The sequence below is a fragment of the Nostoc sp. ChiQUE01b genome, from assembly GCF_034531255.1.
GTDB lineage: Bacteria > Cyanobacteriota > Cyanobacteriia > Cyanobacteriales > Nostocaceae > Nostoc.
The window spans coordinates 1-92,566 of the sequence record NZ_JAVRBM010000033.1 but is presented as its reverse complement, the minus strand read 5'-3'; the positions used below and the strand labels follow the sequence as shown (position 1 = coordinate 92,566).

Sequence of the window (92,566 nt, the reverse complement as noted above, 5' to 3'; positions counted from 1 at the left end):
AACTCCTAACTCCTAACTCCTAACTCCTAACTCCTAACTCCTAACTCCTAACTCAGCACTCAAAACTATTTGGGTGTCCAATTGATCCAATCTTGAGGTTTAAGGAAGGTTTTATACAACTCGGCTTCGGGGGAATTGGGTTCCGGTTGATAGCCATATTCCCAGCGCACTAGGGGAGGTAGGGACATGAGAATTGATTCGGTGCGGCCGTTGGTTTGCAGACCAAAAATAGTGCCTCGGTCATAAACCAAGTTAAATTCTACATACCGTCCCCGGCGGTAGAGTTGAAAATTCCGTTGGCGATCGCCATACTCTATCCCATGTCGCCGTTCTACAATCGGTACGTAAGCTGGTAAAAATGCTTTGCCACAGCCTTGTACAAAGCCAAACAAATCTTCCCAATTCCGGGTTGCTGGTGTTCCCACCTGGTTGCTATAAATGGCCGCTTCCCCATTGGGATTTGGGCCGCGATATAAAGCACCCTGGCCATCTTGGTAATCAAAAAATAGACCACCGACACCCCGTGTCTCATCACGATGCTTCAGGTAGAAATATTCATCACACCACTTCTTAAACACTGGGTAATACTCTGGGTGGTGTTGGTCGCAAGCCTGCTTTAATGTTTTGTGTAAATGTGCCGCATCTTCTGCAAAGGGGTAATAAGGTGTCAAGTCAATACCACCACCAAACCACCACACTGGCCCCGCTTCAAAGTAGCGATAATTTAGATGAACTGTGGGCACATAAGGATTGTGAGGATGTAATACCAGTGAAGTACCTGTGGCATAAAAGCCATGCCCTGCTGCTTCCGGGCGTTGAGCTAAAATTGAGGCTGGCAAATGGGAACCCCAAACTTCAGAAAAATTTACACCTGCCTGTTCAAATATTGCACCTTCTCGCAGTACGCGCGATCGCCCTCCACCTCCTTCTGGGCGTTCCCAACTATCTTCATGAAACTTAGCCACACCATCTAGTTTTGCCAATGATTCGGTAATTTCGTCTTGCAGTTGTTTCATAAACTGACTGACCCTAGTCTGAGCATTAGCTGCTGGCAAAGACTTGGATGATTCTGCTTCTACAGTTGGTATTTGCGAGTTGGTCAACATAGATTCCCGAACCTAAATTACAATTTCCAGAAAGCCACAAATTTTTCATTTTAAAATTTGGGGGAAACACGCGTCAACAATCTAGCTCTATTTGCCCAACCCGCTTTTTTCTTACTGGGTTAAGCATTTATACGATTGATGGGCATCACTAGAGTTATTTTCCCTCAAATGCGTATAGGCTTGTATATTGAATTAGTTTTTTTTGAAATTCTTAATTGGAATATTCTGGTATAAAGACTCAATTTTAGTCTTAAGCTTGAGGTATCAAAGATTTGACTGGTCTACTCAGAAATTTTTTGCCATATTGCTGATGTCGGCTGTTAGGGTCTGTACTGAATCAAGGCTTGCTCTGTTTAGGATATTTTTGAGAAAGTTTTAATTTAGCAGTTGAGCGTAGTTGCACACCATACCAGAGTTACCAGAAAGTATCTAGGGAGGAGGATTAGGAAAATGCAAGGTTGGTTATCCAAAGTCATCCGCCGCAAACGTCGTCGATTTTGTGCTTCTCTGGTATGGACATATCGAGAGATTAGTTCTGCTTCTGTAGATGAGCTGTGGCAAAAAGTGGTTGACTTAACAGATGTTTCCTGGCATCCACAACTTAAGAGTACTAATGTTCCCTACGGATTAGTACCCAAACCAGGATTAATTTTTCAAGCTGTAACACGCTTTTCGCCGATTCCCATCAGAATTTTTGTGGAACGCGTCAATCCCAGAGAGATGCTGAGTATCCGAGTGATGGCGATTCCTGGAATTGAGGAACGCGTAACTTACCAAGTAGAATCAACGGTTTGTGGAACTTGTTTATCTTATTCTGTAACCCTACGGGGTTGGTTATCGCCCCTGATTTGGTCTTTATCCCGTCCTTATGCAGACCGCGTTGCACGATCTTTAGTCGAGGCAGTAGAAAAGACGGCATTACCAGGGGTATCTGGTAAGAAAAAATCTCTTAATGACAGTTGTTTTGATTTTTAGGGACTGGGGACTGGGGGACAAGGAGAATAACCAATTCCCAATGCCCAATGCCCAATGCCCAAAGAAAGTTAAGATTCTATTAGGTAATAATGCAATTTGTTAAGTTTTATCACGGCAGTAACAGTGATAATACTAAGCTGACCTTACTTAAGAAGGCATCCAGTTAATAGCTAAGATGTTCCCCACAAGTGTATTTATTCATTATTTAATTTTGAACTTTTATGTACGATGTCCTCGATTCCCGTTCTGTGTTGGAAGTTTTGCGACCAGTAGAAGACCCAGAACTCCGCAAAAGTCTGGTAGAACTGAATATGATTCGCAACGTCAAAATTGACGGTGGTAAGGTTAGTTTCACTTTAGTGTTAACCACCCCTGCCTGTCCTTTACGTGAATTTATTGTCGAAGACTGTCAGAAAGCTGTCAAAAAACTCCCAGGCGTTACAGATGTCAGCATAGAAGTGACGGCAGAAACACCGCAACAAAAAAGTTTACCTGACCGCACTGGCATTTCTGGAGTCAAAAATATCATTGCTGTTTCCAGCGGTAAAGGTGGCGTTGGTAAAAGTACGGTGGCGGTAAATGTCGCAGTGGCTTTAGCCCAAACTGGAGCGAAAGTTGGCTTGCTAGATGCTGATATTTACGGGCCCAATGACCCTACCATGCTGGGTTTGTCTGATGCTCAAATTACTGTGCGTTCTACTGAAACAGGTGACATCCTGGAACCTGCTTTTAATCACGGTGTCAAATTAGTTTCAATGGGCTTTTTGATTGACCGAGATCAACCAGTAATTTGGCGGGGGCCTATGCTCAATGGTGTAATTCGCCAGTTTCTCTATCAAGTGCAATGGGGAGAACTGGATTATTTGATTGTAGATATGCCACCGGGAACGGGAGATGCTCAGTTAACTTTAACCCAAGCAGTGCCGATGGCAGGAGCAGTAATTGTCACCACCCCGCAAACTGTAGCTCTATTAGATTCTCGCAAGGGATTGCGGATGTTCCAGCAGATGAATGTCCCAGTATTGGGGATCGTGGAAAATATGAGCTATTTTATCCCCCCCGATCAACCAGATAAGCAATATGACATCTTTGGTTCCGGTGGTGGCTCTAAAACAGCCGCTGAATTGGGAGTGCCACTGTTGGGGTGTGTACCGTTAGAGATTTGCACGCGAGTTGGTGGTGACAGCGGTGTGCCGATAGTTGTTAGTGAGCCAGATTCAGCTTCAGCAAAAGCATTAACAGCGATCGCTCTTACCATTGCCGGTAAAGTATCAGTTGCTGCCCTGACATAATTATAAATTTTAACTAATTCGGCGGAATTCCCCATCCGTCTATACGGTGGGGATGGATAGCCGGGTGACGACGAAAACACCTCCGACTAATATTAACCGCAGGTTAATTAAGGAGTGGGGGGAAGAGAGAAGTCACCAATTATTTTATTTCATTTATTTACTTTACCACAATCTATATTTATGATAAAGTAAACACATCAAGGAGGTAATGTTGAGTGTTACACAAGGTTGTACAAGTCCGTTTATATCCGTCAGTTGAGCAAGAAATACAACTAGCGCAAACTTTTGGGTGTGCTAGATGGTGGTGGAATTACGCTCTAAATAAGTCGATTGAAACTTATAAAGAAACGGGCAAGGGACTTAGCCGTGTTGCGCTCAACGCATTTCTTCCTATACTCAAAAAGGCAGAAGAGACTGTGTGGTTAGCTGATTGTTATAGCCAAGTTTTACAGGCTACGACACTGAATCTAACCACAGCGTATAAAAACTTTTTTGAGAAACGTGCTGGATTTCCTAAGTTCAAATCCAAACATGGTAAACAGTCAATTCAGTATCCTCAAAACGTCAAAGTTGTAGATGGTAATGTCAAACTCCCCGGTAATATTGGGGTAATCAAAGCCAAAATACATAGAGCAATTGAGGAGAAAATCAAGACTGTTACTGTGAGTAAAACGCCTTCGGGGAAATATCTTGCATCTATCCTGACCGAAATTGAAGAGCAGCGCGGTCTTGGGCTTTGCCCAAGTGGAGCGACTGCGGGAGAAAATCCGGTTATTTCAGAAGGTAAAATATATGGTATCGATTTGGGGCTAAAACACTTCGCAGTTGTTACTGACGGTGAAAAGGTTTCCAAGTACGATAATCCCAAGCATCTTGCTAAACACGAGAAAAATCTAAAACGTAAACAGAAAAAATTAGCACGTAAAGTTAAAGGAAGCAAATCAAGAAATAGATATAGAAAAGTTGTTGCCAAAGTATACGAGCGAGTTAGTAACTCTCGTCTTGATTTTTTACATAAACTTAGTTACAAGTTGGTCAGCGATAGCCAAGCTGTCATAGTAGAGAATCTTCATGTCAGAGGCATGGTTCGTAATCACAAATTGGCGAAAGCAATATCTGATGTTGGTTGGGGAACATTCACTAACTTTTTAGCTTACAAGCTAGAACGCAAGGGTGCGAAGTTAGTTGAAATTGATAGATGGTTCCCCAGTTCAAAACTCTGCTCTAATTGTTTCTATCAAATCGGTGAGATGCCGTTGGATGTCCGTGAATGGACTTGTCCTCATTGCAAAACTCATCATGACCGCGATGGAAACGCAGCAGCAAATATTAGAGCCGAAGGCATCAGAATGCTTGCCCTGAGCGAAGTCGTTCGTGCTAGCGTCTCCGTAGGAGAAAGGATAAAGGCGGAAGGTTCAGCCGTCTCTGCTGTAGGAGGGGAGGTAAGTCCTATTCTTGGGCGAAAGTCTAAGTTTAGGCACTCCCCCTTGATTACAGAAGCCCCAACTTCAACCGTACTCGGTAAGTTGGGGTAGTTCACTTTCTATCTACTTCCTAGCTATAGCTTGGGAATACTAGGGACTGGGTGTTAGGGATTAGGGAAGTTGGGGAAGAATAACTATTGATCAATCAGAATTCAGGAGTCAGGAGCAAAGCCGGAGACGCTCCGCCAAGGCGTCAGAATTCATACTGAATCCTGACCGAAAAAGCGGATGAATAAGTGGGTTTAAGAAAAGAGCTAAATCGTACCCCTGCGCGGAAGCAAGCTAGCAAGAGCGTCTCTCAAAGAGAAGATTTAGCGGTCTACAATTAGTGGCGGGTCTGAATCCCCCACTAATTGATTCTGATTTCTGAATTCTGACTTCTGGATTCTTCTTCAATATTGACTAATTCCCAACAATTAAAGCTAAAGTCTAAACTGGCACAATGTTGTTAAAACGATCGCTCCCCAAAATTCGCTGGAAGTCTTGGGTTAAGCCCTGGCAGCATGTAGATTGGCTACTTTTTTGTTTGCCGATTGCTGTCAGTATCTTTGGCGGCCTGATGATTCTCAGTACGGAACTGAAGCAGCCAGTAACTGACTGGTGGTGGCACTGGATGGTAGCGGGTATCGGCGTACTTATAGCCCTGCTTTTATCTCGTACCCGTTACGAACTCTTGATGCAGTGGCACTGGGTAACTTATTCATTAACGAACTTCAGCTTAATTGCCGTGATGATTGCTGGTACTAGTGCCAAAGGGGCGCAACGATGGATTAGTATCGCCGGCTTTAACGTGCAACCCTCAGAATTTGCCAAAGTTGGCATGATTATCACCTTAGCAGCTTTGTTACACAGGCGGACTGCTTCTAGCCTCGAAGGTGTTTTCCGGGTTCTGGCAATCACCGCTATCCCTTGGGGATTAGTATTTTTACAGCCAGATTTAGCAACATCACTAGTATTTGGTGCGATCGTCTTAGGAATGCTTTACTGGGCAAATGCTAACCCAGGCTGGTTAATTCTGATGATTTCTCCGGTGGTTGCCGCCATTTTGTTTAGTATATCTTGGCCTTTAACAGAGCCGATAGTTTTATTCAAAGAACTATCTTTTGGCCCATTAGGACTAATTTGGTCAGTTGCAATGGCTATTGTGGGCTGGCAAACTCTTCCCTGGCGTCGATTTGGTTTAGGTACTATCGGTGCGTGGACTCTTAATATACTCGGTGGCGAATTAGGAGTCTTCGCCTGGAACCATGTTTTGAAAGAGTATCAAAAAGACCGACTAACTGTATTCATGAATCCCGATCACGATCCCCTCGGTGCTGGATATCACTTAATCCAATCTCGGATTGCTATTGGTGCTGGTGAAATTTGGGGATGGGGTCTGTTCAAGGGGCCGATGACGCAACTGAATTTTGTACCGGAACAGCATACAGACTTTATTTTCTCCGCAGTGGGGGAAGAATTTGGTTTTGTCGGTTGTTTGTTAGTGCTGTTTGTATTCTGCTTAATTTGCTTCCGTCTACTGCATGTTGCCCAAACCGCCAAAGATAACTTTGGTTCATTGTTGGCTATTGGCGTTTTTTCCATGATTGTGTTTCAGGTAATTGTGAACGTTGGCATGACTGTTGGTTTAGCACCTGTGGCAGGAATTCCCCTACCTTGGATGAGTTATGGGCGTTCTGCAATGCTGACCAACTTCATTTCCTTGGGAATAGTAGAATCGGTAGCAAATTTTCGCCAAAGACAGAAGTATTATTGATTCGTCATTTGTCATTTGTCATTTGTCCTTTGCAAATGACCAATACAACTCTTGCAGAGGCTATGCGAACGACTTACGCGGTTCTTGAGCGTAGTCGTTCGCGTCGCGTCTTGTAGAGAAGGACAGTACAAGTGACCAATGACTAATGACCAATGACCATTAACAAGTATTAAGCTATAAAAAGGAAACAAGCGAGGCTAAAAAAATGATTCTGCCTGGAGCAACTGTTCGCGTCAAGAATCCCGCAGATACCTATTATCGCTATGAAGGACTCGTGCAACGACTGACTGATGGCAAAGTAGCCGTATTATTTGAAGGTGGTAACTGGGATAAATTAGTTACCTTCCGCCTGAGCGAATTGGAACTCGTAGAGACCACCGCCGGACGTAAAAAAGCCAAATAAGATTAGTCATTAGTCATTTGTCCGTTGTCATTTGGCAAAAACTAATGACTAATGACCAATGACTAATGACTAAATTACTATGCGCCTCCCATTACCACAGTTTGCCACTGGCGATCGCCATCCGAACCACATTGCGGAGGTGATTGAAACTACTAGTACGGAATTTTTAGCTCAGTGTTTAGAGCCGGAAGATTTAAGCTTTCCCTCAATGCCACCCTTTGGTAGCTGGGTCTGTTCTGTAGATGAAGAATCTGGTAATCAAATTTATGCTGTAGTCTATTATGCCACAACTATGCCCATAGATTCCGTACACCGGGCCAGAGCGTTAGGGTTGTCCTTGCAAGACTTGCGGGAGGAACAACCCCAAATATTTGCCATGCTCCGTACAGAATTCCGGGCTGCGATCGTGGGATTTGAACTATCTTCGCAAAATCAAAGTTATAACCAAAGAGTATATCAGTATCTTCCACCCCGTCCCCCGCAAATTCATCAAGCTGTTTATCGATGTGAACCAGAAGCTATCATTAAATTTACTGAAGAACTAGATTTTTTACGGACACTGCTGTGTATAAATGGTGCGCCAATAGAGTCTTTAACCGCAGCCGCCATTCGAGATGTATACCAGTTACGCAAAGCTGACCGAAAATGGCTAATTAAAGCTGGACGTAGCTTAAGTGTGCTACTTAAAGATGACTACGATCGCTTACGGTTCATTTTGAGTCAAATCCACCCGTAGGTAGTTAATTCTTAAATAATTGCCTAGTTAATGTAAATTAAGATTTTTGATTTTTCGTCAGGTAGCTTCTTTATTTATTTATTCATTCATATTGATCGGGCGATCGCCCCCAAGGTAATCGCTGTTTTACCATAGCCCCTTCAATTCCTATATATGGAACTAATATCACAAGTTCTTGTTCTGGAACCAACTTCCCAAGTTCTTGGCAAAGAACCAATTGTTCCCTTTGCTATTTTGCTAGTGGTCATCTTAGTTATACCCATCATGTTTGAGCGGCTAAGATTACCAGGATTAGTGGGTTTGGTTTTCTCAGGGCTAGTACTTGGGCCTTCAGGTTGGAATCTTTTTCGGTCTGACTCACCAATGATTAACCTACTATCAGACATTGGGTTAATTTATTTACTGTTTGTTGCTGGGCTAGAAATTGATCTAGAACAGTTTCGCCGCCAAAAAAGTCGTGCCTTTGGGTTTGCTAGCTTGACTTTCAGTGTACCCCTAGTCATGGGAACCTTAGTAGGGGTGATTTTAGGCTATGGCTGGAATACTTCAATTTTAATTGGCTCTTTATTCGCTTCCTATACTCTTTTGGCATACCCGATAATCAGCCGTTTGGGAGTGGTAAACAACGAAGCTGTTACTGTCACCATTGGAGCTACAATTTTTACAAACATTGGTGCAGTACTGATATTAGCCATTTGTGTAGCTGTCGCTCATACTGGAGCATTCAGCTTGGCGAAACTACTCACTTTGTCGGGTTGGTTAATTATTTACTCTGTGGCCGTTGTGACAGGCTTTGATTGGGCAGGTAAAGAATTTTTCAAACGGTCTGGAGACGATGAAGGAAACAAGTTTTTGTTTGTGTTGCTTTCTGTGTTTCTGGCAGCTGTGGGCGCTCAATTGATTGGGGTAGAAAGAATTGTTGGTGCTTTTTTAGCGGGTTTGGCGGTGAATGAAGCTGTGGGTGAAGGCCCAGTCAAAGAAAAGGTGGTATTTATTGGCAGTGTGCTGTTCATTCCCATTTTCTTTGTTGACCTTGGCTTATTGGTCGATCTACCCGCCTTTGTGAACAATCTGAACACGCTCAAGTTAACGCTGTTGATCGTAGTTAGTTTGATTATCAGTAAATTGATCGCAGCTTTGTTGACAAAACTGGTTTACCACTATAAATGGCAAGAAATTCTAACGATGTGGTCGCTGTCACTTCCACAGGTTGGTACAACGTTAGCAGCAACGTTAGTGGGATATCGGGCTGGGTTGCTACCACTAGAAGTATTACACACTGTAATTGTTTTAATGCTCGTCACATCAACCTTGGGGCCGTTGATAACCAGTCGAATAGCTGTTGGTTTGAATTCCCCACCAGATGAAGATCCAGCACCACCCCTAGCTGAGGAGAATGCATCAGAAACAGACAGTGCTTTTACTATAGTCGTGCCTATATATAATCCGCAGACCCAGCAGTATTTGATTGAAATGGCGGCGTTATTAGCGCGTCAGTCTCAGGGCAAAATTATACCCCTAGCGATCGCTACTGCTGCTGCTCAGATGGATGCGCCCCAGTTAGAAGCGTCTCTACAACGGAGTGAGTGGTTATTGAATAAAGCCACGACACAAAGTCGAGCTTTGGGCGTAGCCACAGAACCAGTGCTGCGAATTGATGATGCCTTTGCTCAAGGAATTAGCAGAGTGGCTCGCGAACAAAAGGCTAATTTAATTGTTATGGGTTGGGGTAAACGGACTGGGTTACGAGCGCGTTTATTTGGGAATGTGATTGATGGTGTGCTTTGGGCATCCCATTGTCCAGTAGCGGTGACACGTCTAGTAGAATCACCGAAAAAAATTCAGCGGATCTTAGTACCAATAGAAAACTTAACAGCACCGACATTACAACCTGTACAATTTGCCCAGATGCTAGCCCAGGCAAATCAGAGCCACATTACTGTGCTGAATGTGTGCGATCGCCGCACTAGTTCTAGTAAAATTGCTTGGAGGCGATCGCATCTCTCTGTGTTGGTATCTAAATTGGCTTTGGCCAATGCCCCAGAAATTCAAATCATCGCTCACGAAAATGTTGCCCAAGCAATTTTGCAGGCAGCACGATTATATGATTTAGTAGTTTTACCTTTTATACGTAATCGCACGAGTCCTGGAGGGTTAGCCATTAGTGATGTCACAACCCAGTTAGCCAGACAACTCACCTGCTCAATTATCATGCTTGGAGAACCACAACGTACTCAAACCACAAATTTAGTTCCGTCTAACACGGTTAGCAGCATTACATCTGCTGTATGATATAAGGCAAAGTACAGTTCAATTAAGTGGACTTGGGCTGCGTTGGCCTAGTCCGCTGGAGGCATCAAATTTCCAAAAATCTTGGCAAGAAATGAATCGGCTGTAAGAATGTACATCCGTATTATTGGTATATATTTGTAGTACAAGTGTCACCCCGCTCTTGACTAACTTGTTGTATTCAACTAAAACCTCAATAACCGTAAAAATACTTTATATTTTTGAAGATTTGATAAAGATCGGCTGAACAATAAATAATTTTAAACAATTTTTGTTATTTTGCTAATTGAATTCTTAAGAAAACAGGTAAAAATATAACAAAACTACAACTGTGAAAAAATAAGTAAGTTCAACAGTACTTTTTGATTGAGCCTTGTTCTTTTTTTTTGTTTTGTATTTTTGTACCCAAGGTGGGTAATCTAAAAGTAAGTGCAATAGCTACTGAAAATATTTGTAAGTAACTGGGAAACTATGAGAATTTTGGTGACGGGCGGTGCTGGGTTTATTGGTTCCCATCTCATCGACCGACTAATGAATGCTGGGCATGAAATAATATGCTTGGATAATTTTTACACTGGTCATAAACGGAACATTCTGAAATGGTTAGGCCATCCGTACTTTGAATTGATCCGCCACGATATTACCGAACCAATTCGGTTAGAAGTGGATCAAATTTATCATTTAGCTTGTCCTGCTTCACCAGTACATTACCAGTACAACCCAGTTAAAACCGTTAAAACTAACGTGATGGGAACACTGAATATGTTGGGGCTAGCTAAACGTGTGAAAGCGAGGTTTTTCTTAGCTTCCACTAGTGAAGTATACGGAGATCCAGAAGTTCATCCTCAAACTGAAGAGTATAGAGGTAGCGTTAATCCCATTGGCATACGTTCATGCTATGACGAAGGTAAAAGAATTGCTGAAACTCTAGCATTTGATTACTACAGGCAAAATAAAGTTGATATTCGAGTTGTGCGGATATTTAATACCTATGGGCCGAGAATGTTAGAAAATGATGGTCGGGTGGTCAGCAACTTTATAGTTCAAGCCTTGCAGGGTAATCCTTTAACGGTGTACGGTGATGGTTCGCAAACTCGTAGTTTCTGCTACGTTTCCGATTTGGTAGAAGGATTTATCCGTCTAATGAATAGCGACTACGTTGGCCCAGTCAACCTGGGCAATCCTGGTGAATACACGATTTTACAATTGGCACAAACTGTGCAAAATATGATCAATCCAGATGCACAGATTAAGTTCGAGGCACTACCTTCGGACGATCCCCGCCGTCGCCAGCCTGATATCACAAAGGCAAAAACTTGGTTAAATTGGGAACCTACCATTCCTCTGCAAGAGGGTTTAAAACTGACAATAGAAGATTTTCGCGATCGCCTTCAAAGCGATATCAATAATTCAACTAATTGAGTGGCGTCTAGCGTCGCTCTGAATTTTCATACAGGCTGACCCGAACGGTAGCTACTATATTTAGTTGCTGAGTTTTTCTAGATGTGTAAGTGTAAAATTGAGAACTTCTTTTTGAAGATTAAGCCCAAAAAAGTGAGGAGTTAAATAAATGCGTGTTTGCGTTATTGGTACTGGTTATGTTGGTTTAGTTACAGGTGCTTGCTTGGCTCATATTGGGCATGATGTAATTTGCGTAGACAACAACGAAGAAAAAGTTAAGTTAATGAAGTCTGGGCAGTCTCCAATTTTTGAGCCGGGACTCTCAGAAATTATGCAGTCTGCCATTCAAGCAGAGAAGATTCATTTTACTAGCGATCTTGCGGCTGGAGTTTCCCACGGAGAAATTCTATTTATTGCTGTGGGAACGCCACCTTTACCCACTGGTGAAAGTGATACTCGTTACGTCGAAGCTGTAGCCCGTGGGATTGGGGAAAATCTCAACGGTGGTTATAAAGTCATAGTGAATAAATCTACAGTACCCATTGGCTCAGGTGACTGGGTGCGGATGCTTGTTTTAGATGGTGTTGCAGAGCGGCAGAAAACACTGATACCCGCAGGTGGAGTGCCGAGTGATGAGAAATTACCTGAATTTGTAGCCGAGTTTGATGTAGTTAGCAATCCAGAGTTTTTGCGCGAAGGTTCGGCAGTTCACGACACCTTCAACCCCGATCGCATTGTACTAGGAGGCAATAGTCAAAGGGCAGTATCCTTGATGCAACAACTGTATGCCCCAATTGTGGAACGCAAGTACGCAGAGGATCAATCTCTACCCCCAGTGCCAATTTTGGCAACAGACCTCAGTTCGGCGGAGATGATTAAATACGCCGCTAATGCCTTTTTAGCTACTAAGATTAGTTTTATTAACGAAGTTGCTAATATTTGCGATCGCGTCGGTGCTGATGTCACCCAAGTAGCCAAAGGTATCGGTCTAGACTCCCGCATTGGTAACAAGTTTTTACAAGCTGGTATTGGTTGGGGTGGTTCTTGTTTTCCCAAAGATGTCTCTGCTCTGATTCACACTGCTGATGACTATGGTTATGAAGCCCAGCTACTGAAATCTGCTGTTAGTGTTAACGAACGTCAGCGGTTGATTGCTTTGGAAAAACTCCAACAAGTTCTAAAAATTCTCAAAGGCAAAACAGTCGGACTACTCGGACTGACCTTTAAGCCCGATACCGACGATTTGCGCGACGCCCCAGCACTCAACCTAATTGAGCAGCTAAACCGACTCGGAGCCAAAGTTAAAGCTTATGACCCCATTGTTTCCCAAACAGGTCTACGTCATGGGCTTTCTGGTGTGCTAGTAGAAACCGATGCTGAAAGACTTGCTGATGGCTGCGATGCTTTAGTACTCGTCACTGAATGGCAGCAGTTTAGCACTCTCGACTATGTGAAGATGGCGAAACTGATGGCCCACCCCGTTATCATCGATGGTCGTAATTTCCTCGACCCCGAAGCAATAATCCGCGCTGGATTCCAATATGTAGGCGTGGGAAGATAGAAAGTAGAGACGCGATTAATCGCGTCTCTACAGGAGTTAGGAGTGATAAATAAAAATTAATTACAATCTATAAACAATAACTCCTAACTCCCTTCAAAACCTAAAAATTTAAACTACCGCCTAGAATCATCTAGGCGGTATTTAATTTGTTTAAAGCTTCACTTTATTTTAATTTTTTACCTGTAATCTTGGATTAAGGACTATTTGGAATACGTTCAATTTCAGCATATCCACTGAAAATAAGTTTTTGACCTTCAGTTTCTAATCGGTTGAGCCGCATTTTCACCCCATCGAGGTCAAAACGATCAAGATCAACCATATTATCTAAAATTTCTACCAGCGCCACGCTCAAGGTTTGCGAGATTTCGCGTTGTGCTTCCGGTACTTGGTCAAGTTCGATTTTTGGATCTTTGAAAGAAACTCGCCGCCGCCTTTCAATGCCTATAGCTAGGATCATGCTCAAGGGTACAAGTTCGCCATTATTTAAATCTGCTTTTGCTACAAGCTGTAAGCGATTTTCTGGCAATAGCTTTACCTGAACTTCCGTAAAGGAGACTGGTTCACCACCAGATAATGCTGTCAGTGATGGTACGGTGAGGTTAAGCAAGCGCTTTTTCACCAGTTCTGCATTAAAGGCTTGGTTTATGCCTGCTTCTGATAAAATTACTTGAGCGATCGCTTGAGTAGGTTGCTTAAGGCTGAGTTTGCCACTTAAAACCGAGCCAAAGTCAATAGCCACTGCATCAGTTTCAAAAGACATTTCCTCAACCGCGAAATCTCTCCGAATCACCAAGCCACGACCGCTCATTTTGAAGCTATCAATGCTGCCTTGCAAGAGCTTGCTGGAGGGGTAGCAGCGCACAAAGACTTCTACTGACTCGCTTTGGGTGAATAAGTGGCGAATCGTTTGGCTGGCGACCGTGTTGAGCATCCGCTCTCCCCAATCAGTGCCTTTAGGATCTTGTAAACCAGTAAGTCCGCCGAACATGTGGTTTTTAGTCTCTAGAAGTTCTTTGTACTTTTGTAACAAACTGTGAAGAATACAGCAAGCGATCCCGTGATTGATTGTGCTGATAGGTAGACGTGGGATGGCTGATGATTAGAAATCCACTGTGTCAAATGTTACTTTTATTCTAGTGAGTGGGAATAATTGAACTAAGTTATTGCTAAGACTCTCACCAGTACTAAGTTATGATACAGCTAAATATTCTAGAATTTGCCAAGCAGGGTGATACAAATGCGATTAACACTTTAATAAGTCAGTGGTTAAATTTACCCACAATTACGCCAAAAACTAGTTTAAAACAAAATTGTTTACAGATAATGCTGGAATCAATTGAAGTTCCAGTACAACAGTTAGTAGTCCCGGTTATTTGTAATGGATTAATTAATTTAGGCATCCAATCTTTTAAGAATGTCAAAATATACGGTAGAGTTACAGGTGAAGATTTGCCTGATTGGCAACAAGAAATTGAGTTAGAAGCACTATTAAATTCATCTGTATTAATACCTCAAACAAAAATTGAAGTGGAATCTTCAATTGCCATTACTCAAACAACAACAGATGATAAATTAACTGTACAAAAATCATCTTTTTTGGGTTCATTGTTTGGAGCAGTAGCAGGAACAGCCGGAGTCGTTGGAGGTGCTGCTGTTCAAGCTGGACAAGCTGTTGCAGGAGCAGCTGTAAGCATTAGTGGGACTATTGGAGGTGCTGCTTTCCAGGCAACATAAATAGCAGGGCAGGCGCTAGCAATTGTTGGTAATAATCCCCAATTGCAAGTAGCAATAAAATCTCTAAATCAAGATTGGTTAAATCCTTTAATTCAACAGGTTGATTTAGTTAAAGCTGAGGCTGCTGTTAGAAAGTTACAGCAAGAACACCCAAATGAACAACCAGCACAAATTGCCCATCATCTTATGCTGGAAAAAGCTGTTTTAGCAGGAGGAACAGGGCTTGCTAGTAGCCTTACACCGGGACAAGCAGCTGCAATGTTTGTAGTGGATTGGGCTGCTACATCTGCATTATCGGTGGAGTTAGTCTATCAAATTGCTGCTGCCTATGGAATGGATTTAAATGATTCCGATCGCAGAGGAGAAGCGGTAGCAATTTTTGGTTTAGGAGTAGGTGGAAAAACAGCAATCAAAGCAGGTTTGGGTTTACTAAGAATTGTACCAGTAGCGGGAGCCGTCATTAGTGCTAGTTCAAATGCAGTCATGATCTACGCATTAGGTTATGCAGCTTGTCAGTTTTATGAAGCGAAGCAGAATCCATTAACTTTAGAAGCAACATTAGTCGATGCTCAACTAGAGAGCGGAAAATTTCTCGAAGCCGCTATTTCTCAAGAAAAGATTATGGATCAGATTTTGGTTCACATTGTCTTAGCAGGTAATCCAGATAAATCTTGGGAAGATATTTTACCAGAATTACAAGCTGCTAACCTTAGTCCTGCCTCAATCGATGCGATCGCAGCTAATATCAAATCTCCACCATCTTTAGAAACCTTACTTGAGCAAATTAATAGTGACTTTGCTGTACCTTTATTAGCGCAATGCCAAAAAATTGCTGATTTAGACGGAGTAATTACACCAGAAGAAGCTAAAGTGTTAGAAACGATTAACAAAAAGTTAAAACGTGATTTAGCTGCAATCAAATAACCTAAATAAATATTGGTGTTAATATTTTTTACCAAAGGCGATCGCAACCTCAATAAAAAGTGCGATCGCCAGTTCGCCATAGTGACGCATTTACTTTAAACTATGGAAATGAATGCAAATGGTTTTTAGAATCTATGTAGAGCTTCTAAATAAGCGCAGGTTTGAAACGAAACAGTGACACAAGCCAAAACACCTCGAGCCATTGCAGTGAATATTCCACCAACGCTAACACTTACAGTCACCCATGAGCAGTTAGTTGAGTTGGCGATCGCTAACCGAGATTTACAACTAGAACGAACTGTGACAGGAGAGCTAATCGTTATGGCTCCAACTGGAGGTACTACAGGAAATAGGAATTTAGATATTGAAGGACAACTATGGCTCTGGAACCGTCAAACAAGACTTGGTAAGACATTTAACTCTTCGACTGGTTTTCACCTCCCTAACGGAGCCAACCGCTCTCCCGATGCAGCTTGGGTAAGTCAAGACAGATGGGACGCACTCACTCCAGAACAGCAAGATGGATTTGTCCCTCTTTGTCCTGATTTTGTACTGGAACTGCGTTCTAAAAATGACAATATGAAACCCCTACGAGCCAAAATGAGGGAATATATGGAAAACGGAGCTTGTTTAGGTTGGTTAATTGACCGAAAAAACAAAAAGGTAGAGATTTATAGGCAAGGCCAGTCCGTGGAAGTTATAGATAATCCCATAAGCTTGTCAGGTGAAGATATCTTGCCTGGGTTTATCCTAGATTTGACCGAGGTTTGGAAATGATTTTGAAAGTGCGACTAAGCCAGTGCCTTTTGATACAATTTGTCTCCTGCTTTAGTCTGTTACGAAGCGATCGCAACTTCAATAAAACTCTCCTCAATCCTAGATTTGAGATTTGCGAGTCTATCTAATTCAATGGTGGACTTTTGTTGATTGAGAGAGGAACGTTTTAAAGAGTAGCCAAATTCAGCCAGTATGTCTTCTGGCTCGAATGCCATCTCAAAATAACTTCTGAAAGTGTACGAGTTATTTGGTTGGAGGATGGGAATTTTGCTCATAGCTGCATGATTAAACCATTCTGCCTTACTACTCGTACTACAAATACTGTGTATATCTCCCAAGTCAAGACTAACAAATTCAAGAACGGCATCTGGATTGAGTCCTTGAATCACTTTAGCAATCTTCATCTTCACTCAAGTAAAGCTTGATAAATTCCTTAGCAGCTTCTGGATTGATTGCTTGTAGTCCTTTGCGAATTTCTAGCACTGTATCAGCAGGCGGGTCACTAATTTCATTAACCCAGTTGTTGACAGCGGAGCGTCCAATACCCATTGCTACTGCTAAACGATTCTGACTGATGCTGTAAATCTCCAGTACCCGCTTTAGCGCTTTACCTGCTTTTTTCATGCCTCTGATTGTGTCAGAGGCTTGTGACTTGGTAAATGTTCAAATATTTGGACATTTAATGTAAGATGATTGTGTCCAAAGTTTTGGACACAAATCACACAGTTTTAATGCCTGTCATGGAATCTAACAACACTTTGCCACTTTCCCATCGGGAATCTGTAAAAATCCTGATCATTGGTTCCCGTCGAGGTATCAACAGCATTATTCATTTGCTTTATCGCGTCGGCTTTGCCGAAGTAACAGCCTGGAGTCAGCCACAAGCTGCACCCAACAGTGAAGGCAAAGAAATGATGAGTATTACAGTCAAACAAGTTACCCTAGATTGAACACAGAGCCAGCAATCGCTCTGATTTAACTTGCCTTTTAAACAAGTGTGATCGCTGTCTCACAACCCTAAATGTTATTACTCAGTAATGGCAAAACCTGATGAGGTCATCTTTAGGAGGATAGAGACGCGGATACCGCGCTCTGAAGTTACCTACTTCGTCAACAACTTCCGCCGCAAATTATCCAAGGCTGCATTCGCACTTACATGACGAATTAAAGCTCGACCTCGCACTGTACCAAACTGATACTCAAAACTTGCCACTTCATCTTTTGGCCCAGCCAAACCAACGTAAACTAAACCCACCGGCTTTGTATCTGTCCCTCCAGTTGGGCCAGCAATACCAGTGATACTCAATCCCCAAGTTGTTGCAAGGCGGGTTTTGACTCCAATAGCCATTTGCTCTGCAACAGTAGCGCTTACCGCCCCAAATTTATCTAAATCTTCTGGGTTAACTCCCAGCAGCCCAATTTTCACCGAATTGTCATAAGAAATTACGCCACCCCAGAAGTAATCAGAACTTCCAGAAATCTCAGTCAACATTTGGCCTAAACCGCCACCAGTGCAAGATTCTGCTACCGAAAGCGTTTCTTTTGATGCCTGCAACAATTGACCGACCACGGAAGCAAGGGTATCATTATTAACGCCGTAAAAATCCAGGCCGGCAATTTCTTTAAGTTGTTTTTCAATGGGCGCAATTAGTTCTTCTGCGGCTGCTTCGGAAGTGGCTTTAGCAGAAACTCGCAATCTTACTTCCCCCTTACCTGCATAAGGAGCTACTGTGGGATTTGGCAACTTCAAATAAGAAGCAACTTTTTCCGCCAAAGCAGATTCACCAATACCCCAAAACTTTAAACTCCGGCTGTAAATAATTTCTTTACCCCAACCTTGACTTTTGAGAAATGGCACAGCTGTTTCTTCCCACATCGGGTGCATTTCACTGGGAACACCGGGAAAGGTAAAAATCGTGATTTCAGGACGGGGTTGCCAAATGATGCCGGGTGCTGTTCCAGTGGGGTTGGGGAGAATTTCTGCACCTTGGGGAATCAAAGCTTGCTTGCGGTTACTTGGTGACATAACCCGACCACGTTGAGCAAATTTTTGGGTTATGTCTTCAATGATGTCAGAACGTTCTACCAAGGGGACTTTAAAAAAATCGGCGATGGTTTCGCAGGTGAGATCATCTGGTGTTGGGCCGAGTCCACCAGTGAAAATGAGAATTTGCGCTCTGGAAATAGCAATTTCTATAACTTGCTTCAATCGTTCTGGATTATCCCCAACCACTGTTTGATAGTAGTGGGGGATACCTAGCTGCGCTAATTGTTGCGCCAAATATTGAGCATTGCCGTTGAGGATATCTCCTAGTAGCAATTCTGTACCAACACAAATAATTTCTGCACTCATTAGATTGGGAATAGGGAGTAGGGAGTGGGGAGTAGGGAGTGGGGAGTAGGGAGTGGGGAGTAGGGAGTGGGGGAGGCAGGGGGAGCAGGGGAGCAGGGGGAGAAATAACCAATGCCCCATGCCCAATGCCCCATGCCCTATGCTAGTGCTGGTACAGGAATTTCCAGGTGAGGATATAAGGGGAAGCGATCGCACAATGCCGCTACCCGTTGCCGACAATCTTGGGTTACTACGTCGGAATTTGGAGAAAGTAAGCGATCGCTAATAATATTTGCAATCTCGGTAAATTCTGCTACTCCTAAGCCCCGCGTGGTCATTGCTGGCGAACCTAACCTCAGTCCACTGGTAACAAATGGCGACTGCGGATCAAAGGGAATAGTATTCTTGTTAGCAGTAATATTCACAGTACTGACTAACTGATCTGCCTGCTTACCAGTTAGACTTACAGAGCGTAAATCTACTAGGATTAAATGATTGTCAGTGCCGTTAGATACTAACTTTAAACCACGAGTTTGCAGTTGTTCGGCCAAAGCACGAGCATTTTCAATCACTTGGGCAGAATAAGTTTTAAACTCAGGCTTGAGGGCTTCTCCAAAAGCTACTGCCTTGGCAGCAATAACGTGTTCTAATGGCCCGCCTTGGCTGCCAGGAAAAACAGATTTATCTAGCTTTTTACCTAGTTCTGCGTCGCCCGTCAAGATTAAACCACCTCTAGGGCCGCGTAGAGTCTTATGGGTAGTTGTTGTTACTACGTGACAGTGAGGAATAGGATCGGGATGAAGACCACTAGCAACTAAACCAGCAATGTGAGCAATATCGGCAAGTAAGTAAGCGCCGATTTCATCAGCAATACTATGGAATTTTTCAAAGTCAATTACACGAGGATAAGCTGAATAACCACAAATCAAGAGCTTAGGACGCTCCCTCAGCGCCAGCTCACGAATTTGATCGTAGTCAAGTTGTTCTGTTTGTTGACTGACACCGTAGTGGCTAACTTGGAACCACTTACCTGAGAAATTTACAGGGGAACCGTGGGTAAGATGTCCCCCATGAGACAAATCCATCCCCATAATTTTGTCCCCTGGTTCTAGGAGTGAGAGGAACACAGCAAAATTGGCTTGTGCGCCAGAATGGGGTTGCACATTCGCATGAGCAGCACCAAATATCTGTTTAGCACGGTCGATCGCTAGTTTCTCGATTTTGTCGATGAACTCACAACCGCCATAGTAGCGTTTTCCAGGTAATCCCTCAGCATATTTATTTGTCAGTACCGAACCTTGAGCCGCCAGCACAGCAGCAGACGTAAAGTTTTCACTAGCAATCAACTCCAAGTGGTCTTGCTGACGCTGTAGTTCGTCGTTGAGTAACTCCGCGATCGCCGGATCGCTGGAAGAAAGAAAGTCTGAATTAGTCCTAGTCACTTGAATTATCCTTATGGAAATTTGTACAACGGCTGATTTTGGTTGGACGCAGCACCTAGATATACAGTCAAAAACTATTGCTCTTGACTGCTGTACAAAGAGGATTAATCGTCTCCGTACTCTGGAGGTTTATTTGTGCCAACTTATTTATTATTAGACCCAAGCTCAATTAATGCATTAATTATCATAACGTTGCTTTTTGAAATCCTCACCTTGCTGCGTGTTGTCAGGTCGTTAGACAGTATTAGACCTCTTGCAAAAGTCCCCTAAACCCCAGCCCCTCCCCGCAGGCTCTTAGGGGAGCCTTTGACTTACGTCAAAGGCGGGGTGGGGTTCTTATTTTGGATTTATGCAAGAAGTCTATTCTTTATGAACTTATGTTAAATAATGCTGACTGCGATCGCTGCTCTGTGGAATGAACTTCAGCATGATTCGTGAACAACAAGAACCCCGGCTTCTTTAATAAGTCGGGGTTCTGCGGGTTGCAATTCTCACAAATCAAAAAATCAAATAGAATTCATATAGCGATTTTGATAGTAAGCCAAAATCTGGTTAACTCGTTGCCGATTTTCTAAGCTAGAGTTTGCTGTCCACAAGAGGCTCAAGCCAGCAATTTGACTTTGATTGTAATCAAACTGTTGGGATGATTGAGAAATTAAATCCACTTCCACCCCTTCGACTTGACGTAAATGAGCTGCTATTTCTCTATAAACAGCCAAAGGCAAACCAGCAAATTCAACTTTTTCCTTAGTCTCCATCTTTACGAAGCTCCCACCTGAAAAGAATTTTGGGGGGGCGTTGTCACTGAAATAGCATTGCCACTAGCAGACGCAGCTGGCGGCGTTGAGTTAACAGCCCCTTCCCCTACCATTTTGGCAACTTCAATACCATATTGTTCCAAAATGACGATGGGGTTGTAGCCCTGATTCATTTCAATACGTTTAATCAGTACGCCATTTGCTAATCGCTGTCCCGCCTGTACATACCGACTTGTCGGCTCATCGGGTACTTTGATAATTGCCTGTGGTTCTTTACTAATTAGAACTACACCAGTCACAACCACTGCCCTTGCTAATTCAGGCTGTGCTGGTGGTGGCAATACAGATACTAAAGTGGGGTTGGGGACAACTTGAGGCAAAACTTTAGGCAATACTGAAGTCAAGGTAGGATTGACTTTTTTTGGGAGAGAAGAAACGTTATTTTTCTTTGGATTTAAAGCGATGCTGCGTGTTGGAAGTTTTAGTTTTACTATCGTTGCAGTAGGTAGCTTAGGCAACACGGGAACTGGTCTTCCAGATGTTTTAGCCATTCCCGGAACAGTCTGCCCAAAAATTTCTGCAAAAGGATCGCTTCGATTTTTTGATATCACAAGTTCTCGTGCCCGCTCTGTAGCATTAGTGGATTGAATCAAGTTAACAGATGCAAGATTAACTTGTGAAACCTGTTTGGCAGGTATCACTGGATTCTTAAAGGATTGAGCCGCTGGTGGCGACTTTTTGGCTATTTTGGGAATTGGCACGGGATTGATGGCTTGTTGTGTATCTTCAGAAGCACATCCGGCGATCGCCAAAGTTAGAATAGCTGCAATTGTAATTTTTGAAGTTATGCCCATGAGCCTTTCTCAAAAGCCATTGGAAAATTTAAAATTGGAAATCAACATGCCTAAAATTTGGATCTAAGGCAAAGTATGTTCCCTTTATAACCTAATTTTTTACATTTCAAGGGTGATTTTTAGCACTGCTTACGCAGTATAACTGCGGTTTTGTGTTTGTTTGCAGTCAATCTTCTGCCACACCCATAAGTTCTTTCATCAAATCCAGTCCTTTCTTGACTCGACGGGAAACCGTTACTACACTGATACCAAGATGTTCTGCAACTTGTTTTTGAGTCAAATCTTGCAAAAATACACATTCCAAGACATCGCGGGTGCGTTTTTCTAGCTGAACCAACGCTTGTTGTAAGCGAAGTTGGTCTTCTTGTGCCAGTTGAAAGCTGCGATAGTGAGGATCTGGAACCAATTCTCCCAAGCAGGTAGAACCTTCTTCTCCATCTTGGATTGGCACATCAAGACTCAAGGGAGCGCGATTCACCCATGCTAATTTAATTTCTTGCCATTCATTTAGAGAAATTTCCAGTGCTGCTGCTAATTCCGAGTCGGTTGGTTGACGATTGTATTTTTCACGCCAAGAACGTGATACTCCTATTGCTTGCTGTTGGAGCGCTAACCATCTCCGAGGAATTCGCACGGTGACACCTTTATCTCGGAGATAGTGTTGAATTTCACCCCGAATATAGGGAAGAGCGTAGGAACTGAAGGCATGTCCCTTAGAAATTTCAAATCTTTCAATAGCTCTGATTAAACCCAAACATCCAACCTGGAGCAAATCATCGTAGGTTTCATGACATTGATTTGTCCAATAGTGAGCTTCTTTTCTCACAAGTCCAAAATTGAGTTTTACCAGTTGATTGCGGATATTTTCTGACGGAGATTGCTGATATTCTCGCAACAACTGCCAAATTTCGTGCTTTAGTTCATTGGTGACTGTGGTAGGCATAGCACCGGGTTTATTGAGCAAATAAAGAATCAATTATTCGCTTTTTAAATTCAGCTGCGATCGCACGATATTAAAGGAAATATTGCGCTATATTTCCTAAGCATTTGCTATGGTAGATAATAAAGATTTTCTATCAAAACTCCATAGGTATACTTGACAATCGAGCAAAATTTAAATGGGCGAAATCGCTATTTAGTTGGTTATTTATCTTTGGTATGACCTGTAGCTTTTTTAGAACCACATAGAAATAAAATATAAAATTAATCACTAAATATAAAACCGAGATTGTACTTAACTTCAATTAATTAACGATGAAGTTAATTTAGAGAAACGAAACAACAGTAGTCGAGCTTTCGTTTGACAAGCAAAAGTTGGATTTACAGTAAAATTACGTACTCATTCCACTGAGATTGAGCCAATAGTTAAAAATTACTAATAATTTAAAAAAAATCTTATGTATATTTACGCAAGCCAATAAAAAAAGGGCATCTCACCCTTTTTTGTACTTAAGTCTATAGTGTTTTAATCAAAGGGAAAAGGTTAAAGGGGTGAATCAAGTGACCCATAAGACTGAGGGATAAAAATTTTCCCAATTGCCAGAGCTATTTTGCTCAAATTTAACTTTTCCCGATTTTTGTAAAAAATCTATCTACCCTCTTTTTTAAAGAGGGTAGATAGGTTAACTTTTGCGATCAAGTCTGATACTTACAGAATTGTCGTTTTGAGTGCCAGTCAGTTGCCTTACTTTCGAGGATTTAGCCACGAGTCGATTCAACCCGTCCATAAAATAGACCACGAATCTTGACTTCTTTAGGTTCGCCAGCACCTAAATCTGTATCAGATGGCTGTTCACTCTCGAAAGTGCCAGCAATTTCACCGCTAGAGCTGTCTATCTTAGCGATTTGCAGAGAAATCTTGCCATTGAGATTTTCAGCACGCTTGACGTTAGTGCGGGTAAGTTCTTCATCATCTGCTTGGGCGGGGAGAGCCACAGCATTATCGTAGCCACTGACGACACCACGACCTTTGGGATCTAGGAAAGCAGCACCACGATAGGAAGGAACTTTGAAGCTGCCTTCAAAGTCCGTAGAGGTGTTAATACTGGTCAAGCTGGGTTGGCTTTGAGCAACCAAGTTTTTGATGGTGAAGAGGAAAGGTACTCGCTCACCACCAGGTAGTTGTACAGTGATAGCTTGGAAGTCAAGACCATCAGTTTCCTTAAAGGTCAGGCTATTATCTGCGTTGACTTTTAGATTACCTTGCACTTGGTCAATGGTGGAAGTGTATCTGGTCAACAATTTGCCGGCAACAAATTCTGCTTCTTGGCGTTTATTAGCAGGTTCTTCTTTGATGAAGAAGCTAGTTGGTTCCAAGCAAAGTTCTTTGATGGCATAGGACTGGCTAGAATCAATGGGAATGGAGCCACGGCGTGTTTCTGCTAGTTGGGGGCATTTGTTAGCCAAGCCAGTGCCGCGAATTTGATCGTAAGTGAGTACATCTCTACCACTACTGCTAGCAGGAGCATCACTACAAGCGGTTATTAGCCCCAGGCACAAAGCCAAGAATGCAACAATTAAAGCGCGATACCTCATGGTCAACCTCAATCTCAAAAATTAATATCTAAGTTGTAAAACTGCATCGAAGCTTTGATCTCTAATGAGAAGCTGCTACTCTGCGAAAAGCTAACTTTGTTCGGACACGGCTTTGCTCTAATTAAGAGAGTTGAAGCAAGTGTTCGGGTGTCTAGTTATCAGACGCTGCTCAAACTTTTCTCTGCTAAACGTACTTAAACGTGTCGCTCTCTTGAGCTTGGAGTGTAAACCCCAGACTAAGTAGGACACTGCATCCATTTTGGATGTGTGTTACTAGGGGAGCAAAAAACCAGCAGTTTTACTGTTGGTGGCATTTGTTTAGAGTTGGGCGAGTGTATGAGTAAGCCTCACACAGAGAAGCATAAATGCTTATGCCTCGAAAAGTACGAACAGAGGTGTCTGCTTCGCACTTTGCTCTTGCTGATCGCAAAAGCGTCGTCGCCCAAGTCTTTTTGTATCATGTATGTGACGCCACTACATACAGCCCATTTTTGGATGGGTAAATCAGCCAGATCATACGATTTTTTTTAACTCAAAATCAAAGTTCTCAAAATTCCAGAAAGTCTCGTCTTGATCGCATTTATAGCAAAGTGCTGAGTGCTGAGTGCTGAGTGCTGAGTAGAAACTCAGTATTATCAAAGGTTTCAGCAACCAACATAGTCCTAACCTATGCTTCGACTGCTATAGCTTTTGTAGAGCCTATGCTAAAGATTACTACGCTCTTTTTGGAGCGTTCGCAATTGCTTTTGATAAAGATACAAATCTAGTTATCAAGAAAGAATTCAGGAGTCAGGAGCCAGAATTGGGCATGAATTCTGACCGAAAAAGCGAATGAATCAAGGAGTTTAAGACCCCCACTAAATCTTGTCTTTCAGAGACGCTCTTGCTAGCTTGCTTAAGAGCAGGGGTACGATTTAGTGGTCAACTTTCGTAGTGGTGGGTCTGAATCCCCCACTAAAAGATTGCTGAATTCTGAATTCTGGCTTGTTGAATTCTTCTTCAAATTCACCCCTAACTAGGGCAAGTGAGGAGATGCGGTAACAAGGAGACAACTGACAAACTAGAGAAAATTAAAAATCTCCGGTAAATTTGAGTTGACCTCATTTATACGAAAAGGGTGGCATGAACGATCACAAAAATATGGAATCAGAGAAGTTGTCTGGTAAATTGCAAGCGATCGCAACTGTGGTGTATGATGCTGCTACAGCTTGTGAAGGCGATACTGTAGCTCTTTTGGCTTTGCTGCGGCAATTAGAGCAGTTACACCGAGAGATCCGAGATGGGGTTTTTCAAGAGAGTTTACCTGTTAACCGTCGCCAACTTTACTCACTGCTGAAAGATATTGAGTCTGAGGGAGGCTGGCCTTATATTGAGCGCATGAGGCTACAAGCCTTTTTAGTGAATTTGCCACAAGAGGCTCCTGAAGAAAATAGCCATGAAGTTTTGGAGAGCGATCGCTCTTTTGGTTGATTAGCTAGAAATTTATTTCTACTTTGAATTAACAATTCTGATCGCCTCATCAACCGTTAAACCAAGAGCGGTTGCTTATTGAGGCTTCAACCTAATTCGTAATTTGTAATTAAAAAGGGTTTGTACGGGTTATCCCATCACAAAGAAGGCGATCGCGCTCCTCAAGATTGCGGTTGTGTTTGAGGTAATCGCCCACCCAGTCACAACCACGAACAAGCAGATCATCAAGATTTAAATTCCACAGAATTATCGTCTTGTCGTAACTAGCTGATGCTAGTGTTTGACCATCTGGGCTAAAACTGACACTTAATACCCCAGCGCTATGTCCATTAAGACTTTTAATTAATTTGCCATCACGGCTCCAGAGTTTCACTGTACTGTCCCAACTGGCGGCGGCGAGTAATTCACCATTGGGGCTGAAAGTCACGGCATTGACGCTATCGCTGTACCCCTTTAATAACGTTTTTAACAACGTCCCATCCCGTCGCCACAGTTTCACGGTGTTATCCCAGCTAGCAGAAGCCAATAAATCGTCAGTGGGACTAAAGTTAACACCCATCACCCAACTGTCGTGAGGCGAGAAGGTTTTGAGCAAAGTACCATCTTGCCGCCAAAGTTTAATAGTTTGATCATCACTAGCAGAGGCTAAAATCTGACTATCATGGCTGAAATTTACGCTATTTACCCAACCCTGATGCCCCACTAAGGTTTTGAGCAACTTGCCCTGACGATTCCAAAGTTTCACTGTTTTATCTTTACTAGCTGATGCCAAAAGTTGACCATCAGGACTGAAATTCACGCTCATTACACTATCGCTATGACCGTAGAGAGTCGTGATTAAAGTACCGTCCAACCGCCAAAGTTTCACAGTTTTGTCATAACTTCCTGAAGCCAGCATTTCACCTTTTGGGTCAAAACTGACACTAGGAACTTGATCTGTGTGCCCCTCCAAAGTTTTGTATACTCGGGTTTTTACCTCGCCATTACTGGTGTACCGTTGCCAAAGTTTGACAGTGCGATCGCGACTACCAGAAGCTAGCATCCGACCATCGGGACTCCAAGCAACGCTCAAAACTTGATCTCGATGCCCTTGAAGAATAGACGGTCTTGGAGCATCTAAACTCCATAGTTTTATACTTTTGTCGTAACTTCCTGATGCTAGCGATTTATTATTTGCACTGAAAGCGATGCCAACAACAGCAGCGCTGTGTCCTTTGAAAGTTTTGAGTAAAGTCCCAGTGATACTCCACAGCTTTATAGTATTGTCTTGACTTGCGGAAGCTAATTTTTGACTATCGGAACTAAAGCTCAAACTCCACACTGTCTTTTTATGCTTCTGTAAATTTTTGTAAATACGAAAATCAAAACCGTCTTTAGTATTATTACTTTCCCGCCGCCAAAGTTTCACTGTTTTATCTCGACCTGCTGATGCCAAGAATTTACCGTCAGGGCTGAAAACAGCTATCATCACAGGCTTTTGATGTCCCTGCAAAGTTGTAATCAGAGTACCGTCCCGTCGCCAGATTTTCACTGTCTTATCATCGCTGGCCGAAGCAATGAATTGACCATCAGGACTGAAGTTTACCCAGTTAACTGACCCTTGATGTCCTCTCAGGATTTTTACTAAGCTACCGTCTTTGCGCCAGAGTCTTACGGTTGTATCCTCACCACCAGTAGCTAACAATTCGCCATCAGGACTAAAATTAACGCTATAAACCGCATCTTCATGTCCTTTCAGGGTTTTATATGGCTTGAGGTCAAATTCACCTGTAACCGGGTTTTTGTGCCATATTTGCGCTGTTTTGTCGAGGCTGGCTGACGCTAGGGTTTGACCATCAGGGCTGAAACTTACACAATTAACAGCATCAGTGTGACCTTTGAGGGTTTGGAGTAAGGTACCGTCAGGACGCCAAAGTTTCACTGTTTTATCTTTACTGCCTGATGCTAGCAACTGACCATCTGGGCTGAAAGTTACTCCCCAGACAACATCAGTGTGCCCTTCCAGGCGGTTGATCTCTGTTACCCCATAAACTGCTTGTTGCAAGGCTGTCACTACCCGCATTCGGGTATCTGGCTGAACTCCATCTGCTTGTTTAAGTCTTCTCCAAGCCCGCAAACCTTCTAATAGGGCATCAAATTCTTTATTAGAGGCAAACAAAGCTTCGCTAGCAGCAGCGATTCCACTAATTTTCAAGTTGGTTTCACTGCTTTCAGCTCGTAGAGTTTGGCGGACTGCTGCTCTTTTTTGTAAGTCGGCTTGCCACCATAACGCTGCTATTGTTCCCCCCATAATTGCTAGGATTGCACCTGCTATCCGTGCTTCCCGCAGTCGTCGTTGCAATACCAAATTTAGTTGCTTTTGACTAAGTTGTTGGGCTGCTTCGGCTCTAGTTTTTTCAAGTTTAATTTTTTCTAATTCGGCGAGTATACCATAGTTGTTCTTTTGGCGAATTGGTTCAACTAAATAATCGTGAACCAACTGGTAGCGATCGCCTAACTCTTCTCTGACTCGCAATACCAAGCCTGAACCCACCAATATTTCTAAAATCAGTTCTCCAACTTTGTCAAAGCTTGATATCGTCTCTATATCATAATTATTAACTAATGCAGCCGCTAAATCAGCTTTAGTTTTTAAAGGTCGCGTCCCCTTTTCATCTGTTAACTCAAATAATAATTTCCAACTTAACTCTTCGTTCTCCTGACCGCAGTCTTTAATCACTTCCCCTAACCAGCGTTCTACCAATTTTGCCGAGCCACCACAAAGCTTATATTCTGCAAGTGTCGTAATATTTTCTATTTGTAGTTGAGCACCGACTATTTGTAATTCAATTGGATGTACTTCGTCTAGTTCTCCTGTCAAATCCTGGACTAATCGGTTAATTAATTCCTCACTTAGTTCATAATGTGAACGTTGAGTAAGACTGTGAATTATGGCTTTGGCATCTCGGCTAGAGAATTTTCCTAAATAGTAGCGAATATCTTTATCAAGAATATTTTTATTAATTACTCCTAAATCATATAAGCCAGTACTATTTTTCTGACTCAAACGTTCAAACTCTAATAAATGGTGTAAGTAATCTTCTCGTAAGGAAAGAATGATTTTGACATAAGAAATGTTTAAACATTCACTAAAAAATTTATAAAATTCTATTCTTTGTGTAGAAGGATTACTAACAAAGAAAAATTCTTCAAACTGGTCTAATATGATAACTATCGTATAATTGCGCTCACATGCTAACCGGATTCTTTCTAGTATTATGGTGGGTGTAGAGTCAATATTAACCGATATTCCTGTGTATGCTAGCGCTTGGTTGATACTGCTGCTCAAGATTGTTATCCAATCAGTATAAACAGATAAAACAATCGGTATAGGAATGCGTTCACCGATAACTTTTCCCTTGAGTGCTGGGACTAAACCAGCTTTGAGAATTGAACTTTTACCTACACCAGATGGCCCATAAATAACTGTGAGTTTGTAGTCAGCGCGGGTAATCCTTTCAATTAAGCGATTGACATCTTGTTGCCGTCCAGAAGCAGATATTTCTTGAGCAATTTCTTCAGGAATAAACAGTATTTTGTGAGGTTCTAGTACTGGGTTAATTCTGGGGCGTTTTGGCTGTAATTGACTTGCTCCGATAAAGGCACGAAAGCCATACTGATGTTCTATTTTAATTTTTTCTTGCTTCAGCTTAAAGGCTTCTGTATAGTTATGACACTCAAAAAAGTAAAGCGATCGCAGTTCCTCTAAAATCTCTAAGTAAAGTAATGGCTGATGTTGTAGCTCACAAACTACCCTCGCCCATTCCAAGTTATTGATAGCTTCCTCGCACTCACCCAAATGCCGTTGTGTGCGTGCTAGCAAGAGAAGATACCAACTTTCTTGTCGTCGTCTTCGCAAAGCGTCTCGCAGAGAAACTTGTGTTACTTCTTCGGAGATAGAAAGCGCTGTATTTGCTAATTCATGAGCCAGTAGCCAATTCGATTCTGAAGCCGCCACATTTGCCAAAAAACCATAATTTTGAGCAACTTGTGCGGGAGTTCCATAAGTTTTATGTAGGTGTAATGACTTTTGAGCTAATTCTTTTAAGTCATCCCAGGCTTGTAAACGTTGCAGCATTTCACAAGCAGGCAAAATGAATTTAGCAACTAAGTCTTCTCTTTGTACCTCCTCCAATAGCTCCAAGCATTGTTTAAACCACGACAGAGCATGTTCGCAATAGCTACTAGTATTCTGGTATAAGTCTGCCATTCGGTGATAACAAAGCCCCAGGTGGAATAGTACTATTGCTTGCTTGAGTAAATATGAGGGGGGCATAGGTTGAGGACATAACAGAGGCAAAGAAGAATTACTCTCCCACTCTGCTACTCTCCTCGCTTCCTGCTGCCATAATGCTAGGCTTCTTTGATAATTGGCTAAAGCACCATTAATTTGATCGTTGGCGTATTTATCTCGCCCTAACACAAATTCTAAACTAGCTTCTAATCCTGGTGTTAATTTAACGTTATACAGGCGTAGTAAATCATTACGGGCTGATTCTATTTCGTGGCGGTGTTGCGACTTAGGATCTAAATCTAGGAAGGCATTAGATAAAAACGTTTCAGCACCTGCTTCTAAAACTTTGTCAAATAGAGATTCTTCCTCTTGAGAGATCAAAGTAATTAAATCTGCTTTGGCCATTTCAAATTTAATAGTGGTTGCAGCCCAGCTTTTGAAATCAGGCGCTAATCTTGAAAGCAATGATGCTACTTCATCCTGTAGCCACAACACCACTGGAAATGGAAAAGTCGCAGCATAGATATCTCGTGCTTGGTTGACACCTGTAAGTAAGTTTTCTAGGTCGGTAGTTGACTCAATACCGAAAATCATTACAGCAGATGGTAAAGAGTCTGTAAGGACGGCAGGATTATCTAAAGATAGTTCTGAGATTATTGTGCTGTGTAAAGAAGTAGTTGATGGTTTGAGAAAGATTTCTCTGATATTAATTTCTTTGGTATTCGAGCGAATATTTTCTAACATTTGCTCGCGCAATCGCCCATAGTTACATCGAACTAAAATCAGAGCAAATTGACCTTCAGAAAGTGCGATCGCTCTAATCAATCTTTGTAAAGTATGCTGATTTTCTTTGGTGTAGACGCGTAGCTGTTTGTCATTAGTCATTGGATATGGGGTATTGGGCATTGGATATGGGGCATTGGATATGGGGCATTGGTCATTAGTCCACTAACAAATGACCAATGACAAATGACAATTGACTGTTACTTGTTTTGTTGCCAAGCCAAAACTTTTTCTGTTTCTGCCAAGGCTGGACTGATGCCAAACCAGCGCCCCACAGGATCGCGATATTCAAACAGATACATACTTCTTAGTAAGCTCTGATAGTCAGACTCACCTTTAACTCTCTGCTGCTGTACCACTTCAAACAATAATTCCCACTGGGATTCATCAATAGCTAATAGCAGATCGTCGCGGTAGTCCTTAATCACTGCTTCCAAGCAATCCCTAGAAAAAGGCGGATCTTGTCGTTGCAGGCAGCTATAAAGTAAGCCCAATAAGTTACGAATGTGACCACCGCTAACGCGACATAGACGATCCAAGGTTTGGGAGTGATCGAATAATTCTGTAATTAATAACAGTCTGCTATTCAAAGGAACTTCTGGAAAAGCTCTAGCTAGAACTAACTGGCGCACTAGTGACATTCCTGGTTCGTAGTCACTGCCATCTCTTTGCCGCACTAATACCATCGGCAGTACTTTTGGTGCAATCCCTCCCCCTAGACGATTTTTTAGTGTCTCATACTCATTGGAGAAAATTAATGTTAGGGGAATTGTGTAAACTAGGTGGCATTTAAGTCGGCGTAACTGTTCGCCTCGGTCAATGAAGAGATATTCTGGTTGCGATCGCCCGGATGCTAAGGGACGCATATCCACTCGATCCAAATTATCTACAATCACTACCAGTCCTTTGTGACCCCTTAACTTTAGCTGTTCAACAGCCTTTTCTAAAATCTCTTCGTTAATCGCCTGCAAAATACTATTGGTACGTGGTTCCAGATATTGCCTCAGTTGATTCCGCATCTGGGTACTATCTTTAGTTTTCGCGGTAATTTTGGCAATACCCAAGGACAACTCTGCTTGTCCAGAAAGCTCTATGGGGCTTTGCAAAAAATCGCCTACTTCTTTAAACAAATTGGTAAAATAACCAGGTTTAAGTTTGATGCCAATGCCTTCTAAACTGGCACTAACTTGACGGGCTACACTCAGCAAAATATCGCTGATATCAATATCTGCCATGTCTAAGTCTTGACTGGACTCAAAATAAACCACATGAAATCCTGCCAATTCTAATTCTGTCTTGAGGCGCTGCAATTCCGTTGACTTACCGCAGCCGATATGACCCGTAAATAACTGACAGGTTGGCTCGTCAGGAGAAATACGAACGATAGTTCGTTGCAATTCTTCGACAATTTTGCAACCACGTACATCAGCAAAATCTATGTAATACTGCCGATCTAGTACGTTACTTATATTTAGCGTGTAGCTAGGGTTACATGCTTTATAAAAACGTGACAAATTTAATGTCGTTTTCATGTATGTAGAGGTTTATGTAGATGCAGTTTAGTTTGGATTTTTTATACAATTAATCCTTATCTACGATGTAGACACAGGATTAACTCGCAAGGTAGTAGTGTCTTGCAAAAGACAGCACTTGTTGCCAGATTACTGTCAGTAGTATGGTAGAGATTTAATTGACCCTAATAACGAATGGTACTAAGATAATGCAAACCCATTATCTGCAAAGCTTTTGGGTGTGGGGTGTAGGGTGTGGGGTATAGTGACGTTTGCGCCAGCGTTGCGTAGCCAAGAAATTTATTTATGTTCGCACTTATTTTTACTTTTCTTGATTTTTTCCGAAACTACACCCTATCCCCTATACCCATACCTGGCAAGGATTTCATCTTTTATTCGTACCATTCGATCCGTCAGGTCTTAAGCATATCTGTCCTTTTTACACCTGCTATTGAGGTTTTGACAATCTCTCCCTTTTGTTTGACGTGCCACAAAATTATATGGCCTAGGAAGTAAGTAAAAAAAGCTACAAAATTTCATGGTTCTCAGTTTGGATAGCTAATGAGTCTAACTAGTATGAATTATAGCAAGGTATACAGAGATATAGGAATATTTATATATCATTTCACATTCTATTTGTCAAGAAGGCAAAATCCCATACATCTGAATTAATATTTTGTAATCTTTAAGAAAAAATCTTCAAAAATAACTTGTCAAAAAGACTACAGTCAGTTAAAAATGGACACCGTAAACTTTAATCGGAATAATGACTAGCGCCATAATCATTGTGTAGTTACTGTAAAGTGTTACTAAAAATAAAAAAGTCTTGAGGAGAGCGGCTAAAAGATGCCAGCAGTGTTTACTGAAATTAATAATGATACGAGCGTGTCAAGGAATTTAGATTGCAACCAAAAAGGGGTGTGAATGGCTGGCATAATATCAGTTTCCCGCACGCATCTAGCCCAGCGTCGTCAGAAATTGCGTCGGCAGCGGCGGATGAGAATTATTCAAGCTATTTGGCGAACCTTTGCCATTACTGGTTTGGCAGGTGGATTGCTGTGGATGGCAGTCCAACCAGTGTGGATGCTAAAGGCTCCCAAACAAATAGTGATGAAATCAGGCAATAAATTGCTGTCGGCTCAAACAACTCAGTCATTGTTGGTGCTGTCTTACCCTCAGTCTTTGTGGCGGATAGAACCGTCAGCGATCGCTAACTCTTTAAAGAAACAACCAACTATTGCCCAAGCGATCGTCAGACGCCGCCTATTTCCTCCTGGATTAATCATTGAAATCCAAGAACGAGTACCTGTAGCGGTAACTCAAACACGTGGCAACAAAAAAGTAATAATCGGCTTACTAGATGCAAGTGGGGCCTGGATGCCTTTAGAAAAATATACATCACTGAATCCCACTAAAAAATTACCCAATCTCAGAGTAATTGGTTCGCCAAATCAATACTGCCTTTACTGGACTCAACTCCATGAAGCTGTGAGCCAAAGTCCTGTAAAAGTTATAGAAATTGATTGCCAAAATCCAACAAATTTAATTTTGAAAACAGAATTAGGAAATGTGCATCTCGGTGTTCCAGGCCCCCAGTTATCTGAACAAATTAAGGTACTCGCCCAAATGCGCCATTTAGCAACAAAATTTAATTCCGGTCAAATAGAGTATATTGATCTGAAAAATCCCGACTTTCCATTAGTACAGATGAACCAAAAAGACCAAAAATTAACTCCCAAAATCCCTAAAAACATCTAGCGTGTTTAATATTTTGATAGCTCCTAATAAATTAAGAAGCTTTATGCTGATAAATATATGTATTATTTTCAGTTTTCTGGCAAATCGCCTGAAAATCGGCATTAACTTCTAATTAAAATGAGAAGATCAATCATAAAATCTCCATTGGGAGTAACAGACCTCGATTGTTACCCTAACATCTAATAGTAGGGTGCAAGATGTCAGACAATCTAATGATGGTCTATGGCGTGCAAAACGCCTTCTGCCCATAGATTCTTTGACTAAACCCACTGCAAAAAAGAGAAAGTTGCTTGAGCTTTTCATTCAGATTCAGACTCGTGAGCAGAGGGCACTAATGAGAACGGTTTACGCCGCGATTCAAGTGCAGAAGCAAAAAGGCTCTGACTTTGGTCTGTTGAGGACACTTCCAAAGACAGTTTACCGAAGTTTCAATCTGTAACGAACAATGCCACCCAAAGTTGCGTAAGCATTACTTTTGGCCGATAAGTTTGAACTGCTCTGTAGTGTAATTCCTATTAGGGCTTCCAGAAAATAAATCATCCAATTTCACGCCCATCAAAACCACTTTCTTTCCCCCTGCCCCCTGCCCCCTGCCCCCTGCCCTCAAAGCAATGGAATATTTTTTTAATTGAAAGTCTCTTAGGTGACGAAATCTCTTAGAAAATCTTGATTTGTTGGCCGCACTAGTCAGGGTTCTTGTAGGATAGACTATTGCTCCAAGAAAGTGTCCATTGAGACCACCCAAACAACAAATTAATCAGGTATAGTCTGACAAGTAAATTCTTGCTTAGTTTAACCTTAAGAATAAGTAAGTAGAAGGTAAATTTTGTGTATAAAGTTCTAATCATCCCCAATGGTGAAACCTATTAACAATATTATGATTGAGGCAGAGAAGACACGCTGTAGTGTGTCTTTAAAAGTTATGCCCTCTGCTGAGAATAATCAAGAGATTAATGTCTGGTTGAAGTTATACAGGTCAGTTTTAGATAAATATAGGTATACTTCTCTAGAATTGGCTGTGCGATCGGCTGTGTTAAAAGCTTATCTCATAGCAAATTTTCGCATTGCCAATTCTGTTAGGCTTGGCAGTAGTGAAAACAATGAAGAACAACGCCATAGTATTGTGGCATTGTCAAACTAAAGTTGACTCTGAGGTGAATAACACCTGAAAAAGTCGTTTATCTACCCTTTCACAAATCCAATGACACTTGATAATAACCAAGGACTTAACTATAAAAATTCCCAATCCACGGGACAGCCGGGGTTCTCTCTGGCAGTTAACTCGACCAATCCCTTTAATAACTCTGGGCTGAACTTTGGGCAAAATCACGATAATAAGAAAATTTCTCCGGAAAATAGCCGAATTGGCGAGATTGTTCCTGGTCGGGTCGCCAACATCAAAGTGATTGGTGTTGGTGGTGGTGGTGGCAATGCTGTTAACCGCATGATCGAGTCTGATGTCTCTGGGGTAGAGTTTTGGTCAATTAACACTGATGCCCAAGCTCTTACTTTAGCTGGCGCTCCAAGTCGATTGCAAATTGGGCAGAAGCTAACACGGGGTTTAGGAGCAGGTGGTAATCCTGCTATCGGTCAAAAGGCAGCTGAGGAATCACGGGACGAAATTGCTACGGCTTTAGAGGGTGCAGATTTAGTATTTATCACTGCTGGTATGGGGGGTGGTACTGGGACGGGTGCAGCACCAATCGTGGCAGAAGTGGCCAAAGAAATGGGCGCTCTCACTGTTGGTGTAGTCACACGTCCATTTGTTTTTGAGGGACGCCGCCGCACTAGTCAAGCGGAACAAGGTATTGAAGGACTAAAAAGTAGAGTAGATACACTGATCATTATCCCCAACAACAAACTGCTGGAAGTGATCCCCGAACAAACGCCTGTGCAAGAAGCTTTTCGTTATGCAGATGATGTGCTGCGTCAAGGGGTGCAAGGTATTTCTGATATCATCACGATCCCCGGTTTGGTAAACGTTGACTTTGCTGATGTCCGAGCTGTGATGGCAGATGCGGGATCGGCATTGATGGGAATTGGAGTCAGTTCTGGAAAATCTAGAGCCAGAGAAGCTGCGATCGCAGCTATTTCTTCACCATTACTAGAGTGTTCTATTGAAGGCGCTAGAGGAGTTGTATTTAATATTACAGGTGGTACTGATCTGACTTTGCATGAAGTGAATGCAGCCGCAGAAGCAATCTATGAGGTAGTTGATCCCAACGCCAATATTATTTTTGGGGCTGTAATTGATGACAGGCTCCAAGGTGAGGTAAGAATTACTGTAATTGCCACCGGATTTACAGGTGAAGTACAAGCTGCGGTACAACAAAGCGTGGCTAACGTTCGAGTAGCACCTAATACCTCGAAGCGTCCAACAACACAGCAACCAGCAGTTAATTCCCCAAGCTCAACTCCAAATTCAACTCCAACTCCAACTCCAATTCCAGAACCAAAAGAAAAACCTGGATTAGATATACCTGATTTTCTGAGAAACCGACGTACACCAAGGAATTAAAAGATTTTGGATTTGAGATTTTAGATTAACTTAGCAGTTTCAGGTCAGGCTGAACGCTGTATAAAATCTGCTACTTCCACCAAGGTTTTACCAAGGGCAGGGATAAGCAATCTTTTGTCGTACCCAATTTTGCTAATTGGTAAAAAACTTGTCAACGCTACTTTATAGAATGAATTTGGGCAGGAGTCTACTGGCTTGCATGTCCAGCTATGCTTTCAGAACAAAACAATAGAAATACCTGCCCAACTATGGATGCATCACCGATAGCGCAGCGTAAAGCTTTCTCTTCTCTTTCAGAGACGCACTCGCGTTCGAGAGGCTTGTCTGCGACACGCACTCGCGTTCGCCAACGGCATGGCTTCTCTACAAACAAAAAATAAATAAATGTAAATTATTTTTGGATTTTTAGTGTCTGTTCAATCCATTGAATAACCTGATGACCAAGGCGAGTACCATCTAGGCGGTCAATCTCACGAATACCGGTAGGACTAGTGACGTTAACCTCAGTTAGGTAGCCACCAATAACGTCAATACCGACAAAAATTAAGCCGTCTTGGCGTAAGCGTTCGGCTACTTGGGTACAAATTTCATACTCTCTGGGAGTAATTTTGGTTTGAGCGACTGTACCACCAGTTGCCATATTATTGCGGAAATCAGTTCCGCTAGAGAGACGATTGAGCGCACCAATTGGTTCACCATTGAGCAGGATAATTCGCTTATCTCCCTCTTTTGCCTGTGGTAAATAGGTTTGCACCATTACTGGCACTTTACCTTGGAGGGTACTGAGTTCAACAATAGAGTTAAAATTGCGATCGCCTGATTGCAAAAACAAAATTCCTTCGCCAGCTTTATTACCCAACGGTTTGAGAACTGCTGCCCCCTTTGCTTCGACAAATTGCCGGATAAACTGCTTATCAGCACTGACAATCGTTTCTGGAATCGCTTTGGTAAACTGAAGGGCGTACATTTTCTCATTTGCCCCTCGAATGCCGCTAGGACTGTTAATCACCAGGGTTTTATTTTGGTCAATGTAATCCAGAATGTAGGTGGCATAAAGGTAGAAATCATTGACAGGTGGATCTGTCCGCATAAATACGGCGTCCATTGTCTCTAAAGAAGTTAAGGAAGAATCGCTCAACTTATACCAAGGATTCGCCGCTACCCAGCGTCCCGCCACCAAATGCACTGGTACAAGTTCGACTCGCTGTAGGACAGCCCAAGCTTTGCTCTCCACCACACTCAGCAGATTTGCCTGAGTCACCCAGACTTCGTGTCCCAGGATTTGCGCTGCTTCAATTAGGGCAACACTGGTATCATGACATGGGTCAAGTAGATGGATGGAATCAATGATAAAAGCCAGTTTCACCCTTTATACCTCAATCACCAAAAAATTAAATGGTTATTCAATTATTATCTCTTGATGCTCTCACCAATTGACGTACATGTGTACTGCTGAGTGGAACCTGGAGAGTAAAATCTTGTGGACAGATATCGCTTTTGTGAAGAAAAAGCTCGTAGAGAAGGCAGCGCGTTGTTTTTCTAGAGTTGTAGCGACTGCCGTGTAATTTGCAGCGGCTTGTCGCTTGCGCAATACTTTCTGAACCTATACGCTATTGCTAGAAGTTAGTAACTCATCCAGCTTGCCTTGACTATCTAAAGCGTGGATATCATCACAACCACCTACATGATTATCATTGATGAAAATTTGCGGTAAAGAACGGCGTCCATTTGCTCTTTGAGCCATTTTATTTCTGGCTACTTCATCTCCATCAATGCTGTATTCGATAAATTCAACACCCTTGCTTTTGAGCAAACTTTTGGCACGAATGCAAAACGGGCAAGTCCTCCAGGTGTAAATTTCTACTTTTGCAGCCATGATGCCCTCAACTTGATTTAATACTTTTTAATTTTAGAACTTTACCACTGACTGTGGCTGCTTTATCCCTTCATAACCTAATCTACAGAAGCCGTTGATGTAAGTAGGCAAAAATAAATAAAAGTCGTGTTAAACCAATTCGCAATTCGCAATTCGCAATTCGCAATTACGTTTTGTGACGGGGATTTAAACCCTGATACAAAACGTTCTGCCTGTAGAGGCAGGGGACTTAAACCCCCAAACTTTGTTAAGTAATGTAAAAAATATTGAGATTAGTTTGTGGTGTGCCCCTTGGGGAAGCAAGCTACGCGTAGCGCCTCTACAAACCTTTAATTATTTATGCAGCTTTATTTAGGCTTCAAAGTTAAGCTAGCCAAATATACTATTTTTATTTTGTATCCGATTTAACAAGCTAATAATATTTCAGTTTAAATCTTAGCAATAGCGGTAATTATATTGAGATTGTTTCTATCGCTCAAATTTTTTCGTTACTAAGCGCTAGTTAAAAAGCAGGAATTATTGGGGTGAGTTCTAGTTTACGTTTCTTACCTCTAACAAAATCGACGCACCCAGCCATTGATAGTAAATCGACATAAACAGAAAAATACCATTAATCAATTGTTCTAGCATGTCTTTTATAAAATTGTCATTCAGCAAATTCCACATAACCCGATAAAGCTTTAGTCAAGTAAAAATATCTATTATTTTCAATAGAAAATGCCATAGTTACTATTAACTACGGCATTTTCAACTAGAAGTTAAAAATTTATTTCAGTATTTACTGGGAATCAACGGCGTATTCAATCAGCTTGGCAAGGCGCTGACGTAGAGTTTCTAATCCCAAGCGCTGACTCGCAGAAATAAATACTGCGAGGGGGAATTCTTCTCTAGCTAGAGCTAGTGTCTCACTATTGGCTTGATCGATCTTGTTAAAAACAACTAATGCCGGGCCAGGAGTTATTGGCATTTGTACCAAAATTTCTCTGACTGAGCGAATATGACGCAACCAAGCGGGGTGAGACAAATCTACCAAATGTAGTAGGGCATCGGCTTCTGTGACTTCCTCCAAAGTGGCGCGGAAGGCATCCATTAACGATGCAGGCAGTTCGTGTATAAACCCTACTGTATCTGTAATCAGAATTTCCTGATGTTCATTTGTTTCGCCATAAGGAATCGCCAGACGGCGCGTGGTAGGATCGAGAGTGGCAAATAACTGGTCGGCTGTATAAACTTCTGCATTAGTCAGGGCATTCAGCAAAGTGGACTTGCCAGCGTTGGTATATCCAACTAAAGCGACTGAAGGAACTTCTTGATGCTGTCGTCGCTGCCGTAACCGCGAACGATGGGCTTGCAACTGATTCACTTCTTTTTGCAGTCGGGAAATCCGCTGCCCAATGGCACGGCGTTCAGTTTCCAGTTTAGTTTCACCAGGGCCACGAGTCCCAATACCACCACCCAATCGGGACATGGTGCGACCTCTACCAGCCAGTCGTGGTTGCATGTATTCTAACTGTGCTAGTTCTACTTGCAACTTACCAGCACGGGACTGAGCGCGTTGGGCAAAGATATCCAAAATGACTTCGGTGCGGTCAACCACCCGGATACCAATTTGCATTTCTAAGTTGCGGACTTGGGAGGGTGAGAGGTCGCGGTCAAAGACAACGAGGTTGACTCCTAGTGTTTGGGCAGTTAGGGCGATTTCTTGCACCTTACCTTCGCCAACTACGGTTTGGGGATGAACGCGCGATCGCTTTTGTTGTATTGTCTGTAATACATCTCCCCCAGCTGTATCAACTAAACGTGCCAATTCTACTAAGGTATCTTGGAATTGTAGGGGAGTCATCTCACTGGTCATCAGCCCCACAATCAGCACGCGATCGTGGTCAGCATCTACTTCCTGGGCGATAAATTCGCGCTGGAATTCCGCTTCCAGATTTTCCACCAAGTCTACTAAATCCTGCTCTGCCAGATCGTCCAAGTCCAGAGGTGGCGATATATTCCAACTTGGAGATTGGATTTGGCTTTCCCCTACCTTGAGAGCAGCAGGACTAGTAATCAGGGTGCGAGACTCTTGGGGTGTCAGATGAGCTAAATAAACTTCTTTGACATACCCAGTCACACCGCCTCCCCGGCGTGTAAATCCGGTTCCAGTAATATTCAGGACAACTAGGGCATCTAAGCGTTGTAGTGCCATCGCCGTGAGCGCCGCTTCGTTGGGCGGTTCTGGCTTGAGATGGGTGGCGATACAACGAATACCACTGAGTCGTTCTGCACCGTAACGGGGCAATTCCATCGGTGGTATTTGCGTTTGACGCGGTGTGCCTACCCCGACGCGAATCACTTGTCCGCGACGGTTGATGTAGGCGCACACAGGCTGATTGACTTCTGTGCTAATTGCCGCCAGACGCTGAGAAAACTCAGGCGTGGTGATGCGATCGCCTGGTATGCGCTGGTGATACAGCCGCTGTAGTTGCTTCAGCTGGCTGGACTTCAGACCTTGGAGATTTCCAAAAATAGTTTCTATAGGCGTTTATGACCAGTTAAATGGCCCCCCGAATCCTTATATGTCTATTTTACAACAGGGTTTCGGCTCCTATCTCTCTCCTTTGAGGGATGCGTTAGTAATTAGTTCACGGTGGGTATTTATTTGAAGCTATTTTGGTGGTAGTGCTATGTACCCCGTCGAGCAATGGTTTCTATTCACACTGTCTCCGAATAAAGATAAATTTGTAGCGATCGCTTTTAATTTAAGTTGCTTAAAATTGAGGCTTAATATGCAAATCCCATACTTCTTTTAAACGTTTTGCATCTGATTCAGAAATTTGCCCTATTTTAGCCAGCAACAAAAACTGTTCTAGGCAATTTAATCGAGACAGACGCACGGTTGATGCAACACGCAAGCCACTTGCAGCCCAATCATTTAGAGGTACATCAGTTTGTGTGCGTGGTTTTGCAGATGTGATTACTGCTACTACAACATCATTTCCATCTATCCACAATACAATCACGGGGCGTTTTTTAGAACTGCCACCGCTAGTGAATGGAATATCTGCTACCCAAAACTCACCTGCTTGGATAGTCGTCATAAAGTCCTTCGTCTTCTGGTGCGTAACCGTTCAAAAAAGCGTTATGGTTGCGGGTACTTTTGGGTTCTTCCGCTTTTTGTTGGATGGTGATTACCCAGCGTCCTGTAGTTATATTTTCCAGTATTGATTCTGGGAGATTCAATTTCTCCCCTGGTTTTAGTTCAATTTCATAAGTCAGAGTAGTTAATTCATTTTGCATAAGTGTTAGTTAGGATTTTCATAATGTTAGTGTAATGCTATTTAGGGGCGATCGCTTTTAATTTCAGTTAGTATTTTCAGTGGAAGTGTGAAAGCGATCGCTACATTAGTTTAATCTCTATAGCGGTTATTGAATTAAAGCTTGAAACCGCTCATTTTCTCGGATACCATTAAAACTAGAGTCGGTTTTTGCTCTATTTTTATATTTTTAATAACTGATAGCAATTGCACGTTGTAGATTTTCAATTGCGAGTTTAATAATGTCTTGCTTGGCGAAACAGCAAGCCTTATAGTAGTAAAGTCCAGCACAGCATTCAGGCTTAATTTCAATAGCTTTATCATAGCTGGCAATCGCTTGCTCATAGATACCTAAGTAATAAAATGCCATGCCACGAATGCCCCAAATTTCAATATCTTTATTATGAATTTTTATTGCTTGGTCATAAGAGTTGATTGCCTCCTCATAACGACCTAGTTCGCTAAAAGATAGCCCACGATGATACCAAGCCCAATAATCATCAGGATTGACCACAATAACTTCGTCATAATTAGTAATCGCCTCTTCATAGCGTCCTAATTTTCGTAAGGTTTCAGCTTTTTTATACCACCAAGTCGAGTAGTTAGAAATTTTTAATTTCAAAACTTTTTCATAACTAATAAGTGCTGCTTCATATTCATTCATAGCAAATAATAAGTTTCCTAATTCAAATAGCAATGAGCCTCTATAAATTTCAGTTTGATCTTTTTCTGATATAAGGTATTGAATTTCTAGCACTTTCTCTATTTTTTTATCATGACTGAGTTTTAAATAGTTATGACAACTAGCTTCATCTAATAGGCGATTTGATTCTTGTTCGACCACTTCTGGTGTTGTCGGTAATTCAAACACCCCAGAACGCCAATCAAAAAAATCTGGAGCGCGATGAATAAAATAGTTTATCGAAAATGAACGCAAAAGAAAAACAAAGCTAATTGGAAAATCATCTCTAAAGCGTTCGCGCTGTTGATTTAAGTGATTTAAAATATGTGGAACACTGGTTAAATTGCTAAATTGTCCTTCGGTAATTTCCCCAAAATTTCTTTTCTCATACTTATATAAAGAATATTCCAGACCTTTAATCAATAAAATATCAACTTGCTTGTTTTTAATAAACTCTGCCACTGGCTGATATAAATTATCAATTGCCTCAACCAAGCGTAAAACTGCAATCTTCTTCTGCGGAATTTCCTGTGGAAGTCTGACAATCAAATTGTCTGCTTCCACAGGTGTACATTGAACAAAAAACAAACCAAATCCTGATTTTCGCCTCAATGCGCGAAGTAAGTCTTGATAAGCTTCTTCTGGTTCTGGGGGTAAATCATCATCCCAATCACTTAAATTTGGGTTCATGAAAGTTTCGCTACGGCTTCTTTAAATTCTGGAATTCCTTGAATCAATGGATGAATATCATACCAACGCTGCATCTCTCCATCATCATCCAAATAGCGGTATTCTAAAAGACTGCGATTATACATCAAGCTCCGATACAAGTCATCATTAATAATCCGTTTAGAAGAAGACACTTCTGCTAACAGACACCATTGATGATTTTCCACAGCACGGCGAAAAGTATCTCTGGCTTGAGTAATTGCTCGTCGCACCGCCCTTTCTGAAACAGGTAACTCTTCAGTGCGTCCAATGGCATCTTGAGTTAACAATAGCAAATTCCTCACATGACCTCCACTCATCAAACAAAGTCTGTCTAAGGTTTGGGGACTGTCGAAAATTTCCTTCTCTAGTGATAGTTCCGGTGCAATTTGCCGGACTCGCTTGTTAATTACTTCCTTAACTTTCTTGAGTCCTGGCTGGTAAATGTCTCCCTTGAGAGTGTTTACCATAATCATCGGCAAAATTTGGGGGTCGCCGTAGATATCTCTGAGGTCTGTTGCCCTGGTAGAATAGACCATTGAAATCGGGACAGTATAAATCAAATGGCAGTCTAAAGCTTGGAGTTGTTCGCTGCGGTCTAAAAAGACTTCCTCATAGTTGGTGTGGTCTTTCTCTTTGACTAACACCATCCGGTCTAAGTTATCGACAATTACCGCCAGTTGAGTTTTACCCGTAGGTAAGTTCTTTTTTGCATCCCCCAGGAACTCATTTAACACCTGAATTAAAGTGACGGTGTAAGGATCAATTTTTTGGCGAATCTTATGGCGTAATTCAGGAACAGCTCTTAAATTTGCGGTCAACTTGGCAAACTGAGCAAGTTGGGTTTCTACTTCCAGACTCTCAAACTCTATGGGAGTCTGCGCTAAATCTTTTAAATCTTCCCAACGACTTTTTAACCAGTTGAGTATCGGACGAGGACTGGCAATTTCTTTTAAATCTTTGAGCAAACGGCGGGTACAGGCGAGGAGTATATCTGTATATTGGGCATCTTCAGAATCGATATCTTCTTCATCAGCCGCAAAATAGACAACATAAAATTTCCGATTTTCTAAATACTTTTTTAACCTGAGTAATTCTGTAGACTTCCCCGCACCTCGATGACCAGAATACAATTGACAAGTATTTGTATTTGCTAGTCGCATTCGATTTCCCAACTCTTGCTCAATATCCGCATCTCCCCGCACATCCTGACAATCTACATATTTTGGATCTCCTGCGGGTAAGGGTTCAAAGGGGTTAAAGGCGTTGTAGAGGTTTGAGAGTAAGTCAGTACTATTAACCATAGGTAAAAAATATAGCAATGATGCTCATAATAATCGAGATCATACAGAATTGAGGTAGATGAATCCAGTTCAAATACTCATTAACGGAGTTCAAAGGCTCATTAACGAAGTTCAGAGGCTCATTAATGGAGTTCAAAGGTTCATTAATGGAGTTCAAAGGCTCATTAATGGAGTTCAAAGGTTCATTAATGAAGTTCAAAGGCTCATTAATGGAGTTCAAAGGTTCATTAATGAAGTTCAAAGGCTCATTAACGGAGTTCAGAGGTTCATTAATGAAGTTCAAAGGCTCATTAACGGAGTTCAAATACTTGTCAGCAAAAAAACTACTACGAGATGGCAAAATCTCTACTTCCCTATTCTTACAAAAGAGAAACTGGGGTTAGAGTCTTGCGCCAGCGTTTGACTGCTGTTTGTAATTCCTCTGACAACCAACTATCAAATTGCGGATAAACTGGCAAACGGGGCATCAATTCCCACCCCGCAGGCTGTAAAATTTCTCTTAATGCCTGTTCCTGAACATGAGGATAATCGGGATTCACTTCATCTTTTGGCCCTATTCCACCCAAATCTCGCGCACCAGCTTCGATACAAGCGAGTAACCATCGGTCATCTTTAACTAAATTTGGCGGAATTTGAATAGTAATATCTGGCGGTAAAATCTGACGTGCTTTAGCAATTACTTCTGGTAATTGATGAGGGTCAAAAGGTGGTGCATCAAAGGTTTGCTGATATCCTGGACTATGAGGTTGTAAGATAACTTCTTGAATGTGGTGATAACGTTGATGCAGTTGAGATATAGCTGTTAATGTTTCCCAGCAATTATCAACTGTTTCCCCAATTCCCAATAGTAACCCAGTTGTAAAAGGAATCTGCAACTCTCCCGCCCATTGCAATTGCTGTAAACGAACTTCTGGTAATTTACTCGGTGCGTGCCGATGTACACTATTTAACAATGTTGGCGTTAACTGTTCCAACATCAGCCCCATCGAAACATTCACACGCTTGAGCTTTTGCATTTCTTCAAAACTCAGTGGCCCCGCGTTTGTATGAGGTAAAAACCCCATTGAAAGCGCTAATTCACACAAATCATAAATTCGCTCAAACCACGCCTGACGCTTTGGCGAATGAGGATGTACTTCACCACTGAGTATGAGAATTTCACAGACTTTTTCACTTTGAAGTGGTTTTAAAATACTGTCTGCATCTAAAAGACTCATCCACGGACTTTTACCCGGTTCGCTGCGAAAGTTGCAGTAACTACACCGATTAAAGCACTCGTAAGTGGGAACGATTGTATAAGCAGGGCTATAAGTGACAAGACGAGGATTATTAATTGGCATAAGCAGAATAAATTTGCTTTTAGTAAGCAGCCCCAGGCTTATTTAAGGGTTAGAAACGCTGACTAGAAACTTTTAATTATTCACGCCCACTTATTTATTAAATAAAAAAGAATTATTTTGCTTTGTAAATTTCTGGTAACTGCCACCAAGGAACATGGGGATACTCGTGATGTTCTTCATGATAGCCAAAATGATAGCACGTGATAAATGACCACCAAATTGGACGGCTAATCGTTTGGGCATAGTGAGGCTGAATATAACCTGTGATTGGTTCGCTATGTGGAAGGAAAGTACCAAAATAAAATAATTGGAATGAACTTAGAAGCGAAGGAAGCACCCAAAAAGTTATTAGATTAGCATGGGGTATATGAAGGATACGATTAGCAAACTGATATATAAGAGTTAGAGCAATAATTTGTCCCCAACTCCAGTAACCTTTCATAAAATGGAAATACCAAGCAAAAAAGTTTTTATGTTTACCATTATGAAAGTCTGGGTCTATTTGAGTTGCTGGATTTTGGTGGTGTAACCAATGCTTTTTCAATAATTTTTTATATGGTAAAAGACCATAAAGAGATAGGGTTAATGTCCCAACAAGATGATTAATTTTACTGTTTTGGGGAAACACCACCCCATGCATAGCATCATGAGATGTAATAAATAATCCCGTATATAAAAATGTTTGCCAAGCTATGCTAGGCAATAGTATCCAAAATTGTAGCTTGGAGATATTAAGGGGAAGTAATAAACTCAAGCTAATGACCCATGCGCTAACAATGACAATAGCAATGAAAAGTCCTTTAAACTGAGATTTACTTTTCACTACTGGGGTCAGTTTTGTTTGATGGCTGGGTGGTTGTTCTAATTGAATCACGCTTTTACTTTGCCTAGTATTCAGGTGAAAATTACTAAAATATAGTCACCACAAAAAGCACTAACCACCAGCCAGAAAACTTTATTAGTGGTAAGTGTTTTGCATCGGATGGTGCCAACACTCTAAGATGTTTAGAAATATTAAGATACTTGAACTATTATTACACATACAACCGCAATACCAACAACTGTTTTTGGGATGGCGGTTAGATTATATAAGTTATAGTACTGATAAATTTAGTAATTATAAACACTAGTGTTTATAATGTGGGGCTTTTTAAACAGCCGAAGCCTGGGAAAAAGGCGGTAACATAATTAGCGGCAAGAGTAGGGAATGAAGTGGAGTAGTTTGTGTATGATGCTGTAGCTGTTGAGATCCCAAACTAATGTAGGCTAAAAAGCGATGGTTGCCAAGCGATCGCTCCCAAGTTCAGGCTGAGGATTAAACCCCAACTTTAAAGAATTACGATTATTGACATTGTATGCACTTTCTGCTGCATTACTTGGATAAAGTTCCATCGCTTATTTTGCTGAAGAATTAAATTACACTTATTATCGTATTTAACCTATAAAATTAAGGCTATCTGCCTATAGTACTAAAGTGCAAACAAGCCTAAAGGATGAAATTTTCAATATTTTCAGAAAATACTTTTAAATTAGCGAAATAGTATTTTAAATATCAAAAAAATCTAACGGAAGTTAGAAGATTTACTGATATTGCCCAGACTAAGAAAGAATAAATAATAAGTATGGCTCCTAATAAGCTAAACTGCTGGAGCCACTTTCTACAAAATAATCATCCTAGAAAAATGAATGACAATTAGCTAATAATTACTCGCATTCTCGTTTAGTTACATAGTGGCGGTAGCGAAACATTGCTTCTAATTGCGCTTGCACTAGCCAACCACTGATAAATTCAACAGTTCCTCCACCAGGCATAGAGAAGGAAATAGCGTCAGTTAATCTGGTTTTGCCATTTTCTGATTCAAATTCATGTCGATGTACCCAAGATTCAAAGGGGCCAGATATCTGTTCGTCAGTAAACAGGCGATATTTTTCACATTCAGTATGACGCGCTAACCAAGTTAAGGGTAATGGGCCAAGAAACAAGCGAAATTCGGTGATAGCACCCACGTTTAGCCCTCCCTCACGACGAACCACTTGGACTGGCTGCCAAGGTGGATTCAGCAGTTGCAAAATATCTGGCCTTTCGTGAAATTTCCAAACTACTTCTGGTGAGGCATTAATTACTGAGGAATGTTTAAAGTGCAGCATGGAAAGAAAAACCTAAAATTCAACTTTCGGATTCGGTATCAATCTCGATATCTAGGGTATCTTCATCAACCCGCACATACAAAATATTTGGGTTACAACAAACTTGACAATCTTCAACGTAAGATTGCTGTCCTCCAGCACTCAAATCAATAAAAGTTAAGTTCGGTTCGCCGCAATAGGCGCAGTAATACTCAGCTGTGTTTTGCATCAAGTTTTCAGCTATGAATTCATGGGTATTGGGCATGGGGCATTGGGCGTTAGGAGTGCTGAGTTAGGAGTTAAGAGTTAGGAGTTAAGAGTTAGGAGTTTTGTTTATCTCCTTGTCCCCTTGTCTCCCTCATCTCCCTTTTCTCCTCATCTCCCTCATCTCCCCCATCTCCCCCATCTCCCCACTCCCCTACTCCTTAGTTCCTAGTCCCCAGTACTGGCTGTAATTCTTTTGAAGATGGATTGATATAACTTTTAGCATCAGCCAAATGCTTTAGTAGTGTAGACTGTGGCAAAGGCCCTTGCAAGTGGCTCCAGGGTAATACTTGTTCTGTTGACCATTCGGCGTGGACGTAGAAATCTAAATCGGGGATTTGCCCTTTGAGTTGCTTGAAAGCACGTTTGTAGCTACCCAAGGAATCGCCAAAGTTACGAGTAAGTTCGAGAAGTTGGGAGAGTCTGCGATCGCCTCTCGATAATAAAGCCTGTATAATCGACCAATTATAGCTTTCTGGGCGAAATTCTATTCCCTGCGGTTTTAGCTGTTTTTGCAAAAACTGCAACCGCTTTTCGGCTTGGCGATTTACCCCAAACCATTGAAACGGTGTGTGTGCTTTGGGTACAAAGGTGCTGCATCCGTATGTTAAGCGTAATCCCGGTGCAGCTTTTTTGATATTGCGCATCATCGCCACGGTTTGTTCTAAATCTTCTGCTTCCTCACCAGGAATTCCTGCCATTCCGTAGAGTTTCAAGCTTTTTAAGCCGCCAGCTTTGGCATTTATCGCTGCTTGGATAATTTCATCGTTATGCAGCTTTTTGTTGACGATTTGGCGGATTTTCTCGGAACCACTTTCTACTGCAATAGTAAGCGATCGCGTGTCTCGTTTCGTCAAAGTTTCTGCTAACTGGACTGTTACAGTATTAGTTCGGACTGAGGCAATACTGAGACGGACATCATCATACTTTGGCTGACTAATATAATCCAGCAAAGTCTCAAATTCTGGGTGTTGAGTTACAGAAGCCCCTAATAATCCTAGCCGATTTGTGACTTCTAAACCTTTGGCGATCGCTGGAATTAATGAATCTTCCAGACTGGCTGTTCTAAAAGGTAACGTGAGATAACTAGCCAAACAGAAGCGGCACATTTCTGGACAACTTCTCACCACTTCCACCATATAAATATTTTCCCATGCCGCTTTTTCGGTGACTACAGTAGATGCCGATAGTGTATTTCCTCTATAAGTTTGCTTTTGCACCACTGCGGGAATTTCGGGAGAAATTGGTTTAATAGACTTTACTTCACCATCTCTTGTGTGATATTCCACTTCATACAAACTGGGTACATAAATTCCTGGTATTTGTGCAAGTCTTTTTAGTTGAGTTTGTCTTGAGGCATTTCTTACTTCTTTGTAAGCCTCAATAAAATTCCCTAACAGGGTTTCACCGTCTCCCAGTAAAATGACATCAAAAAAATCTGCAAAAGGTTCAGGGTTAGCAGTAAGAACGGGGCCACCACCAAAAATTATCGGATGAGAATCATCACGAGAGGTTCCTCGAATATGAATTTCTAAAGATTCCAGCAAATTTAAAATATTCACATAATCCAGTTCCCACGAAATAGAAAATCCCACAATTTCCGGCGTTCTAGGGAGTTGTTCGTGAGTATCGGTAAACAGGCGACTCACCTGCACATCATCACGCATCGCCAAGGTTGCCCACACCACCTGATAGCCAAGGCTTGTAATACCTACGCTGTACTCATTGGGAAAGGCGAAGATTATGGGGATAGCGTTGGTGTCTGGGGTAGCGGGGGTAAAGAGAAGGCGTTCAGAGTCAAATACAGATGATGTCACAGGTGTTTGTTAGAGGCAAGTTTATCTATATTTAATTTTAAGCCATAGAATAATTAAGTTAAAAATCAATGTTACGGCGTTAGCAAGAATAATTGGCAAGGATTGTAAATAAATTCCATAGATTACCCACAAAAAAACACCACTTATGAATGTAATCAGCGTAACCAAAGAAACATCTTTTGCTGATTTGGTTTGCCAAGTTTTAAACATCTGTGGTAAGAAGGCAATCGTGGTTAGTGTAGCAGCCGCTAATCCTAAAATTGTTATAAAATCCATGCGATGCAACCAGAGCAATTCATTTGTAGTGTAACGCTAGAGTAACAATTACATGATATTAAAGTTTACTTAGTTTATCTTTTTGTTTTATGATGTAATTTTATTTCTTGACTGATATTGTATTCTTTGAATTTTTGATATAAGACTTTGCCCAAGCATACCGTTGTGGATCTTTGTTTAGTAAGTAGTTTATCACTTGCCGACGCTTGCTTTCATCCTTAGCATTTTTCACTACTCGCTTGATTTCAGAATCCATATCTCTAGGATTAGCTCCACGTTTGATTGCTTCTTGAAACCAATACTCACCATCTGAATATTGATGTCGTTCAAAACAAATAGCTCCCATCAAGGTGTAAGGGTGATGGCTTTTTGGTTGATACTCAATAGCTTGACGGGCACAATTTTCTGCTTTATCTAATTTATCAATATCTCGAAAAGCTCCACCTCTGCTAGTTAGCAAAGCTGACTTGAGTTTATTTTCTTTGATTTTGTCTAATTCCAAATTATTTGTCAGTTGCAATGCGTGTTCTGGTTCATCTGCTTTACGCCAATGGCTGCTCGCATTTGCTAAGTTCCATTTGTTCTCAGTGCGCTGAAACTCCTGCTCATAGAAATTTGCTTCAATTGTGTGGTAAGTAATCAAAATCTTACCAGAGAATAATTTAGTCCCTTGACACTGAGGTTCTTGCCATTTAGAATAACTATATGTTGGTTGAGGCACTTCAATTTTAGTCACTTGAAGCCAAGCAAACTCTGTTGGTTGAAGTCGCTCTTTTAACTCAAACTTTTGCAAAATTGTGTATAAAATACTGGTGCATAACTTATCTTGATACTCTAAAATATCATATTTTAGTTTTAAAGCTGCAAAGTGCTTTTGTTTAGCAAAAATAATAATATCTTCACGTCTATTATTTTTCAACCACTCAATTTCTGACTCATTAAGTAGTTCTTCTGAATCTATCTTAGATTTTAGGATAGAAGCGTATTTTTCATTTGCAATTTCTATAATCTCAGTCAGCTTGCGTTTTGTGAGGAAGTTAATATCCTGTTCACCTAACTGATTCGACAACTCAAGTCTTTTAAGAATTTTATACAAGTGACTTTTGGGCGATGAATCCTGATACTCAGTTGCTTTATACTTAAGTCTCAATGCGGCAAATTCTCGTGTTTGTTCCAACTCTTGAGCAATGGCAATTGTTTCGCTAAGTTCTTGCTGTTCCAACCAGTTAATCTCGGAATCACTCAAATTATTTTTGGTATCAATATTTTGTAGTATTGGATATAGTGGACTTGATAATGATAAATCTAGGTGTTTATTTGCCTGGTATTTATCTCGTAATTGAGCAAATTGAGCTTCTTTTTCTGACTCCTGCTGCTTAAAAATTTTTGCTGTTTCAAATAGCTCTCGTTTTATCAGCCATTCTAATTCGGGAGCGCTTATTTTTTGTTTAATTTCCAATTTATTGAGAATTTTATATAGTGGGCTATTAATTGATGAACCCTCGTATTTAGTAGCTTGGTACTTTGTTTTTAAAGCAGAAAAATGCTTCTCCAATTCCATCTTATGAGCAAGAGCAGCTGTACTACCAAGCCCATTATTTTTTAGCCATTCAATCTCTGAATTCGTCAGTGAATTACATGAGTGAAGCTTCCAAAGAATTGGATACAGAATAATAGAAATATTTTTGAAAGCTCCCGAAAATTTAGGGACTTGATACTGAGATTTGAGATGGGAAAACTCATTTTCTAGTTTTCTCAGTTCTTCTAACTTATATTGCTGCTGTTGGCAAATGATTTCAACAGTTTCAAAAAGTTTTTGCTCTCTTAACCAATTAAACTCTAATTCAGTTAGCTCAATTCCTAAATCAACTTTACGCAGTATAAGATAGAGAAGACTAGAGGGTGATGAATCGTTATATTTAGTTGCTTGATACTTGGACTTTAGGCTAGTAAAGTGTTTTAAGCGATTTTGATACTCTTTGTCCGTATTGATAGCAGCTGTCATGGCACGTATTTAAATGTGTTATCCGCTACTATAGCAACATCAGTAAAAAAGGGCGAGTCAGAAACCCACCCTCGAAGCATAAATATCTACTGAAAGTTAAAGTATAATCCCTACAATATCTTACACTGCCCATGATGTCTTAACAAATGGTCACACAAGACCAGTGCTACCATCGCCTCAACCATTGGAACTGCACGCGGTAACACACAAGGATCGTGTCGTCCTTTCGCCGCTAATAGCGTTTCTTCACCTTCACGAGTTACTGTTTTTTGCTCTTTTCTAATTGTTGCTGTCGGCTTAAATGCAACTCGTAAAATGATATTTTCCCCGTTGGAAATTCCCCCCTGAATACCACCAGAACGGTTAGTTACAGTGCGAATTTCACCATTTTCATCAATATAATATTCGTCGTTATGCTCAATTCCGGTTAACAACGTCCCCCCAAAACCGGAACCAATTTCAAAGCCTTTGCTAGCAGGGAGAGACATCACACCTTTAGCGATATCAGCTTCTAATTTATCAAATACTGGTTCGCCCAAACCTTTCGGCACATTACGAGCTACACATTCTACGACACCGCCGATAGAATCACCAAGTCTCCCAACTTGCTCAATTAATTCAATCATGCGATCGCCACATTCGGCATCGGGACAGCGAACGATATTACTTTCCACTTGTTCTAAGGTGACAGTATTTGGATCGACTACACCTTCCAAGTCCTTGATGCGCTTGACGTAACCAATAACTTCAACATTGGCAACTTGATGGAGAATTTTTTTAGCGATCGCACCTGCTGCTACTCTGCCAATTGTCTCACGCGCTGACGATCTACCCCCGCCTTGCCAATTGCGAATGCCATATTTTGCATCATAAGTTGCATCTGCATGAGAAGGGCGATACTTCTCGGCCATCTCGTCGTAATCTTGCGAACGAGTGTCTTTGTTCCGTACCAAAATCCCTATAGGCGTTCCTAGTGTTTTGCCTTCAAATACACCTGATAAAATTTCGCAGGTATCGGCTTCTTTGCGAGGGGTCGTAATTTTACTTTGTCCCGGACGCCTTCTATCTAATTCTACTTGAATTTCTTGTGCCGAAATTTCTAGTTGCGGAGGACAACCATCAATCACAACCCCCACACCACCGCCGTGAGATTCACCAAAAGTAGTTATACGAAATAGATGACCAAAAGTGTTGCCCATGATCTTAAAGAAAAAGGATGAGGCTTATGTATTTTACCTAGAGTTTGTGCAAAAGTTAATTTTATGCTTTGGCATTTGGAATATTTGACGTATAGCAAAGTGCTGTTAGCGGAAGCGGGGCGTTTAGCCCGTGCTGAGTAGAAACTCAGTATTATCAAAGGTTTCAGCAACCAACATAGTCCTAACCTATGCTTCGACTGCTATATAGCCTATCTTTTATCTATACAAATAAGAAAGCACCCTCCGTTACCAGAGGGCGCTTTCCTATTGAGCTAAACTTCAGAATTAACCGTTGATAGCAGGAGCAGTAAGAGCGACAGGAGCAAGATCACCAGCAGCCAAATCTAGAGGGAAGTTGTGAGCGTTACGCTCGTGCATTACTTCCATACCCAAGTTAGCGCGGTTGATGATGTCAGCCCAAGTGTTGATGACGCGACCTTGTGAGTCAATGATTGATTGGTTGAAGTTGAAACCGTTCAAGTTGAACGCCATTGTGCTTACACCCAAGGCGGTGAACCAGATACCGATTACAGGCCATGCAGCTAACAAGAAGTGCAAACTGCGGCTGTTGTTGAAAGAAGCGTATTGGAAGATTAAGCGACCGAAGTAGCCGTGGGCTGCAACGATGTTGTAGGTTTCTTCTTCTTGACCGAATTTGTAACCGTAGTTAAGGGATTCGGTTTCGGTGGTTTCACGTACCAAGGAGGAAGTTACTAGAGAACCGTGCATTGCAGAGAACAAACTTCCGCCGAATACACCAGCCACACCTAACATGTGGAAGGGGTGCATCAAGATGTTGTGTTCTGCTTGGAACACAATCATGAAGTTGAATGTTCCTGAGATACCCAAGGGCATACCATCACTGAATGAACCTTGTCCAATGGGGTATACCAAGAATACTGCACTTGCTGCTGCAACGGGGGCTGAATAGGCTATTGCAATCCAAGGACGCATTCCTAAGCGGTAGGATAGTTCCCATTCACGACCCATGTAGCAGAATACGCCAATCAGGAAGTGGAAGATTACCAGTTGGTAGGGACCGCCGTTGTACAACCACTCATCAAGAGATGCTGCTTCCCAAATTGGGTAGAAGTGTAAACCGATGGCGTTGGAGGAGGGTACTACTGCACCTGAGATGATGTTGTTTCCGTAAATCAAGGAACCTGCAACTGGTTCGCGGATACCATCGATGTCTACTGGAGGTGCGGCGATGAAGGCGATTACGAAGCAAGCGGTAGCTGCTAGCAGGGTGGGGATCATTACGACGCCGAACCAACCGATGTAGATCCGGTTGTTGGTGCTGGTGATCCATTCGCAGAATCGATCCCAGACGTTGGCGCTTGAGCGCTGCTGTAAGGTTGTTGTCATGGTTTGATGATTGCGGTTATTTATGAATCAGGCGGTTTTGTTTTTGCCTGTGAGATTACTTTACACTGCTTTACAATTTTTAATCAAGTTTTCTTACTACAGTAAACCTAATACGAGTTATCAGGTTTGCTTATTTAAAAACAAACAACGAGCCAAGAATACGCCAAAGTTATCTTTATGTATAGCCATCCGATTTGATTCGGTGAATTACTCGTAGAGACTGGGGACTGGGGATGGTGGGGTCCCTGAAGGGGATAAGGGGTAATGGGGACTCTTAAGAAGGAATAAAGGTGTACTGATACCGTTTCTTTGTGAAGCTGCGCCAAATCTCTTAATTTCTTATTTCTTGGCGTACTTGGCGCTCTTCTCTTCTCCTTCGGAGACGCTAACGCGAACGAGACGTTTCGCGTTGGCGGAAGCCTCTCCAAGAGTTAGGCGGTTCGTTCTTTATTTCTTGCACCATAAGCGCATCTTCATACAGAATTGGTATGAGTTTTTTTCACGCAATCAAATATGAGTCCTATATGACATCACGTATTTGGCTATATGGCGAATGGCACTAAGAAAAGCTATAAGCGTTGCCCAAATCGGTCTGACCTCTGACCTCGCTCCTCGTCTCGCACACATTCATCCCGTCACTCCCCTGCGGGAGAGTGCGGGGCTTCTGCTGCTTCAGCTAAAAAAATTAACCCTCAGCTTACTACTGAGGGCTTTTTTTGTTTGGCAAAATGGCATATCTGTAAATTAGAGGGTTGTTATGGTATTGGAGTAGGATACATTCCATGCGAAAAGTACTGACTTGCATTACCCCTGGTAGTTAGCCAGGGGTTTTTATTTAAACTGAGAGCGATCGCTCTTAAATATTCTGCTGGGAAATTTATTTTTAGCGATTTTGAGATAAGTAATTTTAAAATTCCCTGCATTTGGGAATTAAACCTCATCTACGTTGAGAACCGTAGTTTTTGCCCTCACCCTAAATCCCTCTCCCAAGTAGGGCTACCGTGTATACACAAGTCGAGTTGGCAATCAAATCAACGAAAAACAACGGAAAATTATTTTTAAAATCCTTGATTTTCCGTTAGGACTCTATCAATAACCTGACACTATTGATAATCAGTTCACTTAACTCAAAACCTTGCCTACCAAGGCTTGTATCTTACCAGGCAATGATTTTAGGACTTGTGTATACACCGTAGCCCAAGTAGGGAGAAGGACTTCTTTCCGGCTCCTCTTCTCCCAATATTGGGAGAAGGGGCTGGGGGATGAGGGTTTTTTCTTTTCATACAGAAAGAACTACAGTTTTCAAGGTGGACGCGGTTTAATTAGAGATAGCGATTTTAATTCAAGCAGGGAATTGACAATAAATATAAGCTTATATCAAGTGGAAAAATCAAGTACAACGAATTAACGATGACAGACGCTAAAAATGTAATCGATGGAAACCTAGAGGTTTGCTGTACTTCTCCTGTGACTGGGTTTTACCGCGACGGTTTTTGTCGTACAGGTGGTCAGGATTTCGGGTCGCATGTCGTATGTGCCCAAGTGACATCAGAATTCTTGGAGTTCACCAAATCGCAGGGGAACGACCTCAGCACAGCAGTTCCCGATTTTAATTTTCCTGGATTGAAACCTGGCGATCGCTGGTGTTTGTGTGCTTCTCGCTGGCAAGAAGCTCTAGAAGCTGGCGTTGCTCCACCTGTAATACTTTCAGCAACCCATGCTAGAGCTTTGGAAGTGGTTTCTCTAGACGAACTCAAAAAACATGCTTTAACTTTGTCTTAATTGGGATTGGGGACTGGGGACTGGGCATTGGGCATGGAGAAGAGGACAAGGGGACAAGGAGAATTGGGGACAAGGGGAAAGACTTGTTGCAAGTTCTTACCTCTTGTCACCTTGTCTCCCTTGCTCCTCTGCTCCCCTGCTCCCCTGCTCCCCTGCTTTTCCACTCCCTCATCTCCCTCATTTCCCCAGTCCCAATCAACTCACTGGAACTTCAATAGGCAGTTCTAATACATTGACAACCGTAGAAATCAACTTATTGGGGTCAATTGGCTTAGATAAATGCTGCTGAAACCCTGCTCTTAGCGCTTCCAAGCGGTCTTCCTCTCGCGTGTATGCTGTTAAAGCGATCGCCGGGATGCGTCCGCCTTTTTCTGGTTCTAAAGAGCGCAGTTTCCTAATTAATGTATAACCATCTTGCTCTGACATACCGATGTCGCTAATCAGGATATCTGGTTTTGCTTGTTCAAGTACTACTAGGGCTTCATCAACTGATCCTACCGCAGTGGCAAAAGCCCCATACTCCTCAAACATAAAACTGAGAAAGTTACGGCTATCTGTTTCATCATCTACAACTAAAACTCTTAATCCAGCAAGCGGCGTCGATGCTATAGAGGAGGAAATTTTTCCTGTTGCTTCTCTATTTCCCCTATTCTCTTGTAAGAGTGGTAGTCTTACAGTAAAGGTTGCTCCTTGCCCAGTGCCTAAACTTTGGGCAAAAATTGTCCCCTTGTGTAGTTCTACTAGATGACGGACGATCGCTAACCCTAGTCCTAATCCATTGTGCGATCGCGTTGTGGTGCTGTCTGCTTGCCGAAAACGCTCAAATACTTTGGGTAAAAACTCGGAACTGATACCAATACCTGTATCGATAACTTGAATTTGGGCGTAGTGAGATTTTGAATTTTGAGATTTTGCGGAAAGTTTAAGGCTCGGCTCCCGACCATCAGAATTTTCCAAGACGGATTTTAGATTATTGCTTTCTCCAGTGTTTGAAGAGTCTAAATTTTCACTATCAGATTCAAATCCAAAATCCTTCGACTGGGTTGTACTGAGCCTTGTGGAAGTAGCACTCACACCAAAGTCTGAAATCGGCAATCCAAAATGCTTTGAGAGCCTGACTTCTACCCTACCACCTTTAGGGGTAAACTTTATTGCATTAGTTAGTAGATTCCAGACAATTTGCTGTAAACGGACTGGATCGCCATAGACTGACCCGATCGAAGTATCCAGCACAGTATTTAATTGAATATCTTTTGGCTCTGCTAGGGGACGCACTGCCTCTAAAGCTGCCTCCATCACCGAGATTAGATTCACTGCCGATACGTTTAACCGCAACTGACCACGGATAATCCGGGATACGTCCAAGATATCCTCAATTAGTTGCATTTGAGATATGGCGTTGCGTTCGATCGCCTCCAAAGCGCGGGAAGTGGCTTTTTCGTCAAGTTTCTTGGCACGGAGGATTTTTGACCAGCCAAGCATTGAGGTTAGAGGCGTGCGCAGTTCGTGGGAGAGAACAGCTAGAAACTCATCTTTCATCCGATTCGCGGCTTCTGCTTCCTGCCTTGCCGTTTGTTCGCGAATCACTTGAGCGCGGACTTCTTCTGCTTGCTTGCGTTCGGTAATATCTTCAAGAGTGCCTACATAACCCAATAAGTCTCCTTGACTGGAAAGCATCGGTGATGAGCGAACTTGAACCCAACGAATGTTACTGTGAGCAACTTGAAAGCGAAATTCTTCTAAGTATTCCCGACCTTCACAAATGTAAGTAGACCAACCAGCGATCGCTCGTTCTCTATCTTCTGGATGTACAGATTCCAGCCATCTCTTTTCTAAACTCTCTGACGCTTTCAAGCCACAAATTGCCTGATAACGGGGATTAGTATATTTACAGTTGCCTTCAGTATCAGTTTCAAAAATGCCAACCGGTGAGCAGGTACTTAGCGATCGGAATCGTTCTTCACTTTGCCTGAGTTCGGTATTCACAACTACCAGTTGCGCTGTTTGTTGCTTGATGGCTTCTGTTTTCTTAAATAGTTCTACAAATACTGTGACTTTAGAAGTCAAGATATTGGGGTCTAGTGGTTTGAGCAGATAATCAACAGCACCCAAGGCATAGCCTTTAAACAGCATTTGGTCGTTAGTACTAAAGGCGGTGAGAAAGATAATTGGAGTATGACGCGATCGCCCCCGATTGCGAATTAAGGTAGCAGTTTCAAAACCATCGATCCCTGGCATTTGCACATCCAGCAAAATCACCGCAAAGTCTTGATGCAGCAGACACCTCAAAGCTTCTTCCCCGGAAGTAGCTCTCACGAGATTCTCCCCTAATTTTTCTAGGATTGCCTCTAGTGCCAGCAAATTTTCTAGTTTATCATCTACTAGGAGGATGTTGACTTTGGGTTCCATCTGCATCGGTTTATTTCTGTGATAATTGACAAAGCTTGACCATCTGGGAAGCAATGTTTGAGAGTGTCAAAATCCAGTCTACTGTAATAGCAGAAATTGCTGCCTCTGGCATAATGTCGCTTTCTGCTGTGGTAGGTTCTTGTACAATAGTAATTCCTCCCCGCGCTTTTATTTTTTTAAGACCTTGCATACCATCTTGGTTTGCTCCTGTCAATATTACACCAATAACTTCCTCTGTGTAGACATCGGCTGCCGACTCAAACAGCACATCAATAGATGGTCTAGCATAAGAAACAGGCTCATCAGTCGAAAGAGCAAAGTGACCTAGTTCAACCAGTAAATGATAATCTGCTGGGGCTATGTAGATATGTCTCGGTAGGATTTCGTCCTTATCTTCCACTTCTCGAATTTTCAACAAAGTGGATTCTTGTAATAAATCCTGGAGTGTGTTGCTAGACTCTTTATGACGGTGTTGCACGATCGCGATCGGCACAGGGAAGTCTGCTGGTAAATTGCCCAAGACAATTTTCAATGCTGATAATCCGCCTAAAGAAGTACCAATTACCACAATTTTAAACGACACTTGTTTCGCCCTCACACCGGCAGAATGTGGGTTATGTAAATAGCAAAGGCTATTTCATACTGAATCAGTCAGTGTTTTCTTGCTTCTTTGCTCTTACCAGTAACCCATGTTTAGGTGCAAAAATCATTGCTATGACAAACAACAAGGTTTGCAACACAACTATGCAACCCCCTGTTGCACCATCGATATGATAGCTGATGTAAGTCCCGATGACACTAGAAAATACTCCCGATGCCATTGCAATTAGTATCATGTGGTCGAAACGGTCTGTTAATAAATAAGCCGTTGCTCCTGGAGTAACTAACATAGCGACAACCAGAATAATTCCCACTGTCTGAAGTCCGGCGACAGCAGTTAGCGATAGTAATGATAGTAAAATATAGTGTAACGCTCCTGTATTCAAGCCGATGGAACGTGCATGAGTGGGGTCAAAACAAAATAATAGTAGGTCTTTGCGTAAAACAGCTATTGTTACTAAAGTAATTACGCTAATAATCACCGTTTGGATAATGTCTTCATTAGAAATACCCAAGACATTTCCAAACAAAATGTGCGTCAAGTCTACGCTGCTTGGAGTTTTGGAAACTAGTACCAAGCCAAGAGCGAAAAATCCTGTAAATACAAGTCCGATGACAGTATCTTCCTTAATTCTCGTCTTCGCTTTGATATAACCGATCGCAATAACTGAACCCACCCCAAAGACAAAAGCACCCACAGCAAAAGGGATATTTAAAACATAAGCAATTACTACCCCAGGCATTACCGCATGAGAAACAGCATCTCCCATTAATGCCCAACCTTTGAGGGTCATAAAACAAGATAAAACAGAACAGACCACCCCGACTAAAGCACTTACACAAATTGCCTTCACCATAAATTCATGCTGTAGGGGGGTGGTTAACCAGTCTAAGAATGCAAGAGTATTCATATTTTTAACAATATTAATTAGTAATCAATCAGATTCATTTTGATTTCCACGGATTATCTGACTTTTGCTGAGAGATAAATCTCCAAGAGAACCGCCAAAAGTGCGTGATAGATTTTCTTCCGTGAAGACTTCGGATGTATCACCATAAGCTAAAATAGTACGATTAATGAGTACTACTTGGTCACAGAAAGTAGTGATAGACGCTAAATCATGGGTAGAAATTAAAATTGTATGACCTTCTTCTCGCAATTCCAGCAATAAGTCAATCATCGCTTTTTCTGTTTTGATATCTACCCCAGTGAAAGGTTCATCTAATAGTAAAACTGTTCCTTGTTGTGCTAAAGCTCGAGCGAGAAAGGCACGTTTTTTTTGTCCACCAGAGAGTTCTCCAATTTGGCGATCGCGCATCGACCACATTTGCACTCTCTCCAAACTCTCCCTCACCACTCTTTGATCTTTCGCCGACGGAATTCGCAGTATATTCATGTATCCATAGCGTCCCATCATCACCACATCATGGACACTGACAGGAAAATTCCAATCTACCTCTTCTGACTGTGGTACATAAGCAACCAAGCTTTTTTTCTGTACAGTTTTTATCGGTAAACCGTTAATCAAAACCCGCCCTCTAACTGGCTTCAAAAAACCCATAATCGCTTTAAATAGGGTTGATTTACCACTACCATTCATTCCCACTAAACCACTAATTGAACCTGCTTGAATTTGCAAATAAGCACCATGTAAAGCAACTTTGCCGTGGTAAGCAACTGTCAAATTTTCAACATCAATACTAATAGATTTCACTAAAAATCACCTCTAAGATTAATCAATATTTTGTAGTGAGCGGCTCTATCCCCATTTGTAAACACTTAACGTTTTCCAGAGAACAAAACAGGACTAAAGTCCTTACTACAAGCTAATTTGAAATAATTAAATTTATTCTTGCATACTTGCTCATTTTTTCTCTAATCCCTGAGTTAGAGTAGTAATATTAAGTTCTAGCAACTTGAGATAAGTCGGTGCTGGCCCATTTGCTGGAGACAGGGAATCAACGTAAAATACTCCACCAAACCTTGCTCCTGATTCTTTCGCTACCTGACGTTGCGCTCCATCATTTACTGTACTTTCACAGAAAACTACAGGTATTTTATTTTTTTTTACTATATCAATGACTTTTTCTAGCTGTTTGGGAGTAGCTTGTTGTTCAGAGTTGACTGCCCAGAGATAAGCTTCTTTCAAGCCATAATCGCGGGTGACGTATGAGAATGCACCTTCGCAGCTTACCATATAGCGCTTGTCTGCTGGAACTACCGACACGGCTTTTCGCAGTTTCTCATCAACTTCCTTAATCTTTTGACTGTATGCTTTGGCATTGGTGTTATAAGTCTCTGCATTCGCTGAGTCCAAATTAACTAATGCCTTACGAATATTTTCTACATAAATCAAAGCATTTTGTGGTGACATCCAAGCATGGGGATTAGGTTTCCCTTTGTAGGCATCCTCCGTAATTTCTACAGGTTTAATTCCCTCACTTAAGGTAACGTGAGGTACATTAGGAACGCTATTATACAATTTTTGTGCCCAACGCTCTAAATTCAGACCATTATTCAAAATTAGGTCTGCTTTTTGCGCCCTCACCAAATCGCTAGGAGTTGGTTCGTAACCATGAATTTCCGCCCCTGGTTTGGTCAAAGATTCAACAATCGCCTTGTCTCCTGCCACATTTTGCGCCATATCTGCAATGACTGTAAAGGTTGTAAGAACTACTTTTTTACCTTTTTTATCTAGGTTGGTGGTGGCACTTGTAGCTGGGTTTGCACTTAACTGTGGTTGAGAATTGGAGGTTGACGGGTTACACCCACCCAAACATAGCCCCAATAGCAGCCCAGACACTATAACTAATTTTTGCCCGTACTGCGGTAGTTGCATCTGAAAGTTATTGATATTAAATCTCATTATAGCAATTTCATAATCTTCTCACTTTTGTCTCACTTTAGCAGAACTAAGGTAAAAATGAAAGAATTATGAAAATAATATTGGAAATATTGGAGAAAAAAGGGAACCTGTTGCAATAAGCTGTATTTCTTGGTTCTGACTTAACTTGATTCCTTCCTTTCCTTATTTTAAGAAGCTTTTTGAGTGGTTCAAACATTTTTGTTATTTGCATCACAAACAAATATTTAATTATTGTGAAAAATCTTACAGATAAATTTTATGTTTGGAGTTTTATGATTTTAAAATAATGCCAAAACAAATACATTATGAAAACATTTTTTTGTTAGATAACTAACTTTTAAAAGTTTAATTTTAATTGTTTTGACAATTCATAAAAATTTACTTAAGCTAAAAGATAGGTTAAGCAAATCAACAAACGACAGCGATTTGATTTAGCTACATCAAGAATTGCTGTTGCAGACTATTGGCATAAGGAAATGAATCAAAACCAAAATTATTTCATGTAGGCAATTTAACCAAATTTTGCTACAAAAAGCTAAGACATGATTAAGCGTATTGCACCGCGCAGATATTGAACAGAATTCGGTCAATTATGGATGGATACTTGTGGTGATGTTAGTGAGTGTCCATCAATTATTGAAGTTTGATTAGCGATTTTAGATTTTTGATTAGGTCTTCTAGTTTATATTTCGTCTGGGACGGAATAAATCTAAAAGACGCTCGCTAAGACTGCGCGATCGCCAATCCAAAATCCAAAATTGATTGACCAAAGTGCGGTAGATATGTCCAGGAGAAGACGATGATTGAGTATTTGACATCCTTGAACGACCACAATTTGCCCTATCCAGATACGATTCATCCCATCGTTGTCCACTTCGTAATTGCGATGGTGTTGTTTTCCTTCTTCTGCGATGTAATTGGCTATTTTACTGGTAAATCCGGTCTTTTTGAGGTGAGTTGGTGGAATATGTTAGTTGCCACGATCGCTATCTTCGTTGCGATTATTTTTGGTCAGTTTGAAGCGGGATTAGCACAGCCTTATAGCCTAGCGAAATCGGTGCTAAATTTACATACGCTAATTGGTTGGTCGCTTTCAGGAATTATCACAGCGATTACAGCTTGGCGCTATGTAATTCGTGCCCGTAATCCGCAAAAAGTATCGATTTATTATTTGGGAGCCGGACTAATTTTAACCTTGATAGTTGGTTTACAAGTATATCTCGGCGATGAACTTGTTTGGGTATATGGATTGCATACCGTGCCAGTTGTGGAAGCAATAAAGGATGGTGTGTTGCGATGAACTCAGAATTAATTAACCAATTAACCAATTCTCTAGGCGCAAACGGATTACCTTACACAATTCCCATTCATCCCAACTTAGTCCATCTGACAATAGGTTTGTTTATCATTGGGATGACTTTTGATATTGTTGGTGTTCTCTTTCCCTTTGAAAAATGGGTCTTCAAATTTTTGGCAATTACTGTGGAACGTGACAACTTATTTGCTGTTGGCTGGTACAACATGTTAGCTGCCAGCATCATCACATTTTTCACAGTGGGAGCAGGCTTTTACGAAATGCTATTGGCAGCACCACCAGCTGATATGAAGAGTGCCTGGGGATTACAGGCAATGGAAACTATGCTTTGGCATGGTGTGGGTGGTGTGTTGTTATTAGCGCTGATTGTTGGCATGACCGTCTGGAGATCATGGCAGCGCTTCGTTTGGGGCAAACAAGAATATAAACAGACAGATAGAGAAGTGCAATGGATCTATCTGTTCGCAGGCATAGCAATCATGTTCATTATGTACATCCACGGCACACTAGGAGCGCAACTAGCCACCGAATTTGGTGTACACAATACAGCAGATAATTTGCTGCGATTAGGTCAAGACCTCAATACAACACTCAAATAGTCATTTGTCATTTGTCCTTTGTCTTTTGTCATTTGTCATTTATTTAAAGTTATTAACCAATGACCAATGCCCAATGCCCAATGACCAATGCCCAATGACCAATGCCCAATGCCCAATGACCAATGACCAATGCCCAATGCCCAATGACCAATGCCCCATGCCCAATGCCCCATGCCCAATGCCCAATAACCAATGATGAAAATCCAGAAGATTTTAAATATTTTAACGCTGCTTACAGGCGCGATCGCAGTGACTTCTACCAGTCTCTGGATCGGCAAGCAGGCTTACTCCTGGCTTCCTCCCCAAGCAGCAGCCGAATCCCAACTCATTGATGATTTGATTAGTTTCTTAGTAACCCTCGGTGCCTTCATCTTCTTGGGAGTAACAAGTACTCTGATGTATTCTGTAATCTTCCATCGAGCAGTCAAAGATGACTTCACTGACGGCCCTCCGATTGAAGGTAATGTCACCTTAGAAGTTGTCTGGACAGCAATCCCAATTCTCTTGGTATTTTGGATTGCAGGCTATAGCTACCAAGTTTACGAACAAATGGGAATTCAAGGCCCATCAGAACTAGTTCATCTGCATAATCCCCTGGCAATGGAATCAGCTTATGCAGCACCAGCTAACGCCTTAGCAGAACCCGTTGAGAAAATTGACGTACTAGCTAAACAGTGGGCGTGGGTTTTTCACTACCCAGAAACAGATATTACCACTACCGAATTGCATTTACCAAGCGATCGCCGGATACGTTTAGCACTGAAATCACAGGATGTTTTGCACGGCTTCTATATTCCTGCGTTCCGCCTCAAGCAGGATATTATTCCTAACCATGCGATCGACTTTGAATTTACTCCCATCCTTCCCGGACAATATCGATTAACGGATTCCCAATATAGCGGCACATACTTTGCGACGATGCAAGCGAATGTAATCGTTGAATCTCCTGAAGATTATCAGCAGTGGCTAGCGCAAGCTGCAACCCAAAAGCCATCCCTAGCAAATAATCAAGCAGCTTCTGAGTATGCCCAAACATCCAATCAATCAGTCCAAACTGGTTGGGTTACAGTTCCACCTGCTGCACCTCCTCTAGTCAATTCTCCTGGTTGAAAGGAAAGTAACCGATGACTAATATTCCTATTGAAGGCATCCTTCTCCCTGATGAGAAGCCTAACCACGAATCTTTGAGTAGCTGGAAAGAATACTTCAGCTTTAGTACCGACCATAAAGTTATTGGTATCCAGTATCTTGTTACCTCATTCTTCTTCTTTCTCGTCGGCGGTATCTTTGCGATGGTGATGCGGGGAGAATTGATGACACCCGAATCAGATTTAGTTGATCGCACCGTCTACAACGGTATGTTCACCATGCACGGCACTGTGATGCTGTTTTTGTGGACATTTCCCTCACTGGTTGGTTTTGCCAACTATCTAGTACCCCTGATGATTGGGGCGCGAGATATGGCATTTCCCCGCCTGAATGCCGTCGCCTTTTGGATGGTGCCAGTAGTTGGGATTTTGATGATGGGTAGCTTCTTTGTTCCTGGTGGCCCAGCCCAAGCCGGCTGGTGGTCTTACCCGCCAGTCAGTCTCCAGAATCCCACGGGTAACTTAATTAATGGTCAAGTTATCTGGCTCTTGGCGGTAGCAATATCTGGCGTATCCTCAATTATGGGGGCAGTCAACTTTGTCACCACCATCGTCAAGATGCGGGCCCCAGGAATGGGCTTCTTTCGGATGCCCTTGTTTGTCTGGGGAGTGTTTAGCGCCCAGATTATCCAACTATTCGGACTACCTGCACTGACAGCTGGTGCGGTGATGCTGCTACTCGACCTCACGGTTGGTACCGCCTTTTTCGACCCCGCCAAGGGTGGCAATCCGGTTATGTTCCAGCATTACTTCTGGTTCTACTCCCACCCCGCCGTTTACGTGATTATTTTGCCCGTCTTTGCGATTTTCTCGGAAATCTTCCCAGTTTATTCACGTAAACCCCTATTTGGTTACAAAGTAGTTGCCGTTTCATCCATCTTGATTGCCGTAGTTAGCGGTATTGTTTGGGTACACCACATGTACGTCAGCGGTACACCTGGCTGGATGCGGTTGATTTTCATGCTGACGACAATGTGTGTATCTGTCCCCACAGGAATCAAAGTATTTGCTTGGGTGGCAACTATTTGGGGCGGTAAACTGCGACTACATACACCGATGCTGTTCGCCTTGGGTGCATTGGTAATGTTTGTCTTCGCAGGTATCACAGGCATCATGCTTTCCTCTGTGCCTGTGGATGTCCACGTTAACAACACTTACTTTGTAGTCGGTCACTTCCACTATGTCCTCTACGGCACCGTGACGATGGGCTTATTTGCTGCCATCTATCACTGGTTCCCCAAAATGACTGGGCGGATGTACTCCGAAAGTTGGGGTAAAATCCACTTCTGGTTAGCCTTCATCGGCACCAATCTCAACTTTTTGCCCATGCACCCATTGGGATTGCAAGGGATGTTACGCCGAGTTGCTTCCTACGCCCCAGAGTATCAATTCTGGAACATCATCGCCAGCCTCGGCGGATTCCTATTAGGAATGTCCACCTTACCCTTCATTTTCAACATGGTAATTTCTTGGATGCAAGGCGAGAAAGCACCCGCTAACCCTTGGCGAGCAATTGGACTAGAGTGGTTAGTTTCTTCACCACCCCCAGTAGAAAACTTTGAAGAAACTCCCATCATCATCTCCGAACCCTACGGCTACGGCAAATCAGAACCCTTGACAGCCAACCTCCCAGAATAACGCCAAACATCAAGAAGACACAAAAACCCTCCGCGTACCTCTGCGCTTCCCTTTGCGTACCTTTGCGTTTCAAATTCATCCCTCAAAAACCAAAATGGACAGCTATATCAATTCCCACGAATTGCCCCATACAAGCGCAGAACACAGCCACGACGAAGAAGGCAACAAGATGTTTGGCTTCATTGTCTTCCTCCTATCAGAAAGCGTCATTTTCTTGAGTTTTTTCGCCGGATATGCCATCTACAAAACAACAACACCTAACTGGCTACCAGCAGGTGTTTCTGGACTAGAAGTAAAAGAACCGGCAATCAACACAGTAATTCTTGTTGCTAGTAGCTTTGTAATTTACTTAGCAGAACGCGCCCTTCAACGCCACGACTTAGTAAAATTTCGCCTATTTCTCTTGGCAACAATGGCAATGGGAACTTACTTTTTAGTTGGCCAAGCGATTGAATGGAACGGCCTCGCCTTTGGTTTCACCTCCGGGGTATTTGGTGGAACCTTCTATCTGCTTACAGGCTTCCACGGTTTGCACGTTTTTACAGGTATTTTGTTGCAGTTAATAATTTTGGTACGTTCTTTCCTACCTGGCAATTACGATACAGGTCACTACGGCGTCAATGCAACCTCATTGTTTTGGCACTTCGTCGATGTTATCTGGATTATTTTGTTTGTCCTTATCTATGTTTGGCAGTAAAGATTGATGGGAAGGAAAACCCAGATAATTTATCTGGGTTGGTGTATGTGGCATTGTTAATTACTTTTATGCCCCATACACCATTCAGGGTAATAACTATATTTGGGTCTTAGTTCAACCTTTCAAATTCACCTTCTTTTCAAACTTTGACCCATCTTGATGAGATAAAAATTTTTCCCTACTGTGATAACTTCTTCGCCATTGTTCGAGCTTATCTATAGATATTGATTTAGATGTGACATTCACATCATTTCCTCGCCAAGCAACTTCTGCATCTGTTGTGAAAACCCCGCACTCTAATTGATCTAGCCTCATATTCCAATATTCGCTAAATCGACCTTTTAAAGTAATAACTTGCTCAAATACCTTGTTTCTATGCTTATTTCTTCTTTTTCGTTCTGTTGCTCCAGTTGCTTCTGTATCAATAAACTTAGTTTCAATTAAAAACAGACTACCTTTAAAAGTCAGGAAGACAAAATCGCACTTTCCTAAATCTGTATAATCTGAAATTGGAGACTTTTCAAATAACAGCAATTCAGCGCACGAGGGAAACAATTCTTTAATATTCAGAAATAAATAAGCTTGCAATAGAAGTTCCTTATCATAAGGAAATAATATTACTCCTTCAAAAAATTTTTGAATGTCATCGTGAGTTTGGGGTTGAATTTTTTTACAGTATGAAACAAATCTATGTAGCTCATTTACGATCATCAAGTTATAACTCCTTCCCCCGGTCGCAGCCTTCAGGGTGTTAGCATAAAAAGATACCACTACCTAAAGGAAATTATCATCCGCATAAGTAACTAAAAAAACGATTAAAATCCTGAATACTTAAGGTAATTTACTGTTGACAGGTCAATAAAACTAATTTTTAACTTGCTTTTCAGTATTGGTGGATTTTTCACTTCTGGTGTCAGCTACCAGTCAGGGATTTTATATGAGCAGGAAAACTGGCGTTTTGCAAAGCTTGAACAGTTATTCGAGAATCTTGTACACAAAATTGCCAACCTAAGCGAACAAGTTTACGATCAGTTTCAGTTTGGATAATTCCAATCACTGGCATTTTTGCCTTTTCTTTGTCTACTGAATGGTCTTGTAAAATTGTTTTCAAGCGATGTAAGTAATCCATATTACCTGCTTGCTGGGGATTTAACTCCACCATCACCATTTGTACTGTTTCCACTGGTTCTGCATCTTCAAGAATAAATTGAGTTTGCTCGTCACGTCGATCTACTTTTCCCCAAATAATCAATCTAGTATCAACTTGGAGTATGGAACTAATACGTTCATAAGTTTTCGGAAAAACTACAGCTTCCGATTGTGTAGTTAGGTCTTCTATTTGCAAGATTGCCATCTGATCGCCTTTTTTTGTCACCACTTTTTTGACGTTATTTAACATCACAACTGCACAAAGCCTCGTTTCTTCTCTTTGATCTGCCAGTTGGGAAAGGTTAATTGGAGTCAAAAGTGGTACTATTTGCCGTAAGGATTTCAGGGGATGATCTGATACATAAAAGCCTAGTAATTCTTTCTCCTTTTGTAACTTTTCCTGTGGGGTAAAATCCATTATAGGTTTAGATTTTGGAGCATTTTCAAAGGCATTACTTGCTCTTTGATTCTGAGTCGAAGAAAAGCCGTCGCCCAATAAATCAAATAGATTCCCTTGACCACTAGCTCTATCTTTCGCACGAGATTGTGCCCAATCATACACTAATTCTGAGTCGTTAATTAACTGTTGGCGGTTGGATTCAATTTTGTCAAAGGCTCCACAGTAAATCAACGACTCCAGGGTTCGGCGGTTAACAGCACGCAAATCGACGCGATCACAAAAATCAGCGAGTGATTTAAACTCTCCTGTCTCTTTTCTCGCTTCTAAAATACAAGCGATCGCATTTTGTCCCACGTTACGCACCGCCGAAAATCCAAACAGAATCTTACCTGCTGTTGGCGTAAAATCAACGCCAGAACGATTAATATCTGGCGGATCTATGGAAATGCCCATATTTGTACAGTTAGTAATGTATCTCTGTACCTTATCGGTATCACCACTGTTTGCTGTTAACAGTGCCGCCATATATTCCAACGGGTAATTAGCTTTTAAATATGCTGTTTGATAAGTTACATAACCATAGGCTGTAGAATGAGATTTATTGAAACAATTAGCAGCTATTAAGCCATTTTTGATTGCAAAATTATGGTCACGCTCAACCCCAATGTCATAAACATTTTGTTTGCCTAAATATTTACGTGTGGCTATTTTTATCATCCTACCTTACCTCGAAAAATTTTGTGGAATTGATAAAATTATGAAGTTTGTAGTATTAATAAGGTGGTAATACAAAATTATATCATTAGAAAACACTGCTATACTCTTACACAAAAGTGGTCAATGTAGAAAACTTTGGCAAACTATTCAACAGACGGTTGATAGCCATGTATTTGCTGTTTTTCAAAATTTATTAAACACATTTCAATACATATTAATCCGCTTTGTCAAATGAATGGGGAATGGAAAGCAGAGGAGAATAAGCAATGCCCAATGCCCAATAACCAATAGACTTCTTGCATAAATCCAAAATAAGAACCCCACCCCGCCTTTGACTTACGTCAAAGTCTCCCCTCCCCGCAAGCGGGGAGGGGCTGAGGGTGGGGTTTAGGGGACTTTTGCAAGAGGTCTAATACCCAATTTTGACCAATATGTACTAGAATCAATGACTTGAGTCATCAAAGAGAGCAATCATGGCATCCATCCGCGAGTTGCACCAACAGCTGGTTAAAAAAGAACGTTCTGCCGTTGAAATTACCCAAGAAGCTTTAGAGCGCATTCAAGCGTTAGAGCCGAAATTGCACAGCTTTTTATATGTGACGGCAGATCGGGCATTAGAGCAGGCAGGTGCTGTGGATGCCAAAATTGCCGCAGGAGAAGAAATTGGGCTGCTAGCGGGCATTCCTGTGGGTATCAAGGACAATATGTGTACTAAGGGAGTTCCTACCACATGCGCCTCCCGGATTTTGGAAAATTTTGTGCCGCCTTATGAATCAACAGCGACGCAAAAACTGGCAGATGCTGGGGCAGTAATGCTCGGTAAAACCAACTTGGATGAGTTTGCAATGGGTAGTTCCACAGAAAACTCTGCCTATCAAGTCACGGCTAATCCTTGGGATTTGTCAAGAGTTCCAGGTGGTTCTTCGGGGGGTTCGGCGGCGGCGGTGGCGGCCCAAGAATGTGTAGTTGCTCTTGGTTCTGATACTGGCGGTTCGATTCGGCAACCTGCATCTTTCTGCGGTGTAGTGGGAATGAAACCCACTTATGGTTTGGTTTCTCGTTATGGTTTGGTAGCTTACGCTTCATCTTTGGATCAAATTGGGCCATTTGGAAATACGGTAGAAGATGCCGCAATATTATTAAGTGCGATCGCAGGTTACGATCCCAAAGACTCTACCAGCCTGAAAGTTGCCATTCCTAACTATGCTGCTAATTTAAAACCAAACTTCAAACCCAGAGGTCAGCTAAGAATTGGTATCATTAAAGAAACTTTTGGTGAAGGTTTAGACTCTGTAGTGGAACAAGCTGTTACCAAAGCAGTAGATCAACTACAAAGTTTGGGAGCGGAAATTCATATAATTTCTTGTCCCCGCTTTCGTTATGGTTTACCCACCTACTACATCATCGCCCCATCAGAAGCATCAGCAAACCTAGCTCGTTACGATGGCGTTAAATATGGGTATCGCGCTCCTGATGCAGATAATCTGCTATCAATGTATACTCGTACCCGTGCAGCCGGTTTTGGTACAGAAGTTAAACGCCGGATTATGATTGGCACCTATGCCCTTTCGGCTGGTTATTATGACGCTTACTACCTGAAAGCGCAAAAAGTCCGCACCTTGATTAAGCAAGACTTTGAAAAGGCTTTTGACGCGGTTGATGTGTTAGTTTGTCCCACATCTCCGACTACAGCATTCAAAGCAGGGGAAAAAACTACTGACCCCTTGAGTATGTATTTAACTGACTTGATGACTATTCCTGTAAATCTTGCTGGTTTACCCAGTTTAAGTTTGCCATGTGGTTTTGACGATCAAGGGCTACCGATAGGATTACAGCTAATTGGCAATGTGCTGCGAGAAGACCTCTTGTTTCAGGTAGCTTATGCTTATGAGCAATCTACTACTTGGCATCTGCGTAAACCGCAAATATCTTGAAAATTGTCATTTGTCATTGGTCATTTGTCATTGGTTATTAACAAAGTGTAGGGGTTTAAATCCCCGGCTTCTATCAAGCCGCAAGTGTTGTGGCTCTTGTCTTTATCCCCGTTACAACACGTAATTGCGAATGGGCGAAAAAGCGAATTGCGAATTGGTTTAATTCTTTTCTTTTACTCGGTACAGACGCGATTAATCGCGTCTCTCCACTTCCTTTAACTTTTTGGTCATTTGTTAGTTTGATTACTGACTATTGACTGTTGATTATTGTCTTCTGGAGTCAGGGATTCAGCTGTAAGCTGTGGATTAAGTATATGAAGAAGACCAACAGATGCACCAACCAATAATAAAAGATAAATCAGAATAAGAGGTATGTATGTATTTTGTTTGTTGTCTGAATTATTACGAGCATTTTTGGAGTCTTGACAGACAACATTAGTTATAAGGCTGTACGATAAAGCATTTCCATCCAGCCCTAAAGCATCTCCATAACGACGGATGAATCCTTGAAGAAAAATTGGCTCAGGCAATTCTTCAAATCGATCTTCTTCTAAAGCTTGCAAAATACCTACTCGAAGCATTGTCTGAGAGGCTATTTCTTCTATACGGATAGATTTTTCTTGTCTGACTTGTCGCAAGCGTGTGGTTATTTCCTTTAATTGCTCTACTTGAGCTTCATTTAAGAGCGTCACGGTCTTCTCCTGTATGGGCTAATTCTACTTTCATTGAGAAGACTTCAATCTGCATACGTAATTTTACTGAATATTTGATTTTTGGATAAATTTTTTTGAGAATGGCTTAATCCTGTATTTTAAAATGCTATTCCAACTACAAACAAGTATAGCAGGAGGCAGAAGGCAAGAGGTAAAACTATTACTATTCCTAGCTTTCACGTTTGTCATTATGTCCTAACCTATCTGACTACGGCTATACAAATATTGTCATAATTAATACTTTAAAAACAAAAAGCTGGACGCTAAAATTCACAAGGCGCAACTTATAATATAAGTATTTTCCTAACGATTACTCTGGGCTGGGATAATTGCAGCGATCGCTAATGTTCTGCTCAATCACAATTAGTCATCATTCTTGATTGTGCCAACTCCTTGGTTATTATTAAATATGGCATTTGCTGCACCATAGATATTGACAAAAAATGTTTCATTGGGTTCAACTTTATTATCACCTCTGACGCCAATACTAATAACTTTGCTAGTTTCGCCAGGGTTGAAAATAATTGTCCCCAGCCCAAAATTGTAATCCGAGTCAGATTCTTTAGCGGTACCATCACTCGTACTGTAATTTACAATCACCCTTTGATAAAATTCATTAGAGAGAGTGACGACAAAATTAGCATTAGTTGTCATCCCTGTTGTGCCTTCTTTGACTGATACATCTGCAATGCTAATGGCTGGAGGTTCGTCATCATTTGTGATAGTAGCCACTCCCAAACTATCAGTAATTGTGGTGTTTGTAGCACCGAAGAGATTAACAGAAAATGTCTCGTTGGTTTCAGCTTTGTTATCACCTATGACACCAATACCAAGAGTTTTGCTGGTTTCGCCAGGATTGAAAACTATCGTCCCGGAAGCAGGGTTGTAATCAGAGTCAGAAGTTTTCGCAGTGCCATCACTTGTGTTGTAATTAACAGTAACCTGCTGCAAACTCGGTGCGGAAAGAGTGACGATAAAGTTGGCATTAGTTATTGTGCCTGTGTTACCTTCAGCTATTGAGACATCCGAGATACTGACAGTTGTTGGGTTGTCATCATCAATGATGCTAGCAACTCCTAAACTATCTGCGATCGCGGCGTTTGTCGCACCCAAAAGATTGACAGAAAATGTCTCGTCAGTTTCAGTTTTGTTATCACCTATGACACCAATACCAAGAGTTTTGCTGGTTTCGCCAGGATTAAAAGTAATCGTCCCTAAAGCCGAATTGTAATCAGAGTCAGCAGCGTTAGCAGTACCATCACTCGTGTTGTAATTTACAGTAATCGGCTGATAACTGGGATTAGAAAGACTGATAGTAAAGTTAGCATTATTTGTTGTGCCTGTATTGCCTTCAGAAACTGAGACATCCGAGATAGTGATAGTTGGTTGATTATCATCGTTGATGATGGTAGCAACTCCTAAGCTATCTGCGATCGCAGCATTTGTCGCACCCAAAAGATTGACAGAAAATGTCTCGTCAGTTTCAAATTTGTTATCGCCTACAACACCAATGCTAAGGGTTTTAGTGGTTTCACCAGGATTAAAAGTAATCGTCCCTAAAGCCGAATTGTAATCAGAGTCAGCAGCATCAGTAGTACTATCACTCGTGTGGTAATTTACAGTAATTTGCTGATAACTGGGATTAGAAAGACTGATAGTAAAGTTAGCATTAGTTGTTGTACCTATGTTGCCTTCAGTGACCGAAACATCTGAGATATTGATAGTTGGTTGGTTATCATCGTTGATGATGGTAGCAACTGCTAAACTATCTGCGATCGCAGCATTTGTCGCAGTCAAAAGATTGACGGAAAATGTCTCGTCGGTTTCAGTTTGGTTATCACCTATGACGCCAATACTAATAACTTTGCTCGTTTCCCCAGGATTAAAAGTAATTGTCCCAAAAGCAGAGTTGTAATCAGAATCAGCAAGTTGAGCAGTGCCATCACTCGTGTTGTAATTTACAGTAATCTGTTGAGAACTAGGATTAGAAAGACTGATAGTAAAATTAGCGTTAGTTGTTGTACCTGTATTGCCTTCAGTAACAGAGATATCCGAGATAGTGATAGTTGGTTGGTTGTCATCATCAATGATGTTAGCAACTCCTAAACTATCAAGAATTGTGGAATTTGTCGCACCCAAAAGATTGACAGAAAATGTCTCGTTGGTTTCAGCTTTGTTATCACCGATGACACTAATACTAAGAGTTTTGCTAGTTTCACCAGGATTAAAAGTAATTGTCCCTAAAGCAGAGTTGTAATCAGAGTCAGCAACTTGAGCAGTGCCATCACTCGTGTTGTAATTTACAGTAATCGGCTGATAACTGGCATTGGAGAGAGTGATAGTAAAGTTAGCATTATTTGTTGTGCCTGTATTGCCTTCAATAACTGAAACATCCGAGATGCTGATAGTTGGTTGGCTGTCATCATTAATGATGGTAGCAACTCCTAAACTATCTGCGATCGCGGCATTTGTCGCAGTCAAAAGATTGACGGAAAATGTCTCGTCGGTTTCAAATTTCTTATCGCCTACAACACCAATGCTAAGGGTTTTACTGGTTTCGCCAGGATTGAAAGTAATTGTCCCTAAAGCCGAATTGTAATCAGAGTCAGCAACTTTAGCAGTACCATCACTCGTATTGTAATTTACACTAATCGGCTGATAACTAGCATTGGAGAGAGTAATAGTAAAGTTAGCATTATTTGTTGTGCCTGTATTGCCTTCAGAAACAGAGACATCCGAAATGCTAATAGTTGGTTGGCTATCATCGTTGATGATGTTTACTGTAGCCGAACTGTTAGTAATTGTGGAATTTGTCGGCGCAGTTGTGAGGTTGGGATTGCTCAGGATAACAGTAATGTCTTCATTGAGTTCAAATGTGTTGTCACCCAAAACATTAGCTGTAATTGTCTTTGTGGTTTCCCCAACAGCGAAGCTTAAAGTACCAGATGCAGCAGTTCCTCCACCCGTAACTTGAATATTGTTATAGTCACTGCCAAAAGTTACCGCACCGCCAAAAGCATAATTTACGGTGCTAGCCACGCCAATACCACCACTGCGAGTAACTGTGAAGCTAACAGCTTGAGTACCGCTATTACCTTCAGTTAAAGTTAAGGTGGGAGTGGAAATTGCATATTGAATCGCATCATTAGCAGCAATATTTAGAGTAGTTTCAGTTATTGTTCCCAAATCAGCCCCTGTTAGCGTGCCGAAGTTGAGTACAACTGTTTCTGCATTCTCAGGTAAATCGTCTGGGTTAATAGTAAAAGTAATTAGTTTTGTTAAATTTGCGCCTGTTGCCCCAGCAGTAAAGGAAATGGTAGTGGGGGAAAAAGTGTAATCGTTGCCACTAGTAGCGGTGCTATTGCTTTTGACAACAATAGGAACTGTGACAGCAGTTTCGGGAGAAGCATCTAAGGTAACAGAAACAGTTACTGTAGTGGCAGTACTACCTTCTGTTGTATTGTACGTAGCAGCACCAAAGTTGACTTTTGGAAGTACATATTCAAATGCTCCAATGTCAATTCTCCCGCTTTCAATACGGTCAAAATCCGTGCCGCGCTGATCGGTAGTTAAGCCACCACTGTAAGCCGGATCGCCAGCATTCCTGGCAGGACTGTTAAAGTATAGAGCATGAGTTTGTGTAGAACCACCATAATCTCCTAGCGGTTTGAGTCCGGGGTTGGGGTTAATAATATCTGTACCCGTACCCAGAGTCCCGGATGATTTACCAGTAATTTTGCCAATCAGGTTGTAACCATTGCTATTGAAGTTATTACCATAGACATCGACTCCTTGATTACCTGGGTCAATATTGCCAGCAATGATGCTATTGCTGATGCTCGCCGTGCCGCCAGATTTATAAATACCGCCACCATCACCTTGGGTATTATTATCACTATCAGCGGTGTTGCCAAATATAGTGCTATTGCTGACTGTGGCATTGCTGCTGTAGATGCCGCCACCATGAGTTTTTGCTGTATTGCTAGAAATAGTGCTATTGCTTGTGGTGACACTAGTACTGCTAAAGATGCCACCACCATTACTGTTGGCGGTGTTGCCAGAAAGAGTACTATTGTTTACTGTGACATTGGTACTGTATATGCCTCCCCCAAGGTTCGCTATGTTGCCAGAAATACTGCTATCGTTGAGTGTGACGCTACTGCTACTGTAAATGCCGCCACCATCACCTTGGGTATTGTTATCACTATCAGCGGTGTTGCCAAATATAGTGCTATTGCTGACTGTGGCATTGCTGCTGTAAATGCCCCCACCATTAGTTTTTGCTCTATTGCTAGAAATAGTGCTATTGCTTATGGTGACACTAGTACTGCTACCGTTTGTGAAGATGCCGCCACCATTACTGTTGGCGGTGTTGCCAGAAAGAGTACTATTGTTTACTGTGACACTACTAGTACTGTAAATGCCTCCCCCAAGGTTCGCTATGTTGCCAGAAATACTGCTATCGTTGAGTGTGACGCTACTGCTACTGTAAATGCCGCCGCCATTACTGTTGGCGGTGTTGCCAGAAAAAGTACTATTGCTGACTGTGACACTACTAGTACTGTAAATGCCGCCACCATTTGCTGCATTTCCCCCAGTTATGTTCAATCCATCAATTGAGAGGGAGGCACTGGCATTAAAAATACGGGAAGTATTGTTACCACTAATAGTAAGTTTATTAGCTCCAGTTCCTTGAATAATGACTGCTTGAGTAACATCCAATTCCCCAGAAGTGAGGGTAATGATGTCGGGGGTAGCATCACCGAATATTCCAGTCGTGTCAAAGAGGATTGTCTCAATTCCGGGATCGTTATTGGCATTGATAATAGCTTGCCTTAAGGAGCCAGCACCGCTGTCATTAGTGTTAGTTACTATATAGGTCGTGCCATCTACTTTGACAGATACATCGTCAATCGCTAAACCATGATCGTTCCCTGCATCATCTATGTCTTCCCAACGCAATATAATCTCTTCACCGTTAGCTATTGGGGTAGCTAAGTTAAATATTACAGGCGTTATCACAACTCGATTGCCATTCAAGAAACCTGCGGTTGCAGTTGCAATTGGCCCAGTGAAATCTAGCGATGTGACAGGTGTCCATGTTCCTGTTGTTAAACTTGTGAGAGTTGACCCAGTTTGATAACTAAATTTCAGCTGTTGCTGCGATGTATTGCCACCATTACGCCATTGCTCACCCGTGTAACTTACTTGCAACTTAGTAATTGGTGAACCTGTATTATTTTGGAGGCGCAACCCATAATAAATAGTTCCTGTATTAGCAGAAGCGACAGAACCAAGTGCCCGTTCTGTGGTTGTACCAAAACTGTACATTGCACCTGTATTATTAGTGCCAAAACCAGTGATATAATTTGTTCTTGTGGAATACCAGCCTGAAATAGTTGAATCATTATTCCAAGCAATAGATGTTCCGAAAGCAGCTAATGTGTTGAAGTTTTGAGAGTATGTACCAGTAAAACTAGCTGGTAAAATAGATTTGTAAGCCTGTATTACTTCCGGTTTAAATGCTAGGGAAGCCTCAATTTTCTCCGTCTTCACTTCTAAATCCCAGTCGCCACCTAAAGCTACACTTCCAGTTTTATTATTGGAAGCGGCAACATCTGCTCCAGTAATTCGGCTAATTTGTTGCACAAATTTTGTGCCTTCACCACTGGCTACATCACAGCCATAAAGTAGGATGTCAGCTTTCTCAGTTAAAGCACTTGTCCACTTTTGTAACTGATTTTTGTAACTATCCAAGTTGCTAAGGTTGAAGTTGATTGACCCTAGTTGCAAACTTCCTACACTTCCGTGGGAAACAATGTGAATTGATTGAACTGAATTAGATTCACGTTTTGTTAGAAACTCGGTTATTTGTGCTAAACCGTCTCTATTGGGATCAAGAATAACAACTTCACTGCCGAGTGCGATACCAGATACCAAACTTTGGTAATCTATAACTTTTGGATCTATAAAAACAATATTTCTGCTTGCTTCTATTAATTTTATAGTAGACTTATTTCTGGTTTTAGGGTGATGATTTTCTGGCAGGTTTATCATAATTATTGTCCTTAAATATAATTTTTTAGCTTTAGTTAGCTTGGTAATATTGAGCGTGCATAACAAAATAGAAAGTGAATGACTATGCATTCGCTTTCATTCCCAAATTAAATCGGTAATTAAACCTTTTATCTAATGAGACAAAACCGCAATATTTTTAGTTGTTATATAAGCAAGCACGCCTTGAATAAAGTTAGCTGTTTTTTAGTCGCAGCTTTTGTTTATAGCAATTTATACTAAGTTTAGTGACAAGACAACTGCATTTACACTTAAAATAACAATAGATTGACTGAAATTTGAGTATATCTAGCTTTATTAATAGTTATGATGCTAACAATACTTTTTGGATAGCTAAGACTTTGGTCTGGATGCGATCGCAACTTCTAATTTGTACAAGATAGTATGGGCAAGAACCTTGATGAAAAACTATATTTGGCAAGTAGACCGATAAATTTTGCTTGATTACCTTCATCAACCTGGGTAACTTAAATACTCATCTAACACAAAATTTCGTCTATGCGCCTGACTTCACTGGATGTTTTTCGTGGCATTACCATTGCTGGAATGATTCTCGTCAATATGGCGGGTGTCGCAGATGATGTATATCCTCCCTTAGCCCACGCCGATTGGCACGGCTGCACGCCACCGGATTTGGTATTTCCCTTCTTTCTCTTCATAATCGGTGTAGCAATGACTTTCTCGCTGTCAAAATACACTGAAGGCAATAAACCAACCTCAGCTATTTACTGGCGGATATTGCGCCGCGCCACTATTCTCTTTGCTTTGGGATTGCTACTAAATGGCTTTTGGAATCAGGGTATTTGGACTTTTGATTTGAATAGTATCCGCATTATGGGAGTGTTGCAGCGCATCAGCCTTACTTATCTGCTGGCTTCCCTTGCTGTTCTCAACCTTGGGCGCAAAGGTCAAGGGATACTAGCAGTAGTGCTACTCATTAGCTACTGGCTAATGATGATATATGTAACAGTGCCAGAATATGGTGCCGGAGTTTTGACGCGAGAAGGTAATTTCAGTGCTTATGTTGACCGTCTGATTATTCCCAAAGCACATTTATACAAAGGTGATGGTTTCAACTTTATGGGAGATCCAGAAGGACTTTTCAGTACTATTCCCGCCATAGTAAGCGTCCTCGCTGGCTACTTCACTGGTCAATGGATACGCAGTCAACCTGTACAGTCTCGCACAAGTATCGGTTTAGGATTATTTGGAGTTGGTTGCTTAATTATTGGTTGGGCGTGGGGGTGGACATTCCCAATCAACAAAAAGCTGTGGACAAGTTCTTATGTAGTATTTACAACAGGTTGGGCGTTACTATTGCTAGCAGCTTGTTATGAACTTATCGAAGTACGGCTGATGCGTCGCTGGAGTAAAGCTTTTGAAATTATGGGCTTAAATGCGATCGCTCTTTTTGTTGCATCGGTTTTGTTAATTAAAATTTTAGTCAAAACTACTATTGGCACTGGCAAAGATGCTCCCAGTACCTATAATTGGATTTACCAGAATTTTTTCGCATCTTGGGCGGGTGTGCTGAATGGTTCCCTGTTATTTGCCTTGGTCACAGTGTTGTTGTGGTGGGCTGTTGGTTTTCTGATGTATCGGCAACGCTGGTTTCTGAAAGTGTAAAAAAGATTTTTGTTGTTATTTACGTTTTAGTGTTTTCAATGTTACAACAAGTATTAAGTGATAGATTGTAACACTTTAGGAACAAAGACAATCGCAACTTTATCTATATTATTGGCGCGTTAATCTGCGCTTTCTTTAGCAAACTTACTTAAGTCCTGATATCGTTTCTAACGGCAGAAGCGTCTACAGACTTATCTGTGCGTTGAAAATTCTTATTTCTTCTAATTCACTAAATTAATCTATAGAAAAATTGTGAGGTAATCGATGCGTCATATCAATTTTTGGGTATTTTTGCCAATTACCTTAATATTGGGCTGCTCAAATCAACTGCTTCAATCTAACCCGTCTGTAGCCAACTCTAACCCAGCAGTACAAACTAGTCCAACTTTATTAGCAAAGGCGAGTTACCTTTCACCATTGGAACAACAGGTAATTGTTGAAACAAATAAGGTAAGAACAAATCCTAAAGCATACCTCCCAATTCTGGAAAACTATAGAAAGCGCTTTGAAGGGAACCGAGTCAAAATTTCTAATAATACCTATTTGCGAACTCAAGAGGGAGTTAAAGCAGTTGATGAAGCGATCGCATTTCTCAAATCAGCACGTCCTATAGGAGCCTTGAGTGCATCTAAGGGTATGTCTTTAGGAGCAAAAGACCACGTAAAAGACCAAGGCCCAAAAGGTGCTATAGGTCATGATGGTAGCGATGGTAGCAACCCATTTACTCGCATCAACCGCTATGGTAAATGGCAAACAACTGCAGGCGAAAATATCAGTTATGGCCCAAACACCGCTCAAGATATCGTCATGCAATTAATTATTGATGATGGTGTGCGCGATCGCGGCCATCGAAAAAACATTTTTAACGGCGCTTTTAAAGTGTCTGGTGTTGCTTATGGAACTCACAAATTATATAGAACAATTTGTGTAATTGAGTACGCTGGGGGGTATAGGGAAAAATAATTTACAGCGTTTTTCAAGTAATTGAACCACACCACGTCCTACTCCCTTATCTCCCTCATCTCAATTGTGGTCTAAATACCTGAAAACTGCTGTAAGGTGGGGAATATACCTGGCGATTATAAATCGCGTCTACACAAACAGGAGCTATACCTCCGTGGACTAAGAATAAGTCAAGCTCATAACTATTGTCATGCGGGTTTTGTCAGTGTAGACACGGTTTATAACTGCCGATTTAGTGTTAAGTTAACTATTCTTCACCAACCCAAGCACCATGAAATCCATAAGGCACTCGTTGAGGAATTATCACCCGCGCTACAGGTTCAGCGGTCACATCTTGGGCATTCACCACTACTAATTCTGAAGTGTTTGAATTCTCATCATGGACGAAAGTCACAAGCCAACCATCATCCTCAGCAGTTGCACCAGTACGCGGTGCAAACACAACTTCACCGCCATAGCGCCCCTGTCCATATTTATGGATTTGGGACTGTTCATTGCTGAAGTCGTACTTAATTATACCTTCAAATAGAGGTAGGGGACTATTCGCCATTTTGTTAGTGTAGCCATATCGGGTTTGTCGCCCCAATAGATTTTCGTTGAGGCGGGGAAATTCTGAAGCTACATCATCCAACATCTCCTCACGCACTGTCCCCGTGTTGAGATTAAACCGCCAACGATACAAGCGCGGGATATTTCCTTCTGGGTCGGGTTGCGAATCATCAGAACTCAAAACAGTAGTAGAACTCATGCGACAGGCAATAAGTACCACTTCATCTCCGTCTTCGTAAGCGTTGAGGGTATGGAAGACGTAGCAAGAGCGACTCTCAAACCAGCGGATATTACTGTTGTCACCATGACGTGGTAGAATGCCAAAACGACTTGGGCGATCGCGCTCAAACATCATTACAGGTTCTCCTCGTTGCGCTCTTTCAAGGTTAAAAGTCAGCGGCAAATCCATAAATATTGTATAGTTTTCTGTGATGGCGAAATCGTGCATCATCACCCCTATTGGCAGGTCAATTGGCACTGTTCGTAACAGTTCGCCTTGTGCTGAAACCACACTATATTGGACGTATGGTGGCGTGAGCAGAGAGTAGCCAAAGAAGATCATTTCTCCTGTAACCGGATCTACCTTGGGATGGGCTGTGAAGGCAGAAACCAGCTTGCCATTGTAGGTGTACTCGCCAATGGTTTCTAATTCTGGAAGCTTGATGGTGTGAGGTTTACCACTTTCGTTCAGCGCCAACATCTGACCAGCGTGCCACACTAGAGCAGTGTTGCCAGTGTTTTTGCGGGGGCCGTTGGGGTTATTCATCTGCCGTGGTTCCAATAACCCTGTCCAAAGAGCCTTACCCGCTTCTCGTTCTTTTTTCCATCCAGCTGTCTGGACGTAGCGGTTACGATAAGTAGCTACGCCGTTGCTAATTCGCACACCATGCAACATCCCATCCCCATCAAACCAGTGATATTCACCGATGGGTGTCCATTGAGGGTTAGGACCATTTCGGACAAACATCCCGGATAGATCGGGGGGTAGTTCACCAATGACTGGCAATTTGTCAGTGGTGATTTCTTCATGAATTGGAGCAAAATTGCCATTGAGATAGGGATTGACTGCTATTGTTACCATTGTCTTGATTTCACTGTAAATTTTTACTGTACATTCGGGTTTGTCATTATGCCCACATTAAACTTTTGAGGGCGTTGTAGAATTTTTGCAACCAATCTACAAATTAAACTTTTTTCTCTTGCTGTTTAATTCATTTGATTTCTAGGAGGTTCCATTCATCTTTATCATAGGATGTGCTAAAGCAGGCATCTAATATTTTTTTAGCGATCGCTTCTGTAGTTGCACGTAAACTTAATACAAGGACGTTATTTATTAATCTAACTAGTACCGCAAGGCGGAAGTCACGCATTCACGCATTCACGCATAATTGTATTTCAATACTAGCGCCATTATCAAAGTTCTTTGAAAGACCGCAAACTAATGTGTCACTATTGTTGAACACGCCGGGTGATAGACTGGTTACGAACAAACCATCGCTTGGTGTAACAATTTTGGTAACGTTCTCACCGTTACTTATAGAGAGTCTTTTTTGAGGGGAACTATTAATATTTCCGAAGGCTACTGTATCCCTATTGTTAGTAAATATATAGTCTATATCCCGACAGGAATGAATCAATTCAAAATTCACGCATTAAATACAGCCACACCCCTTGTGGCGTTGGGTTTCTACCTACCTTGGGATGCAAGGATTATTTCGCGCCACAAGGGGCGAGGTTTTGAACCTAAATTTTCTTCATAAAATGGCGATATCTTTAACATCGAGTCCAGCATTATTTAAGGCACTTGCAGTTAAACCAATTCGCAATTCGCTTTTTCGCCCATTCGCAATTACGTGTTGTAACGGGGATAAAGACAAGAGCCACAACACTTGCGGCTTGATAGAAGCCGGGGATTTAAACCCCTACACTTTGTTAAAAAAACATGCGATCGCACAAGCGGAAGACCTTGTTTGGATTTTGGATTAAATTTCAATCTAAAATTCTTGCTTTTCTGCTCCCATCCCCCGATCTTTCCTCTTCAGCTAAGGCTTCTGGCTACCAACTTCTTGTGTTTCAGGAGTAATGGGAGCGCCATTGGTTAAGTTAAGAATGCCGGAAACAACAATTTTGTCCCCCGCTTTTAGTCCTTCGATAACTTGATAATTATTCCCCTGAATAACTCCTAATTTCACCGGCTTTTGTTGAGCTACTAAAGCTGGCGCTCCAGGTTTAGACTTTTCTGCTGGCGCTTGTGCCACAAATACAAAAGTCTCTCCACCCAAGCGAGATACTGCTGTAACTGGAATTAAAATTCCTGGACGTTCGTTCCAGATTACTCTAGTTTGCACTGACTGAAGATTAAGCAGTCGATTTCTCGAATTACCAAAGTTGGCTTTTACCAAAACTGTCTGCGAATCTAAACTAGCGTTTGGGGAGATAAAACTGATTTTACCCCTTGCTATGGGTTTGTCTTGGACATCCAGCATTTGCACGGGTAAGCCTAAGCGCAATTTTTTGGCTTCATCTACGGGAACGGAAATATTCAGTTCTAAAGAGTCGTTTCTAGTTAGTGTAGTGAGTTGATCGGCTTTTTCCACATAATCTCCCACTTTTGCTGGAATATCACCAACAATGCCAGTGAAAGGTGCCAGAACTTTTGTGTATTGCAGTTGGACTTGGGCAGCTTGAACTTGGGCAGCTGCTTGAGTTACTTGCGATTGCGCTTGGGCAATTTCTTCTGGACGGGAACCATTTTCTAGTTGTCTTAAGTTTTGTTTCTGTTGTTCCAGAGCACCAGCTAGCTCATTGATACTAGATTTTCTGCTTTGGCGGAGTTGATCTAGGCGTTTCTGGGCTACGACCAGGGCAGCTTCAGCACTTTGCTGTTCTTTGACATATCCTTCTAAGGTATCTTGAGAAACTGCACCTTCTTTTCTCAATTGTGCGTATCGCTTGGCGCGTGACTGTGCTAGTTCCACATCGGATTTAGCTGACTGAATTTGAGCCTCAGCCTGAGCAATTTCTTCTGGTTGCGATCCCGATTGAGCATCTCTAAAACGAGCTTGGGCTTGGGCTAACTCCGCTCTAGCTTGGGCAACTTCTTCTTGTCGCGTACCTGCTTTGAGTTCAGCAAGCTTTGCTTGGGCTTCTTGCAGTGAGCCTCTAGCTTGTAACAATTGAGCTTGGGCATTATCACTTTGCAGACTAATAATGACTTGTCCTTGTTGAACGCGGTTGCCCTCTTGGATGAAAATCTCGGTAATTCGTCCTTCAACCTGTGGCTTGATGATTACTGAACGTGGAGCTTCTAAAGAGCCAATAAACTCCGAACTTTCTTGAACGGTTTCAGTTTTCACTGTCGCTAGCTTGACCGGAACTGCTCTAGGTTGACCGGCATTTGCTTCAGCACCACCTATTGCTTTGCTAGCATTACTAGTTTGCCACCAGCGCCAACCAAAACCTACACCTGCAATTAATAAGACGATTCCTAATATCAGGGGCCAACGCCGTTTTTGAGGTGGCTTAGGCGATCGCTGTGGCAATTCTTGCGATTCTTGACTAGAATCAGTAACAGCGGACTGTTCTGTTTCAATGGAAAGGGGAGAGTCAGGGAACTCAGAATGGGACATCTTCGTTTTCTCGTCTTGTGGATTTAGACTTGCGCAATCTACTCTTCGCTAAAAAAGCATTAATTATTTGAATAGTTTTTTAGCCTTTTTTCTCTATGTTGGTGAAAAATTATGTTTGGGTATTTGGGCGATCGCTCATGATGTCTAGCACCTCAAATGAACCAATTTTGTTCAGCACATTATGGTTGATTTGTACATTACTTAACTCCGTTCAATTTCTTAAAGTGTAATTTATAGTTTTTTGTTAGTCAGTATAAACACAGTGCTTTAGCTCACAGAGAAAGCATGGTTCATATTGTTGCAGCTAAAGCTTCTGCCTGTAAAGCGATCGCTTTGGTAATCAGAGCAAGTTAGTAAATTGCTTTTTAGTTCTGTAAATGACGAAATAAAGTTACCTCATTGACCGCAGCAACACGAGCAATTTCTCACGTTGTCGCTGTGGTTAAACTTGCCGTTGCAAATACCTTAGTTGGTGACTAGCTCAACGGTGCATGAGTTTGTGCCGTCTTTGATGCTAAGTTTTCTATGAATGTTTGCAAGCGCTTGCTTGCATTATAACCACATAGCAGACGAGATTAGTATTAGTTACAGATGAGCTTATCGCTCTTGAGTATTACTGAATATTGATCTTAAGGAAGAAAAAAGTCTGGAGCGATGCCTTCTCTACAAGACGCGTAGCTTTGCTTCTTTACAGGAGTACGCCAACGGTGGGCTACGCCTACGCTGATTAATTCAGCTCTATTAATCAAAGTTGCGAGTTTCATCAAGTTATCTTCACCAAAAACGGTGTGTAATCAACCAGTGTTCTCTAGATTCCTATTTTTGAGCAGTCTCAACTTCCTACAGTTAGTTCACCCGATCGGTTGATCTTTAACTCACCCGAATGGGTGATTTAATTTATCCCAATTGGGGTTTTCTTTGTGTAGCTAACGAGTGAGAAATCTTCAATCCTGTTCAACCATCCACAACTGATTTCTTAGAATCGAATTTTGGTAAAATACCCACAGTTGATTTTCGGTTGGTAACAATATCAGAAAAAAGCCACTCATAGCGATCGAGGGCTTGCTCTAAGGAATAGTTTTCTTCGGCAAATTGTCTTCCTGTGTTACCTAGCTTCGTCCCTAAAGCCGGATTAGCATATAAATCATGCACTGCCGCAGCCATTGCTTGGGGCGACTCCGGTTCAACAACTATCCCACCACCACTGAGTTCGATCGCTTTAGCAGCAGTACCAGTGGCGGGAACTGAACCCACTATTGGGCGACCACTGGCCAATAACAGTGGTATTTTTGAAGGCATATTGAACGAAATCACATTATGCTTTTGCACAATTAGCCCGACATCAGAAGCTGCTAGCATTTCAGGTAGTTTTTCTCGCGGCTGTAACGGTAGTAGCAAAACATTATCTACTCCATTTGATAGACAATATTCCTGCAACCTTTGCAATGCTCTTGATTCCCCAACAATGACAAAGACAATATCTTTGATATGACGTAAACAAACAGCTGCTTCTATTACTGTCTCTAAACCTTGCGTGAGAGCAATGTTGCCTGAATAAAGTACTACAAATTTCCCATCTAGTTGATGGTTAGATATCCAAGAGTTGCTCTGTTTCGGTAACGGGCGAATGAAATTTACATTTACCCAATTGGGAATACAAAGGATTTTATTAACAGGTACTCCCTTATTTACTAAATTCTCACGAAACCCATCAGCGATCACACTAATAGCGTGTGCATTCAGATATGCAAATTTCTCTAAAGCTGCAAGAGTTCGGATCATCCACTTGTTTTTTAATAACCCGATACGCACAGCAGCTTCTGGTAAAATATCTTGCACATTTAGAACTACTGGGCAGTTGTATAACCAGCCCAATGTTGTAGCTGGTAACGTACCTAGTAGCGGCGGAACTGTTAAGATAATCACATCTGGTCGCCCACCTTTAAAGGCTTGGGGTAAGCTTGTGAAAACAAAGCTCAACTCCAGTAACAGCCGATCCACGAGGTTAGGTTTAGACTTAATTCGGACGTAACTTCGCGCAATTGTGACGCCATTTTTTTGTTCCGTAAGATACCATTTATTTTGATACCCATCGTAAATCTCGCGCTGAGGATAGTTGGGCATTGCCGTAATCACTCGCACTTTATGACCTCGCTTTACTAGTCCTTCTGCCAATTCAGTCATTAACGGAGCAATTCCAATTGGCTCTGGATGATAATTGTAGGAATAAATCAGAATATGCATGAACTATTTGTGAATTTTGTGAAGATAGCATGAGACAATCGCATTACTTATTAATAGCCAGTAGTGACTGCTATTTTTATTGCTTACAGCGTTTTCTTTTGCATGAAGCATAAAGCTATAGGTTTAGAGGCAGGAGGCAGAGTAGAAACTGTTTATATCTGATTTATATCTCTGCATTTTATTACCTTATTTATTTACAAATGCTGTATTTGGACTGGTAAAATTGTTTAATTAAAAAAAATGTGTTAAACATTGCTTATAAATTTGATTTGTGGTTTTCAAAAGAGAGTTTTTGTCCGGCATAAAAAACTTAAAAATCAAAATATAACTTTGTATAAACAGGTTAAGCTCTTGATAAATATAGACTTTATTTTCTGGTGATTATGACAATAGTTGGTCTGTTTATTTGCAAACTAATGCCTAAATTTAAGTAGAACGGCGTAAATATTTGTAGTTAGGATGAGGCAGGAGGCAGGTGGTCACTGAGCGTAGTCGAGGTGAGGCAGGAAGGAAAAGGTTTTAGCCTCATTTATCTTTATTACATAGTTGTGTTTTTTCCCACCGACTTATTTACACTTGGGGAATTGTAGCATTATATTCAGTGTTGTGCATATAACCCTCATTCCGCCTTTTCAACTGGCACATGAAGTATTTTTAACCAAGCATCAGTATTGTATTCATTAGAGAAAATCTCACTTTTTAAGTAGTTTAAAGGCACTGACCAAAACAGTGTTGAGTGCTGAGTAATGAATGCTGAGGTAAAAGTAAAATTAATTGCACTCATATTTCTAATGAGGTTATATGATAACCCTACTAGTTAACTGAACTAGTAGGGCTAGAATAGAGATTCAGTAAATTTGGCAAGCTCTGACTAGAAAGCCCTAATTTTTAGTAAGAGGCTTGCTTTTTCTTTAAAGTTGAAGCTACACCCAACCCAGCAAATGCTAGCAAACCTAAGAGGGAAGCAGGTTCAGGGACTTTGGATACCTGAATAGAGCCAAAATTTTGATCTAGTGTTATTGACGTTCCCTGTTGATCGACATCCTGACGTAATTGCAAAGAGTCGCCAACTGTTCCCTGGAAGAAATATTCTCCAATTACACCCGTCCCTCCTGCAACATCAAAGGGGCCAAATAATGTCTGAGTAGAAGTATCAAAATTGAACGCGAAGAAGCTAGATTCTGACACTCCACTACTAACGGTGTTATAGGTTCCTAGAAGATTTTTAGATGGGTCTAAGAAGGAGACATTCAAGGATTGTAAAAAGTTGGTTGCTCCGCTACCAGCTTCTGAAATGATTGTTGGTGCTGTAGTTTCGTCGTAGCTGAATGAACCTGTTGCTGAGTAACCAGCATCACCTTGCCAGTTAAATTTTAATTCAATAGCTTGGGCTGGGTTGTTAGCACCAGCCGCGATCGCAGCAACCAGTGTTGCGATCGCGGTGATTTTGGCGAAAATATTTTTCATGGTCATAACTCCAAAATTGATTGTCATGATGCATGTATCAATGCATCAATCAACACTAAGCTTACGATAGAAATTTATATCGGTAAATACGGCATAAAATACGGTATCTAATGTAATGAATCTATGAAGAGAAGCGCTTTTTTTATAAAGTTTTGCATAAAATGTCAAGTCTATAACAATGTCTATTGTTAATTATGGGGTTTTCCCCTTGTCCACTTCAATGACCGATTCAGCTAAAAATCACGAGCGATCACCTGAGAATAACTGATAAAGTTGAGCTACGCAAAATTGAAAACAGTGTCCTATGCCTGGGTTTCTATTAGAAGTTGGTACAGAAGAACTACCTGCAAGTTTTCTCAGTGATGCTCTAGTGCAATGGCAGGAGCGCATTCCCCAAAGCCTGGAAGCAAACAGCCTCAAGGGCGAAAGTGTCCAGGTGTATGGTACTCCCCGGCGGTTGGCGGTATTGATTAAAGGGCTACCATCGCAGCAACCAGATCGAGAAGAAGAAATTAAAGGGCCCCCCGCCCAAGCCGCCTTTAAAAATGGTCAGCCGACAGCAGCAGCAGCAGGCTTTGCCAAAAAGCAAGGTGTGGAACTGGATGCGCTATCTGTTCGCCCCACTGACAAAGGGGAATTTGTCTTTGTGCAAAAAAGAATTCCCGGTCGTCCGGTGGCGGAAATATTGACAGAACTTATTCCCCAATGGATTTGGGGTTTGGAAGGTAAGCGGTTAATGCGTTGGGGGAATGGAGATGCCAGGTTTTCCCGACCAATTCGTTGGCTGGTAGCTTTGTTAGATGAGACGGTATTGCCTTTAGAATTAGTGAATGGTTCTAAAACGATTCAGAGCGATCGCCTGACCCAAGGTCATCGGGTTTTGCATCCTGAACCTGTGACAATTGCCCAAGCTACTGATTATGTTACCGCCCTCAAGTCTGCTTATGTCACCGTTGACCCAGAAGAACGGGTAAATCTGATTAAAGAGCAAGTAAATGCAGTAGCCGAGAATTTAGGCGGGTATACAGTAATTTACCCCGATTTGTTAGCGGAAGTAACCAACCTTGTAGAATATCCTTCCGCAGTTGTTGGTAAATTTGAACCAGAATTTTTAGAATTACCAACTGAGGTAATTACTGAAGTCATGGTTACTCATCAACGTTATTTTCCTGTATTCAAACCAGGGAGTTTTGAGCAAGAATTATTGCCCAATTTCATCACCATTTCTAACGCTGATCCCAAGAAATCAGATATTGTTGCTGTAGGGAATGAAAGGGTAATTCGTGCCAGATTAGCTGATGGCAGATTTTTCTACGAAGCTGATTTAACTAAGCCAATAGAAAGCTTTTTACCCCAGTTAGAAAAAGTCACTTTCCAAGAAGAATTGGGTTCGGTGCGTGCCAAGGTAGATAGAATAGTTAAAATTGCCGAGCAAATTAGCAGTCAATTAGGATTAACGGAGAATCAAAGCCAAAGAATCCAACGAGCTGCTTTATTATGTAAAGCAGATTTGGTGACACAAATGGTGTATGAATTTCCCGAATTACAAGGCATTATGGGAGAAAAATATGCCTTAGCTAGTGGTGAAGATGCCGAAGTAGCAAAGGGAATTTATCAACATTATTTGCCAAAGGGAGCCGATGATGTCTTACCTGAAACACTCACGGGTAAAATCGTTGGTTTGGCAGATAGATTAGATACTTTAGTGAGTATCTTTGGTTTAGGCTTAATTCCTTCCGGTTCATCCGATCCCTTTGCCTTGCGCCGTGCTGCCAATGCTGTAGTTAAAATTGCTTGGTTTGATAATTTGCCGATAAATTTAGATGATTTGTTGGTGCAAATAGCAACAGACTTTGCAGCAAAATATCACAAAGACCAGGCATCATTAACCGCAGCATTACAAGAGTTTTTCTTGCAACGCATCCGCACTTTACTACAAGAAGAAAAGCAAATTGATTACGACTTAGTAAATGCAGTTTTGGGAGAAAACGACCCAGAATACACAGAACGGACGTTAAAAGATTTATTGGATGTCCGCGATCGCGCCTTATACTTACAACAAATCCGCAACGACAGTACCTTAGATAACATCTACGAAACCGTTAACCGTTCCACACGATTAGCCGCTCAAGGTGATTTAGATACAAAACAGCTAGAACCAACAACCGTAGTCCGTCAAGAATTATTCCAAAAGCCCTCTGAGATAGCTTTGTATAATGCGCTAATCGAATCAGTGCCCCAAACTCAAGCAGCACAGCAGACCCGAAATTATCAACTGTTAGTAGCAGCACTAACAAAAATTGCTCCGGCAGTTAGTAACTTTTTTGATGGCCCAGATAGCGTTTTAGTTATGGACTCCGATCCAGAAGTCAAGCATAATCGGTTACATCTGCTCGGATTAGTTCGCAATCATGCCCGTGTTTTAGCTGACTTCGGTGCGATCGTCAAAAATCTGTAGCGTAGGTCAACAAAAACTTGTGTAATTTTTGCCAAGAAACGCTAGTATAGGGAGTGCTTAACCAGGGACACTCTGCTGCAATCTATGTCCAAAGCTACTGTTATTGGATTGGGAAAGTCCGGTGTTGCAGCGGCGAGATTGTTGAAACGGGAAGGTTGGGAGGTAGAGCTGAGCGATGGCAACACCTCCAAAACCCTCCTAGAACAACAACAAGAACTCGCTGCCGAGCAAATAACCGTTAAACTAGGACAATCCCTAGAATTGAATCGTGCTAATTTACCCCAATTAATAGTCGTTAGTCCTGGCGTGCCTTGGGATATTCCCGTATTAGTTGAGGCACGCCAATTAGGTATTGAAACTATTGGCGAAATGGAACTCGCTTGGCGAAATTTACAATCGCTACCTTGGGTAGGAATTACCGGCACTAACGGCAAAACTACTACCACAGCTTTAATTGCTGCCATTTTCCAAGCAGCAGAATTAAATGCACCCGCCTGCGGTAACATTGGCTACGCCGCTTGTGAAGTTGCCCTATCCCAGGGAGCAGGGAGCAGGGAGCAGGGAGTAGGGGGAGATAGGGAAGTAAATTCTTCCTCATCTCCCTCATCCCCCTCATCTCCCTCATCCCCCTCATCTCCCTCATCCCC

73 protein-coding genes and 1 pseudogene are annotated in these 92,566 nt (G+C 41.7%); 29 read left to right on the top strand and 45 right to left on the bottom strand.

Annotated elements, in window-relative coordinates:
- Positions 1-65: 65 nt before the first annotated feature.
- Positions 66-1,106 (bottom strand): oxygen-dependent coproporphyrinogen oxidase, encoded by a 1,041-nt coding sequence (hemF, locus tag RMY63_RS21410; protein ID WP_322730636.1) that lies wholly within the window; start codon positions 1,104-1,106, stop codon positions 66-68.
- 450 nt (positions 1,107-1,556) lie between these two features.
- On the opposite strand from hemF, the gene RMY63_RS21405 reads away from it, so the two are divergent.
- From RMY63_RS21405 to RMY63_RS21365, 9 genes are all read left to right on the top strand, one after another.
- Positions 1,557-2,081 (top strand): SRPBCC family protein, encoded by a 525-nt coding sequence (locus tag RMY63_RS21405; RefSeq protein WP_322730635.1) that lies wholly within the window; start codon positions 1,557-1,559, stop codon positions 2,079-2,081.
- A 221-nt stretch (positions 2,082-2,302) separates the two neighbouring features.
- On the top strand, positions 2,303-3,373 hold the full coding sequence (locus RMY63_RS21400) for an Mrp/NBP35 family ATP-binding protein (protein WP_322730634.1): 1,071 nt from the start codon (positions 2,303-2,305) through the stop codon (positions 3,371-3,373).
- Between the two features lie 215 nt (positions 3,374-3,588).
- Complete coding sequence (locus RMY63_RS21395; RefSeq protein ID WP_322730633.1) at positions 3,589-4,908, top strand: RNA-guided endonuclease TnpB family protein; 1,320 nt, start codon at positions 3,589-3,591, stop codon at positions 4,906-4,908.
- Positions 4,909-5,299: 391 nt separating this feature from the next.
- Positions 5,300-6,613, top strand: a complete 1,314-nt coding sequence (gene rodA, locus RMY63_RS21390) for a rod shape-determining protein RodA (RefSeq protein WP_322730632.1) — start codon at positions 5,300-5,302, stop codon at positions 6,611-6,613.
- 205 nt (positions 6,614-6,818) lie between these two features.
- Positions 6,819-7,016 (top strand): NAD(P)H dehydrogenase subunit NdhS, encoded by a 198-nt coding sequence (locus RMY63_RS21385; RefSeq protein ID WP_100898602.1) that lies wholly within the window; start codon positions 6,819-6,821, stop codon positions 7,014-7,016.
- A gap of 79 nt (positions 7,017-7,095) precedes the next feature.
- The gene (locus tag RMY63_RS21380) at positions 7,096-7,752 is read left to right on the top strand and encodes an HAS-barrel domain-containing protein (protein WP_322730631.1); all 657 of its coding nucleotides are present in this window, start codon (positions 7,096-7,098) and stop codon (positions 7,750-7,752) included.
- A 153-nt stretch (positions 7,753-7,905) separates the two neighbouring features.
- The gene (locus tag RMY63_RS21375; protein ID WP_322730630.1) at positions 7,906-10,044 is read left to right on the top strand and encodes a cation:proton antiporter; all 2,139 of its coding nucleotides are present in this window, start codon (positions 7,906-7,908) and stop codon (positions 10,042-10,044) included.
- A 468-nt stretch (positions 10,045-10,512) separates the two neighbouring features.
- Positions 10,513-11,463: a UDP-glucuronic acid decarboxylase family protein gene (locus RMY63_RS21370; protein WP_322730629.1), complete on the top strand. Its 951-nt coding sequence runs from the start codon at positions 10,513-10,515 to the stop codon at positions 11,461-11,463.
- 148 nt (positions 11,464-11,611) lie between these two features.
- Positions 11,612-13,003, top strand: a complete 1,392-nt coding sequence (locus tag RMY63_RS21365) for a UDP-glucose/GDP-mannose dehydrogenase family protein (RefSeq protein WP_322730628.1) — start codon at positions 11,612-11,614, stop codon at positions 13,001-13,003.
- Between the two features lie 193 nt (positions 13,004-13,196).
- Here RMY63_RS21365 and RMY63_RS21360 read toward each other — a convergent pair whose 3' ends face one another.
- A complete protein-coding gene (locus RMY63_RS21360) occupies positions 13,197-13,991 on the bottom strand; it encodes a DUF2993 domain-containing protein (RefSeq protein ID WP_322730639.1) in 795 nt (264 codons plus the stop codon).
- Positions 13,992-14,194: 203 nt separating this feature from the next.
- On the opposite strand from RMY63_RS21360, the gene RMY63_RS21355 reads away from it, so the two are divergent.
- From RMY63_RS21355 to RMY63_RS21345, 3 genes are all read left to right on the top strand, one after another.
- Entirely contained in the window at positions 14,195-14,737 is a 543-nt protein-coding gene (locus RMY63_RS21355; RefSeq protein WP_322730627.1) for a hypothetical protein, read from the top strand.
- A gap of 42 nt (positions 14,738-14,779) precedes the next feature.
- The gene (locus RMY63_RS21350) at positions 14,780-15,661 is read left to right on the top strand and encodes a hypothetical protein (RefSeq protein ID WP_322730626.1); all 882 of its coding nucleotides are present in this window, start codon (positions 14,780-14,782) and stop codon (positions 15,659-15,661) included.
- A gap of 174 nt (positions 15,662-15,835) precedes the next feature.
- A complete protein-coding gene (locus tag RMY63_RS21345; RefSeq protein ID WP_322730625.1) occupies positions 15,836-16,438 on the top strand; it encodes a Uma2 family endonuclease in 603 nt (200 codons plus the stop codon).
- A gap of 59 nt (positions 16,439-16,497) precedes the next feature.
- On the opposite strand, the gene RMY63_RS21340 is transcribed toward RMY63_RS21345, so the two are convergent.
- Both RMY63_RS21340 and RMY63_RS21335 read right to left on the bottom strand, forming a co-directional pair.
- On the bottom strand, positions 16,498-16,842 hold the full coding sequence (locus RMY63_RS21340; RefSeq protein WP_322730624.1) for a hypothetical protein: 345 nt from the start codon (positions 16,840-16,842) through the stop codon (positions 16,498-16,500).
- Positions 16,829-17,062, bottom strand: coding sequence for a helix-turn-helix transcriptional regulator (locus tag RMY63_RS21335; RefSeq protein WP_322730623.1), 234 nt, complete (start codon positions 17,060-17,062; stop codon positions 16,829-16,831). The genes RMY63_RS21340 and RMY63_RS21335 overlap by 14 nt, the downstream gene beginning before the upstream one ends.
- Before the next feature lie 71 nt (positions 17,063-17,133).
- Between RMY63_RS21335 and RMY63_RS21330 the strand changes: the two genes are divergently transcribed.
- Positions 17,134-17,388 (top strand): hypothetical protein, encoded by a 255-nt coding sequence (locus tag RMY63_RS21330; protein ID WP_322730622.1) that lies wholly within the window; start codon positions 17,134-17,136, stop codon positions 17,386-17,388.
- Positions 17,389-17,540: 152 nt separating this feature from the next.
- On the opposite strand, the gene RMY63_RS21325 is transcribed toward RMY63_RS21330, so the two are convergent.
- The 6 genes from RMY63_RS21325 to RMY63_RS21300 all read right to left on the bottom strand — a co-directional run bounded on the left by RMY63_RS21325 (position 17,541) and on the right by RMY63_RS21300 (position 24,359).
- Complete coding sequence (locus RMY63_RS21325; protein WP_322730621.1) at positions 17,541-18,791, bottom strand: competence/damage-inducible protein A; 1,251 nt, start codon at positions 18,789-18,791, stop codon at positions 17,541-17,543.
- Positions 18,792-18,928: 137 nt separating this feature from the next.
- Positions 18,929-20,212 (bottom strand): serine hydroxymethyltransferase, encoded by a 1,284-nt coding sequence (gene glyA, locus RMY63_RS21320; RefSeq protein WP_322730620.1) that lies wholly within the window; start codon positions 20,210-20,212, stop codon positions 18,929-18,931.
- 506 nt (positions 20,213-20,718) lie between these two features.
- A complete protein-coding gene (locus RMY63_RS21315; protein WP_322730619.1) occupies positions 20,719-20,970 on the bottom strand; it encodes a hypothetical protein in 252 nt (83 codons plus the stop codon).
- Positions 20,971-20,972: 2 nt separating this feature from the next.
- Entirely contained in the window at positions 20,973-21,824 is an 852-nt protein-coding gene (locus tag RMY63_RS21310; protein ID WP_322730618.1) for a hypothetical protein, read from the bottom strand.
- A 166-nt stretch (positions 21,825-21,990) separates the two neighbouring features.
- Positions 21,991-22,767: an RNA polymerase sigma factor SigF gene (locus RMY63_RS21305; RefSeq protein ID WP_322730617.1), complete on the bottom strand. Its 777-nt coding sequence runs from the start codon at positions 22,765-22,767 to the stop codon at positions 21,991-21,993.
- 755 nt (positions 22,768-23,522) lie between these two features.
- Complete coding sequence (locus tag RMY63_RS21300; RefSeq protein ID WP_322730616.1) at positions 23,523-24,359, bottom strand: photosystem II manganese-stabilizing polypeptide; 837 nt, start codon at positions 24,357-24,359, stop codon at positions 23,523-23,525.
- 1,122 nt (positions 24,360-25,481) lie between these two features.
- Here RMY63_RS21300 and RMY63_RS21295 point away from each other — a divergent pair.
- Positions 25,482-25,829, top strand: coding sequence for a hypothetical protein (locus tag RMY63_RS21295; protein ID WP_322730615.1), 348 nt, complete (start codon positions 25,482-25,484; stop codon positions 25,827-25,829).
- Between the two features lie 109 nt (positions 25,830-25,938).
- Here the strand turns inward: RMY63_RS21295 and RMY63_RS21290 are convergent, their stop codons facing one another.
- Complete coding sequence (locus RMY63_RS21290; RefSeq protein ID WP_322730614.1) at positions 25,939-30,987, bottom strand: hypothetical protein; 5,049 nt, start codon at positions 30,985-30,987, stop codon at positions 25,939-25,941.
- 98 nt (positions 30,988-31,085) lie between these two features.
- Positions 31,086-32,417, bottom strand: coding sequence for a P-loop NTPase fold protein (locus RMY63_RS21285; protein WP_322730613.1), 1,332 nt, complete (start codon positions 32,415-32,417; stop codon positions 31,086-31,088).
- 903 nt (positions 32,418-33,320) lie between these two features.
- On the opposite strand from RMY63_RS21285, the gene RMY63_RS21280 reads away from it, so the two are divergent.
- From RMY63_RS21280 to ftsZ, 3 genes are all read left to right on the top strand, one after another.
- Positions 33,321-34,154 carry a cell division protein FtsQ/DivIB gene (locus RMY63_RS21280; protein ID WP_322730612.1) on the top strand — a complete coding sequence of 278 codons (834 nt, stop codon included), beginning with the start codon at positions 33,321-33,323 and terminating at the stop codon, positions 34,152-34,154.
- Between the two features lie 853 nt (positions 34,155-35,007).
- A complete protein-coding gene (locus RMY63_RS21275) occupies positions 35,008-35,295 on the top strand; it encodes a hypothetical protein (protein WP_322730611.1) in 288 nt (95 codons plus the stop codon).
- Between the two features lie 60 nt (positions 35,296-35,355).
- Positions 35,356-36,672: a cell division protein FtsZ gene (ftsZ, locus tag RMY63_RS21270; protein WP_322730610.1), complete on the top strand. Its 1,317-nt coding sequence runs from the start codon at positions 35,356-35,358 to the stop codon at positions 36,670-36,672.
- Between the two features lie 391 nt (positions 36,673-37,063).
- Here ftsZ and gshB read toward each other — a convergent pair whose 3' ends face one another.
- The 18 genes and pseudogenes from gshB to psbA all read right to left on the bottom strand — a co-directional run bounded on the left by gshB (position 37,064) and on the right by psbA (position 54,940).
- Entirely contained in the window at positions 37,064-38,038 is a 975-nt protein-coding gene (gene gshB, locus RMY63_RS21265; RefSeq protein WP_322730609.1) for a glutathione synthase, read from the bottom strand.
- 237 nt (positions 38,039-38,275) lie between these two features.
- A complete protein-coding gene (gene grxC, locus RMY63_RS21260) occupies positions 38,276-38,548 on the bottom strand; it encodes a glutaredoxin 3 (protein WP_322730608.1) in 273 nt (90 codons plus the stop codon).
- A gap of 778 nt (positions 38,549-39,326) precedes the next feature.
- Positions 39,327-41,072, bottom strand: coding sequence for a GTPase HflX (gene hflX / locus RMY63_RS21255; RefSeq protein ID WP_322730638.1), 1,746 nt, complete (start codon positions 41,070-41,072; stop codon positions 39,327-39,329).
- 232 nt (positions 41,073-41,304) lie between these two features.
- Positions 41,305-41,634, bottom strand: a complete 330-nt coding sequence (locus tag RMY63_RS21250) for a type II toxin-antitoxin system PemK/MazF family toxin (protein ID WP_322730607.1) — start codon at positions 41,632-41,634, stop codon at positions 41,305-41,307.
- Positions 41,612-41,833, bottom strand: coding sequence for a hypothetical protein (locus RMY63_RS21245; protein ID WP_292862667.1), 222 nt, complete (start codon positions 41,831-41,833; stop codon positions 41,612-41,614). Before RMY63_RS21245 ends, RMY63_RS21250 begins: the two co-directional genes overlap by 23 nt.
- Before the next feature lie 126 nt (positions 41,834-41,959).
- A pseudogene (locus tag RMY63_RS41860) lies at positions 41,960-42,028 on the bottom strand (hypothetical protein); the annotation flags it as partial.
- Positions 42,029-42,040: 12 nt separating this feature from the next.
- On the bottom strand, positions 42,041-43,222 hold the full coding sequence (locus RMY63_RS21240) for a tetratricopeptide repeat protein (RefSeq protein ID WP_322730606.1): 1,182 nt from the start codon (positions 43,220-43,222) through the stop codon (positions 42,041-42,043).
- Positions 43,219-44,544, bottom strand: coding sequence for an AAA family ATPase (locus tag RMY63_RS21235; RefSeq protein WP_322730605.1), 1,326 nt, complete (start codon positions 44,542-44,544; stop codon positions 43,219-43,221). Before RMY63_RS21235 ends, RMY63_RS21240 begins: the two co-directional genes overlap by 4 nt.
- A gap of 359 nt (positions 44,545-44,903) precedes the next feature.
- Positions 44,904-45,884: a 7,8-didemethyl-8-hydroxy-5-deazariboflavin synthase subunit CofG gene (cofG, locus tag RMY63_RS21230; protein WP_322730604.1), complete on the bottom strand. Its 981-nt coding sequence runs from the start codon at positions 45,882-45,884 to the stop codon at positions 44,904-44,906.
- Between the two features lie 112 nt (positions 45,885-45,996).
- Entirely contained in the window at positions 45,997-46,758 is a 762-nt protein-coding gene (gene crtW / locus RMY63_RS21225) for a beta-carotene ketolase CrtW (RefSeq protein WP_322730603.1), read from the bottom strand.
- A gap of 392 nt (positions 46,759-47,150) precedes the next feature.
- Positions 47,151-47,276, bottom strand: coding sequence for a hypothetical protein (locus tag RMY63_RS21220; protein WP_322730602.1), 126 nt, complete (start codon positions 47,274-47,276; stop codon positions 47,151-47,153).
- Positions 47,277-47,588: 312 nt separating this feature from the next.
- A complete protein-coding gene (locus tag RMY63_RS21215; protein WP_322730601.1) occupies positions 47,589-48,032 on the bottom strand; it encodes an SRPBCC family protein in 444 nt (147 codons plus the stop codon).
- A 19-nt stretch (positions 48,033-48,051) separates the two neighbouring features.
- Positions 48,052-48,240: a CPXCG motif-containing cysteine-rich protein gene (locus RMY63_RS21210; protein WP_012411100.1), complete on the bottom strand. Its 189-nt coding sequence runs from the start codon at positions 48,238-48,240 to the stop codon at positions 48,052-48,054.
- Between the two features lie 196 nt (positions 48,241-48,436).
- Positions 48,437-50,092, bottom strand: a complete 1,656-nt coding sequence (locus RMY63_RS21205) for a radical SAM protein (protein ID WP_322730600.1) — start codon at positions 50,090-50,092, stop codon at positions 48,437-48,439.
- 21 nt (positions 50,093-50,113) lie between these two features.
- The gene (locus RMY63_RS21200) at positions 50,114-50,368 is read right to left on the bottom strand and encodes a SemiSWEET transporter (RefSeq protein ID WP_322730599.1); all 255 of its coding nucleotides are present in this window, start codon (positions 50,366-50,368) and stop codon (positions 50,114-50,116) included.
- 100 nt (positions 50,369-50,468) lie between these two features.
- Positions 50,469-52,373 carry a hypothetical protein gene (locus tag RMY63_RS21195; protein WP_322730598.1) on the bottom strand — a complete coding sequence of 635 codons (1,905 nt, stop codon included), beginning with the start codon at positions 52,371-52,373 and terminating at the stop codon, positions 50,469-50,471.
- 110 nt (positions 52,374-52,483) lie between these two features.
- Positions 52,484-53,572, bottom strand: a complete 1,089-nt coding sequence (gene aroC, locus RMY63_RS21190) for a chorismate synthase (protein WP_322730597.1) — start codon at positions 53,570-53,572, stop codon at positions 52,484-52,486.
- A gap of 285 nt (positions 53,573-53,857) precedes the next feature.
- Positions 53,858-54,940 (bottom strand): photosystem II q(b) protein, encoded by a 1,083-nt coding sequence (psbA, locus tag RMY63_RS21185; protein WP_322730596.1) that lies wholly within the window; start codon positions 54,938-54,940, stop codon positions 53,858-53,860.
- A gap of 1,410 nt (positions 54,941-56,350) precedes the next feature.
- Between psbA and RMY63_RS21180 the strand changes: the two genes are divergently transcribed.
- Complete coding sequence (locus RMY63_RS21180) at positions 56,351-56,722, top strand: DUF2237 domain-containing protein (RefSeq protein ID WP_322730595.1); 372 nt, start codon at positions 56,351-56,353, stop codon at positions 56,720-56,722.
- Between the two features lie 195 nt (positions 56,723-56,917).
- Here RMY63_RS21180 and RMY63_RS21175 read toward each other — a convergent pair whose 3' ends face one another.
- The 5 genes from RMY63_RS21175 to RMY63_RS21155 all read right to left on the bottom strand — a co-directional run bounded on the left by RMY63_RS21175 (position 56,918) and on the right by RMY63_RS21155 (position 62,598).
- Positions 56,918-59,137, bottom strand: a complete 2,220-nt coding sequence (locus RMY63_RS21175; protein WP_322730594.1) for a response regulator — start codon at positions 59,135-59,137, stop codon at positions 56,918-56,920.
- A gap of 4 nt (positions 59,138-59,141) precedes the next feature.
- On the bottom strand, positions 59,142-59,714 hold the full coding sequence (locus RMY63_RS21170) for a chemotaxis protein CheB (protein ID WP_322730593.1): 573 nt from the start codon (positions 59,712-59,714) through the stop codon (positions 59,142-59,144).
- A 64-nt stretch (positions 59,715-59,778) separates the two neighbouring features.
- A complete protein-coding gene (locus RMY63_RS21165; RefSeq protein ID WP_322730592.1) occupies positions 59,779-60,642 on the bottom strand; it encodes a metal ABC transporter permease in 864 nt (287 codons plus the stop codon).
- Positions 60,643-60,666: 24 nt separating this feature from the next.
- A complete protein-coding gene (locus RMY63_RS21160) occupies positions 60,667-61,446 on the bottom strand; it encodes a metal ABC transporter ATP-binding protein (protein WP_322730591.1) in 780 nt (259 codons plus the stop codon).
- Positions 61,447-61,596: 150 nt separating this feature from the next.
- Positions 61,597-62,598, bottom strand: a complete 1,002-nt coding sequence (locus tag RMY63_RS21155; RefSeq protein ID WP_322730590.1) for a metal ABC transporter substrate-binding protein — start codon at positions 62,596-62,598, stop codon at positions 61,597-61,599.
- A 799-nt stretch (positions 62,599-63,397) separates the two neighbouring features.
- Between RMY63_RS21155 and RMY63_RS21150 the strand changes: the two genes are divergently transcribed.
- Together RMY63_RS21150 and RMY63_RS21145 are read left to right on the top strand one after the other, a co-directional pair.
- Positions 63,398-63,898 (top strand): DUF2231 domain-containing protein, encoded by a 501-nt coding sequence (locus tag RMY63_RS21150; protein WP_322730589.1) that lies wholly within the window; start codon positions 63,398-63,400, stop codon positions 63,896-63,898.
- Entirely contained in the window at positions 63,895-64,512 is a 618-nt protein-coding gene (locus tag RMY63_RS21145) for a DUF2231 domain-containing protein (protein WP_322730588.1), read from the top strand. The genes RMY63_RS21150 and RMY63_RS21145 overlap by 4 nt, the downstream gene beginning before the upstream one ends.
- A gap of 35 nt (positions 64,513-64,547) precedes the next feature.
- On the opposite strand, the gene RMY63_RS21140 is transcribed toward RMY63_RS21145, so the two are convergent.
- Complete coding sequence (locus RMY63_RS21140; protein ID WP_322730587.1) at positions 64,548-64,685, bottom strand: hypothetical protein; 138 nt, start codon at positions 64,683-64,685, stop codon at positions 64,548-64,550.
- A gap of 22 nt (positions 64,686-64,707) precedes the next feature.
- Here RMY63_RS21140 and RMY63_RS21135 point away from each other — a divergent pair, with 22 nt between their 5' ends.
- From RMY63_RS21135 to RMY63_RS21125, 3 genes are all read left to right on the top strand, one after another.
- Positions 64,708-65,622 (top strand): cytochrome c oxidase subunit II, encoded by a 915-nt coding sequence (locus RMY63_RS21135; protein ID WP_322730637.1) that lies wholly within the window; start codon positions 64,708-64,710, stop codon positions 65,620-65,622.
- A gap of 14 nt (positions 65,623-65,636) precedes the next feature.
- Complete coding sequence (gene ctaD, locus RMY63_RS21130; RefSeq protein WP_322730586.1) at positions 65,637-67,298, top strand: cytochrome c oxidase subunit I; 1,662 nt, start codon at positions 65,637-65,639, stop codon at positions 67,296-67,298.
- Positions 67,299-67,392: 94 nt separating this feature from the next.
- The gene (locus RMY63_RS21125; protein ID WP_322730585.1) at positions 67,393-67,995 is read left to right on the top strand and encodes a heme-copper oxidase subunit III; all 603 of its coding nucleotides are present in this window, start codon (positions 67,393-67,395) and stop codon (positions 67,993-67,995) included.
- Positions 67,996-68,109: 114 nt separating this feature from the next.
- Here RMY63_RS21125 and RMY63_RS21120 read toward each other — a convergent pair whose 3' ends face one another.
- Complete coding sequence (locus RMY63_RS21120; protein WP_322730584.1) at positions 68,110-68,706, bottom strand: hypothetical protein; 597 nt, start codon at positions 68,704-68,706, stop codon at positions 68,110-68,112.
- 202 nt (positions 68,707-68,908) lie between these two features.
- Complete coding sequence (locus tag RMY63_RS21115) at positions 68,909-70,261, bottom strand: OB-fold nucleic acid binding domain-containing protein (protein WP_322730583.1); 1,353 nt, start codon at positions 70,259-70,261, stop codon at positions 68,909-68,911.
- A gap of 473 nt (positions 70,262-70,734) precedes the next feature.
- On the opposite strand from RMY63_RS21115, the gene gatA reads away from it, so the two are divergent.
- Positions 70,735-72,195 (top strand): Asp-tRNA(Asn)/Glu-tRNA(Gln) amidotransferase subunit GatA, encoded by a 1,461-nt coding sequence (gene gatA, locus RMY63_RS21110; protein ID WP_322730582.1) that lies wholly within the window; start codon positions 70,735-70,737, stop codon positions 72,193-72,195.
- A 227-nt stretch (positions 72,196-72,422) separates the two neighbouring features.
- Here gatA and RMY63_RS21105 read toward each other — a convergent pair whose 3' ends face one another.
- Together RMY63_RS21105 and RMY63_RS21100 are read right to left on the bottom strand one after the other, a co-directional pair.
- On the bottom strand, positions 72,423-72,887 hold the full coding sequence (locus RMY63_RS21105; RefSeq protein ID WP_322730581.1) for a helix-turn-helix transcriptional regulator: 465 nt from the start codon (positions 72,885-72,887) through the stop codon (positions 72,423-72,425).
- 384 nt (positions 72,888-73,271) lie between these two features.
- Positions 73,272-78,965, bottom strand: coding sequence for a Calx-beta domain-containing protein (locus RMY63_RS21100; protein WP_322730580.1), 5,694 nt, complete (start codon positions 78,963-78,965; stop codon positions 73,272-73,274).
- A gap of 516 nt (positions 78,966-79,481) precedes the next feature.
- On the opposite strand from RMY63_RS21100, the gene RMY63_RS21095 reads away from it, so the two are divergent.
- Together RMY63_RS21095 and RMY63_RS21090 are read left to right on the top strand one after the other, a co-directional pair.
- Complete coding sequence (locus RMY63_RS21095) at positions 79,482-80,609, top strand: acyltransferase family protein (RefSeq protein ID WP_322730579.1); 1,128 nt, start codon at positions 79,482-79,484, stop codon at positions 80,607-80,609.
- Between the two features lie 264 nt (positions 80,610-80,873).
- Positions 80,874-81,572, top strand: a complete 699-nt coding sequence (locus tag RMY63_RS21090) for a CAP domain-containing protein (RefSeq protein WP_322730578.1) — start codon at positions 80,874-80,876, stop codon at positions 81,570-81,572.
- A gap of 247 nt (positions 81,573-81,819) precedes the next feature.
- Here RMY63_RS21090 and RMY63_RS21085 read toward each other — a convergent pair whose 3' ends face one another.
- Both RMY63_RS21085 and RMY63_RS21080 read right to left on the bottom strand, forming a co-directional pair.
- On the bottom strand, positions 81,820-83,202 hold the full coding sequence (locus RMY63_RS21085) for a carotenoid oxygenase family protein (RefSeq protein WP_322730577.1): 1,383 nt from the start codon (positions 83,200-83,202) through the stop codon (positions 81,820-81,822).
- 130 nt (positions 83,203-83,332) lie between these two features.
- Positions 83,333-83,491, bottom strand: coding sequence for a hypothetical protein (locus RMY63_RS21080; RefSeq protein WP_322730576.1), 159 nt, complete (start codon positions 83,489-83,491; stop codon positions 83,333-83,335).
- 391 nt (positions 83,492-83,882) lie between these two features.
- On the opposite strand from RMY63_RS21080, the gene RMY63_RS21075 reads away from it, so the two are divergent.
- On the top strand, positions 83,883-84,107 hold the full coding sequence (locus tag RMY63_RS21075) for a hypothetical protein (RefSeq protein WP_322730575.1): 225 nt from the start codon (positions 83,883-83,885) through the stop codon (positions 84,105-84,107).
- A 56-nt stretch (positions 84,108-84,163) separates the two neighbouring features.
- Here the strand turns inward: RMY63_RS21075 and RMY63_RS21070 are convergent, their stop codons facing one another.
- The 3 genes from RMY63_RS21070 to RMY63_RS21060 form a co-directional block, all read right to left on the bottom strand.
- Positions 84,164-85,750, bottom strand: coding sequence for an efflux RND transporter periplasmic adaptor subunit (locus RMY63_RS21070; RefSeq protein WP_322730574.1), 1,587 nt, complete (start codon positions 85,748-85,750; stop codon positions 84,164-84,166).
- A gap of 954 nt (positions 85,751-86,704) precedes the next feature.
- Positions 86,705-87,994: a glycosyltransferase family 4 protein gene (locus RMY63_RS21065; RefSeq protein WP_322730573.1), complete on the bottom strand. Its 1,290-nt coding sequence runs from the start codon at positions 87,992-87,994 to the stop codon at positions 86,705-86,707.
- An 888-nt stretch (positions 87,995-88,882) separates the two neighbouring features.
- Complete coding sequence (locus RMY63_RS21060) at positions 88,883-89,461, bottom strand: PEP-CTERM sorting domain-containing protein (RefSeq protein WP_322730572.1); 579 nt, start codon at positions 89,459-89,461, stop codon at positions 88,883-88,885.
- 304 nt (positions 89,462-89,765) lie between these two features.
- Here RMY63_RS21060 and glyS point away from each other — a divergent pair, with 304 nt between their 5' ends.
- Positions 89,766-91,919 (top strand): glycine--tRNA ligase subunit beta, encoded by a 2,154-nt coding sequence (gene glyS, locus RMY63_RS21055; RefSeq protein WP_322730571.1) that lies wholly within the window; start codon positions 89,766-89,768, stop codon positions 91,917-91,919.
- 84 nt (positions 91,920-92,003) lie between these two features.
- The coding region (locus RMY63_RS21050) for a Mur ligase family protein (protein WP_322730570.1) at positions 92,004-92,566 on the top strand (563 nt) is incomplete at its 3' end.

Bases quoted from the DNA above. Each gene is read 5' to 3' on its own strand.
- gatA (WP_322730582.1), top strand. From the start codon at position 70,735: ATGGCATCCATCCGCGAGTTGCACCAACAGCTGGTTAAAAAAGAACGT.
- RMY63_RS21145 (WP_322730588.1), top strand. From the start codon at position 63,895: ATGAACTCAGAATTAATTAACCAATTAACCAATTCTCTAGGCGCAAAC.
- RMY63_RS21095 (WP_322730579.1), top strand. From the start codon at position 79,482: ATGCGCCTGACTTCACTGGATGTTTTTCGTGGCATTACCATTGCTGGA.
- RMY63_RS21125 (WP_322730585.1), top strand. From the start codon at position 67,393: ATGGACAGCTATATCAATTCCCACGAATTGCCCCATACAAGCGCAGAA.
- RMY63_RS21195 (WP_322730598.1), bottom strand. From the start codon at position 52,373: ATGACAGCTGCTATCAATACGGACAAAGAGTATCAAAATCGCTTAAAA.
- RMY63_RS21235 (WP_322730605.1), bottom strand. From the start codon at position 44,544: ATGGTTAATAGTACTGACTTACTCTCAAACCTCTACAACGCCTTTAAC.
- cofG (WP_322730604.1), bottom strand. From the start codon at position 45,884: ATGCCAATTAATAATCCTCGTCTTGTCACTTATAGCCCTGCTTATACA.
- RMY63_RS21115 (WP_322730583.1), bottom strand. From the start codon at position 70,261: ATGATAAAAATAGCCACACGTAAATATTTAGGCAAACAAAATGTTTAT.
- RMY63_RS21210 (WP_012411100.1), bottom strand. From the start codon at position 48,240: ATGCAAAACACAGCTGAGTATTACTGCGCCTATTGCGGCGAACCGAAC.
- RMY63_RS21250 (WP_322730607.1), bottom strand. From the start codon at position 41,634: ATGACGACTATCCAAGCAGGTGAGTTTTGGGTAGCAGATATTCCATTC.
- RMY63_RS21400 (WP_322730634.1), top strand. From the start codon at position 2,303: ATGTACGATGTCCTCGATTCCCGTTCTGTGTTGGAAGTTTTGCGACCA.
- RMY63_RS21315 (WP_322730619.1), bottom strand. From the start codon at position 20,970: ATGGAGACTAAGGAAAAAGTTGAATTTGCTGGTTTGCCTTTGGCTGTT.
- RMY63_RS21365 (WP_322730628.1), top strand. From the start codon at position 11,612: ATGCGTGTTTGCGTTATTGGTACTGGTTATGTTGGTTTAGTTACAGGT.
- RMY63_RS21325 (WP_322730621.1), bottom strand. From the start codon at position 18,791: ATGAGTGCAGAAATTATTTGTGTTGGTACAGAATTGCTACTAGGAGAT.
- RMY63_RS21120 (WP_322730584.1), bottom strand. From the start codon at position 68,706: ATGATCGTAAATGAGCTACATAGATTTGTTTCATACTGTAAAAAAATT.
- RMY63_RS21405 (WP_322730635.1), top strand. From the start codon at position 1,557: ATGCAAGGTTGGTTATCCAAAGTCATCCGCCGCAAACGTCGTCGATTT.
- ftsZ (WP_322730610.1), top strand. From the start codon at position 35,356: ATGACACTTGATAATAACCAAGGACTTAACTATAAAAATTCCCAATCC.
- rodA (WP_322730632.1), top strand. From the start codon at position 5,300: ATGTTGTTAAAACGATCGCTCCCCAAAATTCGCTGGAAGTCTTGGGTT.
- RMY63_RS21075 (WP_322730575.1), top strand. From the start codon at position 83,883: ATGGCGATATCTTTAACATCGAGTCCAGCATTATTTAAGGCACTTGCA.
- RMY63_RS21290 (WP_322730614.1), bottom strand. From the start codon at position 30,987: ATGACTAATGACAAACAGCTACGCGTCTACACCAAAGAAAATCAGCAT.
- RMY63_RS21175 (WP_322730594.1), bottom strand. From the start codon at position 59,137: ATGCAGATGGAACCCAAAGTCAACATCCTCCTAGTAGATGATAAACTA.
- RMY63_RS21090 (WP_322730578.1), top strand. From the start codon at position 80,874: ATGCGTCATATCAATTTTTGGGTATTTTTGCCAATTACCTTAATATTG.
- grxC (WP_322730608.1), bottom strand. From the start codon at position 38,548: ATGGCTGCAAAAGTAGAAATTTACACCTGGAGGACTTGCCCGTTTTGC.
- RMY63_RS21060 (WP_322730572.1), bottom strand. From the start codon at position 89,461: ATGAAAAATATTTTCGCCAAAATCACCGCGATCGCAACACTGGTTGCT.
- RMY63_RS21280 (WP_322730612.1), top strand. From the start codon at position 33,321: ATGGCTGGCATAATATCAGTTTCCCGCACGCATCTAGCCCAGCGTCGT.
- RMY63_RS21085 (WP_322730577.1), bottom strand. From the start codon at position 83,202: ATGGTAACAATAGCAGTCAATCCCTATCTCAATGGCAATTTTGCTCCA.
- RMY63_RS21385 (WP_100898602.1), top strand. From the start codon at position 6,819: ATGATTCTGCCTGGAGCAACTGTTCGCGTCAAGAATCCCGCAGATACC.
- RMY63_RS21305 (WP_322730617.1), bottom strand. From the start codon at position 22,767: ATGCCTACCACAGTCACCAATGAACTAAAGCACGAAATTTGGCAGTTG.
- RMY63_RS21180 (WP_322730595.1), top strand. From the start codon at position 56,351: ATGACAGACGCTAAAAATGTAATCGATGGAAACCTAGAGGTTTGCTGT.
- RMY63_RS21380 (WP_322730631.1), top strand. From the start codon at position 7,096: ATGCGCCTCCCATTACCACAGTTTGCCACTGGCGATCGCCATCCGAAC.
- psbA (WP_322730596.1), bottom strand. From the start codon at position 54,940: ATGACAACAACCTTACAGCAGCGCTCAAGCGCCAACGTCTGGGATCGA.
- RMY63_RS21240 (WP_322730606.1), bottom strand. From the start codon at position 43,222: ATGAACCCAAATTTAAGTGATTGGGATGATGATTTACCCCCAGAACCA.
- RMY63_RS21150 (WP_322730589.1), top strand. From the start codon at position 63,398: ATGATTGAGTATTTGACATCCTTGAACGACCACAATTTGCCCTATCCA.
- RMY63_RS21155 (WP_322730590.1), bottom strand. From the start codon at position 62,598: ATGAGATTTAATATCAATAACTTTCAGATGCAACTACCGCAGTACGGG.
- RMY63_RS21310 (WP_322730618.1), bottom strand. From the start codon at position 21,824: ATGGGCATAACTTCAAAAATTACAATTGCAGCTATTCTAACTTTGGCG.
- RMY63_RS21215 (WP_322730601.1), bottom strand. From the start codon at position 48,032: ATGCTGCACTTTAAACATTCCTCAGTAATTAATGCCTCACCAGAAGTA.
- RMY63_RS21275 (WP_322730611.1), top strand. From the start codon at position 35,008: ATGGTGAAACCTATTAACAATATTATGATTGAGGCAGAGAAGACACGC.
- RMY63_RS21295 (WP_322730615.1), top strand. From the start codon at position 25,482: ATGAACGATCACAAAAATATGGAATCAGAGAAGTTGTCTGGTAAATTG.
- RMY63_RS21355 (WP_322730627.1), top strand. From the start codon at position 14,195: ATGATACAGCTAAATATTCTAGAATTTGCCAAGCAGGGTGATACAAAT.
- RMY63_RS21135 (WP_322730637.1), top strand. From the start codon at position 64,708: ATGAAAATCCAGAAGATTTTAAATATTTTAACGCTGCTTACAGGCGCG.
- RMY63_RS21220 (WP_322730602.1), bottom strand. From the start codon at position 47,276: ATGGAACTTTATCCAAGTAATGCAGCAGAAAGTGCATACAATGTCAAT.
- hemF (WP_322730636.1), bottom strand. From the start codon at position 1,106: ATGTTGACCAACTCGCAAATACCAACTGTAGAAGCAGAATCATCCAAG.
- RMY63_RS21070 (WP_322730574.1), bottom strand. From the start codon at position 85,750: ATGTCCCATTCTGAGTTCCCTGACTCTCCCCTTTCCATTGAAACAGAA.
- RMY63_RS21245 (WP_292862667.1), bottom strand. From the start codon at position 41,833: ATGCAAAATGAATTAACTACTCTGACTTATGAAATTGAACTAAAACCA.
- RMY63_RS21335 (WP_322730623.1), bottom strand. From the start codon at position 17,062: ATGAAAAAAGCAGGTAAAGCGCTAAAGCGGGTACTGGAGATTTACAGC.
- RMY63_RS21375 (WP_322730630.1), top strand. From the start codon at position 7,906: ATGGAACTAATATCACAAGTTCTTGTTCTGGAACCAACTTCCCAAGTT.
- RMY63_RS21065 (WP_322730573.1), bottom strand. From the start codon at position 87,994: ATGCATATTCTGATTTATTCCTACAATTATCATCCAGAGCCAATTGGA.
- RMY63_RS21370 (WP_322730629.1), top strand. From the start codon at position 10,513: ATGAGAATTTTGGTGACGGGCGGTGCTGGGTTTATTGGTTCCCATCTC.
- RMY63_RS21140 (WP_322730587.1), bottom strand. From the start codon at position 64,685: ATGGGGCATTGGGCATGGGGCATTGGTCATTGGGCATTGGGCATTGGT.
- RMY63_RS21080 (WP_322730576.1), bottom strand. From the start codon at position 83,491: ATGCGTGACTTCCGCCTTGCGGTACTAGTTAGATTAATAAATAACGTC.
- aroC (WP_322730597.1), bottom strand. From the start codon at position 53,572: ATGGGCAACACTTTTGGTCATCTATTTCGTATAACTACTTTTGGTGAA.
- glyS (WP_322730571.1), top strand. From the start codon at position 89,766: ATGCCTGGGTTTCTATTAGAAGTTGGTACAGAAGAACTACCTGCAAGT.
- RMY63_RS21300 (WP_322730616.1), bottom strand. From the start codon at position 24,359: ATGAGGTATCGCGCTTTAATTGTTGCATTCTTGGCTTTGTGCCTGGGG.
- RMY63_RS21360 (WP_322730639.1), bottom strand. From the start codon at position 13,991: ATGTTCGGCGGACTTACTGGTTTACAAGATCCTAAAGGCACTGATTGG.
- RMY63_RS21200 (WP_322730599.1), bottom strand. From the start codon at position 50,368: ATGGATTTTATAACAATTTTAGGATTAGCGGCTGCTACACTAACCACG.
- RMY63_RS21165 (WP_322730592.1), bottom strand. From the start codon at position 60,642: ATGAATACTCTTGCATTCTTAGACTGGTTAACCACCCCCCTACAGCAT.
- RMY63_RS21285 (WP_322730613.1), bottom strand. From the start codon at position 32,417: ATGAAAACGACATTAAATTTGTCACGTTTTTATAAAGCATGTAACCCT.
- RMY63_RS21100 (WP_322730580.1), bottom strand. From the start codon at position 78,965: ATGATAAACCTGCCAGAAAATCATCACCCTAAAACCAGAAATAAGTCT.
- ctaD (WP_322730586.1), top strand. From the start codon at position 65,637: ATGACTAATATTCCTATTGAAGGCATCCTTCTCCCTGATGAGAAGCCT.
- RMY63_RS21340 (WP_322730624.1), bottom strand. From the start codon at position 16,842: ATGAAGATTGCTAAAGTGATTCAAGGACTCAATCCAGATGCCGTTCTT.